The sequence below is a fragment of the Micromonospora parathelypteridis genome (assembly GCF_014201145.1).
GTDB lineage: Bacteria > Actinomycetota > Actinomycetes > Mycobacteriales > Micromonosporaceae > Micromonospora > Micromonospora parathelypteridis.
This window is the reverse complement of sequence record NZ_JACHDP010000001.1, coordinates 4978066-5089256: the sequence shown is the minus strand read 5'-3', so window position 1 is coordinate 5089256 and position 111191 is coordinate 4978066. Positions and strand designations below refer to the sequence as shown.

The window sequence follows — 111191 nt, the reverse complement described above, 5'->3', positions numbered from 1 at the left end:
CCTTCCACCCGCTCGGCCAGCCGCACGCCGAGTATGAGACCGACGGTTACGACATGTCGATCTTTGCCGTCGACCCGCCAACTTTCGCGGCGATACGTCAGTTGCGAGCCGAGCGCCAGGCGATGGTGCGGGATTTCCTCGCGACCGTCACGCCGGACCTGCTGGCCGAGTCTCGGCCAAGCGCGTGGTCACCCGAACACCACCAAACCGTCCTGCGCTGCCTTCACGTGATCTTCGACGAGGAATGGGAGCACCTTCGCTTCGCGCTGCGTGACATCGACGCGCAGCGTTGAAATTCCACCAGGCGGAGGCTCAACGCCGCTGGTCGACCCGTTCGTGGCTTCCTTGAAAAGGCGTTTCCGGGATGGTGTCGTATCAAGGCGCAGCCGTTCGTGGAGCTGGTGTGCGGCGGCCGGCCGGGCCGCCGGACACGAGGAGTCGGGAAAGATCCTCGTCCGGGCTGAGAGGAGACGATCGTGACGGAGTACCTGATCACCTTCAACGACGAGTGGGTGCCTCCCCACACGGCCGAGCAGATCCACGAGAAGGGCACGGCCGCCGCGCTCGACTGGCCGCAGGAGGTGCACCGGTTCCGCGGTCCCGGGGAGGCCCGGCGTAACGGCTCCGAGGGCAAGTGAGCGGGGTGCCCAGATACCTGCTGTCCGTCTACGGACCGGCTGAGCAGGAGGCCGAGCTGCGGGCGTTCGCCGACACAGATGCCTTCACCGAGAGGCTCCAGGGAGACGGTCGCCTTGTCTTCGCCGACGGCCTGGAGCCCGCGACGACCGCCACCACGGTCGATGGACAGGGTGGGAGGCCGGCCTACACCGACGGGCCCTACCTGGAGACGACCGAGCATCTCGACGCCTTCTGGGTCATCGAGGCGGCCGACCTCGACGTGGCCCTGGCGCTCGCCGTCGAGGGGTCGAAGGCGTGCCGCCGCGCGGTCGAGGTGCGCCCCTGCCGAACCGAAAGAGCGCCGTCGGAGCGCTGCTGAATCCGTGACTGGTCCCACTGTCGAGCAGGTGATCACCCGCGTCCACCACGAGGAGTGGGCGCGGGTGGTCGCCAGCCTCGCGCGCCGTTTCGGCGACCTCGGCGTCGCCGAGGACGCGACGGCGGAGGCATTCCTGGCCGCCGCCGAGCGGTGGCCGCGCGAGGGCGTACCCCCTAATCCCGGCGGTTGGCTCGCCACCACCGCGACCCGCAAGGCGATCGATCGGCTCCGTCGAGAGTCGCAGCACGACGCCAAGCACCAGGCGGCCCGGATCGTGTACGACGACACCCCTCACGAGCCGACCGGTCCGGTCGAGGACGACCGGCTCAGACTGGTCTTCACCTGCTGCCACCCTGCGCTCGCGTTGGAGGCCAGGGTGGCGCTCACCCTGCGACTGCTCGGTGGTCTCACCGTCCCCGAGATCGCCCGCGCATTTCTGGTGCAGGAGACCACGATGGCGCGACGGATCACCCGCGCCAAGGCAAAGATCAAGGCGGCACACATCCCCTACCGCGTGCCCTGGGCCAACGACATCCGCGAGCGTCTCACCGGCGTGCTCGCGGTCGTCTACCTCGTCTTCAACGAGGGTTATCTCGCCAGCGAGGGGGACGACCCGGTACGCGTCGACCTCACCGACGAGGCGATCCGCCTCGGCCGCCTGCTCCGAACTCTCCTCCCCGACGACGGCGAGGTAGCCGGCCTACTTGCCCTGATGCTCCTCACCGACGCCCGGCGGTCGGCGCGCGTCTCCGGCACCGGGGAGCTGGTGACCCTCGACCAGCAGGACCGCAGCGCGTGGAACCGCGCCCTCATCGCCGAGGGCAGCGCCTTGATTCGCGAGCGGATCAAGGCGTTCGCCGCCGGCGGTGACCCACCCGGGCGCTACCAGTTGCAGGCCGCGATCAACGCGGTCCACACGGATGCCCCATCCGCCCGGGACACCGACTGGTCCACGATCGTCGCCCTCTACGGCCGCATGGTGCTGCTCGACCCCTCGCCGATCGTGTGGCTCAACCGGTCGGTCGCGGTCGCCGAGGTCGACGGTCCCGGGGCCGGGCTCGCCGAGGTCGACCGGCTCGCCGAGGTTCTTGACGGCTATCACGCCTTCCACGCCGCGCGCGCGGACCTGCTGCGGCGGCTCGGGCGCGGCGGCGAGTCGCGGGCCGCGTACGACCGGGCCATCGCTCTCGCCGGTAACCCGGCGGAACGGGCCTACCTCACCCGCCGCCGCGACCAGCTCGCCGGCTGACCGACGGTTGCAGCACCGCTCGGGGAGATGAGCGCGGACATCAGAAGCGTTCGCCGTACGGCGATCGCGACGCCGACGACCGCCGGGCGGGTAGAGGTTCCCGTCGCGTCTCCCCAGTCCCGGCAGCGGAAAGATAGGCTCTTCGATCGGCTGGGCGCCGGCGTCAGCCATCGCTCGGGGACCGCCCCGGCGGGCGGAACGAGGGTCGGAGAGATGGGCTGCGTCGCCGCGAGAGATTTCTCCGGAGCCGTGTCGATCTGCGGGCCGCTCGTTCGACATGAGGGTGCGAGAGCCGAGAGGCGGCCCCGCCGAACGAGGAGGACGCGATGTCGAAGTACCTGCTGATCATGCGTGGCACCGACGAGTCGAACGCGGCCATGATGGCCAACATCGACGAGATGATGGCGACGACCCGCCAGTTCATCGAGGAGATGGTCAAGGCCGGCGTTCTCCTGGCAGCGGAGGGGCTGGACGATCCGGGCAAGGGCGTCGTGGTCGACTTCAGCGGCGAGACCCCGGTGGTCACGGACGGGCCGTACGGCGAGACCAAGGAACTGTTCGGGGGCTTCTTCCTGCTCGACGTCGCCTCGAAGCAGGAGGCGGTCGAGTGGGCCAAGCGGGTCCCGGCGGCCCCCGGGTCCAAGATCGAGGTCCGGCGGGTGCCCGGGAGCGACGAGGTCCCGCAGGTCGACGAGTGATCGACATGGACTGGACCGGGCGCGAGAGCAACGGCCAGATCTGATGGGTACGGCCGACGTCGAGGCCGTCTGGCGGATCGAGTCGGCGCGGATCGTCGCCGCGCTGAGCCGCTTCACCGGCGATTTCGGACTGGCCGAGGACGCGGCCCAGGAGGCGGTGGCCGAGGCGCTGGTGTCGTGGCCGCTCGTTCCGCCGGAGAATCCGGCCGGCTGGCTGATGGCCACGGCCCGTCGGCGGGCGATCGACGCGATCCGTCGCCGGACGGCCCTGCAGGACCGGTACGCCCTGCTGGCAGCCGACCTGGCCGTCGACTCGGCCGTCGACGACAACATCGATCCCGACAAGATCGATGACGACGTGCTGGCGCTGATGTTCGTCAGCTGCCACCCGGTGCTCTCCCCCGAGGCCCGGGTGGCGCTGACCCTGCGCGTGGTCGGTGGCCTGTCCAGTGAGGAGATCGCCCGCGCGTTCCTCGTGCCCGTGCCGACCGTGCAGGCCCGCATCACCCGCGGCAAGAAGACGATCGCGGCGGCCGGGGTGCCGTTCGAGCTGCCGCCGGCCGCCGAGCGCCGGGAGCGGTTGGGTGGCGTGCTCAGCGTCATCTACGTGATCTTCACCGAGGGGTCGACGGCCACGTCGGGCGACCGGCTGCTGCGCCCCGACGTCGCCTACGAGGCGATCCGCCTGGCCCGCACACTGGCCGCGCTGCAACCAGCCGAACCGGAGGTGCACGGCCTGCTCGCGTTGTGCGAACTGACGGCGGCGCGCTTCCCGGCCCGGACCGGCCCGGACGGCTCGCCGATCCTGCTCGAGGACCAGGACCGGCGGCGGTGGGACTTCTCGGCGATCCACCGTGGGCTGGCCGCGCTGGCCAAGGCATCGACCCGCGGCCTCGGCCCCTACGGTCTACAGGCCGCGATCGCCGCCACCCACGCGTCGGCACCCTCGGTCGAGGCCACCGACTGGGACCGGATCGTGGTGCTCTACGAGGCACTCGGCCGGGTCGCACCCTCGCCGGTGGTCGAACTCAACCGTGCCGTCGCCGTTGCCATGGCCTCGGGCCCCGCGCAGGCCCTGGCCATCGTCGACGAGCTGATCGCCTCTGACCGGCTCCCCGGTTCGCATCTGGTCCCGACCGTACGCGGGGAGCTGCTGACCCGCCTCGGACGGCGACCGGAAGCGCGCGCCGAACTCGAGCTGGCTGCCCGGCTCTGCGCCAACCAGCACGAACGCTCGGTGCTGTTACGCAAAGCGGCCGCGCTGAGCTGACTCCTCCAGCTCGGTCAGCCGGCATTCGAGCGGCCCGGATGGCGTCGATCGCATCGGCCACGCGACTACTACGGCGAGGTCGGAGGCTTGGCCTTCTGGGGGTAGATCGTCTCGTGACGGGCCAGCATGGCGACGATCTCGCCGATCTTCCGCTCGCGGGTCTGCGCCCGTTTCACGGCATTGACGCGATAGATGAGAGAGAACCGGTTGGTCTTGGTGAGCACATCGAACATGGCCTGGGCGGCGGGTTCGGCGGCGATGGCGGCGAGCAGGTCGGCCGGCACCTCGGCTTCCGACGGCGGGGCGTAGGCATCCGCCCAGCGACCGTCCGCCTTCGCGGCCTCCACCGCGACGCGGCCTGTGGGCTGCATTCGCCCCTGCGCCTCCAGCCGCGCCACGTGGGCGACGTTGCGTTGCGACCAGGAACTGCGGGGGCGGCGAGGGGTGAACCGGATCCAGGAACTCTCCTGATCCCGTTTACGGGCCTGCCCGTCGATCCACCCGAAACACAGTGCCTCGTCGACCGCCTGCTGCCAGGTCAGCGTCGTGACTGTGCCGCCCTTCTTGGTCAGGGCCAACCAGACACCGGGCGACGTCGCGTGGTTGGCCGACAACCACGCGCGCAGCGCGTCGGCGTCCGCGACGACCAACTCATCCAGTTCGGCACTCGCCACGACGGCAGGCTATCGCTCCGTTGCCACAACCACTGCCGGTGGGCCAGCCCCACTCGCCGGGCTGTCGACAGAGATATCGATGAAAGGTGTAGTCCGCCTTTCCCACGGGCAATAACCCGCGCATGGAGGAGACGGCAGAGGGCGCGGAGCAACTGCTCGGCCAGCGCTGCCAGAGCGCTGAACCGCACCGGGCACGGCTCGCGACGCGACTGTCGGCAGCCCTCGGGTGATACGGCTGAGGCATTGCCTGCCCGCGGTGACGCTCGGGGCGGTGGCGCTCGGCGCAGCCCTGGGCGCTGACCCCGCCCACGCGAACCCGCCGTCGCCGTCGCCGACCAGTCTCCAGCCAGCGGGAGCGGCAACTTCGCCGCCGATCGTTCAGGCTCTGTTGCCCGACGTGGTCGAGACGTCACTGGCCATTCCACTCACACTGCCGTCGGCCATCCCCCTGCCTCTGCCGTCGGCCAAGCCCCTCGTGGTCATACAAACTCGGTTACCCCGTCCACCGTCGTTGCCCTCGTCGTCCCCCGTACCCGTCGCGTCCGCGTCGGCCTCCCCGGCCGCCCGCCCCACCTCGCCGCCGCCGCAGTCGCCAACGCCGCCGTCGTCACCGCCGTCACCGTCATCGTCACCGCCACCGCCGTCGTCGTCACCGCCGACGTCCGGGACAGCGACGGTGTCCGAAGGCGGTGCCCCCGCCGCCGTCGAGGACCGGGTGCCGGTTCGGGTGCCGGCCGCGATGGCCGCTGTCACAGCGCCGACGCCGAGCACGCCCGCCCGTCCCGCGTCGGGGCTACCGGCACTCGTGCTGGCGCTCGCCTCCGCACCTGCCGGTGCCGGCGCCGGCGTTGTCGTTCCACCGACGCCAGCAACTGAAGGTTCGCCGCTCATCTCGCCGCCCCGCCGAGGGCTTACCGTCGCCGCCGTCGACATGCGCGCTGCCAGCCGACCTGTGGAGCGGAGTCCTCCGCCGCCCCGGTAACTCCTGATCACCCACCCGCGTCCGCGACGTTGATCAGGAGAGGTCATGGAGATAGCCGTAATCTGGATCCCCGCAGACATCGAGCCGTCGGAGCCCGCCGTAGCGGTATGTCTTACGCACCTTCGCCGACACTCGTACCGTTTGAAAGGGATCATCCGGGATCCGTGGGAGTCCGTCGAACAGACGATGGTCGACGGGGAGGTGGACGTGATCGTCATCGCCGACCTGGCCCACCTTCCACCGGATCGGTCACCCCGCATCGAGGTGGCCGCCACGCCCGTATCGCCGGCCGACCAGGACCGGTCAACTCCCGGGTAGATCGACTCGTACGACGTAGCGCCCCGTCCGCCACGGACGGGGCGCTACGTCGACCGGGGGCGACACGAGGTCCTCGGGCTCACGGCCCATCCGGAGGGTTGGCCGGCTGCTGTCCCGGCCAGAACGGCCACTCCTCGAAGGACCGACAGCGTCCGTCCTCGGCGAACCGCATGATCCACAAGTCGCGGTACTCCTGGTCGACCGGGTCGCCGTAGCGGACCTCCTGGCGTGACACCGCGGTGTCACCGTCGACCGCGACGATCTCCCCGGTCATCTGGAACACCTCGTCGGGGCCCTTGCGTTGCTTCTCCCACATCCTGGCGATGGCCGGCAGGCCGACGACGGGCGTCCAGTACGGCCCCTGCTGGTACCTCGCGTCCTCGGTGAAGAGCGTGCCCAGCGCGTCCGTTCCGGGTGTCCGCCAGAGGTGCTCGTAGGCGGCAAGCCAATCCGTGACGTGCTTCCTGTCCATGGACGTCACCTTGCCATCCGGCGGGCGGCAGGCGACGGAAACCGGCAGTCGCGGCCCGCCAACGGGTTGGCTCAGGCGGCCAGGATCGCGTCGGCCACGGCGTCCGGGTGGGTCAGCATGCCCTCGTGCGTCCCGGGGACCATGACCGGTTCGAGTCCGAGCCGGGCGGCGAACTCGGACCCGGGGCGAGGCAGCGCGAGGTCGTGCTCGCCGAGGATGTACCGGGCGGGGAGGTCGAGGGCTGCCGTGTCCGGTGCGTCGAGCGCGTCCAGGAAGTAGGCGCCGGGGTGGGGGGTCAGCAGCTCCGCGAGCAGGCGTTGCGCGTCCTCGGCGACGTCCTGCATGAAGGTCTGCCGGACGAACTCCACAGTCGGTGGGATGGACCGGTCCGGCGTGGACTCGATCAGATCGCGAAGGAACGCCGCGACCTCCGGTGGATTGTCGTCCGCCGTCGACCCGCCGGGACCCGGAACCTGCGCGTTGTAATAGACCATTGATGAAATCCGGCCGGGCAACCGGTGAGCGGCAGCGGTCATCGGGTAGCCCGCCCAGCTGTGTCCGACCAGGGTCACCTCGGTGAGGTCCCGCCGTTGCACCTCGTCGACCAGGTGGTCCACCGCATCCCGGAGCCGCAGCCCGGCCCGATCATCGCCGTCGGCCAGTCCGGGCAGAGTGACGGCCAGCGCCCGATGCCCGGCGGCACGTAGCCGCTTGGCCACCGGCCACCAGCTCCAGCCTCCATGCCAGGCGCCGGGTATCAGCAGGTAGGTCGACGGCTGCGTGGGCATCGGTCCCTCCAGGGTGTGCGGGTTGACGGGTCTGACGAGAGGTTCCGCCCCGGATCGGATCGCTACGGTCCAGCCAGTCGGTCATACTGTCAGACACAGTGTCCGACGAAATGCTACACGGGTCCCTGGCAGGCCCGGCACGACTCGAAAGCTGGACGGCTCACGTCAGGACTGCGCCACTGACCGCCTGCGGCGCCCGCTCTACGAGGCGGGGGTGGGGCGATGGCGTTGGTAGTGGCGGGCCGCTTTGGCACGACCGCCGCAGCCGTCCATGGAACACCAGCGCCGGGTGCCGTTGCGCGACGTGTCGTAGAAGTACAAGACGCAGTCGGGGTTGCCGCAACGCCGGATTCGGAAGGGTTGCTGGCGCAGTAGGTCCAGGTAGTTGGTGACCGCCTGCCAGGAGAGGAGCCACTCCGGGTCGACGTCATGGCGCTCGTGCACGGTCGACTGGCGAAGCGTGTACCGCGAAGCCCCGCGGGCGAGGATCGCGTTGACCCCCCGCTCGGCGTCCTCGCCGGGCTGTTCGAGGACGCGGCGCAACGCCGAGCGGGCTTGGCGCAACGGCACCTCCACCGAGGTGGGGTCGCCCGCCAGCCGATGCTCGGCAAGCCAGCCCCGCAGTCCGTCGGGCTCGTCGAACAAGTCGACCATGCGGCCCCGCTCGACCCACTGGGTGTTGACCAGGTCCAGTGCGAGAGGTTCGCCCGCCAGCGGTCGCCGTGTCATGTGCGCGATCTTACCACCGTTCGCAGTTTGACAGGTTAGGTTGGGCGTGTAGTCTTCTCACCGGCAAAAGAGGTTAAGGCGGTTAGAGAGGTCGAGCGTCATGCCACATCGCTACCTGCAAGAACTGACCACTCCGTCGGTGGCCGCCGCTCAACACCGCTACGGCAGCCGGCCGGCCATCCAGCGCATGGTCGCCGGCTGGGACACCGACGCGGTGCTCGGCACCGATGAGGCCGCCTTCATCGCCGAACGCGACAGCTTCTACCTCGCCACGGTCGGCGAGAACGGCTGGCCGTACCTGCAGCACCGCGGTGGACCGCCCGGCTTCCTGCACGTGCTCGACCCGGTCGACGGGCACAGCGTCCTCGCCTGGGCCGACCTGCGCGGCAACCGGCAATATCTGTCAGTCGGCAACCTCGGGGCCTCGCCGCAGGTATCACTACTACTCATGGACTACCCCCACCAACGCCGCCTCAAAATCATCGGCACGGCCCACGTCACCGACGTACGTGACCGCGAAGCCGAAGGCCTGATGGAAGGGCTTGGCGTGCCCGGGAGGCCGGGCAAGGTGGAACGGTTGATAACCGTCGATGTGCGGGGCTACGACTGGAACTGCCCCCAACACATCACGCCGCGCTTCACCGAGGCGGAACTGTCGGACGCGCTCGCCCCGATGCGCGACGAACTCGCTCGCCTGCGCGCGGACAACCGCGCCCTACGCGAGCAACTGCACGGTCGCCCCCTCCCCGCCCCGAGCCGAGACAGGGACAGCCATGAGCACTGACGCCAACGACAGCGCACCGCTGCGACACCCGGTGCCCCCATTCACAGAAGAAACCGCTCGGATCAAGGTCCAGGCCGCCGAAGACGCCTGGAACACCCGCGATCCCCAGCGCGTCGCCGCCGCCTACACACCCGACAGCACCTGGCGCAATCGATCCACCTTCCTGACCGGCCGCGACGAGATCGAAGCGTTTCTGACCGAGAAGTGGGAACGCGAACTCGACTACGTCCTGCGTAAACAGCTGTGGGCGTTCCACCAGAACCGCATCGCCGTACGGTTCCAGTACGAGTGGCACGACGCCGCCGGCCAGTGGTGGCGAAGCTACGGCAACGAGCAGTGGGAGTTCGACGATCACGGCTACATGAGCCGCCGCGAAGCCAGCATCAACGATGTCCCCATCACCCCGGACGAGCGCCGCTTCCACGGCCCGCGGCCCTCGGGGGACGACACCGACCTACCGCTCCGGTAACAGCACCGGACGACCACCGGTAGCCCGGCGACACGATCACGCCGACACCTGCGCGCGCGCAGGAACCAGGGAGAAGAACATGAACAAGCCGACCGTACGCGTCATCGGCGGGCCGACGGCGGTCCTGGACTACGCGGGCTCCCGCCTCGTGTTGGACCCGACGTTCGACGAACCACGGACGTACCAGAGCGGGCCGGTCACCGCGACCAAGCTGACCGGACCAAGCGCCGCTGAGGACCTCGACCAGGTCGATGTGGTGCTCGTTTCGCACGAGCACCACATCGACAACCTCGACATCTCCGGGCGCGAGTACGCGCGACGCGCCCCGCGCGTGCTCACCACCGCGGCGGGGTTCCCGAAACTCGGTCCCGGCGCCATCGGCCTGCGGCCGTTCGAGGACACCCAGGTCGGCGACATTCGCGTCACGGCGGTTCCGGCGTTGCACGGCACACCGGAGATCGGCGTGGTCAACGGCCCGGTCATCGGGTTCGTGTTGGAGGCGAGCGGCTGGCCGACCGTCTACGTCAGTGGTGACAACGCCTCGGTGGATGTCGTGGCGGTCGTCGCGGAACGGTTCCCGGCGATAGAGATCGCGATCCTCAACCTCGGCGCGGCCTACATCGCGGTACGCGGCGAGGGTTTCCTCACCCTGACCGCGGAACTGGCGGCACGGGCGGCGGCCCTGCTCGGCGTCCGAGCGGTGGTGCCGGTGCACCAGGACGGCTGGGGGCACTACACCGAAGGTGCCGACGACGTCGTGCGTGCCTTCGCGGAAGCGGGCCTGGCGGACGTACTCGTCGACCTGCGGCCCGGCGACTCGGCGACCGTTTGACGAGGACTCGCCGGACCCCAGGGCCGATGCGTACGCCAGAACGCCGGTGCCCAGGCTGACAGGCTAGTTTGCTCGGATGAGTCTTCTCGATGACGTCGCGAGTCGTGACAGTTGGCGATGCTGGGTGTGCGACGAGCCGGTCGACGCCGACAGGTCGGTGAACGACCCGCGTGGCCCCAGCGTCGACAGCCGGACCGCCGACAAGAAGGCCAAGGTCACCGAGCGACTCGCGCACCGTGCCTGCAACACCCGCAAGGGCGCGGTCAAGGTGGTCATCGCCTGGCCGGACCATCTGCATGTGGTGGAGCCCGCGCCGCTGATCACCGTCGCCGAGCGGCTCGAACGCAAGGGTGGCCGCGAGTTGGTCGCCCGCTGTCCGAGCAAGAAGGACGCCCAGGAGGCGGCGGACTGGTTGGTAGACCGGTTCTCCCGGCTGGTGCCCGGGCTGCCGGTCACCGCGAGCGTCGACACAGGCGGCGGACAGTATCTCGTCGCCCTGGCCACCGGCCGTCGCTGACCGGTGGCCCTGTCGGCGGGGCCGAAGGCATTGACATCGGCCGGGTGGCGATCAGAAGGGGGGCGCGTCCTCGCCCATCAACGCCAGTACGACGCCTCCCTTTCCGCTCTTGAGGCTCTGGACCACGACCTTGCCGGTGCTGCCGTCGGGCAACTCCAGGGTGAAGGTCTTCCCGACCGCGTTCTTGGGGCCGTTGCCGGCGCTGTTGGCGGGTCGGAAGTCACCTGCCCACGGAGGGATCCCACCCCTGCGGGCGGGCTCGGCGAAGAGCGCGGCAGTCCCCGGGGTCCTGGTGCCGTCTGCGGAGAGAAGCACTGATGCACTGCGATAGGTAGCCATATACGGCAAGGCTATCCCGGACGGTGCTCGTTCGCGTCACCCTGACTGCCGCCCGACACGAACGGCCACGGTGTCGAGCTAATCGCCGCTGGTGCGGGATCCGCGGGCGCGTGCCCGGTAGGCGGCGACGTTCGTTCGGTTGCCGCAGATCTCGTAGGAGTGCCAGCGCTGGGTGCGGCTGCGGGTCGTGTCGTAGAAGACGCGGGAGCACATGTCGTTACCGCAGATGCGCAGCCGCGACCAGGTGCTCGCGTTGACGAGTTCGGCGACGGTGAGCACGATCCGGCCCACGACCGGATCGCCGGACACCTGCAGTAGCTGTGGTTGCCCGTCCGGCGTGAAGGTTTGCCGGAATGTGAGCTCGTTGCCCTGCTCGGTCACCATCGTCCAGGCCTGGGCGGTTCGCGCCGGCGTGTCGGCCGCCAACACCGCGATCAGGTGATCACGGACGGCGCGGACCCGCTCGAGTCGGACGGGGGTCGGGGCGTCCTCCGCCGTGGGATCGAACGGGCTGAGGATCGCGCCGGCCTGCCGGGGATCGTCGAGGGTGTCCGGTAGTGCCGGTGTGGCGTGTGGCCGGGAGTTGAGCAGGTCCACGATCGCCGCGGCCGGCGCGGGGATCCGCGGGTCGGCCGTGTCCTGGCTCTCGTGCGTGGCCATGCCCCACACACTACCCTCGACATGGCCTAGGCGACAAAGGCCTTTACAGTGACGCCCAGGCCCGCTGGACACGGCGGCCCCAAGCGCCCTGGGTGCCCGCGTCAACCTACGGGGCCCTGCGTGGCGATGCTGATCACCGCCATGGTGTTCAAGGTGCGCTGCCGCCGGCGACTCATCAGTGCGAAGCAGGCGGTCAGCGTCACCAACTCCACCTCGGCCCAAACGCCCGTGACGTCGACGCGGATCGGCCCGCCGAGCCGTCCGGGGAGGCGCACCGCGATCCGGTGCCCGTCGCGTACCAGCTCACCGCCGCAGCGACCGGGCGCCCAGCGCGCCACCCCGCCGGGCCCCGGCACGTGCGACCGGAGCGGGTCGAGCCGCACCGCCACGCCGTGCTCGGTCTGGGCGGTGACCCCGATGCGCCGGCGATCGGTCGGCGCGACCGTCCAGAGGCCCGCGCCGGTGCGGATCTCGCCGCGCCGCCAGGTCCAGCCGGTACGCAGCGAGGCGCAACCCCCGGCACCGGAGTCGAGAACGAAGACCCCGTCCTGCTTTCGTACGGTCAGCGCGGTCATCGGTTCAGCCTCTCCGGGCGCGCCCGGGGCAGGCCGAGGATGAGGACGACGCCGACGCTCAGGTGGAGCAGCGCGAGAGTCGCCTTCGCTCCCCCGCCGACGCCGCTCGGTGGCCCGACCAGGAGCGACAGCAGCAGGACCGCGACCGCGATCGAGGTCCACCACACACGGGCCCGGTTGGTCAGCCGTTCCAGCACCGCGAGCAGCGCCCAACCGGCCAGTGCCGCGACCGCGGCGGCCACGACGACCGCGGCCGCCGCAATCTGCCGGGTCGAGTTTCCGGAGTTGGCCGCCAGGTCGACGTCGGCCGCCGAGTGCAGGATCGCGAACTCGGCCGTCGCCACCAGGATCGCGCCGGCCGCCACCGCGGCTCGACGCAGGAGAAGGTTGTTCGTCATGCCCTGAGTCTGCGGACCCGGCCGGGCCGGGCACGTCGGTCCAGACGCCACAGCGGCTACATCCGTTGGCAGCACCGGGTACTACCAAAGGAGGTGGTCCGGCCCGCCACGAGCCCAGTAGCCTGCGCTGGTGGACGCGGCGACATGCGATGCTGGCCCACCGCGGGCGTGGCGTACCGCCCCGGTGGGTGTCTCGACCGTGGCGATCGGTCTCCTCGTCGCGACCGTGCTGTGGTCTGCCACCCGCTCCAGCTCCACCCTCTTGATCCGCGCCGACGTCGCGCTGGCGGTAGCCGCCCTGACCCTCGTCCCGTTGGTTGCCCGCCGCCCGGAGGTGGGTGGTGTGCTGGCCGGTCTGCTGGTCGCGCTGTCGCCGGTGGTCACCCCGGTGGCGAGCTTCGCGGTGCTGTTCACCGCCCGCAACCGGCCGTTCCGGCAGGCTGCGGCGGTGGCGGCGATCGGCGTGGCAGGCGAGGCGGTGCAGGCGATCTGGCGGCCGATGCCCAGCCTGCCGTACGCGTGGCGGCTGGTGCTGATGACGGCCGCCTACGCGGCCCTGCTGGGCTGGGGCACCTGGGCGCAGGCCCGGCACGCCCTGCTGGCCGCACTGCGGGACCGGGCCTGGCGGGCTGAGCAGGAGCAGGAACGGCGGGTCATGGAGGCGCGGGCGGCCGAGCGCAGCCGGATCGCGCGGGAGATGCACGACGTGCTGGCGCACCGGCTCTCGCTGCTCGCGGCGGCCGCCGGCGCGATGGAGTACCGGCCGGACGCGCCACCCGAGCGGCTCAGCGCCGCCGCCGGGGTGATCCGCGCCAGCGCACACCACGCCCTCGACGAACTGCGCGAGGTCATCACGCTGCTGCGCAGCGACGACACCGAGTCGCCGGCGGACGCACCACCCGGGCAGACCCTCGCCGACCTGCCGCGCCTGGTCGAGGAGGCACGGGCCGCCGGACAGCAGATCGAGGTCGACGACCCGCTCGGCCCGCCGGTCGACCTCCCCCCGACGGTCGGCCGCACCGCCTACCGAATCGCACAGGAGGCGCTGACCAACGCCCGCAAGCACGCCGCCGGGCAGCCGGTCCGGCTCGCTCTCGGCGGCACACCCGGGTCCGGTCTGGACATCGCGGTGAGCAACCCGACCACGCCCGACAGCGGTGCCACCGGGGACGGCGGAGCCGGCCTGATCGGTCTCGCCGAACGGGCCGCCCTCACCGGTGGTCGCGTCACCCATCACATCGACGCCTCGGGTCGGTTCCACCTCACCGCATGGCTGCCGTGGCCGACGTGACGGACCCGATCCGGGTCGTCATCGTCGACGACGACCCCCTCGTTCGGGGAATGCTGACGATGATGCTCGACGGCGCCGACGGGATCGTCGTCGTGGGCGAGGCCGCCGACGGCGGTGCGGCGATCACCGCGGTGGACCGGCACCTGCCCGACGTGGTGCTGATGGACATCCGGATGCCGGGCGTCAACGGCATCACCGCCACCGAGCGCCTGCGCCGCCGCCACCGGCCGCCCGAGATCATCGTGCTCACCACGTTCGACACCGACGAGCACGTGGTGCGGGCCCTACGGGCCGGCGCCAGCGGCTTCCTGCTCAAGGACACCCCGCCGGAGCGGATCAGCCTGGCGGTACGCGCCGTCGCGGCCGGCAACCCGATGCTGTCGCCGGGCGTGACGCGCCGTCTCATGCAGCGGGTGGCGTCCGGGGCCGAGTCCTCACTGCAGGCGCGCGACCGGCTGGCCCTGCTCACGCCCCGGGAACGCGACGTCGTGCTGGCGATCGCGCAGGGACGCTCCAACGCCGAGATCGCCACCGAGCTGCTGATGAGCGTCACCACGGTCAAGGCTCACGTCTCGCACATCCTGACCAAGCTGGATCTCGACAACCGTACCCAGATCGCGCTGCTCGCCCACGACGCCCGGCTCGCCTGACCGGATCCCCGGCGCTAGCGCAGCTCCACGATCCTGGCCCGGGTGTTGGCCGGGGCCTCCGGGTGCCCGCGCTCGACGTCGGCCCGAACGTCAGCCACGGTCCTGCCGGCCAGTTCCCGCCGCCAGGCCAGGTCGGCACCCCGCATGGCCTGGGCGAACGCGCAGGACTGTCGATAGTCGACGCCCGCGTGCTCCCCCGGCCCCTTGCTGAGGATCTGGTCGCACTGGAACAGCTCCTCCGGGCCCTCGATCGCGGTCACGATGTCCAGCAGGGAGACCGCCCCTGGGGCCCGGGCCAACCGAAAGCCCCCGCGTGGCCCCGAGGTCGACGTCAGGATCCCGGCCCGGACCAGGGCCTGGAGCTGCTTGTTCAGATAAGCCGGCGGCAGTTCGTAGAACGCCGCGAGGGTGCTGGTTGGCACCGGGGCGTCCAGCCAGCTCAGGTTGAGGCACGTGTGGAGGGCCCATTCGACGCCCTGGCTCATCCGCATAATCCTGGACTCTACATGTCCAGAGTTTGTGACAGATGCCATGATCGCTAGCGTCAGGGATTCTGGACACCTAGTGTCTAGGAATCAACGAACACCGAAGGAGCCGACAATGACACTGGTACGCGCAGCCCAGGCCGAAGTTCTCGACAGCGACCCGGCCAGCGTGATCACGCTGCTCCTCGACCCCGAGCACACCGGCGGCGCCCTGACCAGCAACCGCACCCTGCTCAAGAACGGCACCGATGGCGCTCCGCCGCACCTGCACACCGGCTCGGGCGAGCTGTTCTTCGTGCTCGACGGTGCCCTCGAAATGCTCGTCGGCGACGAACTGCACACCCTGCACAAGGGAGACACGCTCTTCGTCCCGCCGAGCACCCCGCACGCCTTCGCCCCCGCCGACGGCCAGGACGCCGACTTCCTCGTTGTGATCACCCCCGGCAAGCCCCGGTTCGACTACTACCGGCTGCTCGACAAGGTGCACCAGGGCGAAGCCACCTGGCAGGAGGTTGGCGAGACCCAGGACCGCTACGACAACCACTATGTGGAGAGCCCGGTCTGGACGAGCCGACAGGGCTGACGACCTTAAAGGAGCAGGCAGTGGCTGCACGTCGGTGTGGGCTCCGAGCAGGGCTCGCCCGGCTGATCGAGGACCACGGCCACCGGGTGTGCGCTGCCGTGGGCGACGGCGGCGCGGTTACACCGAGACGCAGTTGGTGGCGGCCGCGATGCTGCACCCACCACTGATCGCCGCCGGTACACAGTGGAGCTATTCGAACACCAATTACCTCGTGGCCGGGATGCTCATCGAACGGGTCACCGGAAACCGTTGGCACATCGAGGTGCGTTCCAGGATCCTGATGCCGCTGCGACTGACCCACACGTTCTACCCCGGCGACCGGCCGACCCTGCCTCAGCCGCACGCCCAGGGGTACCGGCAGTTCGCGCCGGACGGGCCGCTGGTCGACACGACCGTCTTCAATCCGACCGTGACGGCCTCGGCCGGCGGCCTGGTCAGCACCACCACCGACCTGGCCCGCTTCTGGCAGGCGGTCGGGCGCGGCCAGCTGTTGCGGCCCGGACAGATGGCCGCGCTGCGCCAGACCGTGCTGGCCGATGGGTTCCAGGGGATCCGACCAGGCATCCGCTACGGGCTGGGCATCATGTGGATACCCAACCGGTGCGGCGGCTCCTGGGCGCACGTCGGCTCCATGCCCGGGATGAGCACCCTCACCGCGGTCACCCCGGACGGGCACCGCTCGACGGTCCTGTACCTGGCCACCGAACTGGCCGACCCGGACCGGGCAACGGCGATCACAGAGCGGGAGATGGCACTGCTCGACGACCTGATCTGCGGCTGACGGTTTACCGGAAAGCGGTGGTTCGACCTACCCCGGTCGACGGCGAGATCTTCGCGACGTCGTCGACCGGGGCAGTGGTCTGCTCGGCGGCGGGTCCGGCGGTCACGTGCGGGGTCGGCTGGTGATGCCGTCCAAGACGATGGCCAGGTTGTGGTCGAAGGTCTCCTCGGCGTTGAGGTGGGCGCCGTCGATGACGAGCCGGGCGATGGTGGGGTACCTGCCGGTTTCCAACATGCGCGTGAGATAGGGACCGAGGCTGGCCTGGAAGGCGGCTTCGTCGGTGCCGGTGGACCGGGCGGTACGTCGCTCGGTGACCTCCCTGCGGACCGCTCCGATGATGAAGGCGTTGAGGGCGCCCACGGCCCGTTGGAGATCGTCGATGCCGCGCACGCCGGGCGCCTGGCTCAGCGCGGCCGCGGTCGCCTCGCCCACGGCGAGCGAGTGAGGTCCCAGGTGTGGCCTTCCGCCGAGCAGGTCGGAGAACCACTCATGCTCAAGGGCGGCATCGCGGGTGGCGTGGGCGATGGCCAGCGCCGTGGCGCGCCAGCCGGAGTGCTGGCCAACCTCGGCGATCCGCGCGTAGACGACGTCGACCATCAGGTCGAGCAGCTCGGATCTGTTGGTCACGTAGTCGTAGAGCCGCATCGGCCCGATGCCGAGCTCTTTGGCGATCTTTCGAAGCGACAGGCCGTCGAGGCCGTGCGCGTCGGCGAGCCGGATCGCCGTGGCGGCGATCTTCTCGCGGCTCAACGGCACCGGCGCGGCCCGCGGCTGAGGCTCGGGCCGTTCCCAAACAGGCAACGGTTCGCTACCGTACGGTGTATCCACAAATACAGTGTACGGTAACGGGGTGAGCATGGGAATCACGATCGCTGGTGGCGGTCTTGGCGGGCTGACGCTGGCCCGGGTCCTGCATCGACACGGCATCGATGCGGTGGTGTACGAGCGCGAGGCGAGCCGATCCGCGCGGCGACAGGGCGGCTCGCTCGACCTGCACCCGGAGTCGGGGCAGCGGGCCCTGGCCGAGGCGGGTCTCGGCGGCCGGTTCCGATCGGAGGCGCGGCCCGAGGGCGAGGAACATCGCATCCTCGACCCGACCGGACGAACCCTGGTACACCATGAGCCGCAACCTGGCTCATTCTCCGGACGTCCCGAGATCGACCGGAGCGTACTGCGTGATCTTCTGCTCGACTCCCTCCCGGACGACATGGTCGTCTGGAAGCGCCGGCTGGTCGCGGCTACTCCACGACCTGACGAGGGCTGGGACCTGACGTTCGATGGCGGCCACCGAGCCAGCTGCGACATCCTCATCGGCGCGGACGGCGCGCGCTCAGTCGTCCGGTCGTTGCTTGCCGACGTTGAACTGTCCCATGTGGCCACTCTCGTCGAGCTGCACATCGAGGAGGTCGACCGGCGCCACCCCGATCTCGCTGAGCTGGTCGGCCCCGGGAACCTGTGGTGCGTCGGCGTGAACCAGATCCTGGCAGCGCAACGCCTCGGCGTCGGCAGCCTCCGTGTCGGGATCTCGCTGCGCGCAGACGATCGCCCCATCGACACATACCGCAACAAGCGCGCCCTGCTGGACATGTTCGGTGACTGGGACCCACGCCTCACCGCGCTCATCGAGGCCAGCGACAGCGCGCCGACGCCGCGTCTGATCGAGACGATGCCCATCGGTACGCGCTGGGCCAGCCGGCCCGGCGTCACCCTGATCGGCGACGCCGCGCACCTCATGCCGCCGGTCGGCGAGGGTGCCAACCAGGCCATGCTCGACGGCGCCGAACTCGCCAGCCGACTCGCCGCCAACCCCGACGACCCGGACTCGGCTATCCGGGCGTACGAGGAGGGGATGTTCGCCAGGATCCACCCGATCGCCGAGATGTCCGCACGAGTCCAGGCGATGATGCTGTCCCCGACCGCGGCGGAAGACATCGTCCGCTTCTTCACGGCCCAGCCCGCCGAACCGTCGTTCGGATAGGTCGCGGGGGTTTCGCCGGCTGTCGCTTCCGGGTAGCGGATGGCTCATGAACCGCAATCTCGTCAAGGGTCTGCAGGTTGCGTGGGGACTGCCGGAGTTCCGCACCGGGTTGCGACACCTCATCGATCTCGATGAGATCGCGGTGCTGCTGGCCACGCTGTCCGTCCCGGATCATGACCGCGAGGTTGAGCGCAGCCTGTTGAGCCTGCTGCGGTCCGGCCTGGACACGGTCGAGATCCGGAAAGCCGTGTTGCTGTTGCTGGAGCAGGACGAGGTGCGCAGGCCACTCGTCGCGGCGGCGGTGGAGCCGCTTGCGGACCGGCCGGGTCAGGCTGCCGCAATCGCTTCGGCGGCCGAGGATCCTGCGGTACGGCGTGAGATCCGGGCCGTGCTGGACAGCGCCAAGGTGCGCGAGCTGATCTGGCAGGCGATCGAGAACCAGGTGAGCGACAACCGGTTCGGCCTGATCCGCCGGGCGGCGGTGCTGTTCGTGCGGCACCCGAGCGTCCTGCGTCTCGCGTGGGCCGTGCGCCGGCACGGCGTGTTACGCGAGCTACGCCGCAAGCAGTGATCGAGGCCGAATGGCAGTGCGCTGCGGGGTCGGACCCTCGATTACGGTGGCCATGAATGGGGGTGGGCCATGGCGCCAGAGGTGTCGCCGCGAAGGGCCAGGGCCGTGCTCGTCGCGCTCTCCTTCGCCGCGTTCGCGTTCATCACGACCGAGTTGCTGCCCGTCGGGCTGCTGACCCACATCGCACCCGATCTCGACCGGTCCCGCTCGCAGGTGGGCCTGCTGGTCACCGGGTACGCCGTCGTGGTCGTGGTGGCGTCGGTGCCGCTGGCCCGCCTGACCCAGCGGATCCCCCGACGTCACCTGCTCAGCGGCACGATGTTCCTGTTCGCCGCCGCGAACGCCACCGCCGCGCTGGCGCCGACGTACGGCGTGCTGGCCGGCTCCCGTCTCGTGACCGCCCTCGCCCAGGCGCTGTTCTGGTCCATCGCCGCGGCGACCGTGATCGGGCCCTTCCCGGTCGCGGTACGCGGCCGGGTGGTGGCGCTGTTCGCAACCGGGGCGACGCTCTCCCCGGTGCTCGGCGTACCCTTCGGCACCTGGATCGGGCAGCAAGCCGGTTGGCGCGTGGCGTTCGCGGTGCTGGCCGGGGTCGGTCTGGCGATCGCCGCCGCGGTGCACGTGCTCCTTCCCTCCTATCCCCCGGCGGCTGGCGGCGCCGCCCGGGGCACCGCACCGGACGGGCGGCGCTTCGCCGTGTTGCTGATCGCCACCGCCCTCGGCATCGGCGGCTTCATGACCCTGCAGACCTACGTCACACCGTTTCTGCTCGACGTCAGCGGCTTCGCCGACGCGGTCCTCGCGCCGCTGCTGTTCGTCGCCGGCGCCGCCGGCGTCGTCGGGACCCTGGCCGCGGCCCGGACCCTGGACACCCGGCCGATCGCCTCCCTGCTGACGCCGCTGAGCATCGGCACCGCCGCGCTGTTCGGCATGTACGCGCTCGGCGCGCTCCGGCCCGGCGCGGTCGCGCTCATCGCCGGGATCGGCCTCGCCTACGCGGCGTTCGGCTCGGCCGTGCAGAGCCGGATGCTGCAACTGGCTCCGGGCAGCACCGACATCGCGTCGGCCGGCGTCAGCACGGCCTTCAACGCGGGCATTGCCGGCGGGTCACTGCTCGGCGGTGCCCTCCTGCCCATCTCGGGGGCACGTCCGCTGGCGCTCGTCGGCGGACTGCTGACGCTGGCTGCCCTCACGCTGCTCGCCCTGGACGCACGGCGGGGCCGCGCCGCCACACCCGCCCGCACGGCATCGCCTTTGCACGAGCGGCTCGACACAGCGACCTTCGCGAGACCAGGACGGGCAGGACATGGAGCAAGCCACCCGCAACGTGCTGCTCGGCCGCCTGGCTGAGGCAGTCCGTTCCGTCACCGTCGCACACCCGACGCGGGTTGCCATCGACGGACCACCCGCCGCAGGCAAGACCACCCTCGCCGACGAGCTGGCCGCCGTGCTGCGCACACAGGCCCGTGCCGTCATCCGCGCCACGATCGACGATTTCCTCTTCCCCCGGGCACAGCGCTACCCACGCGGCGAGTACTCGGCCGAGGGATGCTACTTCGACGCCCACGACTACGACGCGCTGAACCGGGTTCTGCTCGACCCGCTCGGCCCGGGCGGAGATCGACGCTTCCAACACGCTGTCTACGACCGCACAACGGATACCGCGTCGTCCCCGCCGATCGCGACTGCCCCCGACGACGCCGTGCTGATCTTCGACGGCGTCTTCCTCATGCGCCCGGAACTGATTGATCGGTGGGATCTGCGCATCTTCGTATCGACCGCGCTCGAGACGACCGTGGATCGTGCCGTGATCCGAGAACGCCGCGTGTCATCTCGGGCCGACGTCGAACGGCGCTGGCGCGAGCGTTACATCCCTTCCCAACAGCTCTACTTCGCCAAGGTCCGCCCGACCGATCACGTCGACATCGTCGTGCACAACGACGAGCCGCAGCAGCCGGTCTGGGAGAGCCGAGCACAGTGACGACCCTCCAGCAGGGCAGCGCCGTTGCTAGTGGGGCCTAGCATGCTCGTCAATGAGCGGTGGCAGGAGGAGCTGGAAGCTGACGCCAGAGGCTCCCGCCACGGTACCGCCGAGCCGACTCGCGACACACGCGCTTTGTGAGGGTGGCCATGCAGCGATCGGACCTGCTCAACGACGCTGAGCGCTCGCTGTGGGACGCGTTCCCCCGCGGCACCGTGGTGGATCTGGGGGATGGCGATCCCACAGCCGAGGACTTCGACCCCGACACCTGGTCTGAGGATCGCCAGGTGCGCGGCGAGGTGATCGCGCGCCTGCTGCTCGGCATCCAGGACAAGGAGGCCGGTTACGTCGCCCGGGTTGCGCTGACGGGCGCCCGGGTCATCGGTGAGCTGGACATCGATGGCGGCGACACCGAATGCGAGCTTGTCCTCAGCCGTTGTTGGGTGGATGCACCGCCGGACTTCACCGGCGCCTGCTCTGGGCCGACGACGTTTTACAGGACGCGCTTGCCGGGATTGACCGGACGCGACTGGCAGGCCCGCGGCTCCGTATCGTTCCGTCTGAGCATGTGTTGTGGCGAGACCCATCTCATCGGCGCGCACATCGGCGGTTACCTCTCCCTTGCTGGCGGCACCCTGACCAACCCCGACGGGAACGCTCTCAGCGCCGACGGGCTGATCGTCGACCGGGGCATGTTGTGCTGCGACGGGTTCACCGCCACCGGCGAGGTAGGCCTTCCCGGCGCGCACATCGGTGGCCAACTCGACTTCACCGGCGCCATCCTGACCAACCCTGACGGCGAGGCTCTCAGCGCCGGCGGGGTCATTGTCGACCAGGGCATGTTCTGCAGTGACGGGTTCACCGCCACCGGCGAGGTAAGCCTCATCGGCGCGCACATCGGCGGCCAACTCGACTTCACCAGCGCCGCCCTGACCAACCCCGACGGCAACGCTCTCAGCGCCGACCAGCTCACCGTCGACCAGGCCATGTTCTGCAGCAACGGGTTCACCGCCACTGGTCAGGTACGCCTCATCGGCGCGCACATCAGCGCCCAACTCTCCTTCACCAGCGCCGCCCTGACCAACCCCGACGGCAACGCTCTCAGCGCCGACGGGCTCCTCGTCGACCAGGCCATGTTCTGCAGCGACGGGTTCACCGCCACCGGCCAGGTACGCCTCATCGACGCGCACATCGGCGGCCACCTCTCATTCAGCGGCGCAACCCTGATCAACCCCGACGGCAACGCTCTCAGCGCCGACCGGCTCACGGTCGACCAGGGCATGTTCTGCAGCAACGGGTTCACCGCCACCGGCCAGATACGACTCCTCGGCGCGCACATCCACGGTCAGCTCTCCTTCACCGACGCCACCCTGACCAACCCCGACGGCAACGCTCTCAGCGCCGACCGGCTCACGGTCGACCAAGAACTGTTCTGCAGCGACGGGTTCACCGCCACCGGCCAGATACGACTCCTCGGCGCGCGTATTGGCAGCCAACTCGCCTTCACCGGTGCCACCCTGACCAACACCGACGGACTCGCTCTGGATCTGGAGGGCGTCGAATGTCCGTACGTACGGCTGCCGTCACTGGTCGACGGGCGGATCGACCTGGCCAACGCTCGCCTGGGCGTCCTCGACATTGCTCCCGCGCTGAACCAGGCGCCCATGCTGCTGACCGGACTCGCGTACACCGACCTGGACCCTGACCCCGATCCACCGGTACGCCACCGAATCAGCTGGCTACGCCGCGACCCTGGCGGCTTCCACCCCCAGCCCTATGAGCAGCTCGCCGCCTACTACCGCAGCATCGGCCACGACCGCGACGCCCGGCGTGTGCTGTTGGCCAAACAGCGCACCCGCCGCCGCATCACTCCCGGCACCTGGCGGACACCGCGTTACCTGCGCCCCCTGCTCGCCTTTGCCTGGCGCATCCCCGGCTGGCTCGTGGACGCCCTCTCCGGCTACGGATATGTGCCCTGGCGGGCCTTTCTCTGGCTGGTCGCCGCCGTCGTCACTGGCGCCGCACTCCTACACGACGTCGCGCCCAAAACACCCACCAGCAACGCCAACGCCAACGCATTGCTCCTCGCCCTGGACGCCACCGTGCCAACCGCGCCCTTCGGCGTACGCGAAGGCGTCACTCTCACCGGTACCAACTACGCGATTGCGCTGGGCCTGCAGATTCTCGGCTATGCCCTCGTGCTGGCCGTGGTCCCGGCCATCAGCCGCACCCTCAGCCGCGCCGACCGATAACCCTCGACACGACGCAGTGTCACGCTCGACTGAGCGTGGCGAGCCACTTCTTCGGGTATGGCTTCTGAGTCGACAGGTTCCGGATCAACGTCGCCAGGGTTTCGGGGCGTCGGCCGTGGGCCACCAATGCGACCGCCTCCGCCAAGGCATATCGCGTGCGGCTGTCGCGTCGGATTCCGACCTCCTCGCGAAGGCTCGGACCGAAGCTAGCTGTCAGCTTCACCTGCCGATCCGCGAGATAGGAATACAGCGACGGATCCATCGACACGTTGCTGACCGCGCCGGACGGCAAGTCCGTGGTCCAGCCCGCGTGCTGCTGCCAACGTCGCGTCTTCGGACTCGTCTTGCCGCGGGCGACGACGCCGATGAAACGAATCTTTCGGCGTACGACGTCCCACGGCTCCCGCTGCTCCTCGACCCAGTCGCGGAGCAGCGAGTACAGGCTCTCGAACGTTCTTCCGGTGGACACAATGTCGACGAACGAGACCGGGTCGCTGGTGCGGGCCAGGCGGAACGGCGTCACGCCACATCGAGCCAGGATGACGCGAGCCTCTTCGCGCCACTCATCGCACGGCACCCAAACCTCTGAAGACCTGCTGAACGGCAACCGCATCAACCTCGGATCCTCGGCCAGCACTCCACTAAGCAGGTCGTACATCGAATCCAACGAGCGTCCGACGAAGTGCAACCCGCCGCCACCGGAACGGGCCAACACCCGGGCCGAGCAATCCACCAACTCTGCCGCAAACCACAGGTCGGGGCGGCAGTCGGCGTCCAGGAGCGAACCCAGCCGATCCGGCGTCACCAGGTTCCAGCGGAACGGCAGAGTCATCCTCGGGTCGTCGGCCCACATGGCGCACGATAATGCCACGGCCATCCGAACTGCTGCAGGGAATTGCGCCCGCGCCGACGCCCGCCGCCGTCCAAACGATCGTGCCGGCTCCGGGAGTTCACCGCCGTCCGGCCGTCGCTGGCCCGACCGGTCACCGCCAGCCCGGCCCGGCGCGGAGAGTGGGCCTCCGCGCCGGGCCGTGGCCTCGGGTGGGGTCAGCCGGCGGCGCAGGTGGCCGTCGCGCCCGGGCCGGTGCCGGTGCCCTGGAAGCCGAAGTTGGTCGACTGCCGCGCGCCGACGCGTCCGTTGTAGCTCACGTTGGTGAACCGGACGGTTCCGCTGGTGGCGCTGGCCTGGGCGTTCCATACGCCGGTGACGGCGGCGCCGCTGGGCAGCGTGACGGTCACGGTCCAGCCGTTGATGTCCGCAGAGCCGGCGGTGACCGTCACGCTCGCGGTGAAGCCGCCGGACCACTGGTTGATCGCCACCGACGCCAAGCAACCGTTACCGGTCGGCGGCGCGGTGGTGGGGGGAGCCGTGGTCGGCGGCGCGGTGGTGGGAGGAGCCGTGGTCGGCGGCGCGGTGGTCGGCGGGGCCGTGGTCGGAGGAGCGGTCGTCGGCGGGACGGTCGTCGGAGGCGCGGTGGTGGGCGGATTGGGCACGCCGTTGGCCAGGCTGTAGGCCAGGTCGGGCTGGAACGAACCGGCCGTGTAGCGGCAGCCGTCCGCTTCCCCCGGCGGCTTTACCCAAAGGTACGCGTCGATGTTGCTGTCGCCGGTGTTGGTCGTCGGGTACTGCCCGATGCGCCGGTCGGTGTTGTCGTCGCCGCACCAGTCCCCGCTGGCACCCCCGTTGCGGCTGGTGTCGATGACCTGGCGCTTGCCCGAGATGCCCATGCCGTTGAGGTTGGAGATGACCGCCCGGCCGAAGTTCGCCTCGTTGGAGGTGGAGTTGTAGTTCGACACGTTGGTGAAGAAGCCGTCGGCGTACTGCACGCCGGCAGCGCGGAGCCGGTTGGCCGTCTCGCCCGCGCTGTTCCAGGTGGAGTGGCCGCCGTCGAGGTACACCTTGGCGTTGGGGTTGGCCGACTTGATGGTCTGGGTGGCCGTCGTGATCGCCTGGTTGCGCGCGCTGATCTCACTGCTGCTCAGACATGTCAGCAGAGCGAGCGAGTCGGTTTCCAGGACGATGATGACGGTCTGGTTGCCCAGCCCTCTGGCGAAGTTGGACACCCACGTCTGGTACTGGTTGAGGTCCGGCGCCCCACCCGCACTGGCCCCGCCGCAGTCGCGGTTGGTGATCTCGTAGACCGACAGCACCGGGATCTGCTGCGCCGCGTTGGCCTCGCCGATGAACCCGGAGACCTCGGACTGCACAGTCGACGGGTTGAAGTTGGCGAACCAGCGGGCCGCCGGCTGACTCGCGATCTTGTCACGGATGACGGCGGTACGCGAGTCGCCGGGATTGGCGGCGACCCAGCGGACGACCGCCGAACTCGGGTCGCGGTAGAGCGACCCGGACAGCGTGCCGGCGGAGGCACTGCCGACGGCGAGGCAGACGCCGACCGCGGTGGCGCCCGCGACGGCCGCCACGCTGATGGCCGCCGATCTGCGGCGGAGCGAGGAGAGGGTAGGCACGACGTGTTACCTCCGGATTGCATAGATGTATCTAAGTTCATGGGAGCGTTCCCATGGACGGTAGCGGAGGCACGCGCCGCTGCCAAGACGTGGAGACTTGTCGATGATTCAGCGGCCGCGTCTGCGCGTGAAGGCACACGCGTGAACGCGGGGCCGAGGCCGCGCCTATCGGTCTCGCAACGGCATGGATCCAAATGATCAGCCAGTACACCGCAGGCTCGCACCCTGCTCTAGTCTCAGCGCTGCGGCGAACGGGAGGGGTGGCAATGGCTGACGACACGGGGGTCAACAAGCCCCGCCGACGGCGGATCGCATGGCTGGTCGCGCTGGCCGCGGTATTGGTCGGGGTGGCCGTGACCTTTGGCGTCCGCAACTGGGACCAGCATTCCGGTTCGTTCCACGTCGGCACCTGCTTCCAGGTGGGTGACGACACGAGCATCGTCGCGACTGATGGACTCCGCGAGGTGAGCGGTCGGGCGAGGGTGGTCGGCTGCGAAACTGCCCACGATGCCGAGATCATCCGAACCGCGCGCGATGTGTCGGAGTGTTCCGCTGACGGTGCATGGCTGATCAGTCTCGGCCAGATTTACTGCGTCACTCTCAACAAGACCTGACGTTGCGCACGTCTCGGCTGGTCGGGCGGCGGCCCGCAGCGTCTACGGTCGTCCGCCGGCGTGCCGAGCGATCAGTCCACGCCGTTCGTAGAACCTGAGCGCCGATGCCGTCATCCCGGTCCGCTCGGCGACTTCGGCGATATCCAGCCTTGTCGTTCCTCTGGGCCGTCCTAGGGCAGACACCGACCTTCGCCAGAGGGCTATCCGTCTTCCACCCCCGACGGGGTCCGGTCGCACCCCACCCGGAGGTAGGGATCGGTGCAGTTGACCGACGTTCGGCGCCGTCGGGCGCAGTTCAACGCTCGTTTTGTCAGGTACTTCCGCGAGGCGGTGCTGTAGGTACTCGACGCCCGGGAGGGCCGCGGCCAGGAGCGCTGCTGCCACGACGACCTGGGCTGAGCTACCTCTGGGCGACGGCGTCCAGGTACGCGTCGATGGCCTGCAGATTCTTGGTCAGGCTGTCGAGACGCTCCGCCATCCGGTCACGTTCCCGCTGAACCCGGCTCACGAAGTCCGGGGCGGGATACTGCGAGATCGCCGCTTCGGCCAGGCAGGGCAGCACTTCCCTGATGATCTCTGTCGTCAGGCCTGCGTTGAGCAGACTGCGAATCTGCTCGACCCTTTCGACCAAGGCCTCGTCGTAGTCGCGATACCCGTTCTCCTCGCGCCTGGGACTGAGCAGGCCTTGCTCCTCGTAGTAACGCAAGAGCCGCGGCGACACGCCAGCCCGCTCGGACAACTCTTTGATCCTCAACGAGACCGCCCTCACAGCACCCTTGCCATCACATTGATGTGAAGGTTACAGCATGGTTACGCCGCCGCAGCAGTGGCGGCTTGAGACCTGCACTAGATGAGGAATGACCCGTGTCCACCACCCATCTGGACGTTCCGCAGACGTCGCCCAAGGAACGTCTGCCACTCCCGTCCCTGATCGCGCTCTTTACCGCCGGATTGATCACCACCCTGACCGAAGCGCTACCGGCCGGCGTGCTGCCGCAGATGAGTCAGGCGCTCGAAGTCTCGGAGTCCGTAGCCGGTCAGACCGTCACGATCTACGCAGCGGGAACGCTGCTGACGGCGATCCCCGTCGCGCTGGCCACCGCCACATGGCCACGACGTCACCTGCTCCTGGCAGCGCTGGTGGGCTTCGTGATCGCCAATCTCGTCACCGCCCTGTCCCTCAACATCTCGGTCACGATGGTTGCCCGATTCGTGGCGGGTGCCGCCTCCGGAGTTGTCTGGAGCCTTCTCGGTGGGTACGCGGCACGTCTGGTCGGCCCCGCCCTCAAAGGCCGGGCGATGGCGTTCGCCTTCGCCGGCACCCCGGTAGCTCTGTCTCTCGGCGTGCCCGTCGGCGCGTATCTCGGCAAGGCGGTCGGGTGGCAGCTCACCTTCGGCCTCGCCTCGGCGCTTACCGCCCTGCTGATCATCTGGACCGCGCGGAAGTTGCCCAACTTCGCCGGCCAGAAGGCCGAGGACCGGATTCCCCTGCGCAACATCCTGAAACTGCGGGGCATCCGTACGGTCCTCGTGGTGACGGGAGCATTCGTGCTCGCGCACGCCATCCTGTACACGTACATCGCGCCCATTCTCACCGACGCCGGCCTGCCGGATCATGTCCAGTGGATCCTTCTCGACTTCGGCATCGCCTCGATCGTCAGCATCTGGCTCACGGGCGTTTTCATCGACCGGCACCACCGTCGACTGGTCTTGGTCGGTACGGGGCTGTTCGCCGCAGCCGCGGCAGTGCTGACCGTGGCCAGTTCCAGCGCTGTAGTCGACTACGTCACGGTCGCGGCATGGGGACTTGCGTTCGGGGGCGCGCCCACCCTGCTGCAGTCGGCGTTGATGAGGGCGGCAGGAGAGCACGCTGACGTGGCCCAGCCGTCGATGGTGACGACCTGGAACCTGGGGATCGGCCTCGGCGGACTTGTTGGCGGTGCGGTTCTAGCCGGCTTCGGGTCGCACTCGCTCCTCATCGCTGCGGTCGTGCTCCTGGTGCCGACCGTGCTCGTGGTGATCCTCGCCCGCCGTCACGCCTTCCCAACCCGACGCCCGGGAAGTGACTAGAACTGTCCGTCGCGCATCCGGTGGCGGTGCGCGCCTCCCGACCAAGCCAGCTAGCAGCGCACGATTGTCGGTAAGAATGAGTGGGAAGGTCACACACATGAGATCTGGAAGCGCGGGCTCAGCCGGAACCGCTGACATCAACTTCTACTTCGATCCGATCTGCCCATTCGCGTGGATGACCAGCAAGTGGATCAGGATCGTGCAGGCACAACGTGACTACACCGTCGACTGGCGGTTCATCTCGCTGCGCCTGATCAACTCGCACATCGACTACGACAGCCACTTCCCGCCAGAGTATGAAGCCCAGCACACGGCGGGGCTGCGGCTGCTGCGGATGGCCTCGGCGGTGCGTGAGAAGCACGGTCGCGAGGCGATCGACCCCCTCTACGCCGCGTACGGTGCCCACATTTTTGAGGTGGGCACCGACGACGGCCGGGAGCCCGGCTGGCAAGGTGCTCCCGAACTCGCCACCGCCGCGCTCACCGAGGCCGGCCTGCCGAACTCGCTGGTCGAGTTCCTCGACGACACGTCCCGTGACGTGGAGATCCAAGCGGAGTCGAACGAGGCGCTGTCGCTGACGGGTAAGGACGTCGGCACGCCGATCGTGCACTTCGAACCGCCGGACGGTGCCGCGTTCTTCGGGCCGGTGATCAGCCGGCTGCCCGACGAGAAGCAGGCCGCAGAGCTGTGGGACCACGTCGTCGGCCTCGCCCAGTTCCCCGGATTTGCCGAGCTCAAGCGCAGCCTGCGCGAGCAGCCACAGTTGCCGTCGTTCGGCGTCACCGCGCAGGAGACGGGCAAGGTCGAGGACTGGCACGCCGGAAGCCGGCGTCTCAAGAAGTAGGCACCCGGTCGTTCCCTCTACCGGCTCCAGCCGACACGCGAGCAGCAGCTCTGCGACGTGGCGCTATGCACCATCCGTGTCGGACCGGCCGGCATGACGCGAGCCGCCCGCCCCTTCCAGCGCAGCCCGCTCGACCTTCATCCGGTACGCCTCGCGGGCGGCCGCGTCGATCTGCTCCTCGTACTCAGGCCTCAGCCCAGTCCGCCCATCGAGTTGCTCACGCAGGATGTCGGCGTGTCCGGCATGCCGGGTGGTCTCCTGAAGGACGTGGATCATGATGGCGAACAGCTTGACGTCCGGCCGCGACCACCACGGCACGTGGCCGGGCGCGTCGAGGGGAAGTGCTTGAATCGTCGCGTCCGCGTGCCCCCAGGCACGCTGATAGAAGCCGATGATCTGTTCGCGGGTCTCGCCCGGGGTCACCCACAGGTCGCTGCCGTCCGCGTCCTGCCATCGTCCCAGCGCATCCGGGGACGGTCGGCCGAAGACCTCACCGAAATACCAGGCCTCCAACGTCGCCATGTGCTTCACCAGGCCGAGGAGGTTGGTCCCCGTCGCTGTCAGGGGACGCCGGATGTCGTACTCGGACAGGCCGTCGAGCTTCCAGACCAGTGTCTCCCGGATCCCCTTGAGTCGGCCGTGCAGGCAGTCCTTCGCGAAATCATCGATCATGGAACATGAGCTTGCCATCCGACAGCGAGCAAAGCACTTCGCGGACCTCAGAGCGAGAACCCCGTACAACAGGCATTCGGACGGCCTGCCAACTGTTGTCCCCGAACGGCAGCGGTCCCGAGGACGTAGTTCAGCTCTCGCGGTTCGGGTCGGTGAGAGCGTTCCGGTCGTCAAAGCGTTCCGCGAACGTGCGATACACCGGCGTTCCCGGCAGATTGTCGTGGATGGCGAACACCACGTGGTCGAAGCGATCGACCTCCCGCAGCGCGTAGGCGAAGGCGTCGGCGACCGTAGCGGGATCGTTGCGGAACACGCCGCATCCCCACGCGCCCAACACCAACGTCCGATGTCCGTGCGCGGCCGCGACCTCCAGCACCCGGCGAGCACGCCGGGCCAGCACCGCCGGTACGTCCGCAACGTGTTCGGGCTGGTTGCGGAGGATCGCGCCCAGGTTCGGCGCCGCAGCGGTCAGGAACGACGTCGTGTACGGCTGGTCGAGCAGATTGCCCTTGTCATCTCGGAAGACCGGCACGTCCGGGGAGAAGATGACGCGGTCGCTGTACCGCAGGTCCCGCTGTTCGCGGTGGAACGCATAGAACTCCGGGGCGGCAAGGAGACACGGGTACAGCGCCGAGGAACGGGCGACGCTCTCCTCCTGCGCCTTCGCTCCACCCAGGAACCCACCACCCGGATTCTTCGCCGAGGCGAACACCAGACAGGCCGCTGCGGGCGCCAGCCGACGAGCTGCCTGCAACGTCGACTCGTACGTCACCTCCACCCGGCCTCCGCCGGGCTCCGCGTTTCCCACCGCGGGCACCTCGTCCGGCAGGTGGAGACGAGTGCCGGCGACTGCAGCACGTACCAGCTCGCCGATGCCGACCTCGTCACCGGCGCCATTGCGATAGTGACCCGAATCGGCGATTTCAACCGTCTGTCGGGCAATCTCGCGAAGACGACCGCTCACCCGGCGCGCATGTCTGCGCTACGACCCTTGTTCTCCACGATGAGCAAGCTAGGCAGTCCCGCCCCAACCGGCAACCGGGTTAGTGATGTCCGTCGGCTGAGAAGCTCGCCATCGGCTGCCACTCGCCGGCGGTGGTCAGCGCCCGGCCCGTGCCGCTCTGGTCGCGCTTGCTCGCCGACCCTTGGCACATCGGCAGCACCGTGAACAGGGCCACCGCGGAACTCGGCGGCCCTGTTCACCTGAAGGGCCGGTTAGCGTTGCGCCCCGGCGCCTTCCTCGTACTGCGCTACGTGATGACCAAGCCGGAGTTCGCCATCGCCCGGCTGCTGCAATCCGAGCTCGAACAACGCTGCCGCGCGGGCCTGGGTGCCGGGGCGGGAGACGGACGCGAAAAAGCCGTCGAGGGCGGCGACGAACTCGTCGTCCGACGGCAGGCCGGCGCGGTTGACCAGCGCCTTCGTCTCCACGATCGCCTGCTTGTCGAAGCCGGCGATCCGCCTGGCGAAGCGGTCGACGAACTCGTCCAACTCGCCGTCAGGCAGGGCCCGGTTGACGTACCCGTATCGCTCTGCCAGGTCGCCTGGGAAGTCGTCAGCGCCCAGTAGCACCTCCAGCGCGCGGCCCCGTCCCATCAGGCGAGGCAGCCAGGCCGTCGTGCCGCCGCCGGGTACGGCACCCAACCCGACCTCGAACTGTCCAAGGACGGCGCGCTCCCGACTGGCGAACCGGATGTCACAAGCCAGGATGAACTCGCTGCCCGCGCCCCGGACGCGTCCGCGCACCGAGGCGATGGTGACGACGGGCAGCCGGCTCAGCCGGGTGAAAACATCGGTGTACGGGTGCATGCCGCGCCGCTTCGAGCTTTCGGTCGCCATGCCGACGACGGTTTGCGGGTCGGCGGCCAGGTCCCAGTGGGCGATGAAGTAGTCGGGGTTGGCGCTGTCGAAGACGACGACCTGCACGTCGGGATCGGTCTCCAGGCGTGACACGAGGGCGTCGAGTTCGTAGATCGTGTCCGGGTCCATGAGGTTGACCGGACCGTTGTCGAAGGTCGCGCTCCAGTAGGCGGCGCTGTGCTGGCGTACATGGATCTGGGGCATGTGGATCTCCGTTGCTTCACGGGTATCGGCGCTCAGGTGGAGGCCAATGCCTGACTTTGAAGTTCAAAGTTAGCACGTGACTTTGAAATAACAAGTTAGATGTACTCTGGCCCCATGAAGAAGGTGACGCATGATCAGAACTACCCGGTCTGCTCCATCGCCCGCAGCCTGGAGATTGTTGGCGAACGCTGGACCTTCCTCATCCTCCGCGAGGCCTTGTCGGGAAGCACCCGGTTCGGGGAGTTCAGCGACGCGCTAGAGATCTCCACCGACCTGCTCAGCAATCGCCTGTCCACCCTGGTCAAGGCCGGCATCATGAACAAGCACCCGTATCAGGCGCCGGGTCACCGCCTTCGGTACGAGTACCACCTCACGCCCGCGGGCGAGGAACTGCGGATCGTCCTCGGCGCGCTTCAGCAGTGGGGCGATCAGCACTGTGCACCGGCCACCGGACCCAGCGCGCAGCGCCGCAGCCGCAGTACGGGCCAGCAACTCGAAGTGGCGTTCACCGATGAGAGCGGCAGGGCCGTCGCTCTCGACGACGTGACCTTCGTCGCTGTGTAATCAGTCCACGACCCTCAGCACAAGCTTGCCCTTGTTGTGCCCCTGTTCGCCTTGGACGTGCGCCGCGGGGGCATGAGCGAGCGGCAGTATCTTCTGCACCTCGACATGAAGCTCTCCAGCGTCGATGATCCGTGCGAGGTTGGCCAACGCAACACCGTCCGGTTCCACCAGGAATGGTGTCACGGTGAGCGAGCGGCGGCCCGCTTCTGCGATGAGCTCGGCAGACGCTCCCGGAATGGGGATGATCAGTCCGCCTGGGCGCAGCGTGTCAAGCGATCGGATGCTGGTTCTGTCAGTGGCGTCACCAACAAGGTCGAGAACGACGTCGATGTCGTTCACGGCTTCCTCGAAGGATCCCTCGGTGTAGTCGATGAGTTCGTCGGCACCGAGGTCGCGTAGCCAGTCGTGGTTTGCGGCACGTGCGGTAGCGATGACGTGAGCACCCATGTGTTTCGCGACCTGGACCGCAAGGTGGCCTACGCCGCCAGCAGCCGCGTGTACAAGTACCCGCTGGCCGGGTGTGATGCGGGCGGCGTCGGCGAGGGCTTGCCGGGCGGTAAGGGCGGCGAGCGGCACGGCCGCCGCGTGTTCGTGGTCGAGCGTGGTGGGTTTGGCGGCGAACTGGCGTGCCGGAGCGGTGACGTACTCGGCGTAGCCGCCGGCTTGGCGCGGGAACCACGGCATGCCGTACACCTCGTCACCGACGCGCAGGGTGTGCACACCGAAGCCCACCTCTTCAACGACGCCGGAGACGTCCCAGCCCAGGATGAACGGTGGCTCGCCGATGCCAGGAAGACCGTGTCCAGCCCGCGTCTTCCAGTCGATGGGATTCACACCTGCTGCGTGCACTCGTACGAGCACTTCGGTGGGAAGCGGCTGGGGCCGCGGAACATCGCTGATCTGCAGGACGTCCGGCGGACCGAACACGTGCTGGGTGACGGCCTTCATGTGAAGGAGTGCCATGTGTTTCCTCGCTCTGGTCTGTGGTTGTGCTGCTGCCCTCTGGAGAGGGGCGGCCGCTTGCTTGACAGTTGGGTGCCGCAGAGATGGTTACGGCGAATTCGCCGGCTCCCCGGTCGCCGCGGGACTGCGCGCTTCGGTGCCGTGCTGGCGATCGGACTCGTCGTCCGGGGACACCCGCCCGACGGCGAGGACGACGAGGACGGCTAGTGCCAGCGCGGCCGCGCCGAACCACATGGCACTGTGGAGGCCGACGAGGTCGACCGTCACCGCACCGAGGAGTGAACCGAGGGCGATCGACAGCTGAAAGACGCCGGTGTTCATCGCCTGTGCCGCTTCGACGAACCGGGTCGTGTTCGCGTACAGCCACAACTGGGTGCAGACCGGCGCCATACCGATTGCGAGAGCCCACGCCAGTACGGCGGGCGTGGTGACTGTGGCGTTGTGCGCGAAGGCCGCCACAGTGGTCATCGAGACGACGAACACGCCCGTGGTTACCAGGACGGCGCGCTGCCGGTGGCGTGCGGCCATTGCTCCACCGATGAACGTGCCGACGACGGTGACCACGCCGTAGGCAAGTAGGAGAATGCTCAGTGAGTTCGTCCGAAGTCCGGTGAGCTGTTCCAGGTACGGGGTGATGAAGGTGTAGCCCGCGTAGTGGCCGCCGACGATGAGCACCACGGTGAGCAGGATCGCCCGAACCTTGGGCATCGCCAGCAGCTGACGGAAGTGGTCCGCCGCCACCGCCCGGTCAATGGGAATCCTCGGAAGCAACACGAGCTGGATGAGGAACACGACGACCGCGAGTGCGGTGGCCGCCCCGTAGGCAATCCGCCAGTCGTAGTGGGCGCTGATGAAGGAGGCAGCTGGGACGCTGACCACGGCGCCGACGGAGATGCCGCCGAGGACCAGCGACGATGCGGTGTGCACCCGATCGTGCGGCACCAGCTTTGCCGCCGCGGTGAGGGAGACCGCCCAGAAACCTCCCACCGCCACGCCGAGCAGAACCCGGCCGACGATGAGCACTGCAAACTGTGGCGCGATCGCCGAAATCGCGCCGGCAACGGCGAGGAGGCCCGTCAAGCCGAGCAGGACCGCCCGACGGTCGAGCCGGCCGATCACGATGGTGGTGAGTGGTGCGGCGATGGCGCCCAACAGGGCTGTGGCAGTGATCGCAAGCCCAGCGGTTCCTTCGGAGACACCGAACTCCCGGGTCATGTCGGGAAGCAGCCCGACCGGTAGGAACTCGGTGACGACGAGCGCGAACGCACCGAGGGCGATGCCCACCACGGCGGCCCAGGACCCTCTGGTCGGGGTTGGTGCAACGTATGGGTCGGCCAGTGTCAAGACGGACTCCTCCTTTGATCAGCAAGTCAGGCGCCATCGGTCGTTCATGACGGACCGCACTCATAACTTGGGAACGATCGGTGCAGAATGAGGACAAAAAAAAATTAGTCGAGCATGGCCAGCATGTCCTCGACCATTTGCTGCAGTTGTGCGCGCGGCACGCCGGTGCGGACCCTGACCCGTAGACCAACCCAGGCATTGAACAGCGATAACGCCAGACCGCGCGGATCATGACTTTCGGTGATCTCGCCCGCCTCCTGGCCGCGCCGGACGAGGTCGAACACGAGTTGCTGCTCGCGCTCGAAACTCTTTCCCACCCGTGCCGCCGCGTCGGGATCGCGCAGGGCGAGCTCCGTGGCGCAGTTGACCGACAGGCAGCCGGCTGGCCGCTGCCCGACATCGGCCAAAGCCGACTCGAACAGCCCTCGCAGGGCGGCCCGGGCGTTGACCTCCCGCTCGGCGGCCTCGAGGTTGCCACGCTCCACCGTGTCCGCGTAGCGGTCCAGCGCCTTCAGGTACAAGGCCCGCTTGTCGCCGAACGTGTCGTACATGCTGCGCTTGTGAATGCCCATCTGGGCGACAAGCTCCTGCATCGAGGTCTTCTCGTAGCCCTGCTCCCAGAACAGGGTCATCGCACGATCGAGGACGACCTCCGGGTCGAACTCCTTCTGTCGAGCCACGGCCAGCCTCCCCTCGTGAAATCGCGTCGCCTATTGGGAACGAACGGTACAGTACCTCGGCCGCCCACTGGGCGCAATAGATGTGGGGCATCATCTATACTGCCAGAGGAGGTGCAGCATGGGGCGGGTATCGCAGGCACAGGCGCAGGAGAACCGCAGGCAGGTGGTCGCCGCCGCGGCACGGCTGTTCCGTGAACGAGGCGTCCAGGCAGTCAGCGTCGCCGACCTCATGGCCGAGGCCGGCCTCACGCACGGCGGCTTCTACAAGCAGTTCACCTCCAAGGAGGCGCTGCTCACCGAAGCCACCGTGCAGGCGTTCGCCGATCTCGCAGCGCTGCTGACGGAATTTGACGCCAAGCGTCCGGGCGACCACGACGCGGCCCGCAAGGATCTGATCGACTACTACCTGTCGACGGAACATCGGGACGACCTCGGGCAGGGCTGCCCCACCACCGGCCTGTCTTCGGACATCGCGAGCGAGGATATCGGGGGCTCCGCCCGAGCGGCTTATGCCGACGGCGTAGGCCTGTTCGCCCGATGGCTTTCCACTGACGACAACGAGGACCTTGCCACCCTCTCGATGCTCGTCGGCGCACTGACGCTCGCCCGCGCCACCGCCGGATCCGACCTGTCCGAGCGGATCCTGACCGCGGCCCACGAGGCGCTACCCGACACGGCCACGCCCCATGAGGCTGAGGCACCCCGCCGCCGCGGGGAGGACTGAACAAGCCCTCGCGCTGACCATCCGCCGCCCGCTGAAGTACCCGGCGGGCGGCGTTTCGTGTACGCCCGTCCCGTTTCGATCACTTCGACAACCCCGCTTGCATCGTTTAGATGATGGGGATAATCTAAATGTGTAGCGCGGTGCCATTGGGCAGCCGCCTCCCATCCCCAAAGGAAACGCATCCATGTCTCACACGAACGCGCAAGGCATCGCCGTGGTCACCGGGGCCTCCGCCGGCCTGGGGGCCGTGTACGCCGACCGGCTCGCCCGCCGCGGTTACGACCTGCTGCTGGTCGCCCGCAACAAGAGCCGGCTCGACACCGTCGCGGCGAAGATCACCGAGAACACCGGACGCACGGTCGAGGTACTGGCCGCCGACCTCGCCGACCCCACCCAACTCGCGACGGTGGAAACCCGCCTACGCACCGACGAGTCGATCTCGCTGCTGGTGAACAACGCCGGCGGCACCGTCTTCGGTCCACTCGCCCAGGCCGTTCCGTCCCAGTTGGAAGACCTGATCACGCTGAACGTGACCTCGCTGACCCGCCTGACCACTGCGGTGCTCGCGGGCTTCACCCGGCGCGGCACTGGCACGATCATCAACCTGTCGTCCGCACTGGCGCTCAACGTGCTGCCGGTGAGCGCTGTCTACAGCGGAACGAAGAGCTACGTGGTCGCGTTCACCCAGGCGCTGCAGCAGGAGCTCGCCGAGTCCGAGATCCGTGTACAGGCGGTCCTCCCCGGCGCGGTCCGTACGGAATTCTGGGACGGTTCCGGTATCGAGGTCACTGCGCTTCCGGAGGAGTGGGTCATGTCCGCCGACGACGCGGTCGACGCCGCCCTCGCTGGCTTGGACGCGGGCGAGCCCATGACCCTGCTGTCCCTGCCGGACATCACCGACTGGGACACCTTCGACGCCGCCCGCCAGGCCCTGATCCCGAACCTGTCTCGGTCGGTTCCGGCCGACCGCTACCGGAACTGACCCAACCGGGCCGAGAAGTTCGTCGAGGTCGGGCTCCTTTACCGCCCGACGAGGGCCACGTACGGAACGCCACTTCGCCCCGCTAGTGCCGGCCGGCCGGTCCCCGACCGTACGGCCGGCACTGTGGTCCCGCACGTGCGCCAGCGTCGCGCGAGCGGCGGTGTACAGCGGAAGGCGCCGGTCTGCCGCCTGCTGCCATCGACGCGGCATTCATACGCCGCTGGCAGCCCGCCGGCGTCGGTGGCCGAGCGGGTCAGGCCTGCCCACCGACCTCACCAAGCGCTTCCACGACGCCTCAGGGGCGGGCGTCGAGCAGTCGGTCGAGGCTCACAGCCGTGCCGATCAAGGAAAGGTGGCTGAAGGCCTGCGGGAAGTTGCCAGTCTGCTCACCGGTGGGGGCGATTTCCTCAGAGTAGAGGCCAAGTGGACTGCTGTAGGTCAGCATCTTCTCGAAGGTCAGCGTGGCGTCTTCGAGCCGCCCGGACTCGGCGAGAGCGCGGACGTACCAGAAGCTGCACATGGTGAAGGTGCTCTCCTGGCCTGGAAGGCCGTCAGGCGAGGCGGCCGGGTCGTACCGGTAGACCAGGCTGTCGGACACGAGTTCGGCGTCCATTGCCCGCAGCGTGGAATGCCACATCGGATCCATTGGTGAGATTAGGCCGACGGTGGGCATCGCTAGCAGCGAAGCGTCGAGGACGTCGGTTGCGTAGTGCTGCGTGAAGGCACCGCGTTCGTGATGGAAGCCGCGGGCCATGATCTGCTCGTAGATCTGGTTGCGGGTACGGACCCACCGAGCGGTGTCGGCCGGTCGTCCGCGCCGGTTCGCGAGGCGGACAGCTCGGTCGAGGGCGACCCAGGACATCATCCGCCCGTAGGTGAAGTCCTGGCGGCCGCCGCGGGTTTCCCAGATCCCGTCTTCGGGCTGGTCCCAGTGCTCGCAGACCCAGTCCACAAGTCGCACGGTGTTCAGCCACAACTCGTGAGAGCTTCGCAGACCATGGCAGTCGGCCTCGTGGAGGCCGTTGAGTATTTCCCCGTAGATGTCGAGTTGCAGCTGGTTCGCGGCACCATTGCCGATCCGCACGGGCGCTGATCCGCGGTAACCCTCGAAGTGGTCGAGTACCTCCTCGGAGACATCGGGTGACCCGTCGACGCGGTACATGATCTGCAGCGGCGTGTGCCGGTCCCTGGCATCGCGGACCCGGGCGTCGACCCAGTGGATGTACCGCCACGCTTCGTCGGTGAACCCCAGCCTGAGGAGGGTGTGCACGGAGATGGACGCGTCACGGATCCAGGTGTAGCGGTAGTCCCAATTGCGCTGGCCGCCGATCTGCTCGGGGAGCCCGGCGGTGGGGGCGGCGATGAGCGCGCCGGTCGGCGCGTACGTCATGAGCTTGAGCGTCATCGCCGACCGCTCGACCATCTCCCGCCAACGGCCGCTGTAACAGGAACGACCGAGCCATCGCCGCCAATAATCGCGGGTCTGCTCTAGCAGCCCCTGCACCTCGCCCGGCGTGTAGAAGCGTGGCGGGTCAGGCGACACTCCTGTTTCCAGCACGGTGCCTCCGGCCTCACCCTCGCGGAGCGTGGCGACGGTCCAGATGCCATCCCCCCTACGCTGGACCGCCTGCTCGGCGGGCAGAGTTTCGGGGTATCGAATGAGGCTCAGAGCGAGCGAGATACCAGGGCTGCGGAAGATGTGGCCTGCGGGGTAGGCGTCGAGTTCGTGCGGATCCCGCCCGTAGTTGAAGCGGGGTTGGCAGTCGACGCGGAACCGCATGACACCTCGGACAACTCGCAGCATCCGTATGAGGCGGTGGCGATCCGTAGGCTCTTCCCCGGCGACGGGCATGAAATCCACGAGTTCACCCACGCCGTCCGCGCTGAGGAAGCGGGTAATCAGGATCGGCGTGCCGGGCAGGTACAACTGCTTACTGACGTAGTCAACGCCCTCCGGCGCCACCTGGAAGTGCCCACCCTTGCGCCGATCGAGCAGGCCGCCGAACACGCTCGGTGAGTCGAATCGAGGGGCACAGAACCAGTCCAGCGTCCCGTCCTTCGCCACCAGCGCCGCAGTCTGCAGATCACCGATCAAGCCGTGGGCTTCCATCGCAGGGTACGAATCCACCCACGCCTCCCGAAATATTCCATTATGGCCACACTCCTTTCTACCGGACGCAGCGCCTATAACAGGGCGCGTCTGGCATGCCGCCAGACGCTGATTGGCTCTCGACCTGCAACTGCCCGCCAGGGACATTGCAGATCTGATGCCGCAAGTGAGGGAGTTGTGTGATGCAGGTAGCCGTGGTGACCTTCGACGGGTTCAACGAACTCGACAGCTTCATCGCTTCGGCGCTCATCAGCCGGTGCCGCAAGGACGGTTTGGAGGCTTTCATAACGACGCCGACACCGATGGTCACGTCGATGAACGGCGTCGAGGTAACCGGGCAGCGCCCGATGGAGTTCGTGACCGAAGCTGACGTCGTGCTGATCGGCAGCGGAGTGAAGGCGCGAGACGTGGTCTCCGACGACCGGTTGCTCTCCAAGCTGGTGCTCGACCCTGCGCGACAGCTGATCGGCGCGCAGTGCTCCGGCGCGCTGGTGCTCGCCCGGCTCGGATTGCTGGCCGGCATACCGGCCTGCACCGACATGACGAGCCGGCCCTTTGTCGAAGCCTGCGACGTCACCGTGCTGGACGCACCGTTCCACGCCGAGGGAAACATCGCCACCGCTGGCGGTTGCCTGGCCTCCCAGTACCTCGCCGCGTGGGTGATCAGTCGAGTGCTCGGGGAGGACGCCGCACGTCGCGTCATCGATTACGTGGCTCCGGTCGGCGAAAATCAGGAGACTGTCGAGCGCACGGTGCGTGCCATCCAGGCGGGTGAGGTCGCGCTGCGCTGACGCCCCACGATGTGAATTTCGGGAACGCGTGGGTAAGCCCCGCCAGACCAGCGTTCACCTGCGCGCCGGCCGACCCACGCGTCGTACCCGGTCACTTCAGCGCGGTGGCGGCCTCGTGGATGATCGCCGCGACCGCGCCCGGCTGCGACACGTAGACAGCGTGACTGCCCGGAGACTCGACCACTGTCGAGCCGGCGCGTTCGGACATCACCCGCTGGGCCGGCGGAGGGATCATGCGGTCATCGGTGGCGACCAGATACCAGCTGGGCTTGGTGCGCCAGGCCGGCTCGGTGATCTCACCGCTCAGCGCCTCCAGACCCCACGGGACCTGCGAGTCGGCCATGAAGGCCGCCTGCTCGGCGGGGAGATCACCGGCGAACGAGGCGGCGAACTTCTCCCGGTCCAGGAACAGGAATCCGTCCCGAGGCGGCAGGATCGGCGGCACTGGGGCGGCGGATCCGCGATGAGCGTGTTGACCGACTCGCCCCGATCCGGCGCGAACGCCGCGACGTACCCGTCGCGGTGATCACCGCGCCACCGTAGGAGTGTCCGACCAGGGCGACCGGCTCCGGGCGTTGGATCGTACCCGCCGTATTTATGGTCATCGGTAAGGCTATCGCCATTGAGGCCGGCATATAGGGGGCAGCCTGGCTACCCCGGCTGGTCATCCTCGCCGCACCGGGTCATTGAAGAACACGGCTGCGAGGATGACATCGTAGAGGAAAAATGCTCCGTAGCCGACGAGCGCTGCACCGATGAGCATCGCGATCACCCGCTTGACGGGGGCAAAGCGCCCATCAACCCGAGGGACGATGACGAATGCCTCATTGAGCAGGCGGGTGACGCGTCCCGGAATGACCATCAGGGACCCGCCGATCATGAACAAGCCTCCGATCAGCAACGCCATGAGCACCACAACGCCCATACCTGCCCGTGGCATTTCGCCTCCTTGAACAGTGACGGTAGAAGTCTGGTAGCGCAGTGTGAACGCCGACAAGGGGGCCGCTGCTTTTTTCACGCATTCTCTACGGGCAGTCAAAATCACAGAGGTGATAGAAGCGCCATCCCGAAGCAAGCCGCCGAGCGATGCAAGCAAGATCCAGCCGCCGGGGTTCGTCGGGGCGATCACCAAGGCGGTGATAGCGCCCACCGCCGGTCGTCGATCCGCGTTGGTAAGTGAGCCCATTGTGCCCAGTGCGAGGCCGACTCCTTGGCCCCCAGTGCTGCTCTGTGCGGCCGAGCCCGAGTCGGCCAGCAAGGCTGGTGGCCCGTCGGCTATTGACGGCCGAGTGCCGTCAGGGCGAGAAGGGCAGCCTCACGCTTGGAACGTGCGGCGGTAGGCGTCCGGAGGCACCCCGACCGTGCGGTGGAAGTGGCGGCGCAGTGTCGTCGCCGTGCCCATGCCCGCGGTCGAGGCGATGGTGTCGACGGTGTCGTCCGTGGTCTCCAGCAGTTCCTGCGCACGGCGGATCCGCTGCGTCAGCAGCCACTGCAGCGGGGTGGTGCCGGTTACCGAGTGGAAGTGCCGGGCCAGGTGGCGGGAGCTCATGTTCGCCTGACGGGCCAGGTCCTCCACGGTGAGCGGCTGGTCCAGCCGCCGCATCACCCACGGGAGCAGCTCGGACAGGGGATGGCCGTCCTGGGCGGGTACCGGTGTGGTGACGAACTGGGCCTGACCACCGGCCCGGTGGGGCGGCACGACCAGACGGCGGGCGACCACGTTGGCGATCGCCGAGCCGTGGTCGCGGCGGACCAGATGCAGGCACAGGTCCATCGCCGCGGCCTTGCCCGCAGAGGTGAGCACGCTGCCGTTGTCGACGTAGAGCACGTCCGGGTCGACCGTCACCCGGGGGTAGCGCGCGGCCAGTTGCTCGGTGTGGGCCCAGTGCGTGGTCGCCCGCAGCCCGTCCAGCAGACCCGCGGCGGCGAGCACGAACACGCCCGTGCACAGGGAGACGACCCGCGCGCCCGCCTCGTGGGCCGCGCGCACCGCCTCGACGAGTTCGGTCGGCGGGTCCTCGTCGACGTCCGCCAGGGCGGGGACGATCACAGTGCCGGCGCGGGCCAGCCGGTCGAGCCCGCAGTCCGGCTCCAGCAGGAACCTGCCGACCCGCACGGGCCGCGTGCCGCACACGCTCACGTCGTACCAGGGGCTCCGCACGGCGTCCGGGGCTGAGCCGAAGACCTCGTAGGCCAGGGCCAGCTCGAATTGCAGCATCCGGTCGGTGACGGCGAGAGCGACGGAGCGCGAGAGAGCAGCCATGTCGGGAATTGTACGGGTCATGTCGTTCCGGACACTGGCAGGGGCCCGCCGACACGGCCAAGATCTCTAGCAGCGGATCACTTCAAGCACGGAGGAGCAGGACATGGCAACGGTTGGAAACGTCGCGGTCTACGGCGCGTACGGGCACACCGGGCGGTTCGTGGTCGCCGAACTGCAGGAGCGCGGATACGTCCCGCTGCTGCTCGGTCGCGACCAGGACAAGCTGCAGGCGCTGGTGCGGGACTACCCGAACCTTGAGGCCCGGCAGGCGTCGGTCGACGATCCGGCCTCGCTCGACCGCGCACTGGACGGTGTGGACGCGGTGATTAACACCGCCGGGCCGTTCGCTTTCACCGCCGGCCCGGTGGTCGAGGCGGCACTGCGCGCCGGCATCCCGTACGTCGACGTGGCGGCCGAGATCGAGGCGAACGTCGATACGTTCGCGCACTTCGCGGAACGCGCCCGCGCCGCAGGCACCGTGGTGGTCCCGGCGATGGCCTTTTTCGGCGGCCTCGGCGACCTGCTGGTCACTACCGCGATGGGCGACTGGACGGCTGCAGACGAGGTGCACGTCGCCTACGGCCTGAGCAGCTGGCACCCGACCGACGGCACGCTCGCATCGGGCACGGTCTCGTCGCAGCGGCGCGGTGGCCGCCGGGTCCGCTACGCCGACGGACAGCTGCAGTACCACGACGACGCGCTGCCGACCCTGGAGTGGTCCTTCCCGGCCCCACTCGGCCCGCAGAGCGTCATCGGTGAGTTCACCATGGCCGACGTCGTCACCGTTCCCAGCCACCTGGACGTGCCGGAGGTCCGCACCTACATGACCGCCAAGGCGGCCTCGGACCTGTTCTCCCCCAACCCCACGGCACCGACCGCCGTCGACGAGCGCAACCGCTCCGCACAGACGTTCGTCATCGACGTCGCCGTCCGCTCCGGCGACACGGAACGCCGCCTGGCCGCCACCGGTCAGGACATCTACGCCATCAGCGCGCCGCTCGCGGTGGAGGCCGTCGACCGCCTCCTCACCGGCCGGACCCGGGCAACCGGCGTCGTCTCCGCCGGCGCGGTCTTCGACGCCCCCGACTTCCTCAACGCCCTGTCCGCGCACCTCACGCTGCATGCGCCGGCCGACGCCCGCAGCTGACCAGCGACTCGTGCCGGCCCAGTCCTGGAGCAGATCGTGCAGGCCCGGGCGCCAGGGAATCGGTGCCACGCACCCAGTCGAGGTGCTTCCGAGGCGGCCTTGTTGACCGTTAACTCTGTGCACCACGCGTCCGCGCTCGTCCGCGAGTGGTTCTGCACGCGCGGACGGTGAGGTACTAGTTGCCTCCCGCCGAACAACCGATTGTCCGCACGTTCCCGCCAGCGGGCGTCCTCGATCGAATCTGTTGCCATAACTGGCGCCTGACGTCCGTACCATGGGTCGGATGATCGACTCCTGGCTACCCACAATGCTCGTCCGGGTAGTGACGTGAGGCACCGTGTGGTGGGCGTTCTTGCCCTGTTCGCACTATCGATGTCCCAGGGCGGCTGTTCTATGCCATTCAGCTGCCCGGAGCCGGAGGTAACGGTCGACGCATCCGTGCACACCGAGACCGCGCCGATCGAGCCGGCGCTGCAGCCGCTGGGTCGGGTCCTGGAGGTCCACTGGTGGGAGTGGACAGAAAACGGCCGCTGCGACTTTAACGTTGGCGACCTCTTCCTGGTGCGTGAGGGCGCGGTCCGGGTTGCGCCGGCAGACGTTGCCAGGCTGACTGAATTGACGACAGCCTTGGACGTGGACATCCCCGATGATGTCGCGCCACACCCGCGGCTGTCGTCCTGGCTGCCCGCCGAACCGGAGTGGCGCGGCGGGACCGGCCTCGATTGGAGCGACGGCGAGGAAGGCTCGTCCGTGTCAGTCTCATACTTGCTGGACTCGGCGAGCGGCGTCGTCTTATTCCGATCCGACGCCAACTACGACCCGGCGTCGACTCCGACCGCCTCACCCTCCTGACGCGGTCCTCGACGACCGACCCCACGATTGCAGCCGACATCGCTCCGGAATGCGCCAGTCGAAACTCGGGCCTGCTGCATGCGCCGCTTGCCAATGACTCAACCGCCTGGCCTGTGGGGACAGGCCGGTTTGAGACGTTGAAGCGGAACTTAGATGGCCCCTCCCCGCGACCTGCGCCGGCCTGCTCGGCGTGCTGGTCCCGCCGCGTCTTGGGCTCACGTCACTGCTGACTGGCTGCCGACGTTTCACGCTGTCTTGTGCCCCGTGTGCGCCCCCAAGCCCGAGGAGCGGTACTTCCGCCAACGGTGGAAACCAGCCGAGGCCATGGCCCCGCCGAGCGCTCCCAGTATCGCCTCGTTGAAGGGCCCGGGCTGCTCGACGTATCCCAAGGCGACCAAGAGTCCGGTCCCTGCCGTCATCACGCCCGCAGCCAGCAACGCAACGCAGAAAAGTAGGCGGGCACGCATCCCGTCAGTAGAGCAGGCCATCACAACCTGCGCTGCGAGCTGCCGTCGGCCTTCAAGCACACGGTTTAGGAAGGGTGTAGCGCCTGCTGGGGCAATTATCGTCCTACCTGGACCTACGCCCGATGGCTGCCCGGCACGTCCCTTGATCATTCCGTGCATGTTCCGGATCTTGTCTGCTGGGCCCTGGATCTACGGATTGCCGGCAAGGCGGTTCGATCCGGCCCAATACGGAACTCAACTGGTAGTTCCTTGTTCCTCGTGGTTGCTTGCCGTGCTTCTCCGCTGTACCTGCTGATCGGCTGCTGGCTCACCCAAGGTCCCCTGCCGCTCCTCACCGGTGTCGAAGAACGCCGCCAGGTACGCGTACGGAGGAAGCTCACTGTCTCTCATTAGCGAGTAGACCTCGGCACCGTGGCCAAGCTCATCAAACATGCGGTATGCCTGCGCGAAGCCGAGGTAGCTGCGGTCAACCTCGTTCGCGTACTCGGCGGCTTCAGCCTCGGCCAGGGCGACGGCCGCGTCGAAGCTCACGGCCCGCCACACGGTAATGCGCTCCTCATACACGAACGGCGCATCGCTGCCATATTGGAAAACGCACCGCACCGAGAACCACCCTTGGTTCACAGCCTCGTCGGCGTCCTGCGCGTCGTTCACCGACCCATCCTGCCGCACCACGTGGCTCTACGTCGATCATCGCCGCCGCTGGCGACATCTCGCATACAAGTTCTGAGCGCTTCGTCTGGCGGGGTCCGGTCGCATCCGCGACCTCGGGCCACTGTCCGCGCCCGGCAGTCGGCGGCTGTCCCCGTCCCGCTTCGTTGCTGTCACCGTTGCTGTCGACAGCGATCCCACGGGGTGGGGCGGCTGCTCGCGATCCTCGGACCAGCCCTGACCGCACGAGTCGACGGCCTTACTCAGCGCCTCGGCGAGTCGCGTTCCAAGCGCTCCAAGTCGCGCTCCCAAACGGCGATCAGCCCTTCGCTGATCGCGTCGTCGGTGACGCCCCGGCGTATCCAACCGAGATCACGGTCGTTGTAGCGAAGCGCAAACACCAATCCAAGCTCGCCTGAGATCTCCTCCAGCCACGCCACCAGCCACCGGACCTCGGCAAAGAACCGCCGTTCCACCGCAGGCGTCGCCCATGGCCCCGGCGCTAGAAAAGCGTGTGTAAGCCCGATCTGGCGCGCGCCATCCCGGTCGACCTCGTCGAACGCTTCCGCCCTCTCGCCCACCCAGCTCAGCCTGCCGCAATCGCGCTCGTAGGCCCGCAGGAAACGGCTGACGTCCCTGTCGTCTAAGCGTCCCTCGCTGTAAGCGATCAGCTCATCTATCGGCACGGGCATGGTCCGATCCTAAGGACAGTCAGGGCTGCCATCCGGACGACCGCGCGTCCGAGGGCCAGCCAGCGCCACGACCCCTTGACCCCCAGGCAACGATGAGGACCTGTCAACCAGCCCCGACACACGTCGTGGGCTCGCGTCCTTCATCGTCCGCCTACGTCCAGCCGTGTGCGCCGTGATCGTCACTCAGGCCCGTAAGCCAACGTGCTCTAGCGGTCGTGGCAGGCGAGGTGCGAGAAGACCACCGTCAAGCCGATCACCGTCCACGACGCCCGCCGCACCTGCGCCACGCTCCTGGCCGACCTGGACGTCCATCCGAGAGTCGCCATGCAGGTTCTCCGGCACGCCCGGTTCTCCATCACGATGGAGATCTACACGCAGGTCTCGTCGAAGGCGACGCGGGAAGCACTCAAACGTCTTGGCGACTCCCTCGGCCGCTGACTCTCGTCCCTGAAGGGCAGCCCCGGAAGGGTAGCTCAGCCTTTGCGGTTCGGGTCGGTGAGAGCATCCCAGTCCTCAGCGCTCATCGGGAACGGCCCCCAGTGCGGCAGGTAGAACGGTCGCCGCGGCGGGTCGGCCACCGTAAACGGCTTGAACTCCGGATCCGCGATCACCCGGTAGACGAACTCGGCCGTCGACATGTCGAGTTGGTGCCACGGCTCGATGCCGTCCCACCGCGCGACCACAGGCCACCGGTCGGGCTCCATAGAGCGGTCCGCCAGCCAGTAGTACTCCCCTTCGGTCTGATCACTGCCCCATTGGATCAGCCCAGTCCCCTTGTCGGGCTCGTACATCTCGTAGGGGGCCCACAACCGCGCGAAGTCAGGCTCACTTGGCCACTGCCGAGAATAGGCCCACGCCCGAAACAGCGGTTGTGCATGATCGTCGGTCGGCCGGAGGAGGTCCAGGTAGGCGTAGAACCGCCCCGGAACGAACCGGCGGCACAGTTCCTTGAAGTCCGTCGGCAGCGGAACGCCCAGTTGGGCTTCCACGTGCTCCCAGCCGACACCGTCCTCAGGCACCTTGCGCCATCCGGTCACGTCGATGATCCGGTCGATCCACGTCAGCTGATCATTCACCGCCGGCAAGGTAACAGCACAGCCGGACATCCCATCGCCTTGTCGTCACCCTTCCGCTGAACGCTGCTGTACAAAGCTGCTGTACGACAGCAGAAAGGCCACCTCCCGAACTCGGGAAGCGGCCTCTGAACTGCGGAAACTGAGAGTGGGCGATGCTGGTATCGAACCAGCGACCTCTTCGGTGTGAACGAAGCGCTCTCCCACTGAGCTAATCGCCCTCAGCGCCACTGACTCTACCCGATCGTGGAACCGGACCGGAAATCCGGGGTCAGTGCGTCGCGAGGTAGTGCATCACCTTGGCCACCACGTCGATGCCGAGGCTGTATTTGAGGGACAGCCAGACCACGGTGGCCACGAAGACCAGGCCGACGGCGCCGAGCACGATTCGCACTGCGAGTGACTGCCGCGTCACCCATTGTGTCCAGCCGTGGACGTGTCGGCGGGTGAAGCCAAGCAGCCGGCGGGCCCAGTGGTATTCGACGGCCCAGATGCCGAGCCCGGCGATGACCAGCAGCCAGCCTGGCCCGGGCAGCGGGATGAGGGCGATGCCGACGGTCACCACGATTGCCCCGGCGATCGCAATGAAGATCTTGAGGGCGATCCGGCCGGTGGGGTTGGCGCGGATGAGGTCGAGGGTCACCGAGATCCGCTCCCGCCAGCGAGGACGACGTGGCGGCTCCCCGTCCACAAGGACGCCACCGGGGCGATCGGCGTCGGGCGCCGGCCGACCGGCGCGTCCGGGCTGCTCCATCGGCACTGCGTACCCCCGCTTTTTGGTTGCTCGGACCGCGACCTTCGGCGGGCCGGACGTCGCAAGCGGATCCACTGAGGATCCCTTCGTCACCATTTCACCCCCCAGTGTCGCTCGGGCCCGTCACTGCAACGGCCGACTGGACGTTACCGGAGTAAGTCGACGACTGAACCACCCGATGCCGGGCGGGATCACGCACTGGGCAGAACCGGAAATCCTACATGAATCCTCGCATTCACGCGGCCTTTCCGTCCCCCTTCCCACCACTGGGTGAAGTCAGCGTATGGCGGAGCGTAGCCAGGAGTAGCACCTGAGTATGGGAAAAGCGGGACACGCGCGTTCCGCAGCGGTGCCGGGGGGAGAACGTCCATGAGTGTCATCCGACCGACGACCGTAGAGGTCGAGACGTCGCTAAGGCTCGTCGCACCTGACGCCACCGCCTTGCCGGTGCGTGCCAGTCTGCGCTACGACCCTGCTGACCCGTATGCGGTCCATGTCCTGTTCCATGCCGAATCTGCCGGTGGCGAGGCGGTGAGCTGGTCCTTCGCCCGCGAACTGCTGGTCACCGGCCTGGACGAGCCAGCCGGCATCGGTGATGTGCGGGTCTGGCCCTGGGCCACCCCGCGCGGCGACTTCGTCGCGCTGGCCCTCTCGTCACCGGACGGCAACGCCCTCTTCGAGGTGCCGCGCAGCGTTCTGGTGCGTTTCCTTCGACGGACCTACGTCGTCGTCCCGCGCGGTCGTGAGGCCGAGCACCTGGACGTCGACACGGCGGTGAACCGGCTGCTCGCCGGTCGCTGACCACCGCCCGAACGGGCAACACCGGCCATTTCGGGGCCGCGCGGATCTGCCGAGTCCGCGCGGCCCCGGCACACCCGGGGGTGTACGCGGGCAGGCCCGCCCCGGGTCGGCCGGTGCTCAGCCGTGCGTGGTGATGCCGCCGTCGACGGGGATGATCGCGCCGGTGAGGTACGCGCCGGCGCGCGACGAGAGGTAGATGGCCGTGCCGGCCATGTCCTCCGGGCGTCCGATGCGGCCGAGCGGCACCTGCTGCTCGATGGCGGCCCGGCTCTCGGGGTCGTTCAGGGCGAACGCCATCATCTTGCTCTCGAACGGGCCGGGCGCGATCGCGTTGACGGTGATCTGCTCGCCGGCCAGTTGATGGGCCAGGCTGCGGGTGAGCATATGGACGGCCGCCTTGGTGGCCGAGTACGCGTACACCTCCATGAACGGCACCCGGATGCCGTCGATCGACCCAATGTTGATCACGCGGGCCGGGTCGTCGGCGCTGGCGGCGGCGCGCAGCGCCGGCAGCAGCGCGGTGGTGAGCCGGAAGACGGCCTTGACGTTGACCGCCCAGAGCTTGTCGAACGCGGCCTCCGGGTACGACTCCAGGGGTGCGCCCCAGGTCGCGCCGGCATTGTTGACCAGCACGTCGAGGTGACCAACCCGCTCGCGCACGGCCGCGGCCAGCGCCTCGGCGCCGGCGTCGTCGCCCAGGTCGACGGGGATGGCCTCGCAGCGGCCCTCGGCGGAGAGTTCCTTGGCGACCGCTTCGCAGACGTCGGCCTTGCGGGACGAGATGATCACGTGTGCGCCGGCCCGGACGAAGCCCTGGGCGATCATCAGACCGATCCCCCGCGACCCGCCGGTGACCAGGACCGTCTTACCTTCGACCGAGAACAGCTGCGTCATGCCCATCCCATCGCGAGTCGGCGGGGGCCGTCGGCCGGTTGGGCGGCCGGCGGGGCGCCGGGCGATCACGGACCGGACGGCGCTACCGCCGGGTAACGTAGCCCGGCCGCCGGGATGACGACAAGCCGCTGCGAGGCACGGATTCCGCTTCGCGCGTCGATGAGGATGCGGTGACCTGCGGTTCGGGCTAACGTCGCTAGCGATGGTCTCCACCGGTTCCTCCCCCGCGCCACCATTCGGAACGGCTTCACCCGTAACCGACGAGATTGCCACGTTCGCGCTGGCCGACCTTTCCCGTGACCCGGGCTGGCGCCAGCCGGTGATCGTCGAGCAGGAGTTGCTGATCCTCACCACGCGTGGGCACGGTGACGCGGAGCTCGACTTCCACCTGCTGCCGTGCCGGCCCGGCACGCTGCTGCGGGTCCGCCCCGGCCAGGTGCTGCGCTGCGTCGGCCCGCAGTTCGATGCCACCGTGGTCTCCTGGGAGCCCGAGGCGCTGCGCGGCTTCGACATCGACGCGGACGCGCCCGTGACCTGGCGGCAACTGGCCGGCGAGGACGAGGACGCGGTGATCACCGAGGTGAGCCAGTTGGCGGTGGACTGCCAGCGGCACCCCGACAGCCGTACCGCCCGCGCGCTGCTTCGCCATCAACTGGCCGTCCTGCTGCTGCGGCTGGCCCTGGCCAGTGCCGACCGGTCCGAGCCGCGGCCCGAGGAGGAGACGTTCCACCGGTTCTGCCGCGAGGTGGAGCACGGCTACCCGCGAACCCGGCGGGTGGAGGATTACGCGCTCGGGCTCCGCTGCTCGGTGCGGACCCTGACCAGGGCCTGCCTGGCCGTGACCGGTCGCAGCGCCAAGCAGATCATCGACGAGCGGGTCGCCCTGCAGGCCGGCCGGCTGCTCGCCGCGACCGACCAGCCGATCGCAGAGATCGGCCGGCAGCTCGGCTTCACCGAACCCACGAACTTCGGCCGCTTCTTCACCCGCGAGGTCGGGGTCAGCCCTGGCGCGTTCCGGGCCGCACGGCTTCAACCGGCGGCCGGCCGGGTGGTCCGACCCCGACCGCCGGCCGAGCCGACGGGTGCCAACGGCGGCAGGTTCCGTCCCGGCGCCCTCGGCGAACCGGCGAACGGCGGTCACTCCGGGCGGCCCGGGTCGCCCGCCGGACCGGCACGCGGCACCGGCCGGGCATGATGACGGGGTGCAGATCTCCGCGCGCGGCGACTACGCGGTACGGGCAGCGCTGAGCCTCGCCACCGCGTACCCCTCACTGTTGTCCACCCAGGCCATCGCCGCGGAGCAGGACATGCCCCGCAAGTTCCTGGAGGCGGTCCTGGCGGACCTGCGCCGGGCCGGCGTGGTGCGCGCCCAGCGCGGCGCCGAGGGTGGATACACGCTGGCACGCCCGCCGCGCGAGGTGACCGTCGGCGCGGTGCTGCGCGCCGTCGAGGGCCCGCTGGCCGGGGTACGCGGGCTGCGCCCCGAGGAGACCCGCTACGAGGGTGCGGCGGCGAACCTGCCCGACCTCTGGGTGGCGGTGCGCGCGGCAGTGCGGCGCGTCGTCGACGAGGTGAGCCTCGCCGAGATCGTCAGCGGTCGACTGCCCGCCCACGTCCGCAAGCTCACCGCGCTGCCCGACGCGTGGGAGCCGCGCTGACCGTGGGAGCCGTCCCGACCCTCCGTTGAGTGGGGCCTGCCCGACCACCGTCCACGCGGGACGGTGAGGGGGTTTCAGAATTCGTCGGTGCGGGCATGTTCGATCTCGACACTGCAGGGAACTGGTGACGAGGGGAGTCCTCCGATGGGCCTCATGTTTCGTAAGCGCAAGAAGTACGGTCCGATCATCCTGAACTTCACGGAGAACGGCTTCTCCTCGTGGAGCATCAAGATCGGGCGTTGGTCCTGGAACTCCAAGGCGCGGGCGCACCGGGTCGATCTGCCGGGTCCGCTGTCCTGGAAGCAGGACAAGTCCCGGTCGTAACATCCCGGGAGTCGAGCGGGGTGCCGGTGATTCACCGGCACCCCGCTCGGCGTTCGTGGGGGTTCGGCTCTCAGCGGGCCAGCGTGATGATCTCGTCGCCGGCCAGCCTGCCGGCCTCGCGGTCGCGCCGCACGTCACCCGCTTCGAGCAGGTCGGCGAGCGCCCGGTTGGCGTCGGCGGCACGATAGACGGTCGCGGTGAGAGTGTGCCGACGCAGCTCGGTGACCGGCCGTGGCCCGCCCTCTCGCAGCTCGGCCAGCAACTCGCGGCCCAGGGGTTCGAGGTCGGGATCGCCGGCCACGTCGACCGTCGCGCCCATCGGGTCGGCCGGGTCGCGGTAGTGCACGCCGAGGTCCGCGCCGACCGCCCAGAGCGCGTCGCGGACCGCCTCCAGACTCCGGTCGGAGCGGCTGCCGAACGCGATCACACCGGCGGCCTCGCCGCCCGGCAGCACCGGCGCCACCTCGGCGACCAGGGGGAAGCCGGCGGAGGCGAGCGCGGCGCGGGCGCTGTCGCCGGTGTGCAGCAACAGCTCTCCGGTGCGGCCGTTGGTCGCGGCGGTGAGCAGCTTCGGCGTGACCGCGCCCGGCAGGTCCACGAAGGAGAACAGCGGGGCGCCGGCCGCCCCGGCGGCCTTCACCGCGACCGGAAGCCGGTAGGGGTCACCGGGCAGCAGATGCACGGTGACCTCGGCGGGCAGCTCCGCCTCGATCGGGCCGAGTCGGGCCGGCAGGTCGGCGGCGCTGTCGGCAAGCACCAGCACCGTCACCTGCCGGCCACGCAACTGGTCGGCGTGCGCGGCGACCACCCGTAGCGCGGCCACCGCGGCGTCCGCGTCGGCACCGGCCAGGGCGACGGTGGCCCGCCGGGAGCGGTGCAGGGCCGTGGGCAGCCAGGTCGTCAACTGGCGGACCAGCAGCTCACGGAGGAAATCGGTGGTCCGGTGGGTCGGCATCGGTCCGTTCTACCGTACGACCGCTCAGGCCGGGACGGAGATCCCCACCCCGCCCCGGGTCTGCCCGCCGTAGCGCCGCCGCTCGGCGTCCAGGTCGAGCCGACCGATCTGCTTGCGGGCGGCGAGCGCGGCGTCGTCGAGCAGGTCGGCTGGGATCAGCCAGACCACCTCGAACTCCAGACCGTCCGGGTCCTGCCCGTAGAGGCTCTTCGTGGTGCCGTGGTCGGAGGTGCCGACAAGCGCTCCGGCGGCGGTGAGCCGCTCGGCGGTGGCAGCCAACTCGTCGAGGGTGTCGACCTCCCAGGCGAGGTGGTACAGGCCGACGGTGGCCCGACCGGCGGTCGACCGCCCGGCGCCGGCGCCGATCTCGAACAGGCCGAGGTCGTGGTCGTTGGTGGAGTCGGGGGCCTGGAGGAAGGTGGCGCCCCGGAAGCCGTCCGGGGTCATCGCCACCGGGCGGAAGCCCAGCACGTCACGGTAGAAGGCGACACTGCGGGCGAGGTCACTGACGTAGAGGACCGCGTGGTTGAGCCGGTGGATACCCATGACCCGAGGCTAGCGCGCTTTAGTTGAGCGTTCAACTATTGCGGGTATGATGGCGGTCATGACCCGCTGGCTCGACCCCGACGAGCAGCGCACCTGGCGCGCGTACCTCGCCGCCTCCCGGGCGCTGATGGACACGCTCGACCGCGAGCTGCAACGCGACGCGGGCATGCCGCACGCGTACTACGAGCTCCTGGTCGTGCTCTCCGAATCCCCCGGCCGCCGCCTGCGGATGAGCGACCTCGCCGAGGCCGCCGGGTCGTCCCGAAGCCGACTCTCACACGCGGTGGCCCGGCTCGAAGCGGCCGGCTGGGTGCGTCGCGAGGAGTGCCCGACCGACCGGCGCGGGCAGGTCGCGCTGCTCACCGACGAGGGATTCGCCACCCTCGCGGCCGCCGCACCCGGCCACGTCGAGGGGGTACGCCGACACCTGTTCGACGCGTTGAGCCCGGCCCAGGTCGACCAGCTGCGCCGAATCAGCGAGACGTTGGCCGAGCACCTGACCGGATACTGACCAATCGTCACCGGCGCGGGTCTTGTACTTACCGTCGTCGGATGAGCACGATGGGGCGTGTCTTCCGGCTTCGGTGAACTGACTGATCAGGCGCACCACCTCGTGTCAGCCGGCGATCTTGCTGGCGCGCAGCAGTTGCTCTCCGACGCGCTCACCGACGCCGACCCCCGCCCGGCCAACGCCACCCCCGAGCTGGCCGAGGCGGCCAGCCTCCAGGCGCGGGTGCTGGTCGCCCTCGGTGAGCCGCACTCGGCCCGAGGATGGGCCGCCTTCGCGTACGCGGCCAGCACCCGACTGCACGGCCGCTCCGACCCGCGCACGGTGGCCGCCGCGGCGACCCTGGCCGCGGTGCTGCACCGGGTCGGTAGCCACTCCCGGGCGGCCCGGCTCTACCAGGAAGTCATCATCGAGCTGACCGCACAGGACGGCCCGGAGTCGCTGCGGGTGCTCGCCGCGCATGCCGACCTGGCCACCGTCGAGTACGCCCGCGGCCAGTGCACGGTGGCCCGTGATCGGCTCCAGGATGCCTGGGAGCTGCACCGCGAGGTGTATGGCGACGGGCACCCCAGCGGCATCAAGATGCTGGCGCGGCTCGGGGCGATGCAGCGTGACTGCGGGCAGTTCACCGAGGCACACGACAACCTGGCGCTGGCCCGCGAGCTGTGTCGGCAGCACCTGCCCGCCGACGATCCGCTGGCCGCGCAGGTCGCGGCCCTGGCCCGCGCGGCCGCCAATCCCGACCACGTCTGCGCCGACAACCCGCCCACGGCCCAAGACACGCCGGTGGTGCCAGCCGCCCGCATCCCTCCGCGCAGCGACGGCCCGAGCGAGTCCGGCGGCTACCACCCGCCGGCGCCTCCGCCACCACAGGCCGGACCGGCAGCGGCCGGCGGGGCGGTTCCGAATCCCCGAACGCCAGCCGACGAACCGGTCGGGTCGACGGGCACCAGATGGCCATCCGAGCCGGCCGAGGAGCACGCGCCCCACACCAGCGACACCCCGGTGCCCCCGTCCGTGATCGGGCTGGCCGGCGGCACCGAGGAGCAGCCCGGGGTGTACCGGCTCCACCGACCCACCGCGCCGCCGGACCCGTACGCGACGCCCGACCCGTACCCGACGCCCGACCCGTACGCGACGCCCGACCCGTACCCGACGCCGGACGCACACGCGACGTCTGTTCCCTACACGCCGCCGGACCCGTACGCGACGTCCGATCCCTACACGCCGCCCGACCCGTACGCGCCGCTGGAGCCGTACACGCCGTCCCGGCTGCTGCCGGTGCCCGTGCACCGGGCGCCGCCGACGCAGCGCAACCGACTGGTGCCGGTGGTGGTGGCCGGTGTGGTCGTGGTGCTGCTCGGCGCGGCCGCGGTGATCGCCGGGGTGGCCCGGGTCGACGGCGACGACGAGCCGACCCCGCCGCCAACGAGCGCCTCCCCCACCGCCGGTCCGCCGGCCACCACGGCGCCCGCCCCGGGCGGAGCCGCACCCACGTCGGCTGCCGCCGCGGCGCCGCCCGGCAGTCCGCCCAGCGCGGTAACCCTGCGCGACAACCGGGACAGCATCACGCTGAACTGGACCTACCCCGCCGGCAGCGAGGGCCCGGTGGTCATCGCGGGTGGCCGCACCGGCCAGGAGCGCAACGTCTTCGCGACCCTGCCCGCCGGCACCAGCAACTACATCATCTACGCGCTCAACCGCACCAACGACTACTGCTTCACCGTCGCCGTCGTCTGGTCCACCGACACCGTGGCCAGCTCGGAGCAGGTCTGCACCCGCCGCCGCTGACCAGAGGCGGGGCGGTGGACCACCCGCCGTCACGGCGCGGTCTGTGGCCCCTCCTCGGCGGCAGTCGCCGGCAGCAGCAGGCACACCCGTAGCCCGTGCTGCTCCTGCGCGTCGGTCAGGGTGATGGTGCCGCCGGCACGTCGCACCAGTTCCCGGGCGATGGCCAGCCCCAGGCCGGCGCCGCCCTCGTCACGGGCCCGGCCGTCATCCAGCCGGGTGAACCGGTCGAACACCCGCTCCCGGTCCGCCACCGGGATCCCCGGGCCGTCGTCGGTCACCGTCACCAGGTGGTACGACCCAGCGCCGGGCCCGACCGTCCGCCGCGCCGCCGACGCCGCCTCGGCGGCGAGCACGACGCTGCCGTACGCGTGCCGGACCGCGTTGTCGACCAGGTTGGCCAGCACACGACGCAGCTCGTCGACATTGCCGCTCGTCCAGAGCGGACCCGGCGGCAACGCCACCCGCACCGGCGAGGCGGGGTAGCGGGCGGCGACCTCGGCCAGCAGCGCGCCCAGCTCCACCGGGCCGGTCCCCCGGGCCGGTGGAGCCTCGTCCAGGCGGGCCAGCAGCAGGAGATCGTCGACCAACCGGGTCATCCGGTGGGTGTCGGCGAGCAGGTTCGCGGTCACCGCGGTCCAGTCCGTCCGGTCGGCGAGGCGCTGAGCCACCTCCAACTCGGTACGGATGTTGGTCAACGGGCTGCGCAGCTCGTGTGCGGCGTCGGAGACGAACGCCCGCTGGCGGACCCGGCCGGACTCCAGCCGGTCCAACATGCCGTTGAGGGTGACCGCCAACCGGTGGATCTCGTCGCCCGATGCGGGCACCGGCAGCCGACCGGCGCCGGCCCGCCCGGTGATCTCCTCGGCGCCCCGCCGCAACGCCTCGACCGGCCGCAGAGTCGCGCCCACCACCCGCCACGCCACCCCGGCCAGCGCGCCCACCAGCAGTGGGAACGCCACCAGCAGGATGGTCCGGACCACGTGGGTGCTGTGCCGCACGTCGGCCATCGACCGGGCGACCAGCACGGTGAGCGGGTCCGCCGCGGTGCCGGCGGGCACGGTGACCACCCGGACCGGGCCGGCGAGCCCGACCCGCTCCGCCGGCACCTCCAGCCGCTGCCGACGGTCGCGGTCCAGCCGCTCCGGACGCACCATCGGCACCAGCCGGTCGGCGTCGATCGAGGCGGCCCGGATCCGCCCCTGCGCGTCGACGACCTGGACGCGGACCTGCCCGCCGGCCACCGGCAGCGGGTCGGGCAACGCGTCCTCGGCGGCGAGCAGGGCGACCGCGTCGGCGGTCCGGAACGCCTCGGTGTCGACCGTCCGCTGGAGCACGAAGCCGAGCGCGGCGAGCAGCACCACCCCACCCAGGGCCAGCCCGACGGCCATGCCGAAGACCCCGATCGCCATGAGCCGCCCTCGCAGCCCCAGCACCGGCATCCAGCGTTGCCACGCCGGGCGGGCGGGCACCGGGTCGTCGGCGATCACGTCGCGAGCCGGTAACCGGCACCCCGGACCGTCTCGAGCCGGTCCCGGCCGAGCTTGCGACGCAGATAGCCGACGTACACCTCGACAGCGTTCGGCGCGGTCTCCACGCTCGCGTCCCAGACGTGGTCCAGCAACTCGGTCTTGGAGATCACCTGTCCGGGCCGGCGCATCAGGTAGTCGAGCAGCGCGAACTCCCGCGCGGTCAGCGCCACCTCGGCGTCGGCCCGGGTCACGCGTCGCAGGGCCGGGTCCAGCCGCAGGTCACCGACTGCCAGCACCGCCGGGCGCACCGGCGCGCCCCGACGCAGCAGCGCCCGCAGCCGGGCCAGCAGCACCACGTACGAGAAGGGCTTGGTCAGGTAGTCGTCCGCGCCGCAGTCGAGGCCGTCGGCCTGGTCGTACTCGCCGTCCTTGGCGGAGAGCATCAACACCGGCAACCAGTGCTGCTCCGCTCGAAGCCGCCGGACCAGCTCATAGCCGGACAGGCCGGGCAGCATCACGTCGAGGATCATGGCGTCGTACTCGCCGTGCCGGGCCGCGTCCAGGCCGGCCGGGCCGGTCCCCGCCACATCCACCGCGAACCCCTCGGCCTGCAGGCCACGTTGCAGGGCAGCCGCCAACCGGGCCTCGTCCTCCACCACCAGCAACCGCACCGCTCAAGGGTGCCACCCCCGTTCAATCGGGCGGTTCGGCTTCCTCAGCACGTTCACAGGACCAAGAGGGCAGGATGAGCCCTGGAGGTGTCACCATGTCCGTTCTGAGAAGCCGTCCCGTCCTTCGTTGGCTGGTCCCGGCCACCGCCGCCGTCGCCGTCATCGGTGGTGGCGCGGCTATCGGCACGTTCGCCGCGGAGGCCGAGCCGAGCCTGCCGCCGCGTACCGCTGCCCAGCTCCTGGTCGATCTGCAGACCTCCCGGCTGGAAGGGCTGTCCGGAACCGTCGTGCAGCGTGCCGACCTCGGCCTGCCGCCGCTGGTCGGGTTGCTCCCCGGCAACGAGCTGACCACCGTGCTGACCGGCACGCACACCCTGCGGGTCTGGTATTCCGGCCCGGACCGGCAGCGGGTCGCGCTGCTGGACACCCTTGGCGAGCAGGACGTGATCCGCAACGGCCGCGACCTGTGGACCTGGCAGAGCCGCACCAACACCGCCACCCACCGCACCCTGGGTGACGCCGGCGCCACGAAGCCGGCCCCCGAGGCGGCGCCGAGCCTGCCGGCCACCCCGCAGGAGGCCGCCGACCTGGCGTTGGGCGCGATCGACCCGAGCACCGAAGTGAGCGTCGGCCGCTCGGCCACCGTCGCCGGCCAGGACGCGTACGAGCTGGTGCTCCAGCCGCGCGACCGTGACTCGCTGGTGCACCAACTGCGGATCGCCATCGACGCCAAGCAGCATGTGCCGCTGCGCTTCGAGGTGCTCGCCAAGGGCAGCGACCAGCCGGCGTTCGAGATGGCCTTCACCCAGGTCGACTACCGCCGCCCCGACGCCGACCAGTTCACCTTCAACCCGCCGCCCGGCGTGACCGTCAACGAGGAGAAGGCCGAGCGGCCGGCCGCGGGCAAGCCCGGCCACGCCGAGCCGGCGGGTGATCCGCAGGTACGCGCGGTGGGCTCCGGCTGGGCAACCGTGCTGGTGGCCCGCCTCGACGGGGCTGTCGGCGGTAAGCCGGCCGACGCGAAGCCGGCCGTGCCGTCGGCCGGCGCCGCACCCGACGTTGACCTGTCGAAGCTGCTCGGCGGGCTCGCCGCGGTCAAGGGCGACTGGGGTAGCGGTCGGCTGCTCACCGGCAAGCTGTTCAGTGTGCTGCTCACCGACGACGGCCGGGTGCTCGCCGGCGCGGTCACTCCCGAGCGGCTCTACCAGGTCGCTCGCGGCTGATCCACCGATGTGGGCGCCGGGTCGACCTCGCGGTTGGCCCGGCGCTTCGTCGTGTCCGACCCTGTCGCGCGCGTCCCGGCAGGCGCCGGCGTCGACAGTCCTGAGTCAGCGGGCGCCGAGGGCGCTGAGGTAGGCGTCGGCGATGACCGCGTGGCCGGGCAGGTACGGATGCACCCGGTCGTCGGCCCAACGCTTCGACGGACTGACCGCCAGCACCCGGTCGAACGCCGCCTGGTTGGGCACGTGCACCGCGTCGAACTCGGCGGCCAACCCTGCCACCACCGCCGCGTACCGGTCGGTGTCGGCGCGTTGCGGGACGCTGCGGTCGGCCTCGATGAGGAACGGATCACCGAGGATCAGTCGGCAGCCGGTGGAGGCAACCGCCCGACGAAGCAGGTCGCGCAGGGTGCGCTCGTACTCGTCGATGTCGACGGCCTCATCCGGCCGGTCGCCGTAGCGCCGCCAGATGTCGTTGATGCCGATCAGCACGGACAGCCAGTCGGGGCGCTCGGCGACGGCGTCGTCGTCCCAGCGGGCGGCCAGGTCCCGCACGGTGTCGCCACTCACACCGCGGTTGACCCACTCCAGCTCCAGCTCCGGGTGCCGCGCGCCGACCAGGGCGCGGACGAGGCTGACATAACCGCTGCCGTAGGGCGCGGCGGCGTCGCGCCGACCACAATCGGTGATGCTGTCGCCGATGAAGACCACCCGTTGCCCGGTCCGCAGGATCATCCGACGCCACCTCGCGATCACCGGCGCGCCGGCCCGCCCGGCTTGTTGAGAACCGGGGGAACGCGCTATCTTCAACAGTTCGTGGGCATAAAAAAGAACGGCTAAAAGCCGTTCCTGCATAGGATTCTAATCTTTAGGGAGACGGCTTGTCAAGGCACTCCGGCGGTTCCGGCGAATTGCCGCTCGACGACGAGATTGGTCGCGAGCAGGAGTACGTCTCGATGCTCTACGACCGCCTGGACGGGCTGCGTGAGCAGGCCGCCCAACGACTCACCGCCGAGTTGCGCAACACCGGCGGAACCCTGCAGGACCGCTCGCAGCGCGACAGCTCGGTAGCGATGTACGCCGATCAGGTCGAGCAGTTCTCCGCCGTGGAGAACGGGCTCTGCTTTGGCCGCCTCGACGGCGACGACGACTCCCGCCACTACATCGGCCGGCTCGGCATCTTCGACACCAGCGGTGACTACGACCCGCTGCTGATGGACTGGCGGGCCCCCGCCGCCCGCCCGTTCTATCTCGCCACCGCCGCCAACCCGCAGGGCGTACGCCGTCGACGGCACCTGCGCACCCGGCAGCGCAAGGTGACCGGGCTCAACGACGAGGTGCTCGACATCGGCGCCGCCTCCCCCGGCGCCCACGAGGAGCTGACCGGCGAGGCGTCGCTGCTCGCCGCGCTTAACGCCGGCCGTACCGGGCGGATGCGCGACATCGTCGAGACCATCCAGGCCGAACAGGACGAGATCATTCGCGCCGAACTGCCCGGCGTCATGGTGGTCCAGGGCGGCCCCGGCACGGGCAAGACCGCGGTCGCGCTGCACCGTGCGGCGTATCTGCTCTACACGCACCGCCGCGAACTCTCCAGCCGGGGCGTGCTGCTGGTCGGCCCGAACGCGACCTTCCTGCGTTACATCTCCCAGGTGCTGCCGACGCTGGCCGAGACGGGCGTGCTGCTGCGTACCCAGGGTGATCTTTTTCCCGGGGTGAGCGCCCAGCGGGTCGAACCGGCCGAGACCGCCGCGCTCAAGGGCCGGGCCGTGCTGGCCGAGGTCCTGGCGCGGGCGGTACGGGACCGGCAGTGGGTGCCGGACGAGCCGCTGGAGATCGAGGTCGAGCGGGAAGCGCTCAGCCTCGACCCGGAGACCGTGCGAACCGCCCGGGACCGCGTACGTCGGGTGGACCGGCCGCACAACCTGTCTCGCGCGCTGTTCGACACCGAGGTCGTGCACGCGCTCGCCGACCAGGTGGCCGAACGGATCGGCGCCGACCCGCTGGGCGGCGACAACCTGCTCGACGAGGCCGACCGGGCCGAGATCCGCCGCGAGTTGCGCGAAGAGCCGGAGATCCGGGCCGCCCTGGACCGGTTGTGGCCGGTGCTCACTCCGCAGCGCCTGCTCGCCGACCTGTACGCCGACCCGGACCGCATCGCCGTCGCCGCGCCGATGCTCACCGACGACGAGCGGGCGCTGCTGCACCGGGAGCCGGGTGGCTGGACGCCGGCCGACGTGCCGTTGCTGGACGAGGCCGCCGAGCTGCTCGGCGAGGACGAACGGGCCGCCGCCGCCCGCCGGGACCGGATCCGCCGGATGGAACGGGAGTACGCCGAGGGTGTTCTCGAGATCGCCCGGGGCTCCCGCTCGATCGACGTCGAGGACGAGGCCGACGGCGGTGAGATCCTCGGCGTGACCGACCTGATCGACGCCGACCGACTGTTGGAACGGCAGGAGGAGGCCGACCGGCTGACCACCGCGCAGCGCGCCGCCGCCGACCGCACCTGGGCGTTCGGCCACGTCATCGTGGACGAGGCGCAGGAGCTGTCGCCGATGGCGTGGCGGTTGCTGATGCGCCGTTGCCCGAGTCGGTCGATGACCATCGTCGGGGACGTCGCGCAGACCGGCGCGCTGAGTGGCACGCCCTCCTGGGCGGACGCCCTCGCCCCGTACGTGGCGCAGCGGTGGCGGCTGACCGAGCTGACGGTCAGCTACCGCACACCTGCCGAGATCATGGCGGTCGCCGCCGACGTGCTGGCCGAGATCGACCCCGCGCTGCGGCCGCCGCGCTCGGTGCGGGAGAGCGGCGTACCCCCGTGGGACCGGGCGGTGCCCGACGAGCGGTTGGCGGCGGAGCTGGTCGCTGCGGCCACCCGGGAGGCGGCCGGGCTGACCGAGGGTCGGCTCGGTGTGCTCGTGCCGGCCGGCCGGGTAGGCGAGTTGGGGTCGGCGGTGACCGCGGCGTTGCCGGAGGCCGCCGTGGGCGAGCATCCGGAGCTGGAGAGCCGGGTGGTGGTGCTGACCGTCGCGCAGGCCAAGGGGCTGGAGTTCGACTCGGTGCTGGTCGTCGACCCGGACCGGATGGTGGCCGAGTCGCCGCGCGGGCGCAGCGACCTCTACGTGGCGCTCACCCGCGCCACCCAACGCCTGGGCATCCTGCGCCCCGGCAACTGACCAGGCACCCCGAAACCCGCGCCGCCTCCGTCGAGCAGTAGCTCGGCGGAGGCGGCGGGGCGAAACTCGCTCGGCGGGGTTAGTCGCTGATGGACCTGTCCCGGACGGTCTTGCCCGGACCGGTCGCGGACGTGGACTGGTCGCTGGTGCCACCACTCATCGGGGTGCTCAGGCCACCGGTGGTGGCGTCACCGGTCGTCGTCGGCGCCACCTTTCCTCGGTGCCGCTCCGGCTGCCGGGCGACCCGGCGTACGCTCGCCGGCCCGGCGGTGCCACCGGTGGTGGTCACCGCGCCCTGCCCGCCGACGGGGCCGCCGTCGCGCAGCACCTGCGGATCGATCCGTTCATTCGCCGGATCGAGCGGGTCATCGCGCTGGATCTGGCTCTCCACATCGGTGCGGGGCACCGTCACCGCCTCGACGGCACCCTTGCCGTACACGCCGCCAGCGATCCGGTCCTCGGCCTGGCGGGCGGCGTCCTGCCGCATGTCGTCCTCACGCACGTCCATCACCTCGCAGAAGCTGTGGAACTGACTGCGTGCCCGGCCACCGGCCGACCAAACCCGGCGTGCCCGGGAGGTCGTCCACGGCGGTTCACCGTCACGCCGCCCGCTGGCCTCCTGCCCGCCGCCGAAGATGTCCATGCTGTCCGGCGACCGGCGGGAGACGCCCGCTGACAGGAGGGGATGACAGCGTGCGCACAGTACGCCGTACCGCCGTCGCGGCCCTGGTGGCCGCGACGGTGACGACCGGGCTCGCGGTGCCCGCCCAGGCGAAGCCGCGACCGGACCGGACATTCGACGTGCAGGCCCACCGGGGCGGCCTTGGGCTGCGGGTGGAGAACACCCTCGCCTCCTTCGGCAACGCCCTCCAGCTCGGGGTGACAACCCTCGAACTGGACGTGCAGATCACCGAGGACGGCCAGGCCGTCGTCACCCACGACCGCAAGATCACTGGCACCAAGTGCGTCGACACCGCCCCGGTGACCGCCGGTGACCCGGAGTTCCCGTACGTCGGGAAGTACATCAACACGCTCACCCTGGCCCAGGTGCGCACACTCGACTGCGGCTCGAAGACGCTGTCGGACAAGCCCGGCCAGCTCGCCGTCCCCGGTGCCCAGATGCCGATGCTGCGCGAGGTCTTCGCGCTGGTCAACCGCTACCAGGCCAAGGACGTGAAGCTCAACGTCGAGACCAAGGTGGAGGCCGGCGCGCCGACCGAGACCGCGCCCCGCGAGCAGTTCGTCCGGGTCACCGCGGCCGAGATCCGTGCCGCCGGGCTGCTCAAGCAGGTCACCATCCAGAGCTTCGACTGGGGCGCGCTGATGCGCATGCGCCAGGTCGAGCCGAAGCTGCCGCTGGTCGCTCTGACCAACTACGACTTCCTGCAGACCGGTCAGCCCGGCGCATCGCCGTGGCTCGGCGGGCTGGACATCGACGACTTCGGCGGCGACCCGATCAAGGCGATCCGCAGCTTCGGCGCCAGCGCGTTCTCGCCGGTACACGGCTTCCCGCAGAACGGCACCGTCACCGACCCCGGCTACAAGCCGTACGTCACGAAGGAGATGGTCGCCCAGGCGCACCGCTACGGGATCAAGGTGATCCCGTGGACGGTCGACGACGCGCCGACCATGGCCAAGCTGATCGACGACGGCGTCGACGGCATGATCACCGACTACCCGGACCGGCTGCGCGCCCTGTTGGCGCAGCGCGGCTACCAGCTGCCAAAGGCGTACGCGGCGCCGTTCGACATCCAGGCGCACCGCGGCGGCCGGGCGACCCGCCCCGAGAACACCCTGCCGGCGTTCGCGAACGCGCTGTCCAACCGGGCCATCTCCACGCTCGAGCTGGACACCGGCGTGACCGCCGACGGCAAGCTCGTCGTGCTGCACGACCGCACGGTCAACGGATCGCACTGCGTCGACACAGCCCCGGTGCGTCGCGGTGACCCCAAGTTCCCGTACGTGGGCAAGCCGGTGCACGAGCTGACCCTGGCGCAGCTCAAGACCGTCGACTGCGGCACGAAGACGCTGCCCGAGCTGCCCGCGCAGGTGCCCGCGCCGGGTGCCCGGATCCCGACCCTGGACGAGGTCTTCGCCCTGGTGAAGGCAAGTGGCCGCGGCGACATCGGGATGAACATCGAGACGAAGATCAGCCCGGTGGTCAACGACACCGAGCCGTACCGCAGCTTCACCCGCAAGCTCGTAGACGCGATCCAGCGTGCCGGCTTCACCAACCGGGCCACCATCCAGTCGTTCGACTGGCGCACCATCACGTACGCCAAGCAGCTCGACCGGCGGATCGGCACGGTCGGCCTGGTGTGGCAGTACGGCCCGGCCGAGTGCGCGACCCTCGCCGACGAGTGCTCGCTGGAGGCGGTGTACGGCAACCCGTCGGTGAAGAGCCCGTGGACCGGTGGACTGGACTGGTGGAAGTACCAGGACCTGGGCAAGCTGACCCGGGCCGCCGGCGCTGACACGGTGTCGGCCAACTGGCAGGTGCACGACGCGAAGCAGGGCACCGTCGCCTCGGCCGACTGGTACCTGCGGGAGAACCCGGCGTACTTCCACGGACCGGACGTCCGGACCCTGCAGACGCGCTACGACCTGAAGGTGATCCCGTACACCGTCGACGACGCGAAGGTGATGCAACGGGTCATCGACCTCGGCGTCGACGGCATGATCACCGACGACCCGGACCTGTTGGTGAGCGTCGCGATCCGCAACGGCCTGCGCTGACACGCTGAACACCCGATCGCCGGCCGGATTTTTCCGGCCGGCGATCGGTGTTACCTGCTCCGGGGCCTCGGGTAGTCGGGGGTTGTCCCCGCCGTGAAAGCGAAACCGTGCCGTGGCCGAAACGCGGTAGCGGGGCGAGGGAATGCAGGTACGACTCATCGCATCCTGAGGAGGACCAGATGAGCACGCAGGCTGCTTCCACCCGGCCGATGAACCGGCCGATGAACGACCCGCAGAATCCCGCTCAGATGCGGGACACGCAGCAGATGCCGGTCATGCAGGACGGGCGTCGCAACGACATGCAGGCACCCGGTACGGAGACCAAGCAGGCGTTCAAGACCACCGAGTTCTGGATCTACCTGATCGCGGTGGCCGCCGTACTGGGCGCGTCGCAGGTCGTCGGAAAGAACTCCGCCGGGGTGGACATCTTCCGGGCCGACAACGCCTGGTTCCTGATCACCCTGCTGACGCTCGGCTACCTCGGTAGCCGTGGCCTCTCCAAGGCCGGCAGCAACTGGCGCAGCGGCCAGGAGCGCAAGGCCCGACACTGACCAGTTAGGCCGCTTCACAGCGAACGGTGGCCTCCGGGAGGATCTCCCGGAGGCCACCGTCGTCTGTGCGCAGTGTCGTCCGTGCGCTGTTACTCGCCGCCGAAGTCGCCGAAATCGCCGCCGAAGTCACCCTCGAACGCGTCCTCGATCATCTCGCCGGCGATCATGCCGCCGGCGACGCCGAGCGCCGCGCCGGCCACCATGCCGCCCATCCCGTGACCGCGGCCGTGGCCGTGCCCGTGGCCCGAGCCGTACTGCGAGCGCAGGCTGCCGTAGCGGGAGGTGGTCTCGCGCAGCCAACCGTCGACGACCTGCGCCCAGTCCACCCGGTCAGCGTCGGTGTGTGCCACCTGGTAACGACCGAACGCGTCGTGCCCGGCGCTGAGGAACCCGCCACGCTTGTCGCACTCCAGGATGACCTCGACGCCCCGCTGGCTGGTCACGAAGGTCAGCTCGACCTCCCTGATCGTGCTCGCGTACTGCGGCGAGGCGAAGAACTCGATCTCCTGGTAGAACGGCAGCGTCTGCTGGACGCCCCGGATGTGCCCGCGCTCCAGGTCGGCGTGCTTGAACCGGAAGCCGAGCCGCTGGAACGCCTCCAGGATCCGCTCGTGCACCGGCAGCGGGTGCACCGCCACCTGGTCCAGGTCGCTCTTGTCGATGGCGCGAGCGACCGCCAGCTCGGTACGCAGACCCATCGTCATGCCGTGCAGGCGCTGGCCGTACACGTCGGTGATCGGGGTTTCCCACGGCACCGGGAGCTGGAACGGGATCGAGAGCTGCTGCTTCGGGGCGAGCTGGAGCGGGCCGCTGACCACCATCCGGTGGAACTCCATCGTGCCCGCGTACTCGGTGTCGTGTCCCTCGACCTCGACCCGGGTCACCAGGCCGATCACCACCTGCTCGATGGCTGCCTCGGCGTCGCCACCGACGAGGTTGACCTGCCCGTCGAGGGTCAGGCCGGGCCGGGTGTTGGGGTTGGTCAGCACAGTGTCCACACTGGGACCGCCCACACCGAACGCGCTCAACATCTTCTTGAAGACCATCGGAACTCCTGTGCGACCGGCGACCGCTCCAGCTGGAGTCGGACGTTCACTCGACGGGCACCCTATCCAGCACCCCTGTGAGGTGGCTGTGAAGTGCCGTGACACGAGGACGCCACCGGGTCTGGGTCACTGCCGCGATCGCCAGCTCGGCCGCGCGATCCGGGTCGCCCCCGGCCCGCTGGAGTAGTCCGTCCACGAACCAGTGGCCGGCGATGTCCGAACCGTCGGTAACGTCCGGGTACAGGCCAAGGTCCGTGCTCCCCCTCTTGATCGACTCCACATCGGCGATGTGGGCGTATCCCGAACGCAGGATGCCGCCATGTCGCCGATACGGAGTCGATCAGGCGCTGCGCGGCCCGTGCTGCCCGGAAAACTGCCGCAGGTGAGCCGGACCCAACGACCTGACAGGCTCTCCAATCCGTCGATCATGGAGTTGCGATGGTCGAAAGATGGGGTTTCGCGACTTCTGTGCGCCACCACAACTCCATGATCGACGAGGGTCGGGCGCCCTACTCGGGGTCGACGACCAGCAGCTCGCCTACCTGTTCGCCGATCGTGGTGCGGGCCTCGGTCGGCAGCCCACGGTCGGTGATCAGTACGTCGGCCGCCTCCAACGGGGCGATGGTGGCGATGCCGATGGTCTCCCACTTGGTGTGGTCGGCGAGCACCACGAGCCGGCGGGCCGCGCCGATCAGGCACCGGTTGACCCCCGCCTCCAGCAGGTTCGGCGTGGTGAAGCCGGTTCGGGGGCTGAGCCCGTGTACGCCGAGGAAGAGCAGGTCGACGTTGAGCGCGCTGATCGCCGCCTCGGCCACCGGCCCGGTCAACGCGTCCGACGGGGTGCGGATGCCACCGGTCAACACGACCGTCTGGTCGGCGCGCGGGTTCTGGTAGAGCGCGTCGGCCACCGGAATCGAATTGGTCACCACGGTCAGCCCGTGGACGTCGGAGAGCAGGGTCGCCAACGCCGCGGTGGTGGTGCCGGCGGAGAGCGCGATCGCCATCCCCGGCTCCACCATCTTCGCCGCCCGCTCGGCGATGGCCCGCTTCTCCGCCTGCTGGCGGATCGACTTCGCCGCGAAGCCCGGTTCCTCGGCCGACCCCGGCCCGGCGAGCGTCGCGCCACCGTGCACCTTGTCGACCAGGCCGCGCTCGGCCAGCACCTCCAGGTCACGGCGGATCGTCATGTCGGAGACGCCGAACCGGCTGACCAGGTGGCTCACCCGTACGCCGCCACGTTGGCGGATCAGATCGAGGATGGCGGTCTGCCGCTGCTGGGCGAGCATGTGGGGAACCTCCTTCGCGCGATGACTGTCGACGGGATCAGGCCGGGTCGTCGGTCCGATCCTCACGGACGACCGCCACGTCACCGGCCGGCAGTGTCAGCTCACCGGCACACCGCACGCCAGTCAACAGCTCGACGCCGGCCACCGGTAGCCGCACCTCGGCGGCGGTGTGGTTGATCGCGAACAGCCAGCTCCGGTCGCCGTCGCGTCGGCGTACCACCTCCACTCCGGACGGTGCCGGCGCCGCCGGGCGGACGCTGGCCTCCGCGACGAGCCCGGCGACCAGTCGATCGGTGGCCGGCTCGTCCAGCCGGGTGGCGACGTACCAGGCGGTGCCGTCGCCAACCCGGTGCCGGGTCAGCGCCGGCACGCCCGGCAAGGGCCCATCGGTGTACGACGCGAGCACCTCGGCGCCGTCGGGGTGCAGCCACTCGGTCCACACGTCGGCGGTGCTGCCGTCGTCCAACCGGACCTGCTCGCCCTCGCGCAGTGGGAAGAACTCCTCGGTACGCACACCGAGCAGCTCCCGGAACGCGCCCGGATAGCCGCCGAGCCGAATGTGGTCGTTGGAGTCGACGATGCCGCTGAAGTAGGTGACCGCGGCGGTGCCACCACCCTCGACGTAGGAGTGCAGTGCCGCCACGTCGGCGTCCCGGACCAGGTAGAGAGTCGGTGCCAGGACCAGCCGGTAGCCGCTCAGGTCCGCCGACGGGTGGATGATGTCGGCGGTCACGCCGGCTCGCCAGAGCGCGCCGTAGAGGGCGGTGAGTCGATCGGCGTACCGGACGTCGACGCTGGGGTGTGAATCCAACTCGACGCCCCACCACGCCTCCCAGTCGAACAGGATCGCCACGTCGGCGTCCACCCGACTGCCACGCACCTCGGCCAGCGCCTTGAGGTCGGCGCCGAGCTGGCAGACCTCGCGGAACACCTTGGTGTCCGGCCCGGCGTGCGGCACGAGCGCGGAGTGGAACTTCTCGGCGCCGGCCCGGGAGGCGCGCCACTGGAAGAACAGCACCCCGTCGGCGCCGCGGGCGACATGCGCCAGGCTGTTGCGGCGCAGCTGCCCGGGCAGCTTGGCCACGTTGCGCGGCTGCCAGTTGACCGCGCTGGTGGAGTGCTCCATCAGCAACCACGGGTCACCGCCGGCGACGCCCCGGGTGTGGTCGGCGGCGAGCGCCAACCCGAGATGGGCCTGCGGGTCGGCGGCGGTCAGGTAGTGGTCGTTGGAGACCAGGTCCACATCGTCGGCCCAGGAGTGGTAATCCATGTGCTTGACGCCCATGCCGATCATGAAGTTGGTGGTGACCGGCTGGCGGACCAGCGTGGTGAGCACGCCTCGTTCGGCGCGCAGTTGGGCGCGCTGTTCGTCGGAGGAGAAGCGCAGGAAGTCGAGCTGCTGTGTGGGGTTGGCGAAGGTCAGCGCCGTGCGCGGCGGGTTGATCTCGGCCCAGTCGCCGTAACGCTGACTCCAGAAGGCCGTGCCCCAGGCGTCGTTGAGCCGGTCCAGGTCGCCGTAGCGCTCCCGCAGCCAGCCCCGGAACGCCTCGGCGCTGACATCGCAGTAGCAGTGCACGTTGTGGCAGCCCAACTCGTTCGAGACGTGCCACATCACCACCGCGGGGTGCTCGGCGTAGCGGCCGGCGACCGCGCGTACCAGCTCCAGCGACCGCTCGCGGAACACGGGTGAGCTGGGGCAGTACGCCTGTCGGCCGCCCGGCCAGAGGATCGCGCCGTCGGCACGGCGGGGCAGCGTCTCCGGGTACGCCCGGGCCAGCCACGGTGGCGGGCTGGCGGTGGCGGTCGCGAGGTCGACCTGGATACCGCCGGCGTGCAGGAGGTCCAGCACCCGGTCCAGCCAGCCGAACTCGAACCGGCCCGGGGTGGGCTCCAGCAGGGCCCAGGAGAAGATGCCGACGGAGACCAGGTTGACCCCGGCCCGACGCATCAACTCGACGTCCTCGGACCAGGTTTCCTCGGGCCACTGCTCGGGGTTGTAGTCGCCGCCGAAATAGATGCCGTTGCCCTGCCATCGCCGCATGAGAGCTGAGGGTGCACCTCGCCGGAGACGAAAGTCAACAGTTTCCAACATCGATTTGCTTTCCAACGTTTACCAAGTAACGGGCGTGTCACAACTGGGTTATCGGAGGCGAACTGCCCTCTTGACAGCGCTCGACTGAGGGGTAACTTGAGGCCCCAATGGCCGATCGTGTTGACCAATGTGGATTCTCGGTGGATCCCGATGTGTGCTCACGACGCCGGACCTGCCTTCACCACCCCTGACGGCCCTTGGCGTAGCACCTCTTCATCCGCAGGAGGCTCAGATGTCCCGTCCCCGAACCCAAGCCGAGTACCTGGCTCGGCTCGTACCGCCCTCTGTCGCCGGCATCAACCGACGTTCACTGCTGGCCGGCGCGGCCGGCACCGGCGCGCTGCTCGGCACGGGTCTGCTCGCCGGCTGCGGCGACGACTCCGGCTCCGGGTCCGACTCCAAGAACGTGTCCGTCGGCTCGAACCAGTCCGACCCGAAGCCGAAGGACGTCATCGCCAAGGTCATGGACGGGTTCAAGACCTCGTCCGGCATCGAGCCCGCGATCAACACGGTCGACCACAACACGTACCAGGAGAACATCAACAACTACCTGCAGGGCAAGCCCGACGACGTGTACATGTGGTTCGCCGGCTACCGGATGCGCTTCTTCGCCGCCAAGGGCCTGGCCGGCGACCTCAGCGACGTGTGGGGCAAGCTCTCCGGCTTCTCCGACGCCTTCAAGAAGGCGTCCACCGGGGACGACGGCAAGCAGTACTTCGTCCCCTCGTCCTACTACCCCTGGGCGATGTTCTACCGCAAGTCGGTGTGGCAGCAGTACGGCTACCAGGTGCCCACGACCCTGGACCAGCTCACCGCACTCAGCGCGCAGATGAGGAAGGACGGTCTCACCCCCATCGCCTTCGCCGACAAGGACGGCTGGCCGGCGATGGGCACCTTCGACATCCTCAACCTGCGGATCAACGGCTACCAGTTCCACATCGACCTGATGGCCGGCAAGGAGGCCTGGACCTCCGACAAGGTCAAGAAGGTCTTCGACACCTGGGCCGGCCTGCTCCCCCTGCACCAGCCGGACAGCCTCGGCCGCACCTGGCAGGAGGCCGCGCAGTCGTTGCAGCAGAAGAAGAGCGGCATGTACATGCTCGGTCTCTTCGTCGGCCAGCAGTTCAGCAACGAGGAGCAGAGCGACCTCGACTTCTTCACCTTCCCGGAGATCGACCCGGCGATCGGGGCGAAGGCGCTGGACGCGCCGATCGACGGGTACATGATGGCCCGCAAGCCCAAGAACAAGGCCAACGCCGAGAAGCTGCTGGAGTACGTGGGCGGCAAGGCCGCCGCGGACATCACGGTCAAGAACGACCCGGCCACCCTCGTGGCCAACACCGGCGCGGACGTCAGCGGCTACACCGCACTGCAGAAGAAGGCCGCCGAGTTGGTCGGCTCGGCCACCGAGATCGCCCAGTTCCTCGACCGGGACACCCGGCCGGACTTCGCCTCGACGGTGATCATCCCGGCGCTCCAGCAATTCATCAAGGACCCCAAGGACATCGGCGGGCTCACCTCGTCCATCGAGAACCAGAAAAAGTCGATCTTCACTGACTGACGGCGGAAGGGGAAGGACATCATGTCCGACCTGCCCCTGATCCAAGCGGATCGCGCCGTGCCGCCGCCGGCCGCGACCACCTCCACGGGTGGTCGTCGCCGGCGGCTACGGCTCCTGTCCCGCACCGACCGCGTGGTCATCACGCTGATGGTGCTCGTCCCGCTGCTGCTCGTCACCGGGTTCGTCTGGCTGCCTGCGGTGGCCACCGTGCTGCTGTCCGGCACGGACTGGGACGGCATCGGCCCTCTGAACGAGATCGACTTCGTCGGTGTCCGCAACTACAGCGACGTGGTGAACATCTACCCGCCGTTCGTGCCGGCGGTCCAGCACAACCTGCTCTGGCTGGCGGCGCTGTTCGTGGTCGCCACCCCGTTCGGCATGTTCCTGGCCGTCCTGCTGGACAAGGAGATTCGCGGCAGCCGGTTCTACCAGACCGCGCTCTACCTGCCGGTGGTGCTCTCGCTGGCGTTGATCGGCTTCGTCTGGCAGCTGCTCTACTCCCGCGACCAGGGGCTGATCAACGCGGTGTTCGGCAGCAACGTCGACTGGTACGGCGACTCGAGCGTCAACATCTGGGCGGTCATGGTCGCCTCCGGATGGCGGCACGTCGGGTACATCATGCTGCTCTACCTGGCCGGGCTGAAGGGCGTCGACCCGTCCCTGCGGGAGGCCGCGGCGGTCGACGGAGCCTCGGAGAGCAGGGCCTTCTTCCGGGTGGTGTTCCCGGTACTCCGACCGATCAACATCATCGTGCTGGTGGTGACGGTGATCGAGTCACTGCGGGCGTTCGACCTGGTCTGGGTCGTCAACAAGGGCCGCAACGGGTTGGAGCTGATCTCCGCGCTGGTCACCCAGAACGTGGTGGGTGAGGCGAGCCGGATCGGGTTCGGCTCGGCACTGGCGACGATCATGCTGGTCGTCTCGCTGGTCTTCATCACCATCTACCTGGCGACCGTGATGAGGGAGAACCGGGAATGAGCACCGCGACCGTCACCCGGCGTACCGAGGGCGAGCCCGACGCGCAGCAGCGCCGACGCATGCTGACCCCGCTGCGGATGCTGCTGCACGGCTTCCTCATCGTCGTCGCGCTGGTCTGGCTCTTCCCGATCGCCTGGGCGGTGCTGACCTCGCTGCGCTCGTACGACTACACCGCCGCCAACGGGTACGTCTCGTTCGGCGGCTGGACCCTCGACAACTACGTCACCGCCTGGCGGACGGCGGAGTTCGGCCAACACTTCCTCAACTCGGTGTACATCACCGTGCCGGCGGTGCTGCTGACCCTCTTCCTCGCCTCCTGCGTGGCGTTCGTCATCGCACGGTTCAGCTGGAAACTCAACATCGTGCTGCTCGGGGTGTTCACCGCGGCCAACCTCCTGCCCCAGCAGGCGCTGCTCATCCCGCTGTTCCGGCTGTTCACCGAGGTGCCGCTGCCGGAGTTCATGAGCGACTCGGAGCTGCTCTACGACAGTTACTGGGGCCTGATCCTGATCAACGTCGCCTTCCAGTGTGGATTCTGCGTCTTCGTGCTCAGCAACTACATGAAGGCGCTGCCCCGCGACCTGTACGAGGCGGCGATGGTCGACGGGGCCAGCATCTGGCGGCAGTACTGGCAGGTCACCATGCCGCTGTGCCGGCCGGCCCTGGCGGCGTTGGCGACCCTGGAGGTGACCTGGATCTACAACGAGTTCTTCTGGGCCACCGTCCTGATGCGTACCGGCGACAAGTTCCCGGTGACCAGCTCGCTCAACAACCTGCGCGGTGAGTTCTTCACCGACAACAACCTGGTCTCGGCGGGCAGCGTGCTCGTCGCGATCCCCACCCTGGTGATCTTCTTTATGCTCCAGCGGCACTTCGTTCGGGGCCTGACCTTGGGAGCCTCCAAAGGATGACGATCCTGCACCTGCGCCGCGCGCGGACCAGCCTGGTGCTCGACGCGCGCGGCCCGGGGCTGCCCCGGGTCGTGCACTGGGGCGGCGACGTCGGCGACCTCGACGACGACGGCCGGCGCCAACTCGCCGACGCGACCGTACCGCCGGTGGTGCCGAGCAGCTTCGACCAGCCGACCGTCCTGTCGCTGCTGCCGGAGATCAGTGCCGGCTGGAGCGGCCGGCCAGGGCTGGCCGGGCACCGCGACGGTCGGGACTGGTCCACCGCGTTCCGCCTCGACGGGTTGGACGTGGACGACAGCGACGCCGACGCGGCACGGCTGACCGTGCGGGCGTCGGACCCGGCCGCCGGTCTGACCCTGACCATCGAGATCGCGCTGGACCCGCACGGCCTGCTGACCCTGCGCCACCGGCTCCGCAACGACGGCGACAGCGCGTACGAGCTGCGGGAGCTGACGCCGGTGCTGCCGGTGCCGGCGGTCGCCACCGAGTTGCTCGACCTGACCGGCCGGTGGTGCCGGGAACGGTCCCCGCAGCGGCACCCGTGGCAGCAGGGCAGTTGGGTCCGCGAGGGGCGGCACGGGCGGACCGGACACGACGCCACCCTGCTGCTGGTGGCGGGCACCGCTGGGTTCGGCTTCGGCCACGGCGAGGTCTGGGCGGTGCACACCGCGTGGAGCGGCGACCACGTCACCTTCGCTGAGCGGCGGCCCACCGGCGAGTCGACCCTCGGCGGCGGCGAGTTGCTGGCCCCCGGCGAGATCCGGCTCGGCGCCGGCGAGTCGTACGACACTCCCCTGCTCTACGCGGTCTGGTCCGACACCGGGCTCGACGGGCTCAGCGACGTGCTGCACACGCATCTACGGGCTCGACCCGGGCACCCGCGCTCCCCCCGACCGGTCACCCTCAACGTCTGGGAGGCGGTCTACTTCGACCACGACCTGGACCGGCTGCGGGCGCTCGCCGACCGGGCCGCGCAGATCGGTGTGGAGCGGTTCGTGCTCGACGACGGTTGGTTCCGCGGTCGGCGCGACGACACCGCCGGTCTCGGCGACTGGTACGTCGACGAGGGCGTCTGGCCGGACGGCCTGCAACCGCTGATCGAGCACGTGACCGGCCGGGGTCTGGAGTTCGGCCTGTGGGTCGAGCCGGAGATGGTCAACCCCGACTCGGACGTGTTCCGCGCGCACCCGGACTGGCTGCTCGCCGTGCCGGGGCGGCTGCCGCCGGCCTGGCGCAACCAGCAGGTGCTCGACCTGGGCCGCCCGGAGACGTACGACTACCTGCTGGAACGCCTCGACACCCTGCTCACCGACCATCCCGGGATCAGCTACCTCAAGTGGGATCAGAACCGGGACCTCACCGAGGCCGGGCACCACGGCCGACCGGGGGTGCACGGGCAGACCGTCGCGGTCTACCGGCTCCTCGACGAGCTGCGCCGCCGGCATCCCGGCGTGGAGATCGAGAGCTGCTCCTCCGGCGGCGCACGGGTGGACCTGGCCATCCTGGCCCGGACCGACCGGGTCTGGGCCAGCGACTGCAACGACGCCCTGGAACGGCTCAGCATCCAGCGCTGGACCGGGTTGTTGCTGCCACCGGAGCTGGTCGGCACGCACGTCGGCCCGGAACGCTCGCACACCACCAACCGCGTACACGACCTGGGCTTCCGGGCGGCGACCGCGCTCTTCGGCCACCACGGCATCGAGTGGGACATCGCGTCGATCAGCGGTGCCGAGCAGACCGAGCTGGCCGCCTGGGTGGCACTGCACAAGCGGCTGCGTCCGCTGCTGCACGCTGGCCGGGTGGTCCGGGTCGACCACCCGGACCCGGCCGTCTGGGCACACGGCGTGGTCGAGGGCGACAAGACCCGGGCGGTGTACGCGGTGGCACGGCTGGCCACCTCGGTGACGCAGGTCCCGGGCGCGGTCCGGCTGCCCGGCCTGGACCCGGGCCGTCGTTACCGGGTGCGGCCGGTGACGGAAGTACCGCCCCCGGCGACCATCGACCGGGCAGCGCCGGTCTGGCTGGCCGGCGGTGTCACTCTGAGCGGGGCCGCGCTGGCCCGGGTGGGTGTGCAGTTGCCCGCCCTGCACCCGGAGCAGAGCCTGGTGCTGGAGGTCGACGCCGTCGTCTGAAAAAATCTGGAGAATCTTTGGCCGGGGTGTCGAGAAGGGTGGCGCCTGCTTCTACCTCAGGGTGAGAGCACCGACGAGGGTGCGCAGGCGTGAGGAGCGAACCATGAAGTACATGCTGCTGATGCAGTTCAGCGCCGCCGGGACTGACTTCCCGAGCATCGACACCTGGACCCCGCAGGAGGTCCAGGCGCACATCGCGTTCATGGGCGAGGTCAACAGCAAGCTCACCGCAGCCGGCGAGTGGGTCGACGGGCAGGGCCTCGGCGGCCCGGCGCAGGCCCGAATCGTCCGCGCCGGTGAGGGCGGGGCCCCGGTCGTCACCGAAGGGCCGTTCGCCGAGACGAAGGAGTTCCTCGCCGGCTTCTGGATCGTCGACCTGGACAGCCCGCAGCGGGCGGTGGAGTTGGCCGCGTACATCTCCACCGCTCCTGGCCCCGGTGGCCGGCCGCTGAACATGCCGATCGAGGTGCATCCGGTGATGTCCGCCCCTGCGCAGGAGCTGTGAGGGCTGACTTCCGCCGATCCCCGCATCGAGGACCTGCTGCGCGAGTTGGCGCCGCAGGTCCTCGGCGTGCTCGCCCGGCGTTTCGGTGACTTCGCCACCGCCGAGGACGCGGTGCAGGAGGCGCTGCTGGCCGCCGCCACCCAGTGGCCGACCGAAGGGGTGCCGGCCAACCCGCGCGGCTGGCTGATCCAGGTCGGTTACCGCCGAATGATCGAGCTGGTCCGCGGTGAGCAGGCCCGACGCCGCCGGGAGGACCTGGTCGCCCGCCGGGACCCGGACGACCGGCAGTACGCGCCGGCCGCGGACGAGGAGTTGACCGGCGAGCGGGACGACACCCTGGTCCTGCTGATGCTCTGCTGCCACCCGGCGCTCGCCCCGACGTCGGCCGTGGCTCTGACCCTGCGCGCCGTCGGTGGGCTGAGCACCGCCGAGATCGCCCGCGCGTTCCTGGTGCCCGAGGCGACCATGGCACAGCGGATCAGCCGGGCCAAGCAGCGCATCCGCGCATCCGGGTTGTCGTTCCGGATGCCCGAGCCGGCGGAGCGGGCCGACCGGTTGACGGCCGTACGGCAGGTGCTCTACCTGGTCTTCACCGAGGGACACACCAGCACCACCGGCCCGGACCTACGCCGGATCGACCTCGCGGCAGAGGCGATCCGGCTGACCCGTGCGCTGCACGCGCTGCTGCCCGACGACAGCGAATCGGCCGGGCTGTTGGCGTTGATGCTGCTCACCGAGGCGCGCGGGCCGGCGCGGAGCGGGCCCTCCGGCGAGCTGATCTCACTGGCCGATCAGGACCGCAGCCGCTGGGACGCGGCGGCCATCGCTGAGGGCGTCGCGCTGGTCACCCGTGCGCTGCCGCGTGGGCCTACCGGCCCGTACCAGGTGCAGGCCGCCATCGCCGCTCTGCACGACGAGGCGCCGAGCACTCAGCAGACCGACTGGCCGCAGATCCTGGCGCTCTATCAGGTGCTGGAACGGCTCGTCGGCAGTCCGGTGGTGGCGCTCAACCGGGCCGTGGCAACCGCCATGGTGTACGGGCCCGCAGCCGGCCTCACCGCCCTCGACGCGCTGGCCGACGACGCCCGCCTGGCCGGGCACCACCGGCTGCCCGCCGCCCGCGCCCACCTGCACGAGATGGCCGGTGACCGGGAGCAGGCAATCAGGGACTACCGGGCCGCCGCCGCGCGCACGAGTAGCCTGCCCGAACAGCGCTACCTCACCATGCGAGCGGCTCGGCTCGCCGCCGAACCCGCGCCAATCGCTGCCGAGCCCAATCCCGAAGCCTGACTCAGCGCGGCCAGCGCGGTCACTTGCCCTGCCCGGGGTGGGCGACGGTACCCGCACTGCCTTTGGAGCTGATGTCGTAAACGATTCAACCAGCCGAGCGCTCGGTTGGGAGCCGTCGGGAGGCCACAGAGGATTCGGCCCGGACAGGCGGCAGGACCGGCACGCGGACAGGCGGTATGCGCAGCGAGAGGCGGCCGTATCTGAATCGTTTACGACATCAGCTCCACAGGGGCCGGATGACATGTGCCCGGGGAGCCGAGGCGGGTCCTGGCGCGCTGGGGCCCGTTAGCCTGAGCACCGACGACTTCCGCCGAGCAGGCAGAACTGAGGACGCATGGCTTACGTGCTGCTGGGGATCGCCATCCTCGCCGAGGTGCTGGCGACCAGCCTGCTCAAGAGCACCGCAGGGTTCAGCCGCCTCTGGCCAACTGTTGGTTGCCTCGGCGGTTACCTGCTGGCGTTTCTCCTGTTGGCCCAGGCGGTCAAGGAGATCCCGGTCGGCGTCGCGTACGCCCTCTGGTCGGGCCTGGGCACCGCGACCATCGTGGCGATCGGGGCGGTGTTCCTGGGCGAGCCGGTCGGGCCGGCCAAACTCGCCGGCATTGCGCTGATCATCGCCGGGGTGGTCATCGTGAACCTGACCGGCGGGCATTGACCGAACCGGTCGCGGTGGCCAGGCCCGCGCTGGGCCCGGCCACCGTTGCTGGTTCGGTGTTCAGCTCACGGTGCAGCTCACCTGCGGTACGGCGTTACTGCCGGTCCATCCGCCGATGAAGCCGAAACTGGTGCTGGCACCGGCCGCGAGTCGACCGTTGTAGTCCACGTTGCGTGCCGTCACCGTGGCACCGCTGCTGGTCAGCGTCGTGTTCCAGGACTGGCTCACGCTCTGGCCGTTGGCGAAGGTCCAGCGGGCGGTCCACCCGGTGATCGCCGTGGCGCCGGCGGTCACCCGCACCTCACCCTGGAAGCCGCCCTGCCACTGGTTGGCGACCGTGTACGTGGCGGCGCAGCCACCGGACGGGGGTGGGGTCGTCGGCGGCGGGGTGGTGGGCGGAGGCGTCGTCGGTGGTGGGGTGGTCGGTGATGGGGTCGTCGGCGGTGGGGTGGTCGGCGGCGGGGTGCCACCGAAGACGCTGGCCTCCCGGGAGGTCTGCCGGATGCCGTTGGCGCCGTTGAAGAGCCGCTGACCCCAGCTGGTCAGGTTGGCCGGGTTGAAGGAGGTGGCCAGGTCGAGATACTCCACGCCACCGCCGTTGCCGCTCCACGACCAGCCCAGCCAACCGATCCCGTTCGCCTGGCTGTAGGAGAGGATGGTGTCCTCGTCCGGGTTGCCGTCGGAGTGGTTGAAGCCGAACTCACCCACGACGATGGGCAGGCCGGCAGTGCGGAAACGACCCAGATAATCGCTGATCTCCGCAGCGGTGTCGAAGACCCCGTACATGTGGATCGAGAAGACGATGTTGCGCGCCGGGTCGGCGGCGAAGACCGACGCGGCGTTGTCCCGCATGGTGAACGACCAGTCCTGCCCCCAGTTGGGCGCGTCCACCATGATCGTGTGGGTCAGCCCGCCAGCGCGTAGACGCTTGATCGCGTTGGCGTTGTCGGTGGCCCAGGAGGCGTAGTTCTGGTTGCCGTACGGCTCATTGCCGATGTTGACGATGACATATCTTTCCTGGCCGGCGAGGACGTCGGCGAGGCTGAGCCAGTAGTCGACGGCCCGGTCGAGGGTGATTGCCCCGCTCTGCTCGCCGTACCCGGTGGTGTCGTGCACCTCGAGCACGCAGATCAGCCGGTTGGCCTTGCACAGCGAGATGACGTTCGCGACGTCGGCGTTGGTGTTGCGGGTCCACCGGTCGCCGCTGGAGAGCACCACCCGCACGGTGTTCGCGCCGAGAGCCTTGACGTCGGCGAACGAGCTGGTCTGCTGCGGGTACCAGGTGTGCGCGTGGTTGACGCCGCGCATGATGAATTCGGCGCCGTTGGCGTCGTACAACTTGCCGCCCGCGACGGTGAAACCGGCCGCCGCGTGCGCCGGCTGACCGAATGCCAGCACGGCGACGAGCAACGCGAGCAGGGCCGCACCGGCGGCGGTGAGTCGAGTCTTCATGGCCTTCCTCAGGGAGGACCCCCGGTGCCCGACAGGGGTGGGACGTGACAGGGGAAGGCGGCTGCAGCCCGGCAGCCGCGCCCGACTCGTGGCGCGCGCAGACATCAGCGTATGACGATGGCTTGATCGGCGCAACCGGTTCAGTGACCAGACCCAAGCTCTGGACAGCCGCAACGGCCCACGCGGACGCGGGCCGTCACGGGGCGATCATCCCCACCACAGGATGTGCGCCACACCCCGGTCTTAACCGGTTAAGAGCGACCGTAGGCAGGTCACCGCCATCCGTCAAGCACTACGGCCGCGAACCGGACGGGAGGGTTGACCACTGCCGACCTGGGTATCCCGGGAACGATCCGTCAGTGGAAGGGGGTATCAGGATGGTCAGCGTCGGCTACACCCTGATGAGCGAGCAGGCCGGGCCCAAGCACCTGGTCGACCATGCGGTACGGGCCGAGGCGGCTGGCTTCGACCAACTGGTGATGTCCGATCACTACTACCCCTGGCTGGACTCGCAGGGCCACTCCCCGTACGCCTGGTCGGTGCTCGGCGCGGTCGCCCACGCCACCTCCCGCGCGCAGCTGATGTCCTTCGTGACCTGCCCGATCCGCCGCTACCACCCGGCCGTGGTCGCGCAGAAGGCCAGCACGATCGGGGCACTCTCGGACGGCCGGTTCACCCTCGGCCTGGGTGCCGGGGAGAACCTGAACGAGCACGTGGTCGGCGGCTGGCCGCACGTGCAGCAACGGCACGAGATGTTCGAGGAGGCGTTGCAGATCATCCGGCCGCTGCTCAACGGGGAGACGCTGACCTTCTCCGGCAACCACTTCGACGTCCCCGACGCCTACGTCTGGGATCGCCCCGAGCGGCCGGTGCCGATGGCCATCGCCGCATCCGGTCGACAGTCCGCGACGCTGGCCGCCGAGTACGGCAACGGCATCATCTCCACCGAGCCTGACCGGCACATCATCGAGATGTACGACGATGCCGGAGGCGCCGGCCAGCCCCGCTACGGGCAGGTCGCCATCTGCTACGGCCCCGACGAGGCGGAGTGCCGCAAGATCGTGCACGACCAGTTCCGCTGGTTCGGAATGGGTTGGAAGGTCAACGCGGAACTGCCCGGCCCGGAGTCCTTCACCGCCGCCACCCAGTTCGTCCGGGAGGAGGACGTCGCCGAGGGCATCCCCTGCGGCCCGGACGTCAACGCGCACGTCGAGGCGTTCCGCAAGTTCGTCGACGCCGGCTTCACCCATGTGGCGATCGTCCAGGTCGGTGGGGAGACCCAGCCGATGTTCCTGGACTGGGCGCAGGAGCAGTTGCTGCCCCGGTTGCGGGCGTTGTGAGGTCGAGGCGCGCCGGCCGCTTCGGCCCGGCCGAGGTGCGCCGTGCCATGGCCGCGCCCCGGCCGGCTGCCGGGCTGACCAGCGAATGGCGGCTCGTCGACGAACTGCGCACCCACACCCGGCGCAGCGCGGACCCGGGGACCGGGGCGACGCCCGTGGTGTTGGTGCACGGCCTGGCCGTCTCGCACCGTTACCTCACGCCGCTGGCCGTCGCGCTCGCCGTCACCCACCCGGTGTACGTGCCGGACCTGCCCGGCTTCGGGCTGACCGAGCACCCCGAGGGCGCGTACGACGTCCAGAGGCACGCCGAGCACCTGGCCGCCTGGCTGGCCACGTACCGGCTGCCGCCGGTCTGTCTGCTCGGGCACTCGTTCGGCGCCGAGGTGGCAGCCGCGCTTGCCGCGAACCACCCGGAGGCGGTACGCGCGCTGGTGCTGGCCGGGCCGACCAGCGACCCGGCGGCCCGATCCCGCCGGGCCCTGGTGGGCCGGTGGTTGAAGGACAACGTCCACGAGGCGCCGCTACAGGCGCCGGTCCTGGCGCGGGACATCTGGAACGCCCGGCCCTGGCGGGTCCTCGCGACCCTGTCGCACTCGGTGCACAACACGATCGAGGCGGATCTGGTCCGGATCACCGCGCCGACCCTGGTCCTGACCGGGGGGCGCGACCCGATCGCGCCGGCACGGTGGCGGGACCAGGTGACCCGGCTGGTGCCGGAGGCGAACCTCGTGGTCGTGCCCGGCGCCCCGCACAACGTGGCGACGACCCACCCGGTGGCGGTCGCGGCCGCGATCCGTCACCTGCTCGCTCCCCAATCCGCACTCACGGACAGGTGACCCTCATGCGCTTCGGCAACACGGAGATCCGCCCGCTCGGCGGTGGCCTCGGCTGCCTCCTGATGATCCTCTTCTCGATCGTGGCCTCGGTCGTGCTCACCGTCCTGCTCAACCTGGTGCTCTGAGGCGTCCGCGCCGCCGCGGTCAGCGGCGCAGGCCCAGGACGCTGAGCACCTCCCGGGAGGCCAACCGGGCCGGGTCGAGCACCGAGCGGCGGGTCCAGCGGACCGCGGGCGCGACGGTGGCCCGCCAGGCCGCCCTCAGGCCGCGTGCCAGCGGCACGACGGTCACCGACCAGACCCACCGGACACCCCACAGCAGCGGGCGCACGGTGTGCCGCCACAACCAGCGCAGCCCGTGCCCGAGCGGACGCAGCAGCAGACGGTAGAGCATCCGCAGCACCCACCCGGCTGTCCACCAGGCACCGAGCACCGCGGCGACGACCAGCCGGCCGACCCCCACGACGACCCACCAGATCCCCCGGAGCAGCCCGACGAGCGCGGCGCCCAGCGCCCCGACGAGCAGACCGACGCCCCGCGCCAGCAGCCGTGCGGCGGGCGTGAGCACCGTGCCCAACCAGCGCAGCGGCCGCAGGACCAGATGTTCGGCGAGCCAGACCAACGCGCGCGCCAGACCGACGAGCGGCGGACGCAGCCCTCTGCGGGCCAACCAGACCAGTGGCCCCCAGAGCAGCCGCCGGGCCAACCGCCCCACCGCCGACCCCAGAGCGGCCAACGCGGCGCACAGCCAGACCAGCGGGGCCCAGAGCAACGTGCGGCCCGCCCAGGCGAGGGCGTACGCCAGCCACACCAGCGGACGCCAGATCAGGGTGCGGGCCACCCACGCGAGGCCACGCCCCAGCCAGACCAGTGGGAGCCAGACGAGGGTCCGCCACACCCAGACCAGTGGGAGCCAGAGCAGGTTACGGGCGCACCAGATCAGCGGAAGCCAGACCAGCCGGTGCAGGGCCCAGGCCAGCGGCGCCAGCAGCCATCGGCGCAGGAACCGGCCAGCCGGCCTGAGCAGGTGCCGGTGCGACAGCCGGCCGGCAGCCGCGATCAGCTCCCAGAGCAGGCGTACCGGCAGCACCACGACCAGCGCCACCGCGCGCGCGACGGCCGCGACGAGCGGGAGCGCGACGGCGGCCGGCTCCGCCGTGTCCCGGGCCAGCGGTGCACGGGTCGGACGCGCCACCGTCGGCGCGGCCGGGTGCTCGCTCGGCGGCCCGGGCAGCGGCGAGCGGACAGTCAGCCGGTCGGTCACGGTGGGCACGGTAACCGGCCCGCGCCACGCCGTGGGGTGTCGGCAAAGCCACGCCGACGGGCGGGCTTCAGCCGGCGTCCACCTCAAGCGTGGCGAGCAGCGGATAGTGGTCCGAGGCCGTGTCCGCCGCGCCGCCACGGATCACCCGGCACTCCCGCAACCGGTCGGCCACCGCCTGGCTGCCGAGCAGGTAGTCCAGCCGCATACCGGCGAACTCCGCCCCGCCGAACCGGGTGGGAACGGTGAGGCCGGCGGCCTCCGGCGCTCCGACGTTGCCCGACGGCCACAGGTCGATCAGGTCGGCGGCGAGCAGCCGGCCGATCGCGCGAGTGTCCACAGCGCCACCGGAACGGCGCAGGTGCCGCCGCCGGTAGAGGGCCGGCAGACCGGCCAGCCGATCGGTGTGGTCGACGGTCGGGTCGAGCGAGTTGAGGTCACCGGTGACCAGGGTCAGCGGCCCCGGTGCACGTCGCACGGCGCTGACCAGCCAGTCGACCTCCATCCGCCGCCGTCCCCCGGAGTACGGGTAGAGGTGGGTGCCGAGCACGGTGAACGGGCCGGCGGAGGTCGCCACCACGACGCGCGCGGCGGCGTGGTGGAACGGCCGGCGCAGCGTCCCCGCGTCGACGACCTGGTACGGCGGCCGGACCAGCACCGCCACCGGCTGCCCGAGGCAGGACCGGGCCAGGTGGGGCGTCATCCCCACCCGGCCCGCCACCTCGGCCATGAGCCCGCCACCGTCGAACCCACGCAGCTCCTGCAGGGCCAACACGTCCGGGGCCTGCTCGTCGACGACCTGGACCACCTGATCCAGCCGATCGGAGCCGCCGCGGTCCCGACCGCCGGTGCGGATGTTCCAGGTCATCACCCGCAGCACGACGGCGCTCAGTCGGCTCGGCCGGCCCGCGCCAGCTCGTCGTCGAGGGTGTCCACGTCCTCCGACTCGATGGCCGGCTGGTTGCCTTCCTTCAGGTCGCCGTTCGGGCGGATGACGAGGTAGAGCAGCCCGATCCAGAGCGCGGAGAGCAGGATCGCGCCCATGAAGTCCGTCGGGTGGTGCATCCCCCGGTACATCCGGGAGGTGGCCACCCCGATCGGCATGATCACGGCCAGCGCCACGAAGATCCAACGCCACCACCGATCGGTACGCGGGAAGACGATGACGGTGATCGCCAGCCAGACGCAGATCGTGGCCGCGATGTGCCCCGACGGGAACGACGAGGTGGGCATCTGCCCGTCGAGATTCTCCACCGCCGGGCGGGGCCGGTCGACGGCCCGCGCCGAGGCGAGGAAGAGGGTCAGCTCACCCGCCATCGCCAGCGCCACGAAGAGCACCGGCCGCCAGCGCCGCCAGATCGCCAGCACCAGCGGGCAGAACACCAGCGAGATGATCAGGATCGCGTGGGTGTCACCGAACTTGCTCCACCACCAGCTCACCTCGGTCAGCACCTCGGTGTGCCGCTCGGCGAACCAGCGGGGCACCTCCGTGTCGAGGGTGTCGAAGAAGGTGCCCTTGGCGTGGTAGCTGACGTACGTGCCGAAGCCGTACAGCGCCCCGAACACGAGCACCCAGCCGACCAGCAGCTCGGCCACCGCCGAGCGCGGGTGGGCCAGCACGTGCTCCTCCGCCGGGGCGGGCGCGATGTCGTGCCCGGCCTCCGGTTCGAGCCCCTCGGTCAGCGGCGGCACCGGGCGCCCCCGCTCGCGGCGCCACAGCCGGAAGGCGTACGCGGTGACGCCCAGCCAGGCCGCCCCGAGCAGCCAGCCGGCCAGCACGTCCGAGAGGTAGTGCACGCCCAGCGCGATCCGGGTCAGACCGACCACCGCCACCAGCACGCCGACGCCGACGATCGCCGGCTTTCGCCAGCGGGGCGCCATGGCCGGCAGGAACACCAGCAGCAGAGCCCCGTACGCGACGAACGAGCCCAACGCGTGCCCGCTCGGGAAGCTGTTACCCGGGGCGCTGGCGATCGGCACGTCCACGACCGGGCGGAGCCGGCCGACAAGCGTCTTCAGCGACGGGTCGAGGATCAGGCCACCGATCCCGGTGATGATCAGGTAGACGGCCAGCCGTGGCTGTTTCCGGATCAGCAGCCCGACCACGGCGATGCTGACCAACCAGATGAGGATCGGGCGGCCACCCAGGTCGGTCACCGCCTGCAGGACGGTGACCAGTGCGTGGTGCGGGGCGACGAGCCCGTTGAACCACTCAGCGCCCGCGTGGTCGGCGTCCTGTAACGGGCTCCACCGCACCCGGACGAGCAGCAACAGCAGCCCGAAGCCCACCCCGGCGCCGGTGACGGCCACCAGACCAGCGATGCTTCGCTCGGCGAAATGACCGATCGGACGTCGCGCCACATCTTTGACCGCGGTCACCCCGCACCTCCCCTTGTCACCTGGCGAGGCGCTTTACCCGATCTGCGTCGCGCGTACACCCACGGTGCCGTTACAGCGCCGTCATGTCCCCGGTGTCGAGGAGTTCGGCGCGGTCGGTGTCGGGCTCCCACAGGTCGGGTTGGGCCGGCTCCTGCACACCGATCCGCAGGGCCTCCAACTGGGCGGCGAAGGCCAGCCCACCGAAGAGCGCCATCCCGGTCAGGTTGGCCCAGAGCAGCAGCGCCATCATGCCGGTCAGCGCGCCGTAGGTCTGCCCGAAGCCGTCACTGAACCGCACGTACGCGGCGAGCAGCAGACTGGCCAGCCACCACAGGGCCGTGGCTATGCCCGCGCCGAACAGAAGCCAGGACAGGCCGGGCTGGTTGCGGCGCGGCGCGTGCCGGAACAGCACGGCGACGGCGAGGACGGTCAGCGCGAGGCTCAGGGGGAAGCGGACCACGTCCCAGATGACGTTGGCGACCGCGCCCCACTCGTAGTGCTTCCGCACCGAGTCACCCATCGCTCCGCCGCCGACCAGGATCAGGAAGCCGGCGAGCGCGGGCAGGCCGGCGGTGACGGCCAGCACGGCGGCGCGGAGGTACTTCCGCAGCGCGGGGCGGTCCCGCTCGACACCGTAGATACGGTTGGCGCCCCGCTCGATCTGGGCCATGGTGGTGGTCAGCGCGAACAGGCCGGTGAGCAGACCGAGGGTGAGCGCCAGCTCCCCGGCGTCCTCGACGCGTTCGCCCTCGCCCAGCAGCTCGGCGACCATCTGCGCGCTCTGGCCCGGGGTGAGCGCCAGGACGGTGTCGGCGACCACCTGGCCGCCCTCCTCGACGCCCAGCTCACTGATCAGGCCGGTGAGGGCGATCATGAACGGCACCACGGCGAGGCAGAGCTGCAGCGCGAAGGCCCGGGAGTGGCTGAACCCGTCGCCGTAGCGGAACCGGATGAAGGCGTCCCGCAGCAGGTGCCAGCCGCCCTGGCGGCGCAGTGTGTGCCAGGCGTCGTCGGCGGACAGCTCCTCGTCGGCCATCAGCCGGGTCTCCGGCACGATCCGGGTGCTACTCACGGCGCGCCTCCTCGATCAGCTGCTCGCCCCGCTCTCCGGCGCCTTGCGCATCGACGGCCAGGTCGGGTGCGTCCTCGGGTTGGGGGACGCAGAGCCAGAGCGACCGGGGCCGGATGTCGGCCCGTAGTTGCCGGCCCGGGGCGATGAGGTCGCCGTCCAGCTCCCTGGGTTGGGCCCGGTTGCTGGTGACCACGACGCGTCGTCCCCGGAATACCTCCATCTGTGGCACCCGACCGCTGCGGCGGATGACCGCCCAACCGAGCGCGAGCCAGTGCCGCAGGTTGCGCGGGGTGAGCACGGCGACGTCGAGCCAGCCGTCGTCCGGCTCGGCCTCGTTGAGCAGGGTCACCCCGCCCTGGAGCCGGCCGACGTTGGCGATCAGGACCGAACGGGCCCGGCGGCGCACCGGCGGGCGGTCGTCGATGCGGATCTGCACCCGCATCGGCCGGTCCCGGAGGTGGCGCGCGGCGCCCATGACGTACGCCGGCCAGCCGATGCGGGCCTTGGTGGTCTCGGAGGTGGCGGCGAGCATCTGGGCGTCGAAGCCCATGCCGGCCATCACGGTGAAGTACTGGTCCTCGACGGCGCCGACGTCGAGCAGCCGTCGGCCCCGCTCGACGGCGACCTGCAGCCCGGCGGCCAGGTCGGTGGAGAGACCGAGGTTGGCGGCGAGCAGGTTGCCGGTGCCCTGCGGCAGCACCGCGAGGGCCACCTCGGTGCCGACCAGCGCGCTGACGCAGGACATCACGGTGCCGTCGCCGCCGCAGGCGAAGACCAGGTCGACGCCGGCCTTGATCGCCTGCTCGGTCTGGCCGCGGCCCGGGTCGTCGACGGTGGTCTCGTGCCACTGCGGCTCGGGCCAGCCGGCCGCGGCGAGAGCGTCGTTCACGGTGCGACGCAGCTCGTCGAGATCGTCGACCTTCGTCGGGTTGACCACCACGGCGGAGCGCAGCCCACCGTCGCCGCCCGAGGGCCGCCTGTCCTGTCCAGCATCCACGGGCGCCAGTGTGCAGCACCGGGGCGGCTTCAGCGACCCAGCAGGGGGCCCGCGTCGAAAGTCCCACAGACAGGTTTCAACGCGGGCGCACCCGTCAGGCCGCCGCCCGCAGTGCGACCTCCACCCGTCGGCGCAGATCGTCGAGGTCGACCCCGGATTCGGTGAGCACCAACGCGCCCAGCCCGTTCCCCTCCCGAAGCACCCCGAGCAGGATGTGCTCGGTGCCGATGTGGCGGTGGTGCAGGCGCAGCGCCTCCCGCAGGGACAACTCCAGCGCCTTCTTGGACCGGGGCGAGAACGGGCCGCCGAGGTACCGCTTACGCCCCCAGCGGCGACGCGGCGCCGGCACGGCCTCGCGCAGTGCGTCAGGACCGAAGGACTGCTCGATGCGGGCCACGATCGCGGCCAGGTCGATGCCGATCTCCCGCAGGGCTGCCGCGTCCGCGTCGCCGAGGCCGGCGCCACCGCTGGCGGTGTGTCGGCGGACGCGCTCGCGCAGGTCGTCGGCGCGTACGCCGGCGTCGGCGAGCACCCGGCTGGCCAGGCCTGCGTCGTCGGCGAGCAGGGCGAGCAGCAGGTGCTCGGTGCCGACCGGCCGTTGGCCCTCGGCCCGAGCCTCCTCCAGCGCCCGTCGCACCACGCCGCGCGCCCGGTCGGTGAACCGTTCGAACATCACGCCTCCCAGGATGAATTGACCGCCGGTCGCCCAGAGTGCTTCTTGTGCACCGCCTGCCGGCTGACCTCGAGCGCGTCGGCGATCTCCTGCCAGGACCAGCCCTGTCGACGGGCGTTGTCCACCTGGACCACCTCGAGCCGCTCGAGCAGCCGGCGCAGCGCGCGGACGGCGCGCAGCCCGACCCGGGGGTCGGTGCTGCCGGCTGCCGCCGCGAGTTCCGTCGCTTGACTCATACCGTCAACATACGTTGACAGCGCCACTCGTGTCAACCCTGGTTGACGCGCCCTGATCAGTAATAGTCGTCGATCGGCTGGCGCGCCTCATCGAACAGCGCCGGCCCCTCGTACCGCACCGGGGGCAACGGCGGGGTGGCCGGCTTGACCTCCTCGAACTGCTCGCTGGACAGGGCGTACACCACCCGGCCGAGGCCGGACCGGTCGATCGCGGTCGCGCACATCGGGCAGGGCTGGCAACTGGTGAACATGGTGGTGCCGGCGGCCACGTCGGGGGCGAGTTCCCGAGCGGCCCAGCGGGCCAGCTTCAACTCCGGGTGGGCGCTGATGTCCGAGTCGGAGACCACGGTGTTGTGGTCCTCGATCAGAACGGTGCCGTCCGCACCGACAAGCAACGAGCCGAACGGGCGTTCGCCGGACGCCCCGGCCTGGCTGGCGAGCGCCACGGCGCGGCGGAGAAACTTCTCGTCGTCGGGGGTCATCGTTCCTCCTGGGATCTGTGGTACGCGGCCACGGCCGCGAGTGTCCGCCAGGCCCGTTCGGGTTGGCGGATCTCGGTCAGGTCGCCGTTGAACGGATCGAGCACCACCGTCTCCGCCCCGAGCAGACGGATCCGGTCGAGATCGGCGATGATCTGGTCGATGGTGCCGACCCCGGCCAGCCGGTCCGGGGCGGTGACCGGTTCGGCCACCTCCCGCAGTGCGATGCGGGGCATCAACGCGGGCACCGGGCGACCCAGTTCGTCGGCGATGACCTTGAGCTGCCCGGCGGCCTCGCCCAGCCGTCCGGGCGTGAACCGCAGCGGGTGCCAGGCGTCACCGAGCAGTACCGCCCGGCGCATGCCGGCGTCACTGTTGCCGCCGACCCAGATCGGAATCGCAGCCGTGTCGTAGTCGTCGGTGTTGCGCCAGGCCTCGCGCATGGCCTGCAGGTACTCGTCGGTCAGCGCGCCGCGCCGCCGGAACGGCACGCCGAGCGCCTCGAACTCCTGCCGGGCCCAGCCGACACCGACGCCGAGGACGAGCCGGCCGCCGCTGAGCCGGTTGAGGTTCGCCGCCATCCGGGCGGTGAGCAGCGGATGCCGGTAGGGGACGATGAGCACGGTGGTGCCCAGCCGGACCCGGCGGGTCACCCCGGCCAGCCAGGACAGCGTGGTGAACGGCTCGTAGAAGGGCGCCGGATACTGCTCGGCCACGTCCTCGGTCACCGCGATGTGATCGGAGACCATCAGCAGGTCGAAGCCGAGGCCCTCGACCGTCTGCGCCCACTGTCGCAGCACGTCGGGGTCGGTACCCGGACCGAAGTTCGGTACGTTCACACCAATTTGCACGAGCCCTACGCTAGCCAGCGCGGACCGGGCGTGTGAACACCGTGATCCCTGCCTTCGATGACCTTTGCCGTGGATCCGCCGGTAGATTGGCCCGATGGCCGAGAATCTTGACGCCGTCGATTGGTCCATCCTCAACGAGTTGCAGGACGACGGCCGCCTGCCGATCACCGAGCTCAGCCGCCGGGTCAAGCTGAGCGCGTCGGCCACCAGCGAGCGGGTGCGGCGGCTGGAGGCGACCGGTGTGATCAGCGGCTACCGCGCCGACGTCGACCTGGCCAAGGCGGGCTTCGCCGTGCTCGCGGTGGTCCGGCTGAAGTATCCCGGCAGCCGGCACGAACCGCTGCACCGGCTACTGGATCGACGGTCGGAGATTCTGGAGTGCCTGCGCACCACCGGAGACGACTGTTACGTGCTGAAGGTGGCCGCGACGTCGATGGCCCACCTCGAACAGGTCGTCAACGATCTCGCCGGGTTCGGCAGCACCACCACCAACGTGGTCTACAGCGCCACCCTCCCCTATCGCGGCCCGCGCCGGACGCCGCCCAGCTGACGAGAACCCACAACCGGCCCGCGGACGTGACCATCCGACTACCCTCAGTCAGGGACAGCGTGGTCGTGCCGGGCGCGACGCCCGGGAGGTGATGTCGGATGGCCGTACCTGCCGATGCGGCGGTCCTGGTCGGCCTCGGCTCGGATCTCGACCTCCCGGTCGTCGAACAGGCCGCGCAGGAAGCCGCCGCCCACGGCCGCCCTCTGCACCTGCTGCGCACCTTCGACTGGCACGCGGCCTTCGCCGCGGACACCGTCGCCGCTCCCCGGGACGAGGCCGAGAATCTGATCACCCGGGCCGCCCAACTCGCCCACCAGGTCGAGCCGGAGCTGACCGTGGGTGGCGAGATCGTCGAGGGCGCCACGTTGGCCACTCTCATCCGCCGGTCGGAGGGGGCCTTCCTGCTGGCGGTCGGCGACAGCGGGATGGCCGGCAGCGGCCAGTGCGTCCCGGCCGACACGCTCGCCGTGCAGCTGGCCGCGCGGGCCGGCTGCCCGCTGCTGGTGGTCCGCCGTGAGCCGCCGCCGCCGGGCCCGGTCCTGGTCGGGGTGGACGGCTCGCCCAGCTCGCATCTCGCTCTGCAGTGGGCAGCGGAGTGCGCGGCCCGAAGGGGCGCCCGCCTGCTCGCGCTGCGCGTCGTGGAGTACGACGAGGACGTCGACGCGGTCGCCGAGCAGCTCAGCGAGGCCCTGGCCCGCCACACCAGCCGCAACAGTTCGGTACCCACCGAGTGTCGAGTGGTTCGCGGGGATCCCGGTCAGGTGCTGATCGACACGTCGCGCACGACGCAGTTGACGCTGGTCGCCGCCCGTGGCGACGAACCGGCACGCGCCATGCTGGGCGCGGTCGCCCAATCCCTGCTCTACCACTCCCCAGCCCCGGTGGTCGTCGTCCGTGGCCTGGCCGAGATGCCGCTGACCGGGCCCGACGCCCGGCCCACGCGGGACCAACGGCCCTGACCCGGGGCGTTCGCAGCGGCGAAGCTGGACGCCGGACGCCCCACCCCAACCCGCGAGAGGCAGCATGATGGACACCACTCTCGACGTGCACCGCGCCCTCACCGACGACGAGCTGCGCCGGTTGGACGCCTACTGGCGCGCGGCGAACTACCTCACCGTGGGGCAGATCTACCTGCTGGACAACCCGCTGCTCCGGGAGCCGCTGACCCCCGACGACATCAAGCCGCGGCTGCTCGGGCACTGGGGCACCAGCCCCGGGCTCAATCTGGTCTACGCCCACCTCAACCGGGTGATCGTGGCGCGTGACCTCAACGCCATGCTGGTCACCGGCCCCGGCCACGGCGGCCCGGCCATCGTGGCCAACACCTGGCTGGAGGGCACCTGGTCGGAGCGCTACCACGACGTGGCGCGCGACGAGGTCGGGATGTCCAAGCTGTTCCGCCAGTTCTCCTTCCCGGGCGGCATCCCCAGCCACGTGGCAGCGGACGTGCCGGGTTCGATCCACGAGGGCGGTGAGCTGGGGTACGCGTTGAGCCACGCCTACGGCGCCGCGTTCGACCACCCGGATCTCGTGGTGGCCTGTGTGGTCGGCGACGGCGAGGCGGAGACCGGGCCGCTGGCCGGGAGCTGGCTCTCCAACGTGTTCCTCAACCCGGCGCGCGACGGCGCGGTGTTGCCCATCCTGCACCTCAACGGCTACAAGATCGCTGGCCCGACGGTGCTGGCCCGGATCCCCGAGACCGACCTGATCGACCTCATGCGCGGTTCGGGCTACCAGCCGTACGTGGTGGCCGGCGACGACCCCGCCCAGGTGCACCGCGCCCTCGCCGCGACGATGGACCGCGTGCTGGACGAGATCGCCGAGATCCAGCGGCGGGCCCGCTCCGGTGGCGGCATCGAACGTCCCCGCTGGCCGATGATCGTTCTGCGTACGCCGAAGGGCTGGACCGGCCCGCGAGAGGTCGACGGCACCCAGGTGGAGGGCACGTACCGCGCCCACCAGGTGCCCCTGTCGGGGGTCCGCGACAATCCGGCGCACCTGGCCGAGCTGGAACGGTGGCTGCGCAGCTACCGGCCGGAGGAGCTGTTCGACGCGACCGGTGCGCCGGTGGACGAGTTGCGGACGCTGCCGCCGCGCGGTGACCGGCGGATGAGCGCCAACCCGGTCACCAACGGCGGTGTGGTGCTGCGCGACCTGTCCCTGCCGGACTTCCGCGACTACGGGGTGGAGGTCCCCGAACCGGGCGAGCCGATGGCCGGCGCGACCGGGGTGCTCGGGCCGTGGATCCGCGACGTCATCAGCGCCAACCCGGAGACCTTCCGGCTGTTCGGCCCGGACGAGGTCGCGTCCAACCGGTTGGGCGCAGCGTTCGAGGTGACCGGTCGGGCCTGGGTGGCCGCCACCGTGCCCGGCGACGACCACCTCTCGCCCGATGGTCGGGTCATGGAGGTGCTCTCCGAGCACCTGTGCCAGGGCTGGCTGGAGGGCTACCTGCTGACCGGCCGGCACGGTGTGTTCACCAGCTACGAGGCGTTCATCCACATCGTCGACTCGATGCTCAACCAGCACGCCAAGTGGCTGAAGGTGACCCGCGCCATCCCGTGGCGGCAGCCGATCGCCTCGCTGAACTACCTGCTGTCCAGCCACGTCTGGCGCCAGGACCACAACGGTTTCTCCCACCAGGACCCGGGCTTCATCGACCACGTGGTCAACAAGAAGGCCGAGGTGGTGCGGGTCTACCTGCCGGCGGACGCCAACACCCTGCTCGCCACGATGGATCACTGCCTGCGCAGCCGGCACTACATCAACGTGGTGGTGGCCGGTAAGCAGCCCGCGCCGAACTGGCTGACGATGACCGAGGCGATCCAGCACACCCGCCGTGGCCTGGGGATCTGGGAGTGGGCCAGCAACGACGGCGGCAGCGTTCCGGACGTGGTGCTCGCCTGCTGCGGGGACGTGCCCACCCTGGAGGCGCTGGCCGCCGCCGAACTGCTGCACCAGCACCTCCCGGAGCTGAAGGTGCGGCTGGTCAACGTGGTCGACCTGATGCGGCTCCAGCCGGACACCGAGCATCCGCACGGCCTGACCGACAACGAGTTCGACACCATCTTCACCGAGGACCGGCCGATCATCTTCGCCTATCACGGCTACCCGTGGCTGATCCACCGCCTCACCTACCGCCGCAGCAACCACGAGAACCTGCACGTGCGCGGCTACAAGGAGGAGGGCACCACCACCACCCCGTTCGACATGGTGATGCTCAACGACCTGGACCGATTCCACCTGGTCATCGACGTCATCGACCGGGTGCCCGGGCTGGCCGCTCGCGCCGCGCACCTGCGCCAGCGGATGGTCGACGCCCGGCAGACGGCCCGCGACTACACCCGCCAGTACGGCGAGGACGACCCCCAGGTCGCCGAGTGGCGCTGGGTCCGCGAAACCGACCCGACCAACCCCTGAGGAGTACGACGTGCGTGACGCGGAGATCCTGGTCGGCTACGACGGCTCCACCGACGCCTCGGTGGCCGTGGACTGGGCGCTGGAGGAGGCTCGGCACAGCGGCCAACCGGTGCGGCTGGCGTACGTCTTCGAATGGCTGACCGTGGCCGGCTGGGTCGGCCCGGGCGTGGCGCCCGGGGTCTGGCCGGACGAAACCGCCCGCCGGCAGGTCGAAGGCCTGGTCCGCAAGGCCGCGGCGGACGCCACCGCCACCCACCCCCGGCTGAGGGTCACCGGCGAGGTGTACGACGGGCCGCCTGCCCTGGTGTTGCAGGAACGCTCGGCCGAGGCCGGGATGCTGGTGCTCGGCAGCCGGGGCCACGGCGGATTCGGAGGCCTGCTGGCCGGGTCGACGGCCGTGTCGGTCGCCGCGCACGCACACTGCCCGGTCGTGGTGGTCCGGGACGGGGCCGGCAGCGCTCCGGTCGACGCGTCGACCGGCCCGGTGGCGGTCGGCGTGGACGGCTCGGACCCGTCGCTGGTGGCACTCGGCTTCGCGGCGGAACGGGCCGCGCAGCGGCAGGTGCCGCTGCGCGTCCTGCACGCCTGGACACCAGGCCCCGGCGGGGCGGCCGGGGTGCCCGACGAGCGGGCTGCGGTGGAGCAGGCACTGGAACCGTGGCGGCGAACATTCCCCGAGCTGGACATGACCGTCGACCTCGTCCCAACCAGCCCGGCGGCGATGCTGATCGAGGTGAGTCGCGACGCGCGGCTGGTGGTGGTCGGCAGCCGCGGCCGGGGCGGGCTGGCCGGAATGCTGCTCGGCTCGGTCAGCCAACAGCTCATCCAGCACGCCAACTGCCCGGTCGCGGTGGTCCGGGAACGCTGACCACAGCGCAAGCACCGCGTCATGAGGCACGACGAGCAGAGATGGAAGGTCGTGACCATGAGTCCGGAGAGCCAGCTGACCACCGCACTGGCGGAGGCCGCCGCCACCGCCGGCCACGCCCCCTCGGTGCACAACACCCAGCCGTGGCGTTGGCGGGTGCTGCCCGACGCGCTGGAGCTGCGCTCGGTCGCCGACCGGCAGCTCGCCGCCACCGACCCGGAGGGCAGGCTGCTCGCGATCAGCTGCGGCACCGCCCTGCACCATGCCCGGCTCGCGCTGGCGGCCGAGGGGTGGAGCGCCGTGGTGCAACGGCTGCCCAACCCCGGCGACGGCGAGCTGCTGGCCCGGCTGACCGACCTGGGCCAGACCCCGGCAGACCCGGACGCCATGCACATGGTGCAGTGCATGCAGGTCCGGCGCACCGACCGGCGGCCGGTCAGCGACGAGCCGGTGCCGTCCACGGCGATCGAGCAGATCACCCGGGCGATCGGCGCGGAGGGCTGCCGGTTGCAGATCCTCGACCGCGACCAGGTGCTGGAGTTGGCCGCTACCGCAGGGCACGCCGACACAATCGAGACCGAGGATCCGGAGCTGCGCGCCGAGCTGGACTACTGGACCAGCCGTGCCGGTGAGGGCACCGGCCTGCCGGCGGAGGTGCTGCCCGAGCAGCCACCGCAGACCACCGTGCCGGGCCGCGACTTCGGCCGCCGCGGCAGCCTGCCCGTGGGTCCCGGTCACGACCGCATGGCGGTGTACGCGATGCTGCACGGCGACGAGGACGAGCGGGACAGCTGGTTGCGTGCCGGGGAGGCGCTGTCCGCCGGCTGGCTGACCGCCACTCGGCTCGGTGTGTCGGTGGTGCCGCTCAGCGCCGTGGTAGAGGTGCCCGGCACCCGGCAGACCCTGCGTCAGCTGCTCTCCGGGATCGGTTTCCCCTACATCGTGCTGCGGTTGGGCATCGCGGACCCGGCACACGCGGGCCCGCCGCACACGCCGCGACTGACCGCCGCGCAGGTGGTCGACACCTCCGCGCTGCGTGGCGAGCAGGGCTGACAGATCTGGCCAGGAGGGTCACCGGCGCTACCATCGCCCGGTGACCAGCAGCGCTCCGCAACCCCGTCAGGAGTCGCCGACAGCCCCGTCGCTCGGGCTGAGCCCTCTGTCGCGGGTCCGTCTCGACGAGCTGCTGCAGGAGATGCTGGTCCGAGTCGGTGAGGTCGTCACCAGCCGGGAGAGGTTGCGCGCCCTGCTCGACGCGGTGGTCGGCATCGGCACCAACCTGGATCTGCGCACCACCCTGCAACGCATCGTGCAGGCGGCCTGCGAGCTGGTCGGCGCCCGCTACGGCGCACTGGGCGTCGTCGGCGCGGACCGGTTGCTGTACGACTTCATCGTGCACGGCATCACTCCCGAGCAGCACGAGCAGATCGGCGACCTGCCGCACGGGCGGGGCGTGCTCGGCCTGCTCATCGACGACCCACAGCCGCTGCGGATGCCGGACATCACCCAGCATCCCCGCTCGTTCGGGTTCCCGGCGAACCACCCGCCGATGCACAGCTTCCTGGGCGTGCCGGTGCGGATCCGCGACCAGGTGTTCGGCAACCTCTATCTGGCCGAGAAGGAGGGCGGCGCACAGTTCACCGAGGACGACGAGGAGATCGTCGTCGCGCTCGCCGCCGCCGCTGGCGTGGCCATCGAAAACGCCCGTCTGTACGCCCTGGCGCACCGGCGGGAACGCTGGCTGGCCGCCACCGCCGAGATCACCACCGTGCTGCTCGGCGAGGTGCGCCGCGCCGACGCGTTGGCGTTGGTCGCCCGCCGCGCCCGGGAGGTCTCGGAGGCCGAGTTGGCGCTGATGCTGCTCTACGACGCCGACGCCGACCAGTTCACCGTCGAGGTGGTCGACGGCGCGGACGAGCAGGCCCGGACGTTGGTCGGCGCGATCCTGCCCGCCGCCGACACGAGCTTCGGCGCGGCGGTCGCCGAGGGCCGGCACGACCAGGTGGACGACCTGGCGCACGCCGCACCGTGGCCGGCGCTCCTGCACACCGGCCCGGCGATGATCTCACCACTGGCGACCGCCGACACGCTGCACGGCGTGCTGATCGTGGCACACCGGCTCGAGCGCGGCGGCGCTGCCAGTGACGAGGACGTGGCACTGCTCGGCAGCTTCGCCGGGCAGGCGGCGTTGGCCATGGAACGAGCCCGCGGCCAGGAGGAACGCGAATTGCTCGTGGTTCTGGAGGACCGCGAGCGGATCGCCCGTGACCTGCACGACGTGGTGATCCAACGGCTCTTCGCCACCGGTCTGCAACTGCAGAGCGCCGCACCGATGATGGCCCGTTCGGAGGTGGCCAAGCGGATCAACGCTGCCGTCGACGACCTGGACGCCACCATCCGCGACATCCGCCGGACCATATTCGAGCTACGCACGCCGATGACGGCGGCGCTGCGCACCGAGATCCGCGAGGCGATCGAGTTGGCCGCCGAGTCGCTGGGCTTCAAGCCGCACCTGGAGCTGACCGGGCCAGTGGACAGCGCCGTCCCGGACGCCATCCGCCCGGACCTCACCGCCGTGCTGCGCGAGGCACTGTCCAACGTGGTCCGCCACGCGCAAAGCACTCACGTCGACGTGGCCGTACGCGTCGACACCGGCAACGTCACCGTGACCGTCACCGACGACGGGGTTGGTTGCGACCCTGCCGCCGCCCGGGGTGGTCTGGTCAACCTGCGCGAGCGCGCCGACCGGCTCGGCGGCATTTTCACCGTCAGCCGGGTCGAGCCGCACGGCACCGAGCTGCACTGGGCCGCGCCGCTGCGCGACTGACCCGGGCAGATCAGGGGGTCTTGCCGAGCAGCCGGGTGGCCAGGACAGCGGCCTGGGTACGGCGTTCCAGGCCCAGCTTGGCCAGCACGCTGGAGACGTAGTTCTTCACGGTCTTCTCGGCCAGGAACATCCGCCCGGCGATTTCCCGGTTGGTGAGCCCCTCCGCCACGTACTCCAGGATCCGCCGCTCCTGCTCGGTGAGCGACTTCAGCTCGCGCGGCTGCTCGACGCCATTGCGGATGCGCTCCAGCACCCGGGCGGTGACGATCGGGTCGAGCAGTGACTGCCCGGCCGCGACCCGGCGCACCGCGTCGACCAGGTCGGTGCCGCGGATCTGCTTGAGCACGTACCCGGCGGCACCAGCCATGATCGCCGCGAACAGCGCCTCGTCGTCCTCGTACGAGGTGAGGATCAGGCCCCTGATGGACGAGTCGACCGCGCGGACATCGCGGCACACGTCGATGCCGTTGCCATCGGGCAGCCGTGCGTCGAGGATCGCCACGTCGGGCCGCAACGCCGGGATGCGACGGACCGCCTCCTGCGCGGAGCCGGACTCGCCGACCACCTCGATGTCGCCGCTGCTCTGCAGCAGGTCGGCCAGGCCACGGCGGACGACTTCATGGTCGTCGAGGAGGAACACGCGGATCATCCTTCGTTTCTACCCGGTGCCCACGCCTCGCCACACGGGCCGAAGGTCCCGACCAGGCCGGGCCGAGGTCCGGCGTCCGGCCGAGGGCGACGCCCGGGGCGATCGGGCCGGACGGATCGGGACGTCCGGCCCTGCTCAGCACCCCGCTGACGGACGGACCGTAGAGGTGCGCCGGCGTCGCGGTACCAACCGCCGCAATCGCCGGCGAACCGGGAGAGGAGTACCGCCATGGACATCGGCTACACCGAGGCCCACCTACGGGCCGCCGCCGTGGACGCGGTCCGGGCGCCGTCGTTACACAACACCCAACCGTGGCGGTTTCGGCTGCGCGAGGGCGGCATCGAGGTGTTGGCCGACCCGACCCGACGGTTGCCGGCGTCCGACCCGAGCGGGTGGGCTGTCCGGATCGCCTGCGGCGCGGCGTTGTTCAACCTCCGAATGGCACTGGCCGTGGCCGGCAGGCCAGCTCGGGTGCGGCTGCGCCCCGACCCGGCCGAGCCGGACCTGTTGGCCCGACTGGTGCCGGACGTCGCACGCCGACCCACCCCCGCCGAGCAGAGCCTGTACGCGGCCATCCCCCGCCGGTTCAGCAACCGGTTGCCGTTCTGGCCGGACCCGGTGCCGGCCGACGCGCGGTGGCGCCTCGGCGAGGCGGCCCGTGGTGAGCAGTGCTGGTTGGAGCTGCTGATCGGGGTCAGCGCGGTCACTGCCTTCGGTGAGATCGCCCGCGGCGCACACAGGGTGCTGGAACGCGATCCCGCGTACCGGGCCGAGCGCGTGCGGTGGCTGCGCGAGGAGCCCGCGCCGGACGGCGTACCCGTCTCGGCCGGCGGCCCACAGAGCGAGCCGCAGGACGTGCTGCCGGCGCGTGGCTTCGGCGGGCGCGACCGGGCCCCGGGCCGAGACTTCGAGCCGGAGCCCCTGGTGGGGGTGCTCGGCTCGGCGGGCAACACCGCTGTGGACCAGGTGATCGCCGGGCAGGCCCTGCAACGGCTGCTGCTCGCCGCCACCGACGTCGGGCTCAGCGTGTCGCTGCTCTCCCAGCCCATCGAGGTGCCCACCGCTCGGGAGCAGCTACGGCTGTCGCTGGGACGGCTCGGCACGCCGCAGATGGTGCTGCGGATCGGGTACGGCCAGCCGGGCCGACCGACCCCCCGCCGCAGCATCGACGACGTGCTCGACCTGCCGGTGGTGCCGGCCTGAGCTCATCGACGCTGGCGCGGTCAGGTCGCGAGCACAGCGGCCTCCCGGGTCGGGTCCAGCCCGATCGAGCTGTGCAGCGGTCGCCCGGCGCGCGGCGGAACCACGTCCACCTCGCGGAGCCACCGCCACGTGTCGTCGACGGTCTCGGCCAACGACCGGCAGGTCAGACCGGCGGCGAAGGCGCGGGTCACGTCCCGCTCCAGCAACCCCCGGTAGGGGTGGCCGGCCGGCAACCAGATCGGCAGGTCGCTCCAGGGCTCCACACCGGCGGCGAGGATCGACGCCGGATCGGTCCAGCGCAGCCGGACGTCGGCACCGGTGGCAGCGACGCAGGCGCCGAGCAGCTCACCCATCGTGGTCTGACCGGGACGACCGATCGCGTTGAACGTGCCGCCCAGCCGCCGGGCGCCCGCGTCCAGCATCCACCCCGCCAGGTCGCGTACGTCGATGTACTGCACCGGCAGCTCGGCCGGCCCGGGGGCGAGCACGTCGCCGCCCCGCTCGATGCGTCGCAGCCACCAGGGCAGCCGGCCGATGTCCTCGCCCGGGCCAAGGATCAGCCCGGCCCGGGCGACGAGCGCACGGTCGCCGAAGGCCTCCCGCACCGCGCGCTCGGCACCGGACTTGAGCTGCGGGTAGTCGCCGTCGACGGAGTCCGGGTCGGCGTCCACCACCGGGGAGTCCTCGTTCAGCCCGAGTGCGGCCGGGTCGGCGTAGACCGACCCACTGGACACGTACACGTAGTGGTCGACCGCGTCGACCAGCGCGCGGGCGGCGTCCCGGGCAGCGCGGGGCGCGCCGTCCCAGGTGTCCACCACCACGTCCCACTCGCCGCCGGCGAGGGCCGCCAGGCCGTCCGGTTCGGTGCGGTCACCCCGCAACCGGTGTACGCCGGCAGGCACCGTGCCGTGCAGCCCTCGGTTGAACACCGTCACCGTCCAGCCGCGGCGCACCGCCTCGGTGACCGTCGCCCCGCCCACGAAACCCGTACCGCCAAGCACCAGCAATCTCATGCGCTCCACCCTGCCCGCGCGAGTCGGCGGAAGACGTCCCCGTTCGCCGGTAGCGGATCTGCCCCTGGCAGAACCGTCAGGTGAGCAGCCGATCCAGTGGCCGTGGGATGGCACCCGGGTCGAGGGCGCCGACGAGCGCGCGAGCGTACCGCGCCTTGCGCCCGCTCATCGTGCCCATGAAGCGGCGCAGTTGCCGCTCGATCGTCCGGTCGCGCTGCGCGGGCTGGTTCTGGAAGACCCGGAACTTCGCCAGATCGCGCTCGGCATCGATGACCTGTTCGACACCGGCGCTGCCGAGCGCACGGATCAGCTCGTCCTCCAGGTCGGTCACGCACACGTGGAAGCCGAGCGCCTCCATCGCCGAGCGGCTCAGCTCGGCGCCGAAGCCGGCCTGCTCCAGCCCTCGCCGGAAGAAGCCCTCCTCGGCCTCGTCGCAGAGCCCTCGTACGGTCAGCGCCAGCCCCTGGACGCCGAAGAGCCGCAGGTACCGGGCGACACTCATCGCTCCGCCGATCGGCAGGACGCACACGCCCTCACCAGCCAGGTCGCGGTCACGCCGGTCGGCGAGCGTCTCCACCGCGTACTGGTCGCTGAGCCCTTCGACGAGCACGACGGTGCTCAGCTCGCCCGCCAGCGCACGGGCCAGTGTGGCGGCTGCCGCGGCGTCCGCACCGCCGGCCGCCCAGACGTGCACGGCGGCTCGGAAGCGGTCCGGCTCTCGCACAGCTCAGAGTCTCGCAAGCTCCTACCGGGACCGCCATCGGATTGTGAACGGGGTGGCTTCCTGAGCTTGCTCGCAACAAGGGGCCACAACCAGAACGGCTCGTTACCAGACTTCCGGTAACGAGCCGTTGACCTGTCGGTCCAGTTGGTGGGCGATACTGGGTTTGAACCAGTGACCTCTTCCGTGTCAAGGAAGCGCGCTCCCACTGCGCCAATCGCCCGTGGTGACCGCCCGAGGCGGGTCGAGAGCGGACGACGGGATTCGAACCCGCGACCCTCACCTTGGCAAGGTGATGCGCTACCAGCTGCGCTACGTCCGCACGTCCCCGACAAGCGCCGGCGACAGGTGAACTCTACCCGATGCCAAGATCGCTTGGCGCGGCACCCTGGGGGCGACGGTTGCACTGGTCGGCACCGGGGTACTGAGGGGCTCGACAGCGCACCACATCCCCCTAAGGAGGCTGTCGTGGGTATCGGCACCAGCATCTTCCTGATCGCGCTCGGCGCGATCCTCACCTTCGCGCTGGACGCGAGCGTCGGCGGCATCAACCTCGATGTGGTCGGCTGGATCCTGATGGGGGCCGGCGTACTCGGCCTGATCATGACCACGCTGATCTGGGGTCGCCGCCGCGAGGTGGTCACCACCACTGAGCAGCCGGTGGAGTACCGCCAGGTCGAGGAGCGGCGGGACATCGCCCCGCCGCTGTGACGCCACCACTGTTCATCGCTGACGCAGCTCGATTCCGGGCCGGCCGCCGCACTGAAGCGGCCGGCTCGGCACCGCTCAACGCATCAGCGCGTTGAGCGTGCCGTAGTCGAGGGCGTCCGCCAGCGCGCCGTACGTGCCCACGCGGAGCGCCTCTTCCGCCGCCCGGCGAGCGACCGCGTACGCGGCCTCCGCGACCGACGAGCCGAGGCTCACCCGGGCCACCCCCAGCCGGGCCAACTCCTCCACCGCTGGCGCGCCCGGACCGGCAAGCACGTTCAGCGGCGCCGGTACCGCCCGCACCAGCGCGCGGATGGTGGCCGGGTCGACCACCCCGGGCACGAAGATGCCATCCGCGCCGGCCGCGAGATAGGCGACGGCTCGGGCCACGGTCTCGTCGACGCCCCCGGAACCGCTGAGGAACGTGTCGATCCGAGCGTTGACGTAGAGCGGCAGCCCGGCCTCGTCGGCCGCAGTCCGCACGGCGCCAATCCGGCCACACTGGTCGGCCACGTCGCGCAACGACGGGCCGGCATCACGTCGGGCGTCCTCGATGTTCACGCCGACGGCGCCGGCGTCGATCACCGCGCGGATGGTCGCGCCCACCTCGGCCGTGGTCGCACCGTACCCGGACTCGATGTCCGCGGTGACCGGCAGCGACACCGAGGCGGCGACCCGGCCGACCAGGTCGACGGCCGCGTCGCGGCCGAGGACGTCGCCGTCGGATACCCCCAGGCTCCAGGCGACGCCGGCGCTGGTGGTGGCCACCGCGCGGCTGCCGGCGTCCGCCACGATGCGGGCGCTCGCGGCGTCCCAGGCGTTGACCAGGACCAGCGGCGACCCAGGGGTGTGCAGGGATCGGAACAGTTCGGCTCGGGTGTGTTGTTCGCTCACCCGGCAAGTCTCGGACGCCCCCGACCTCGGCGGTAATGTTTCAGTCCCAGCTGAATCCACCGGGGGTGCCGTGGTCGCCATCAGCCTGTCGGCGGGTGCCGTCGCCCGCATCCGGTTCGCCGTCTCCTGCCTGTGGGAGGCCGTCGCGAGCATCCGGGTGCTGCGCGACCCCGGGGACCACGCGGTGCACCTGCCCTGGGTACGCCGGGTCCGTCCACCGCTGGTCGAGGCAGGGTTGGCCGGCCCGAACGGAGGGCTGCTCTGGCAACTGGTGCCGGCCCCGCCCGGCTACCTGGCCGACTTCCTCACCCCGCCTCCCACCGGCCTCATCCCAGACCTCGCCGCCGAACTGGCCGCCCTGCGGGCCACCCCGGGCGACACGGTCCGCGCGCACCTGGATCTCTACCCGGGGGAACGCACTCCGGCGCTCGCCGCCCTGTACGCCGACCCGCCGGCCGGCCTACAGCGGCTGACCGAGGAGATCGAGGCGTACTGGCGGATCGCCCTGGCCCCGGACTGGCCACGGCTGCGGCTGCTGCTCGACGCGGACGTCACCGCTCGCACCCGACTGTTGGCCGAGGAAGGCGCGGCGGCGCTCCTCAACGACCTGCACCGGCAGGTCCGGTGGGAGGCCGACACCCTGCTCGTCGCGCAGCGGCACTGCCTGGCTCCGGACGTCACGGACGGCCCGGGCCTGGTGCTGATCCCGTCGGTCTTCGTCTGGCCGTCGGTGCTGAGCGTGTCCGCCGGGGACGCGCCGCAGCTCGCCTATCCCGCCCGTGGGCTCGGCACACTCTGGGAGCGCTCGACCGGCGTCCCGGAAGCGCTGGCCGCCGTGCTCGGTCGCGGGAGGGCACGGCTGCTCACCGAGCTGACCTCACCGGTCAGCACCACCGAGTTGGCCCGTCGTAGCGAGATGTCGCCCGCCGGGGTCTCCCAACACCTCACCGCGTTGCGCGCGGCCGGTCTGGTGGTGACGCACCGGCGCGGCCGGGCGCTGCTCAGCGCCCGCACCGACCTCGCCGAGGCGCTGCTCTCCGCGACCGGGTAGGCCGTCGATCACCGATCGCATTTCCGCAGGTCAATCGGGTCCAATGCCCCGAGTTACGATCAGGAACCATGGAGTCTCTCGACACGGTGCTGGCCGCGCACCGGGCGTATCTGCTCGGTTGGAACATCGGCGTGGCCGGGGACCCGGACCTCCCGACCTACCGCAGCGACGTGCCGCACGCGACCCTCAACGGCGTGCTGCGCGTGGCGGGACGCGCACCGCAGGACGCGCTCGCCGAGGCCCGGCAGCGACTCCACGGCGTACCCCGGGTCTGGTGGGTTGGCCCGGACAGCGACCCGGGCACGGCGGACGGCCTGGCCGAGCTCGGCGCCGCCGAGGTCGCCCGCCTGCCGATCATGACCGTGGCGATCGGGGAGGCAGCCGCCGTCCCGGCACCAGCCGGCCTGGACATCACCGAAACCACCGACCTCGACACGTTCGTCCCGGCCTACGCCCGGGTATCCGGAATACCGGCGGAGGGCGTGGCGGCGACGATCGAACGGGAGAAGGCGTTCGCCGGCGACGGCACCGTGATCCGGCTGGCCGGTCGCCTCGACGACGGCGGGATCGTCGGAACGACCGTCGCCTGGCTCCGCCAGGGCCTGGTCACGCTCTACTTCGTGGGCACGCAGCCCGAGCAGCGGCGAAGGGGCATCGGCGCGGCCATGACCAGCGCCGCGCTGAGACTCGCCGCCGAGCGGGGCGCCCGTACGGCCGCCCTCACCTCGTCGCCCATCGGTGAGTCGGTCTACCGCAACCTCGGCTTCCGGCCGGTGGGCGAGTTCCGACTGCTCACCTTCTGAGCCGCCACCCGGCAAGGCAAAGGCCGCTTGAGGAAGCCTTGACTACGGGGGTCAGACAGCGTTGTCTTTCCCGTGGTGATGTGCCTGGGGAGGTAAAACAGTGGTCGAAGACAGGTCCCTCGTGTTCTGCGTAACCGCTGACGTGTCGGTTCGCGAGCGGATGGTCCGGCGCCTTGACGGGCTCGGCACCCTGGTGATCTGCACCGACCTGGCGGAACTTCAGGCGATGATCGGTCCACCCCTGACCGGCGGGCCGGCCCCGGTGCTCAGCCCCGAGACCAGCCCCGCCTCCGCTCCGGCCGCCGCCTCCGGTCGGATCAGTCTGCGTGACCTTGTGATCGATCCGCTTCATCACCTGGCGACGTGGCGCGGACAACCGCTGACCCTGACCCGACTCGAGCGCGACCTGCTCACCCAACTCGCCACCGCACCGGTCGGAGTCTGGACGTACGAGAGGCTCTTCGAGTCGGTCTGGGGCAGTGCGTACCTCGGCGACACATCGGTCCTGCACTCGGCGATGAAGCGGTTACGCCGCAAACTGCGCGCTGCCGACGACACCCTGCGCGTGCAGACCGTACGCGGGGTTGGTTACCGGCTCGCCCTGGCGTGAAGCCTCGCCCCGGCTCTCGCGGAGGGTTCAGGCCGCCAGCGGGCGCTGCTCGGTGAAACCCATGATGAGCTGCCGTTCGGCGAACAGCCACGTTCCGTCGACACGTGTGAACGTGTCGCGGTAGCGAATGGTCATTGCCGTCAGGGTTCGTGCACCGGCGGCGTTGGTCACCATGTGGGCAATGCAGTAGGTCTCGCCCGTCGCCTGGTCACCGCTCAACGTCAACACCGTGCTCTGGCCGTTGAAGTGGAAGGTCTGCTCGAAGTCCTTCAACGTCGCCGTGACGCCGGACCCGATTTCGTCCCGGCCGGTCAGCACCTGGACGGGTTCATTTGTGCTGGGGTCGCCGGTGTAGACGGCGACCCGACCATTCTCTGCGTACAGCGCCGCCTGCCCCCCGAAATCCCTTACGTCTGCGCGACGGGCATAGGCATCGACCAGATCGCGCAGGGCGGAGCGGTCGGCGAACTGCTGAAGAGAAACGTCTGAAGACATGATTATTCCTTTGGGGCATCCGAGGGTCCTCGATCGGCCCGGCGAGCCGAACCGTCAAGTGGTTGACGAGACCAATCCTCCGCAGCGGGGTTCGCCGCGTCCAACACCTTTTTCCTGTGCCGACCACAGTCTGATCCTGTACCCGCTGCCGACTGCCATGAAGCTGGCATCTCGCACAACGCGGCGTCAGGGTGAGGTTAGCGTGTAAAACCCCGTGGGGCGGCGGGTTGACCGACCTCGCCGAGTGCGCCACAGGGGCAGACTGTCACTGCCTCAGGAAACATGTGTTGGACCGTGCCGTGCGCCTGCAATAAGAATGGTTCTCGCAAACAGTTACCGAGAACCGACACCTATCAGGAGCAAGACATGACAGGTCAGACCCAGGACCGCGTGTGGCTAATCACGGGGTGCTCAAGCGGTTTCGGCCGTGAGATTGTGCTCGCCGCAGTGGCCGCGGGTGACCGGGTGATGGCGACAGCGCGCCGTCCCGAAGTTCTGCAGGACCTCGCCGATCTCGGCAAGGGGCAGGTCAGCACCTACGCTCTGGACGTCACCGATCCCAATTCCGTCCAGGCTGCGGTAGAGGCGACGATGGCACTATTCGGCCGGATCGACGTCCTCGTCAACAACGCCGGATTCCTCATGATGGGCGCCGTCGAGGAACTCACCACGGAGCAACTGCGTGAGCAGATGGAGGTCCTGTTCTTCGGCGCCGCCCAGACAACGAAGGCCGTACTGCCAAGTATGCGCGAGCGGGGTAGCGGAACCATCGTGCAGATGAGCTCGATGGGTGGACAAACGAGCTTCCATGCCTTCGGGGCCTACCATGCCGGAAAGTTCGCTCTCGAAGGCCTGTCCCAGACCCTGGCGGGAGAAGTTGCCCCATTCGGTGTGCGCGTCGTGATGGTGGAACCGGGAGCATTCCGCACGCGGATCAACAGCAGCAAGAGCGAGGCGACGGTCATCGACGCCTACAGTGGCACCGCCGGGGCTTTCCGCGCCTACGTCAATGCGATGCAGGGCTCCGAGGAAGGCGACCCCGCCAAGGCCGCCGCTGCCATTGTCACCGCGGTCGACAGCGACAATCCGCCCCTTCGGCTCGCGCTGGGTGGCGACGCGGTCGACGGGCTCCGCGCCGAGCTCGAGTCACGTCTGGCCGACCTTGATGCCTGGGAAGGGCTGAGCCGCTCGACCGCGGTGTCCTGACACGCCGCCCAGGTGAGCCTGCCGGCTTGATCCGCACGACCAACCAGAACGGCTCGTTACCGGAAACTTCCGGTAACGAGCCGTTTGACGTGCTCATCCAACTGGTGGGCGATACTGGGTTTGAACCAGTGACCTCTTCCGTGTCAAGGAAGCGCGCTCCCACTGCGCCAATCGCCCGTGCCTTTGTTGCCGAGGTGGGGACGGGATTTGAACCCGCGTACACGGCTTTGCAGGCCGTTGCCTCGCCTCTCGGCCACCCCACCGAGGTTGCCCCCGTCATGCGTGGCGGCAGCTCCGAGCGGACGACGGGATTCGAACCCGCGACCCTCACCTTGGCAAGGTGATGCGCTACCAGCTGCGCTACGTCCGCACGCCCCCGGACGTTCCCGGGTGACGGATGAGAACTTTAGCCGAGCCGGTGAACTACTGCCAACTCGGGGTCGTTCCGGCGCGTCCCACCCGCCATGGGCGGGACCGGGACCACCGCCGGCAGGCTTCCTAGGCGGCTGGTCTGATGACTCGACGGGTCACCGACCGTCACATTCCGGCGCCGCCAGGCCAGGAACACCACCGCCGCCCCGGATGCCGGCCGACGGACCTGTACGCGCGCCGACCACTCGCGGCGGACCTCGACGAACATCTCTTGAAGGAACGACCGACGATAGCCCCAGGAATTGTCCGGCTTCCGACTGTCGCATCGCGGATCGGACGGCGGCGGTAACTGTTCGTGTTCACTCGAATGGGCTACGGTAACCGTCGTGACGAGACGTGCGGCCGAGATCCGCCTGGATGCCCTGCTGCGCACCGCCTGCGACGTGATCGTGGAGCGGGGTCTGGCCAACACCCGGACGGCGGACGTGGCGCAGGCCGCCGGGGTGAGTCAAGCATTGGTTTTCTACCACTTCGCCACCAAGGAACGGTTGCTCGCGCAGGCTTTCGCGTACGCGGTCGAGCAGGATCTGGCTCGACTGGACGCGGTGACCCGCTCCTCGGCCCCGCCGCTGACCAAGCTCCGCCGGATCCTCAAGCTCTACACCCCGGCCGGACGGGCGACCTCGTGGTCTATGTGGATCGACGGCTGGTCCGAGTCGCTGCGTACCCCGGAATTGGAGAAGGTCTCCCGCCGACTCGACCTGCGCTGGCGGCAGGACCTGGCGGCGGTGATCTCCGCCGGGGTGGCCGACGGCACCTTCCAGTGCGCCGACCCGGACGGCGCCGCCTGGCGGATCAGCGCGGTGATGGACGGCCTTGCCGTGCAGCTCGCCGTGCACGACCGGGTGATCTCCCGCCGACAGTTCGGCGAGTGGGTCCGCCTGGTCACGGCTCGGGAGCTCGGCCTGGACCTGGCCGATCTGGACTGAGCCGGGCGGCCAGGCGCTGATCTCAGCGCACCAGGCCGGGCAAAACGGCTCGGCCCGCCGCGCGGACCGGAACAATCGGCAGCATGGATCTGCTGGAGGCGTACCGCCGGAGCCTGGCCGAATTCATCGACCGGGTGCACCAGGTCGAGCCCGGCCAGTGGTCCGACCCGACACCCTGCGCGGAGTGGGACGTACGCGCGCTGGTCAACCACGTGGTGCGTGAGGACCGGTGGAGCGTTCCGCTGCTCGCCGGCCGGACCATCGACGAGGTCGGCGACCGGCTCGACGGCGACCAACTCGGCACCGACCCGATCTCGATGGCGCGGGAGGCGGCCGCGCAGGCGGAGATCGCCGCCACCCATCCCGGCACCATCGACCGCACCGTGCACCTCTCCAGCGGCGAGACCCCGGCGGCGGAATACCTCAAGCAACTCCTCGCCGAACATCTCATCCACGGCTGGGACGTGGCGGTGGCGATCGGGGCGCAGCCGCGTTTCGATCCGGCCGTGGTGCGCGCCGCCTCCGGATGGTTCGCCGGCCAGATCGACAACTACCGGCGCAACAACCTGGTCCGGAGCGGGGTGCGGGTGCCCGACGACGCAGACGAGCAGGATCACCTGTTGGCAGCCTTCGGCCGCGACCCGGACTGGGCGCCGGGCGACTGACCTCGGCGGTGGACGTTGGCCCGCGCCCGGTCGCCGCCGTAGTGGGCCAGCACCCGACGGTCCATCACCCGGCGCCACAGCGGCGGCACCAGCGCGACCACCACCATCGTGGCGTAGCCGGCCGGCAACCGCGGTGAGATGTCGAAGCTGCGCAGGGTCTGGTAGCGGCGCAGCGGGTTGGCGTGATGGTCGCTGTGCCGTTGGAGCTGGAAGAGGAAGACGTTGGTGACCGTGCGGTCGCTGTTCCAGCTGTGCCGCGGGTCGACCTTCTCGTAGCGGCCGGCGGCGTTGCGCTGCCGGGCCAGCCCGTAGTGCTCCAGGTAGTTGACCACCTCCAGCAGGGAGAAACCGACCACCGCCTGGAGGAGCAGGAACGGCAGCACCCCGGGGCCGAGGGCCAGGGACAGCGCCGCGTACAGCAGCAGGGTCATGGCCCAGGCGTTGAGCACGTCGTTTCGGTGGGTCCAGGGTGACCGGCCGCGGATGCGGAACCGGCTGCTCTCCAGCCGCCAGGCCGAGCGCAGGCTACCGAAGACGGTACGCGGCCAGAACGCCCAGAAGCTCTCCCCCAGCCGGGAGCTGGCCGGATCCTCCCGGGTGGCGACCCGCACGTGGTGGCCACGGTTGTGCTCGACGTAGAAGTGCCCGTAGCCGGTCGGCGCCAGGGCCACCTTGGACAACCAGCGCTCCACCCGCTCCCGCTTGTGGCCCAGCTCGTGGGCGGTGTTGATGGCGATGCCGTTGACCACACCGACGGTGGCGACCAGGCCGGCAGCGCCCGCCAGCGAGAGTGCGCCGCGAGTCCACACCGCGCCGCAGAGCACCAGGGCCGCGTACTGGGCCGGTAGGTAGAGGTAGGTCAGCCAGCGGTAGTAGCCGTCGGCGGACAGTCGGGGCACGGCCTCCTCGGGTGGGTTCTGCCGGTCGTCGCCGAGCAGCAGGTCGATCACCGGGATCAGACCGAAGACGACGGCCGGGGTGAGCCACCAGGCCCAGGCGCCGCCACCGGCCCGCCAGACGGCGAAACCGACGAAGGGCAGCGCCGGCACCAGCAGCGCCAGCGGCCAGAGCGGCCTGCGCGGGTCCCGCCAGGCGGCGGGCTCGACGGTCAGATCGGCATCGACGGTCATGGTCAGCCTCCGCCCTCGCGTCCTGACATCGACTGTGGCAGCGGTCGCACCGTTTTACAAGAGGGCATTTTTTGTAAAGTCCACTTATCTCGATCCGATGGCGCATCGGGGCTTCTGGACCTTGCCGCCACCACGATCGACTGATATCCACAGATGCACATGCGTCACCGCGCTATGACGGCCGGCTACCGCCGGCCATCCCGCTCCCACGAGGAGGTCCCGTGCCACAACCGGAATGGTCACCCCCGATGAGCCGGCGTCGACGCCGGCTCATCGCCGTCCTGGCGACGACGGCGACGGTCGCCGCGCTGCTCCCCACCAGCGCGAGCACCGCAGCCCCCGCGGGCGGCGCACCGTCCGCCGAGCGCCGGTCCGGACCGTTCGCCGAGGGGCACGAACCCGCCGACGTCGACAACCGCATCGGTACGGCGGCACCCGACGCCCGTCAGCGCGGCCTGGCCCGCGCCGCCGATCCCGACGTCCGCTGGAACCGGCTCGGCACCCCGCAGGCGCTCGGCCCCGGCCGCACCCCGCTGGCCAGCGGGCTGTCCGCCGACCCGGAGGCCGCGGCCCGCGCCTACCTGACCGCCAACCGCGACCTGTTCGGGATGGACGCCGCCGCGGTGGCCAGCATGGAACGGGTGCTGGTCCGGCCGATCGGCAGCGGGACGGTGGTCACCCTCCGGCAGCGCTTCGGCGATCTGCCCGCCGGGCCGGACGGCCTCGTCACCATCGCGGTCGCCGGCGGCACGGTGCTCTCGGTCAGCTCCTCGTTGGCCCGGAACACCGGTGCCCCGGCACCGGCCACCCGCACCGCCGAGCAGGCCTATGCCGCCGCGCTCGCCGAGGCGAAGCTGACCGCCAGCGCGGTGGCCAGCCACACCGTGCGAGCCGTGGCGGTGCCCACCCCGCTGGACGGGCCTCGGGCCGCCTACGAGGTGACCATGATCGGTGCGGACACCGACCAGCCGGCCGCGTTCACCAGCTACGTGGACGGCATCACCGGGCACGTGCTGGTCCGGGAGGACCTCGTCGACTTCGACTCCGACAACCCGAGCTGGGCGGTCTTCCCGGCTACCCCGCCCCGCGACCTCGGCCCCGGGCAGGACCCCCGGGTGCGCTGGTGCGGCGACCCGTCGCCCGGCTGCCAGGCTGCCTTCCGCGACCCGGCCACCGCCCAACCGTGGGATGTCGACGCGGCCACCGGCACGTCAACCTTCACCTCGCGCGGCAACTCGGCCAACACGGTGCTCTCCTGGGGTGCGGGCACCCCGATCGTTCCGGCCACCACCAGCCCGGAACGCCGCTACGAATACCCCTTCACCGACCAGTGGCACCAGGCCCGCTGCAACCCGAACGTGTTCACCTCCGCCCAACGCAACGACGCGGACGCCTCGATCGCCAACCTCTTCGCCATGCACAACCGGCTGCACGACTGGTCGTACCAGTTGGGCTTCACCGAGTCGGCGTGGAACCTCCAGGCGGTCAACCTCACCCCCAACGGGCTGGGCGGTGACGCCGAGCAGGGCCGCGCCCAGCAGGGCGCGCTGACCGGCAACCGGAACAACGCCAA

118 protein-coding genes, 6 tRNA genes and 1 pseudogene (2 of these 125 only partly in view) are annotated in these 111191 nt (G+C 70.1%); 63 read left to right on the top strand and 62 right to left on the bottom strand.

Going from position 1 to position 111191, the window contains the following annotated elements:
* The 6 genes from HNR20_RS23065 to HNR20_RS23040 form a co-directional block, all read left to right on the top strand.
* Nucleotides 1-293: the final stretch of a DinB family protein gene (locus tag HNR20_RS23065; protein ID WP_184183402.1), read on the top strand. Its footprint begins 427 nt before the window's first position; only the last 293 of its 720 coding nucleotides appear in the window; its start codon lies off the left edge, out of view; its stop codon occupies nucleotides 291-293.
* Nucleotides 294-476: 183 nt separating this feature from the next.
* Nucleotides 477-638, top strand: coding sequence for a hypothetical protein (locus tag HNR20_RS23060; protein WP_184183399.1), 162 nt, complete (start codon nucleotides 477-479; stop codon nucleotides 636-638).
* Nucleotides 639-643: 5 nt separating this feature from the next.
* Complete coding sequence (locus tag HNR20_RS23055) at nucleotides 644-997, top strand: YciI family protein (protein WP_229687369.1); 354 nt, start codon at nucleotides 644-646, stop codon at nucleotides 995-997.
* A gap of 4 nt (nucleotides 998-1001) precedes the next feature.
* Complete coding sequence (locus HNR20_RS23050) at nucleotides 1002-2246, top strand: RNA polymerase sigma factor (RefSeq protein ID WP_184183393.1); 1245 nt, start codon at nucleotides 1002-1004, stop codon at nucleotides 2244-2246.
* 326 nt (nucleotides 2247-2572) lie between these two features.
* The gene (locus HNR20_RS23045) at nucleotides 2573-2944 is read left to right on the top strand and encodes a YciI family protein (RefSeq protein ID WP_184183390.1); all 372 of its coding nucleotides are present in this window, start codon (nucleotides 2573-2575) and stop codon (nucleotides 2942-2944) included.
* Between the two features lie 43 nt (nucleotides 2945-2987).
* Nucleotides 2988-4214, top strand: a complete 1227-nt coding sequence (locus HNR20_RS23040; protein WP_184183388.1) for an RNA polymerase sigma factor — start codon at nucleotides 2988-2990, stop codon at nucleotides 4212-4214.
* A gap of 68 nt (nucleotides 4215-4282) precedes the next feature.
* On the opposite strand, the gene HNR20_RS23035 is transcribed toward HNR20_RS23040, so the two are convergent.
* The 5 genes from HNR20_RS23035 to HNR20_RS23015 form a co-directional block, all read right to left on the bottom strand.
* Nucleotides 4283-4888: a YdeI/OmpD-associated family protein gene (locus HNR20_RS23035; RefSeq protein ID WP_184183385.1), complete on the bottom strand. Its 606-nt coding sequence runs from the start codon at nucleotides 4886-4888 to the stop codon at nucleotides 4283-4285.
* A 378-nt stretch (nucleotides 4889-5266) separates the two neighbouring features.
* Nucleotides 5267-5659, bottom strand: a complete 393-nt coding sequence (locus HNR20_RS23030; protein WP_184183382.1) for a hypothetical protein — start codon at nucleotides 5657-5659, stop codon at nucleotides 5267-5269.
* 608 nt (nucleotides 5660-6267) lie between these two features.
* On the bottom strand, nucleotides 6268-6660 hold the full coding sequence (locus HNR20_RS23025; protein WP_184183379.1) for a YybH family protein: 393 nt from the start codon (nucleotides 6658-6660) through the stop codon (nucleotides 6268-6270).
* Between the two features lie 71 nt (nucleotides 6661-6731).
* The gene (locus tag HNR20_RS23020) at nucleotides 6732-7448 is read right to left on the bottom strand and encodes an alpha/beta fold hydrolase (protein WP_221309890.1); all 717 of its coding nucleotides are present in this window, start codon (nucleotides 7446-7448) and stop codon (nucleotides 6732-6734) included.
* 201 nt (nucleotides 7449-7649) lie between these two features.
* Entirely contained in the window at nucleotides 7650-8177 is a 528-nt protein-coding gene (locus HNR20_RS23015) for a CGNR zinc finger domain-containing protein (RefSeq protein WP_184183376.1), read from the bottom strand.
* Nucleotides 8178-8277: 100 nt separating this feature from the next.
* Here HNR20_RS23015 and HNR20_RS23010 point away from each other — a divergent pair, with 100 nt between their 5' ends.
* The 4 genes from HNR20_RS23010 to HNR20_RS22995 all read left to right on the top strand — a co-directional run bounded on the left by HNR20_RS23010 (nucleotide 8278) and on the right by HNR20_RS22995 (nucleotide 10779).
* Nucleotides 8278-8961: a pyridoxamine 5'-phosphate oxidase family protein gene (locus tag HNR20_RS23010; protein WP_184183373.1), complete on the top strand. Its 684-nt coding sequence runs from the start codon at nucleotides 8278-8280 to the stop codon at nucleotides 8959-8961.
* Nucleotides 8951-9430, top strand: a complete 480-nt coding sequence (locus tag HNR20_RS23005; protein ID WP_184183370.1) for a nuclear transport factor 2 family protein — start codon at nucleotides 8951-8953, stop codon at nucleotides 9428-9430. Before HNR20_RS23010 ends, HNR20_RS23005 begins: the two co-directional genes overlap by 11 nt.
* A 79-nt stretch (nucleotides 9431-9509) precedes the next feature.
* Entirely contained in the window at nucleotides 9510-10262 is a 753-nt protein-coding gene (locus HNR20_RS23000; protein ID WP_184183367.1) for an MBL fold metallo-hydrolase, read from the top strand.
* 76 nt (nucleotides 10263-10338) lie between these two features.
* Nucleotides 10339-10779, top strand: coding sequence for a hypothetical protein (locus HNR20_RS22995; protein ID WP_184183364.1), 441 nt, complete (start codon nucleotides 10339-10341; stop codon nucleotides 10777-10779).
* A 51-nt stretch (nucleotides 10780-10830) separates the two neighbouring features.
* Here the strand turns inward: HNR20_RS22995 and HNR20_RS22990 are convergent, their stop codons facing one another.
* From HNR20_RS22990 to HNR20_RS22975, 4 genes are all read right to left on the bottom strand, one after another.
* On the bottom strand, nucleotides 10831-11094 hold the full coding sequence (locus tag HNR20_RS22990; RefSeq protein ID WP_184183361.1) for a hypothetical protein: 264 nt from the start codon (nucleotides 11092-11094) through the stop codon (nucleotides 10831-10833).
* Nucleotides 11095-11196: 102 nt separating this feature from the next.
* On the bottom strand, nucleotides 11197-11778 hold the full coding sequence (locus tag HNR20_RS22985; protein ID WP_184183358.1) for a CGNR zinc finger domain-containing protein: 582 nt from the start codon (nucleotides 11776-11778) through the stop codon (nucleotides 11197-11199).
* 101 nt (nucleotides 11779-11879) lie between these two features.
* A complete protein-coding gene (locus HNR20_RS22980) occupies nucleotides 11880-12353 on the bottom strand; it encodes a hypothetical protein (RefSeq protein WP_184183355.1) in 474 nt (157 codons plus the stop codon).
* The gene (locus HNR20_RS22975; RefSeq protein ID WP_184183352.1) at nucleotides 12350-12751 is read right to left on the bottom strand and encodes a DUF6069 family protein; all 402 of its coding nucleotides are present in this window, start codon (nucleotides 12749-12751) and stop codon (nucleotides 12350-12352) included. The genes HNR20_RS22980 and HNR20_RS22975 overlap by 4 nt, the downstream gene beginning before the upstream one ends.
* 130 nt (nucleotides 12752-12881) lie before the next feature.
* Here HNR20_RS22975 and HNR20_RS22970 point away from each other — a divergent pair, with 130 nt between their 5' ends.
* Both HNR20_RS22970 and HNR20_RS22965 read left to right on the top strand, forming a co-directional pair.
* Nucleotides 12882-14042, top strand: coding sequence for a sensor histidine kinase (locus tag HNR20_RS22970; RefSeq protein ID WP_229687370.1), 1161 nt, complete (start codon nucleotides 12882-12884; stop codon nucleotides 14040-14042).
* On the top strand, nucleotides 14030-14692 hold the full coding sequence (locus HNR20_RS22965; RefSeq protein ID WP_311736879.1) for a response regulator: 663 nt from the start codon (nucleotides 14030-14032) through the stop codon (nucleotides 14690-14692). The genes HNR20_RS22970 and HNR20_RS22965 overlap by 13 nt, the downstream gene beginning before the upstream one ends.
* A gap of 14 nt (nucleotides 14693-14706) precedes the next feature.
* Here HNR20_RS22965 and HNR20_RS22960 read toward each other — a convergent pair whose 3' ends face one another.
* Complete coding sequence (locus tag HNR20_RS22960) at nucleotides 14707-15177, bottom strand: RrF2 family transcriptional regulator (RefSeq protein ID WP_184183346.1); 471 nt, start codon at nucleotides 15175-15177, stop codon at nucleotides 14707-14709.
* Nucleotides 15178-15292: 115 nt separating this feature from the next.
* Here HNR20_RS22960 and HNR20_RS22955 point away from each other — a divergent pair, with 115 nt between their 5' ends.
* Nucleotides 15293-15760, top strand: coding sequence for a cupin domain-containing protein (locus HNR20_RS22955; RefSeq protein WP_184183344.1), 468 nt, complete (start codon nucleotides 15293-15295; stop codon nucleotides 15758-15760).
* Nucleotides 15723-16541: a serine hydrolase domain-containing protein gene (locus HNR20_RS22950; protein ID WP_260321874.1), complete on the top strand. Its 819-nt coding sequence runs from the start codon at nucleotides 15723-15725 to the stop codon at nucleotides 16539-16541. Before HNR20_RS22955 ends, HNR20_RS22950 begins: the two co-directional genes overlap by 38 nt.
* Before the next feature lie 102 nt (nucleotides 16542-16643).
* On the opposite strand, the gene HNR20_RS22945 is transcribed toward HNR20_RS22950, so the two are convergent.
* Complete coding sequence (locus tag HNR20_RS22945; RefSeq protein WP_229687371.1) at nucleotides 16644-17369, bottom strand: TetR/AcrR family transcriptional regulator; 726 nt, start codon at nucleotides 17367-17369, stop codon at nucleotides 16644-16646.
* Between the two features lie 28 nt (nucleotides 17370-17397).
* Between HNR20_RS22945 and HNR20_RS22940 the strand changes: the two genes are divergently transcribed.
* The 5 genes from HNR20_RS22940 (at nucleotide 17398) to HNR20_RS22920 (ending at nucleotide 23323) form a co-directional block, all read left to right on the top strand.
* Entirely contained in the window at nucleotides 17398-18519 is a 1122-nt protein-coding gene (locus tag HNR20_RS22940; protein ID WP_184188835.1) for an FAD-dependent oxidoreductase, read from the top strand.
* A 46-nt stretch (nucleotides 18520-18565) separates the two neighbouring features.
* The gene (locus HNR20_RS22935; RefSeq protein WP_184183335.1) at nucleotides 18566-19090 is read left to right on the top strand and encodes a hypothetical protein; all 525 of its coding nucleotides are present in this window, start codon (nucleotides 18566-18568) and stop codon (nucleotides 19088-19090) included.
* Between the two features lie 69 nt (nucleotides 19091-19159).
* The gene (locus HNR20_RS22930) at nucleotides 19160-20440 is read left to right on the top strand and encodes an MFS transporter (protein ID WP_184183332.1); all 1281 of its coding nucleotides are present in this window, start codon (nucleotides 19160-19162) and stop codon (nucleotides 20438-20440) included.
* A complete protein-coding gene (locus HNR20_RS22925; protein ID WP_184183329.1) occupies nucleotides 20397-21071 on the top strand; it encodes a cytidylate kinase family protein in 675 nt (224 codons plus the stop codon). Before HNR20_RS22930 ends, HNR20_RS22925 begins: the two co-directional genes overlap by 44 nt.
* A gap of 149 nt (nucleotides 21072-21220) precedes the next feature.
* Nucleotides 21221-23323 carry a hypothetical protein gene (locus tag HNR20_RS22920; protein WP_184183326.1) on the top strand — a complete coding sequence of 701 codons (2103 nt, stop codon included), beginning with the start codon at nucleotides 21221-21223 and terminating at the stop codon, nucleotides 23321-23323.
* A 19-nt stretch (nucleotides 23324-23342) separates the two neighbouring features.
* Here the strand turns inward: HNR20_RS22920 and HNR20_RS22915 are convergent, their stop codons facing one another.
* Nucleotides 23343-24155 (bottom strand): hypothetical protein, encoded by an 813-nt coding sequence (locus HNR20_RS22915; RefSeq protein WP_184183323.1) that lies wholly within the window; start codon nucleotides 24153-24155, stop codon nucleotides 23343-23345.
* 215 nt (nucleotides 24156-24370) lie between these two features.
* Nucleotides 24371-25792 carry a glycoside hydrolase family 6 protein gene (locus HNR20_RS22910; protein ID WP_184183320.1) on the bottom strand — a complete coding sequence of 474 codons (1422 nt, stop codon included), beginning with the start codon at nucleotides 25790-25792 and terminating at the stop codon, nucleotides 24371-24373.
* Between the two features lie 266 nt (nucleotides 25793-26058).
* Here HNR20_RS22910 and HNR20_RS22905 point away from each other — a divergent pair, with 266 nt between their 5' ends.
* Nucleotides 26059-26406 (top strand): hypothetical protein, encoded by a 348-nt coding sequence (locus tag HNR20_RS22905; RefSeq protein ID WP_184183317.1) that lies wholly within the window; start codon nucleotides 26059-26061, stop codon nucleotides 26404-26406.
* A gap of 42 nt (nucleotides 26407-26448) precedes the next feature.
* On the opposite strand, the gene HNR20_RS32940 is transcribed toward HNR20_RS22905, so the two are convergent.
* The gene (locus tag HNR20_RS32940; protein WP_221309888.1) at nucleotides 26449-26589 is read right to left on the bottom strand and encodes a MerR family DNA-binding transcriptional regulator; all 141 of its coding nucleotides are present in this window, start codon (nucleotides 26587-26589) and stop codon (nucleotides 26449-26451) included.
* Between the two features lie 217 nt (nucleotides 26590-26806).
* Nucleotides 26807-27160 (bottom strand): MerR family transcriptional regulator, encoded by a 354-nt coding sequence (locus tag HNR20_RS22895; RefSeq protein ID WP_184183314.1) that lies wholly within the window; start codon nucleotides 27158-27160, stop codon nucleotides 26807-26809.
* Between the two features lie 110 nt (nucleotides 27161-27270).
* On the opposite strand from HNR20_RS22895, the gene HNR20_RS22890 reads away from it, so the two are divergent.
* Nucleotides 27271-28476, top strand: a complete 1206-nt coding sequence (locus HNR20_RS22890) for an MFS transporter (protein WP_221309887.1) — start codon at nucleotides 27271-27273, stop codon at nucleotides 28474-28476.
* Between the two features lie 97 nt (nucleotides 28477-28573).
* Entirely contained in the window at nucleotides 28574-29320 is a 747-nt protein-coding gene (locus HNR20_RS22885) for a mycothiol-dependent nitroreductase Rv2466c family protein (RefSeq protein WP_184183311.1), read from the top strand.
* A 63-nt stretch (nucleotides 29321-29383) separates the two neighbouring features.
* Here the strand turns inward: HNR20_RS22885 and HNR20_RS22880 are convergent, their stop codons facing one another.
* The 4 genes from HNR20_RS22880 to HNR20_RS22870 form a co-directional block, all read right to left on the bottom strand.
* Complete coding sequence (locus HNR20_RS22880) at nucleotides 29384-29992, bottom strand: DinB family protein (protein ID WP_184183308.1); 609 nt, start codon at nucleotides 29990-29992, stop codon at nucleotides 29384-29386.
* Between the two features lie 130 nt (nucleotides 29993-30122).
* Nucleotides 30123-30956, bottom strand: a complete 834-nt coding sequence (locus HNR20_RS22875; protein ID WP_184183306.1) for a TIGR02452 family protein — start codon at nucleotides 30954-30956, stop codon at nucleotides 30123-30125.
* A gap of 79 nt (nucleotides 30957-31035) precedes the next feature.
* On the bottom strand, nucleotides 31036-31170 hold the full coding sequence (locus HNR20_RS32430) for a hypothetical protein (RefSeq protein WP_260321873.1): 135 nt from the start codon (nucleotides 31168-31170) through the stop codon (nucleotides 31036-31038).
* Nucleotides 31171-31207: 37 nt separating this feature from the next.
* A complete protein-coding gene (locus HNR20_RS22870; protein WP_184183303.1) occupies nucleotides 31208-32056 on the bottom strand; it encodes an enoyl-CoA hydratase/isomerase family protein in 849 nt (282 codons plus the stop codon).
* Between the two features lie 114 nt (nucleotides 32057-32170).
* Between HNR20_RS22870 and HNR20_RS22865 the strand changes: the two genes are divergently transcribed.
* Nucleotides 32171-32620, top strand: a complete 450-nt coding sequence (locus HNR20_RS22865; RefSeq protein WP_184183300.1) for a winged helix-turn-helix transcriptional regulator — start codon at nucleotides 32171-32173, stop codon at nucleotides 32618-32620.
* Here the strand turns inward: HNR20_RS22865 and HNR20_RS22860 are convergent, their stop codons facing one another.
* The 3 genes from HNR20_RS22860 to HNR20_RS22850 form a co-directional block, all read right to left on the bottom strand.
* Entirely contained in the window at nucleotides 32621-33583 is a 963-nt protein-coding gene (locus HNR20_RS22860; protein ID WP_229687372.1) for an NADP-dependent oxidoreductase, read from the bottom strand.
* A gap of 87 nt (nucleotides 33584-33670) precedes the next feature.
* Nucleotides 33671-34927: an MFS transporter gene (locus HNR20_RS22855; protein ID WP_221309886.1), complete on the bottom strand. Its 1257-nt coding sequence runs from the start codon at nucleotides 34925-34927 to the stop codon at nucleotides 33671-33673.
* A 104-nt stretch (nucleotides 34928-35031) separates the two neighbouring features.
* Nucleotides 35032-35607, bottom strand: coding sequence for a TetR/AcrR family transcriptional regulator (locus tag HNR20_RS22850; protein ID WP_184183298.1), 576 nt, complete (start codon nucleotides 35605-35607; stop codon nucleotides 35032-35034).
* A gap of 118 nt (nucleotides 35608-35725) precedes the next feature.
* Between HNR20_RS22850 and HNR20_RS22845 the strand changes: the two genes are divergently transcribed.
* On the top strand, nucleotides 35726-36331 hold the full coding sequence (locus HNR20_RS22845; protein WP_184183295.1) for a TetR family transcriptional regulator: 606 nt from the start codon (nucleotides 35726-35728) through the stop codon (nucleotides 36329-36331).
* A gap of 184 nt (nucleotides 36332-36515) precedes the next feature.
* The gene (locus tag HNR20_RS22840) at nucleotides 36516-37313 is read left to right on the top strand and encodes an SDR family NAD(P)-dependent oxidoreductase (protein WP_184183292.1); all 798 of its coding nucleotides are present in this window, start codon (nucleotides 36516-36518) and stop codon (nucleotides 37311-37313) included.
* 295 nt (nucleotides 37314-37608) lie between these two features.
* On the opposite strand, the gene HNR20_RS22835 is transcribed toward HNR20_RS22840, so the two are convergent.
* On the bottom strand, nucleotides 37609-39441 hold the full coding sequence (locus HNR20_RS22835) for a glycoside hydrolase family 15 protein (protein ID WP_184188824.1): 1833 nt from the start codon (nucleotides 39439-39441) through the stop codon (nucleotides 37609-37611).
* 164 nt (nucleotides 39442-39605) lie between these two features.
* Here HNR20_RS22835 and HNR20_RS22830 point away from each other — a divergent pair, with 164 nt between their 5' ends.
* Nucleotides 39606-40214 (top strand): DJ-1/PfpI family protein, encoded by a 609-nt coding sequence (locus tag HNR20_RS22830; RefSeq protein WP_184183289.1) that lies wholly within the window; start codon nucleotides 39606-39608, stop codon nucleotides 40212-40214.
* A gap of 91 nt (nucleotides 40215-40305) precedes the next feature.
* Here HNR20_RS22830 and HNR20_RS31925 read toward each other — a convergent pair whose 3' ends face one another.
* From HNR20_RS31925 to HNR20_RS22815, 3 genes are all read right to left on the bottom strand, one after another.
* On the bottom strand, nucleotides 40306-40659 hold the full coding sequence (locus HNR20_RS31925) for an alpha/beta hydrolase (RefSeq protein ID WP_221309884.1): 354 nt from the start codon (nucleotides 40657-40659) through the stop codon (nucleotides 40306-40308).
* A 219-nt stretch (nucleotides 40660-40878) separates the two neighbouring features.
* Nucleotides 40879-41364, bottom strand: coding sequence for a hypothetical protein (locus tag HNR20_RS22820; protein WP_184189395.1), 486 nt, complete (start codon nucleotides 41362-41364; stop codon nucleotides 40879-40881).
* A 165-nt stretch (nucleotides 41365-41529) separates the two neighbouring features.
* Nucleotides 41530-42477, bottom strand: coding sequence for a helix-turn-helix domain-containing protein (locus HNR20_RS22815; RefSeq protein WP_184183286.1), 948 nt, complete (start codon nucleotides 42475-42477; stop codon nucleotides 41530-41532).
* Nucleotides 42478-42580: 103 nt separating this feature from the next.
* Here HNR20_RS22815 and HNR20_RS22810 point away from each other — a divergent pair, with 103 nt between their 5' ends.
* Together HNR20_RS22810 and HNR20_RS22805 are read left to right on the top strand one after the other, a co-directional pair.
* Nucleotides 42581-43624: a saccharopine dehydrogenase family protein gene (locus tag HNR20_RS22810; protein ID WP_184183283.1), complete on the top strand. Its 1044-nt coding sequence runs from the start codon at nucleotides 42581-42583 to the stop codon at nucleotides 43622-43624.
* Between the two features lie 438 nt (nucleotides 43625-44062).
* Nucleotides 44063-44476: a hypothetical protein gene (locus HNR20_RS22805; protein WP_184183280.1), complete on the top strand. Its 414-nt coding sequence runs from the start codon at nucleotides 44063-44065 to the stop codon at nucleotides 44474-44476.
* Nucleotides 44477-45177: 701 nt separating this feature from the next.
* Here the strand turns inward: HNR20_RS22805 and HNR20_RS22800 are convergent.
* Both HNR20_RS22800 and HNR20_RS22795 read right to left on the bottom strand, forming a co-directional pair.
* A complete protein-coding gene (locus tag HNR20_RS22800; RefSeq protein WP_184183278.1) occupies nucleotides 45178-45597 on the bottom strand; it encodes a hypothetical protein in 420 nt (139 codons plus the stop codon).
* A 260-nt stretch (nucleotides 45598-45857) separates the two neighbouring features.
* Nucleotides 45858-46286, bottom strand: a complete 429-nt coding sequence (locus HNR20_RS22795; RefSeq protein WP_184183276.1) for a hypothetical protein — start codon at nucleotides 46284-46286, stop codon at nucleotides 45858-45860.
* A gap of 210 nt (nucleotides 46287-46496) precedes the next feature.
* Here HNR20_RS22795 and HNR20_RS22790 point away from each other — a divergent pair.
* Nucleotides 46497-46724 (top strand): annotated as a pseudogene (locus tag HNR20_RS22790) (tyrosine-type recombinase/integrase); the annotation flags it as partial.
* A 35-nt stretch (nucleotides 46725-46759) separates the two neighbouring features.
* Here the strand turns inward: HNR20_RS22790 and HNR20_RS22785 are convergent.
* The 3 genes from HNR20_RS22785 to HNR20_RS22775 form a co-directional block, all read right to left on the bottom strand.
* The gene (locus tag HNR20_RS22785; protein WP_184183274.1) at nucleotides 46760-47371 is read right to left on the bottom strand and encodes a hypothetical protein; all 612 of its coding nucleotides are present in this window, start codon (nucleotides 47369-47371) and stop codon (nucleotides 46760-46762) included.
* Between the two features lie 137 nt (nucleotides 47372-47508).
* Nucleotides 47509-47580: transfer RNA gene (locus HNR20_RS22780), tRNA-Val, on the bottom strand.
* 50 nt (nucleotides 47581-47630) lie between these two features.
* Nucleotides 47631-48209: a TIGR02611 family protein gene (locus HNR20_RS22775; RefSeq protein WP_184183272.1), complete on the bottom strand. Its 579-nt coding sequence runs from the start codon at nucleotides 48207-48209 to the stop codon at nucleotides 47631-47633.
* A 273-nt stretch (nucleotides 48210-48482) separates the two neighbouring features.
* Here HNR20_RS22775 and HNR20_RS22770 point away from each other — a divergent pair, with 273 nt between their 5' ends.
* Nucleotides 48483-48914: an SsgA family sporulation/cell division regulator gene (locus tag HNR20_RS22770; RefSeq protein ID WP_007457244.1), complete on the top strand. Its 432-nt coding sequence runs from the start codon at nucleotides 48483-48485 to the stop codon at nucleotides 48912-48914.
* A 117-nt stretch (nucleotides 48915-49031) separates the two neighbouring features.
* Here HNR20_RS22770 and HNR20_RS22765 read toward each other — a convergent pair whose 3' ends face one another.
* Nucleotides 49032-49808, bottom strand: coding sequence for a glucose 1-dehydrogenase (locus HNR20_RS22765; RefSeq protein ID WP_184183270.1), 777 nt, complete (start codon nucleotides 49806-49808; stop codon nucleotides 49032-49034).
* 202 nt (nucleotides 49809-50010) lie between these two features.
* On the opposite strand from HNR20_RS22765, the gene HNR20_RS22760 reads away from it, so the two are divergent.
* The 3 genes from HNR20_RS22760 to HNR20_RS22750 all read left to right on the top strand — a co-directional run bounded on the left by HNR20_RS22760 (nucleotide 50011) and on the right by HNR20_RS22750 (nucleotide 51790).
* Nucleotides 50011-51003: a helix-turn-helix domain-containing protein gene (locus HNR20_RS22760; protein WP_184183268.1), complete on the top strand. Its 993-nt coding sequence runs from the start codon at nucleotides 50011-50013 to the stop codon at nucleotides 51001-51003.
* Nucleotides 51004-51010: 7 nt separating this feature from the next.
* A complete protein-coding gene (locus HNR20_RS22755) occupies nucleotides 51011-51466 on the top strand; it encodes an RrF2 family transcriptional regulator (protein ID WP_184183265.1) in 456 nt (151 codons plus the stop codon).
* 144 nt (nucleotides 51467-51610) lie between these two features.
* Entirely contained in the window at nucleotides 51611-51790 is a 180-nt protein-coding gene (locus HNR20_RS22750; protein ID WP_030333600.1) for a DUF4236 domain-containing protein, read from the top strand.
* A gap of 70 nt (nucleotides 51791-51860) precedes the next feature.
* Here HNR20_RS22750 and HNR20_RS22745 read toward each other — a convergent pair whose 3' ends face one another.
* Together HNR20_RS22745 and HNR20_RS22740 are read right to left on the bottom strand one after the other, a co-directional pair.
* On the bottom strand, nucleotides 51861-52745 hold the full coding sequence (locus HNR20_RS22745; RefSeq protein WP_184183263.1) for a hypothetical protein: 885 nt from the start codon (nucleotides 52743-52745) through the stop codon (nucleotides 51861-51863).
* 24 nt (nucleotides 52746-52769) lie between these two features.
* Nucleotides 52770-53291, bottom strand: a complete 522-nt coding sequence (locus HNR20_RS22740) for a VOC family protein (protein WP_184183260.1) — start codon at nucleotides 53289-53291, stop codon at nucleotides 52770-52772.
* A 49-nt stretch (nucleotides 53292-53340) separates the two neighbouring features.
* On the opposite strand from HNR20_RS22740, the gene HNR20_RS22735 reads away from it, so the two are divergent.
* Both HNR20_RS22735 and HNR20_RS22730 read left to right on the top strand, forming a co-directional pair.
* Nucleotides 53341-53802: a MarR family winged helix-turn-helix transcriptional regulator gene (locus HNR20_RS22735; protein WP_184188819.1), complete on the top strand. Its 462-nt coding sequence runs from the start codon at nucleotides 53341-53343 to the stop codon at nucleotides 53800-53802.
* 57 nt (nucleotides 53803-53859) lie between these two features.
* Complete coding sequence (locus HNR20_RS22730) at nucleotides 53860-55590, top strand: tetratricopeptide repeat protein (protein ID WP_184183257.1); 1731 nt, start codon at nucleotides 53860-53862, stop codon at nucleotides 55588-55590.
* Nucleotides 55591-55619: 29 nt separating this feature from the next.
* On the opposite strand, the gene HNR20_RS22725 is transcribed toward HNR20_RS22730, so the two are convergent.
* Together HNR20_RS22725 and HNR20_RS22720 are read right to left on the bottom strand one after the other, a co-directional pair.
* On the bottom strand, nucleotides 55620-56999 hold the full coding sequence (locus tag HNR20_RS22725) for an ATP-binding protein (RefSeq protein ID WP_184188816.1): 1380 nt from the start codon (nucleotides 56997-56999) through the stop codon (nucleotides 55620-55622).
* 74 nt (nucleotides 57000-57073) lie between these two features.
* Nucleotides 57074-57730 (bottom strand): response regulator transcription factor, encoded by a 657-nt coding sequence (locus HNR20_RS22720; protein ID WP_184183254.1) that lies wholly within the window; start codon nucleotides 57728-57730, stop codon nucleotides 57074-57076.
* A gap of 95 nt (nucleotides 57731-57825) precedes the next feature.
* Between HNR20_RS22720 and HNR20_RS22715 the strand changes: the two genes are divergently transcribed.
* The gene (locus HNR20_RS22715; protein ID WP_184183251.1) at nucleotides 57826-58953 is read left to right on the top strand and encodes a LolA family protein; all 1128 of its coding nucleotides are present in this window, start codon (nucleotides 57826-57828) and stop codon (nucleotides 58951-58953) included.
* Between the two features lie 105 nt (nucleotides 58954-59058).
* Here the strand turns inward: HNR20_RS22715 and HNR20_RS22710 are convergent, their stop codons facing one another.
* Entirely contained in the window at nucleotides 59059-59685 is a 627-nt protein-coding gene (locus HNR20_RS22710; protein ID WP_184183248.1) for an SGNH/GDSL hydrolase family protein, read from the bottom strand.
* A gap of 146 nt (nucleotides 59686-59831) precedes the next feature.
* On the opposite strand from HNR20_RS22710, the gene HNR20_RS22705 reads away from it, so the two are divergent.
* The gene (locus tag HNR20_RS22705) at nucleotides 59832-62126 is read left to right on the top strand and encodes a HelD family protein (protein ID WP_184183245.1); all 2295 of its coding nucleotides are present in this window, start codon (nucleotides 59832-59834) and stop codon (nucleotides 62124-62126) included.
* A gap of 79 nt (nucleotides 62127-62205) precedes the next feature.
* Here the strand turns inward: HNR20_RS22705 and HNR20_RS22700 are convergent, their stop codons facing one another.
* On the bottom strand, nucleotides 62206-62628 hold the full coding sequence (locus HNR20_RS22700; RefSeq protein WP_184183242.1) for a hypothetical protein: 423 nt from the start codon (nucleotides 62626-62628) through the stop codon (nucleotides 62206-62208).
* A 191-nt stretch (nucleotides 62629-62819) separates the two neighbouring features.
* Between HNR20_RS22700 and HNR20_RS22695 the strand changes: the two genes are divergently transcribed.
* Together HNR20_RS22695 and HNR20_RS22690 are read left to right on the top strand one after the other, a co-directional pair.
* Nucleotides 62820-64862, top strand: a complete 2043-nt coding sequence (locus HNR20_RS22695) for a glycerophosphodiester phosphodiesterase family protein (RefSeq protein ID WP_184183239.1) — start codon at nucleotides 62820-62822, stop codon at nucleotides 64860-64862.
* 179 nt (nucleotides 64863-65041) lie between these two features.
* A complete protein-coding gene (locus HNR20_RS22690; protein WP_184183237.1) occupies nucleotides 65042-65413 on the top strand; it encodes a hypothetical protein in 372 nt (123 codons plus the stop codon).
* 89 nt (nucleotides 65414-65502) lie between these two features.
* Here the strand turns inward: HNR20_RS22690 and HNR20_RS22685 are convergent, their stop codons facing one another.
* The 3 genes from HNR20_RS22685 to HNR20_RS22675 all read right to left on the bottom strand — a co-directional run bounded on the left by HNR20_RS22685 (nucleotide 65503) and on the right by HNR20_RS22675 (nucleotide 69786).
* Nucleotides 65503-66459: a sporulation protein gene (locus tag HNR20_RS22685; protein ID WP_184183234.1), complete on the bottom strand. Its 957-nt coding sequence runs from the start codon at nucleotides 66457-66459 to the stop codon at nucleotides 65503-65505.
* Nucleotides 66460-66968: 509 nt separating this feature from the next.
* Nucleotides 66969-67745 (bottom strand): DeoR/GlpR family DNA-binding transcription regulator, encoded by a 777-nt coding sequence (locus tag HNR20_RS22680; RefSeq protein ID WP_184183231.1) that lies wholly within the window; start codon nucleotides 67743-67745, stop codon nucleotides 66969-66971.
* A 37-nt stretch (nucleotides 67746-67782) separates the two neighbouring features.
* Nucleotides 67783-69786, bottom strand: a complete 2004-nt coding sequence (locus tag HNR20_RS22675; protein ID WP_184183228.1) for a beta-galactosidase — start codon at nucleotides 69784-69786, stop codon at nucleotides 67783-67785.
* A 283-nt stretch (nucleotides 69787-70069) separates the two neighbouring features.
* On the opposite strand from HNR20_RS22675, the gene HNR20_RS22670 reads away from it, so the two are divergent.
* The 7 genes from HNR20_RS22670 to HNR20_RS22640 all read left to right on the top strand — a co-directional run bounded on the left by HNR20_RS22670 (nucleotide 70070) and on the right by HNR20_RS22640 (nucleotide 77869).
* Entirely contained in the window at nucleotides 70070-71398 is a 1329-nt protein-coding gene (locus tag HNR20_RS22670) for an ABC transporter substrate-binding protein (protein WP_184183225.1), read from the top strand.
* 21 nt (nucleotides 71399-71419) lie between these two features.
* Nucleotides 71420-72376: a carbohydrate ABC transporter permease gene (locus HNR20_RS22665; RefSeq protein WP_184183222.1), complete on the top strand. Its 957-nt coding sequence runs from the start codon at nucleotides 71420-71422 to the stop codon at nucleotides 72374-72376.
* On the top strand, nucleotides 72373-73287 hold the full coding sequence (locus HNR20_RS22660; protein ID WP_184183219.1) for a carbohydrate ABC transporter permease: 915 nt from the start codon (nucleotides 72373-72375) through the stop codon (nucleotides 73285-73287). The genes HNR20_RS22665 and HNR20_RS22660 overlap by 4 nt, the downstream gene beginning before the upstream one ends.
* Nucleotides 73284-75419, top strand: a complete 2136-nt coding sequence (locus HNR20_RS22655) for an alpha-galactosidase (RefSeq protein WP_184183216.1) — start codon at nucleotides 73284-73286, stop codon at nucleotides 75417-75419. Before HNR20_RS22660 ends, HNR20_RS22655 begins: the two co-directional genes overlap by 4 nt.
* A 103-nt stretch (nucleotides 75420-75522) precedes the next feature.
* A complete protein-coding gene (locus tag HNR20_RS22650) occupies nucleotides 75523-75924 on the top strand; it encodes a YciI family protein (protein WP_184183213.1) in 402 nt (133 codons plus the stop codon).
* Between the two features lie 24 nt (nucleotides 75925-75948).
* Nucleotides 75949-77214: an RNA polymerase sigma factor gene (locus HNR20_RS22645; RefSeq protein WP_268240361.1), complete on the top strand. Its 1266-nt coding sequence runs from the start codon at nucleotides 75949-75951 to the stop codon at nucleotides 77212-77214.
* 334 nt (nucleotides 77215-77548) lie between these two features.
* Nucleotides 77549-77869, top strand: coding sequence for a DMT family transporter (locus HNR20_RS22640; protein ID WP_184183210.1), 321 nt, complete (start codon nucleotides 77549-77551; stop codon nucleotides 77867-77869).
* A gap of 60 nt (nucleotides 77870-77929) precedes the next feature.
* Here the strand turns inward: HNR20_RS22640 and HNR20_RS22635 are convergent, their stop codons facing one another.
* The gene (locus HNR20_RS22635; protein ID WP_184183207.1) at nucleotides 77930-79321 is read right to left on the bottom strand and encodes a cellulase family glycosylhydrolase; all 1392 of its coding nucleotides are present in this window, start codon (nucleotides 79319-79321) and stop codon (nucleotides 77930-77932) included.
* 377 nt (nucleotides 79322-79698) lie between these two features.
* Here HNR20_RS22635 and HNR20_RS22630 point away from each other — a divergent pair, with 377 nt between their 5' ends.
* Together HNR20_RS22630 and HNR20_RS22625 are read left to right on the top strand one after the other, a co-directional pair.
* On the top strand, nucleotides 79699-80661 hold the full coding sequence (locus HNR20_RS22630; protein WP_184188812.1) for a TIGR03557 family F420-dependent LLM class oxidoreductase: 963 nt from the start codon (nucleotides 79699-79701) through the stop codon (nucleotides 80659-80661).
* A gap of 47 nt (nucleotides 80662-80708) precedes the next feature.
* Entirely contained in the window at nucleotides 80709-81497 is a 789-nt protein-coding gene (locus HNR20_RS22625; protein ID WP_221309882.1) for an alpha/beta fold hydrolase, read from the top strand.
* A 144-nt stretch (nucleotides 81498-81641) separates the two neighbouring features.
* Here the strand turns inward: HNR20_RS22625 and HNR20_RS22620 are convergent, their stop codons facing one another.
* The 9 genes from HNR20_RS22620 to HNR20_RS22580 form a co-directional block, all read right to left on the bottom strand.
* Nucleotides 81642-82760 carry a hypothetical protein gene (locus HNR20_RS22620; protein ID WP_184183202.1) on the bottom strand — a complete coding sequence of 373 codons (1119 nt, stop codon included), beginning with the start codon at nucleotides 82758-82760 and terminating at the stop codon, nucleotides 81642-81644.
* A 67-nt stretch (nucleotides 82761-82827) separates the two neighbouring features.
* Entirely contained in the window at nucleotides 82828-83637 is an 810-nt protein-coding gene (locus HNR20_RS22615; RefSeq protein ID WP_184183198.1) for an endonuclease/exonuclease/phosphatase family protein, read from the bottom strand.
* An 8-nt stretch (nucleotides 83638-83645) separates the two neighbouring features.
* Entirely contained in the window at nucleotides 83646-85136 is a 1491-nt protein-coding gene (locus tag HNR20_RS22610) for a phosphatase PAP2 family protein (RefSeq protein ID WP_184183195.1), read from the bottom strand.
* Between the two features lie 70 nt (nucleotides 85137-85206).
* The gene (locus HNR20_RS22605; RefSeq protein ID WP_184183192.1) at nucleotides 85207-86208 is read right to left on the bottom strand and encodes a YihY/virulence factor BrkB family protein; all 1002 of its coding nucleotides are present in this window, start codon (nucleotides 86206-86208) and stop codon (nucleotides 85207-85209) included.
* Complete coding sequence (locus tag HNR20_RS22600) at nucleotides 86201-87205, bottom strand: diacylglycerol/lipid kinase family protein (protein ID WP_229687375.1); 1005 nt, start codon at nucleotides 87203-87205, stop codon at nucleotides 86201-86203. Before HNR20_RS22600 ends, HNR20_RS22605 begins: the two co-directional genes overlap by 8 nt.
* Nucleotides 87206-87299: 94 nt before the next feature.
* On the bottom strand, nucleotides 87300-87878 hold the full coding sequence (locus HNR20_RS22595; RefSeq protein ID WP_184183189.1) for a Clp protease N-terminal domain-containing protein: 579 nt from the start codon (nucleotides 87876-87878) through the stop codon (nucleotides 87300-87302).
* Nucleotides 87878-88114, bottom strand: a complete 237-nt coding sequence (locus tag HNR20_RS22590; RefSeq protein ID WP_184183187.1) for an HTH domain-containing protein — start codon at nucleotides 88112-88114, stop codon at nucleotides 87878-87880. The genes HNR20_RS22595 and HNR20_RS22590 overlap by 1 nt, the downstream gene beginning before the upstream one ends.
* Before the next feature lie 56 nt (nucleotides 88115-88170).
* Complete coding sequence (locus HNR20_RS22585) at nucleotides 88171-88596, bottom strand: nucleoside deaminase (RefSeq protein ID WP_184183185.1); 426 nt, start codon at nucleotides 88594-88596, stop codon at nucleotides 88171-88173.
* Nucleotides 88593-89444 (bottom strand): LLM class flavin-dependent oxidoreductase, encoded by an 852-nt coding sequence (locus tag HNR20_RS22580; RefSeq protein WP_184183182.1) that lies wholly within the window; start codon nucleotides 89442-89444, stop codon nucleotides 88593-88595. The genes HNR20_RS22585 and HNR20_RS22580 overlap by 4 nt, the downstream gene beginning before the upstream one ends.
* Nucleotides 89445-89538: 94 nt before the next feature.
* Here HNR20_RS22580 and HNR20_RS22575 point away from each other — a divergent pair, with 94 nt between their 5' ends.
* The 6 genes from HNR20_RS22575 to HNR20_RS22550 all read left to right on the top strand — a co-directional run bounded on the left by HNR20_RS22575 (nucleotide 89539) and on the right by HNR20_RS22550 (nucleotide 97109).
* A complete protein-coding gene (locus tag HNR20_RS22575) occupies nucleotides 89539-89994 on the top strand; it encodes an Lrp/AsnC family transcriptional regulator (RefSeq protein ID WP_184183179.1) in 456 nt (151 codons plus the stop codon).
* 98 nt (nucleotides 89995-90092) lie between these two features.
* Nucleotides 90093-90953 (top strand): universal stress protein, encoded by an 861-nt coding sequence (locus HNR20_RS22570; RefSeq protein WP_184183176.1) that lies wholly within the window; start codon nucleotides 90093-90095, stop codon nucleotides 90951-90953.
* Nucleotides 90954-91020: 67 nt separating this feature from the next.
* Entirely contained in the window at nucleotides 91021-93414 is a 2394-nt protein-coding gene (locus HNR20_RS22565) for a phosphoketolase family protein (RefSeq protein WP_184188808.1), read from the top strand.
* A gap of 10 nt (nucleotides 93415-93424) precedes the next feature.
* On the top strand, nucleotides 93425-94282 hold the full coding sequence (locus HNR20_RS22560; RefSeq protein ID WP_184183174.1) for a universal stress protein: 858 nt from the start codon (nucleotides 93425-93427) through the stop codon (nucleotides 94280-94282).
* A gap of 57 nt (nucleotides 94283-94339) precedes the next feature.
* Entirely contained in the window at nucleotides 94340-95335 is a 996-nt protein-coding gene (locus HNR20_RS22555) for an Acg family FMN-binding oxidoreductase (protein ID WP_229687376.1), read from the top strand.
* Nucleotides 95336-95432: 97 nt separating this feature from the next.
* Nucleotides 95433-97109 (top strand): sensor histidine kinase, encoded by a 1677-nt coding sequence (locus HNR20_RS22550; RefSeq protein ID WP_184188806.1) that lies wholly within the window; start codon nucleotides 95433-95435, stop codon nucleotides 97107-97109.
* A gap of 10 nt (nucleotides 97110-97119) precedes the next feature.
* Here the strand turns inward: HNR20_RS22550 and HNR20_RS22545 are convergent, their stop codons facing one another.
* Nucleotides 97120-97758: a response regulator gene (locus tag HNR20_RS22545; RefSeq protein WP_184183167.1), complete on the bottom strand. Its 639-nt coding sequence runs from the start codon at nucleotides 97756-97758 to the stop codon at nucleotides 97120-97122.
* Nucleotides 97759-97986: 228 nt separating this feature from the next.
* On the opposite strand from HNR20_RS22545, the gene HNR20_RS22540 reads away from it, so the two are divergent.
* Nucleotides 97987-98961, top strand: a complete 975-nt coding sequence (locus HNR20_RS22540) for an Acg family FMN-binding oxidoreductase (RefSeq protein ID WP_184183165.1) — start codon at nucleotides 97987-97989, stop codon at nucleotides 98959-98961.
* A gap of 20 nt (nucleotides 98962-98981) precedes the next feature.
* On the opposite strand, the gene HNR20_RS22535 is transcribed toward HNR20_RS22540, so the two are convergent.
* The 4 genes from HNR20_RS22535 to HNR20_RS22520 all read right to left on the bottom strand — a co-directional run bounded on the left by HNR20_RS22535 (nucleotide 98982) and on the right by HNR20_RS22520 (nucleotide 101017).
* The gene (locus tag HNR20_RS22535; RefSeq protein WP_184183162.1) at nucleotides 98982-99974 is read right to left on the bottom strand and encodes an NAD-dependent epimerase/dehydratase family protein; all 993 of its coding nucleotides are present in this window, start codon (nucleotides 99972-99974) and stop codon (nucleotides 98982-98984) included.
* Between the two features lie 76 nt (nucleotides 99975-100050).
* A complete protein-coding gene (locus HNR20_RS22530; RefSeq protein ID WP_184183159.1) occupies nucleotides 100051-100698 on the bottom strand; it encodes a TOPRIM nucleotidyl transferase/hydrolase domain-containing protein in 648 nt (215 codons plus the stop codon).
* 145 nt (nucleotides 100699-100843) lie between these two features.
* Nucleotides 100844-100918 (bottom strand) — tRNA-Val (locus HNR20_RS22525).
* A gap of 26 nt (nucleotides 100919-100944) precedes the next feature.
* Nucleotides 100945-101017, bottom strand: a tRNA-Gly gene (locus HNR20_RS22520).
* 146 nt (nucleotides 101018-101163) lie between these two features.
* Here HNR20_RS22520 and HNR20_RS22515 point away from each other — a divergent pair.
* Nucleotides 101164-101406, top strand: coding sequence for a DUF6458 family protein (locus tag HNR20_RS22515; RefSeq protein WP_030488593.1), 243 nt, complete (start codon nucleotides 101164-101166; stop codon nucleotides 101404-101406).
* 75 nt (nucleotides 101407-101481) lie between these two features.
* Here the strand turns inward: HNR20_RS22515 and HNR20_RS22510 are convergent, their stop codons facing one another.
* Nucleotides 101482-102297 carry an isocitrate lyase/PEP mutase family protein gene (locus HNR20_RS22510; protein ID WP_221311247.1) on the bottom strand — a complete coding sequence of 272 codons (816 nt, stop codon included), beginning with the start codon at nucleotides 102295-102297 and terminating at the stop codon, nucleotides 101482-101484.
* Nucleotides 102298-102367: 70 nt separating this feature from the next.
* Between HNR20_RS22510 and HNR20_RS22505 the strand changes: the two genes are divergently transcribed.
* The 3 genes from HNR20_RS22505 to HNR20_RS22495 all read left to right on the top strand — a co-directional run bounded on the left by HNR20_RS22505 (nucleotide 102368) and on the right by HNR20_RS22495 (nucleotide 104761).
* Nucleotides 102368-103348 carry an ArsR/SmtB family transcription factor gene (locus tag HNR20_RS22505; protein ID WP_184183153.1) on the top strand — a complete coding sequence of 327 codons (981 nt, stop codon included), beginning with the start codon at nucleotides 102368-102370 and terminating at the stop codon, nucleotides 103346-103348.
* A 68-nt stretch (nucleotides 103349-103416) separates the two neighbouring features.
* Nucleotides 103417-104151, top strand: a complete 735-nt coding sequence (locus HNR20_RS22500) for a GNAT family N-acetyltransferase (protein ID WP_184183150.1) — start codon at nucleotides 103417-103419, stop codon at nucleotides 104149-104151.
* Nucleotides 104152-104293: 142 nt separating this feature from the next.
* Nucleotides 104294-104761: a winged helix-turn-helix domain-containing protein gene (locus HNR20_RS22495; protein ID WP_229687389.1), complete on the top strand. Its 468-nt coding sequence runs from the start codon at nucleotides 104294-104296 to the stop codon at nucleotides 104759-104761.
* A gap of 27 nt (nucleotides 104762-104788) precedes the next feature.
* On the opposite strand, the gene HNR20_RS22490 is transcribed toward HNR20_RS22495, so the two are convergent.
* Nucleotides 104789-105256, bottom strand: a complete 468-nt coding sequence (locus tag HNR20_RS22490) for a nuclear transport factor 2 family protein (protein WP_184183147.1) — start codon at nucleotides 105254-105256, stop codon at nucleotides 104789-104791.
* A gap of 366 nt (nucleotides 105257-105622) precedes the next feature.
* Between HNR20_RS22490 and HNR20_RS22485 the strand changes: the two genes are divergently transcribed.
* The gene (locus tag HNR20_RS22485) at nucleotides 105623-106462 is read left to right on the top strand and encodes an oxidoreductase (RefSeq protein ID WP_184183144.1); all 840 of its coding nucleotides are present in this window, start codon (nucleotides 105623-105625) and stop codon (nucleotides 106460-106462) included.
* Nucleotides 106463-106564: 102 nt separating this feature from the next.
* Here HNR20_RS22485 and HNR20_RS22480 read toward each other — a convergent pair.
* The 3 genes from HNR20_RS22480 to HNR20_RS22470 form a co-directional block, all read right to left on the bottom strand.
* Nucleotides 106565-106639: transfer RNA gene (locus HNR20_RS22480), tRNA-Val, on the bottom strand.
* Nucleotides 106640-106654: 15 nt separating this feature from the next.
* Nucleotides 106655-106725 (bottom strand) — tRNA-Cys (locus tag HNR20_RS22475).
* Nucleotides 106726-106759: 34 nt separating this feature from the next.
* Nucleotides 106760-106832 (bottom strand) — tRNA-Gly (locus HNR20_RS22470).
* 388 nt (nucleotides 106833-107220) lie between these two features.
* Between HNR20_RS22470 and HNR20_RS22465 the strand changes: the two genes are divergently transcribed.
* The gene (locus tag HNR20_RS22465; protein ID WP_184183141.1) at nucleotides 107221-107823 is read left to right on the top strand and encodes a TetR/AcrR family transcriptional regulator; all 603 of its coding nucleotides are present in this window, start codon (nucleotides 107221-107223) and stop codon (nucleotides 107821-107823) included.
* An 83-nt stretch (nucleotides 107824-107906) separates the two neighbouring features.
* Entirely contained in the window at nucleotides 107907-108488 is a 582-nt protein-coding gene (locus tag HNR20_RS22460; RefSeq protein WP_184183139.1) for a TIGR03086 family metal-binding protein, read from the top strand.
* Here the strand turns inward: HNR20_RS22460 and HNR20_RS22455 are convergent.
* Entirely contained in the window at nucleotides 108437-109618 is a 1182-nt protein-coding gene (locus tag HNR20_RS22455; protein ID WP_184183135.1) for an alkane 1-monooxygenase, read from the bottom strand. The two genes, HNR20_RS22460 and HNR20_RS22455, sit on opposite strands and share 52 nt — an antisense overlap.
* A gap of 221 nt (nucleotides 109619-109839) precedes the next feature.
* Here HNR20_RS22455 and HNR20_RS22450 point away from each other — a divergent pair, with 221 nt between their 5' ends.
* Nucleotides 109840-111191: the start of a M36 family metallopeptidase gene (locus HNR20_RS22450; protein WP_184183133.1), read on the top strand. The gene runs 1579 nt beyond the window's last position; only the first 1352 of its 2931 coding nucleotides appear in the window; its start codon is at nucleotides 109840-109842; the stop codon falls past the right edge of the window.

Coding starts and splice junctions, on each gene's coding strand:
- HNR20_RS22740 (WP_184183260.1), bottom strand. CDS start 53,291: ATGGGTATCCACCGGCTCAACCACGCGGTCCTCTACGTCAGTGACCTC.
- HNR20_RS22860 (WP_229687372.1), bottom strand. CDS start 33,583: ATGGCACTCCTTCACATGAAGGCCGTCACCCAGCACGTGTTCGGTCCG.
- HNR20_RS22885 (WP_184183311.1), top strand. CDS start 28,574: ATGAGATCTGGAAGCGCGGGCTCAGCCGGAACCGCTGACATCAACTTC.
- HNR20_RS22980 (WP_184183355.1), bottom strand. CDS start 12,353: ATGACCGCGCTGACCGTACGAAAGCAGGACGGGGTCTTCGTTCTCGAC.
- HNR20_RS22840 (WP_184183292.1), top strand. CDS start 36,516: ATGTCTCACACGAACGCGCAAGGCATCGCCGTGGTCACCGGGGCCTCC.
- HNR20_RS22960 (WP_184183346.1), bottom strand. CDS start 15,177: ATGAGCCAGGGCGTCGAATGGGCCCTCCACACGTGCCTCAACCTGAGC.
- HNR20_RS22915 (WP_184183323.1), bottom strand. CDS start 24,155: ATGACTCTGCCGTTCCGCTGGAACCTGGTGACGCCGGATCGGCTGGGT.
- HNR20_RS22690 (WP_184183237.1), top strand. CDS start 65,042: ATGAGCACGCAGGCTGCTTCCACCCGGCCGATGAACCGGCCGATGAAC.
- HNR20_RS22935 (WP_184183335.1), top strand. CDS start 18,566: ATGAACCGCAATCTCGTCAAGGGTCTGCAGGTTGCGTGGGGACTGCCG.
- HNR20_RS22975 (WP_184183352.1), bottom strand. CDS start 12,751: ATGACGAACAACCTTCTCCTGCGTCGAGCCGCGGTGGCGGCCGGCGCG.
- HNR20_RS22665 (WP_184183222.1), top strand. CDS start 71,420: ATGTCCGACCTGCCCCTGATCCAAGCGGATCGCGCCGTGCCGCCGCCG.
- HNR20_RS22500 (WP_184183150.1), top strand. CDS start 103,417: ATGGAGTCTCTCGACACGGTGCTGGCCGCGCACCGGGCGTATCTGCTC.
- HNR20_RS22725 (WP_184188816.1), bottom strand. CDS start 56,999: ATGGCGATCGGGGTCTTCGGCATGGCCGTCGGGCTGGCCCTGGGTGGG.
- HNR20_RS22460 (WP_184183139.1), top strand. CDS start 107,907: ATGGATCTGCTGGAGGCGTACCGCCGGAGCCTGGCCGAATTCATCGAC.
- HNR20_RS22660 (WP_184183219.1), top strand. CDS start 72,373: ATGAGCACCGCGACCGTCACCCGGCGTACCGAGGGCGAGCCCGACGCG.
- HNR20_RS22545 (WP_184183167.1), bottom strand. CDS start 97,758: ATGATCCGCGTGTTCCTCCTCGACGACCATGAAGTCGTCCGCCGTGGC.
- HNR20_RS22845 (WP_184183295.1), top strand. CDS start 35,726: ATGGGGCGGGTATCGCAGGCACAGGCGCAGGAGAACCGCAGGCAGGTG.
- HNR20_RS22765 (WP_184183270.1), bottom strand. CDS start 49,808: ATGACGCAGCTGTTCTCGGTCGAAGGTAAGACGGTCCTGGTCACCGGC.
- HNR20_RS22455 (WP_184183135.1), bottom strand. CDS start 109,618: ATGACCGTCGATGCCGATCTGACCGTCGAGCCCGCCGCCTGGCGGGAC.
- HNR20_RS22735 (WP_184188819.1), top strand. CDS start 53,341: ATGGCGGTCATGACCCGCTGGCTCGACCCCGACGAGCAGCGCACCTGG.
- HNR20_RS22940 (WP_184188835.1), top strand. CDS start 17,398: ATGGGAATCACGATCGCTGGTGGCGGTCTTGGCGGGCTGACGCTGGCC.
- HNR20_RS22535 (WP_184183162.1), bottom strand. CDS start 99,974: ATGAGATTGCTGGTGCTTGGCGGTACGGGTTTCGTGGGCGGGGCGACG.
- HNR20_RS22985 (WP_184183358.1), bottom strand. CDS start 11,778: ATGGCCACGCACGAGAGCCAGGACACGGCCGACCCGCGGATCCCCGCG.
- HNR20_RS22640 (WP_184183210.1), top strand. CDS start 77,549: ATGGCTTACGTGCTGCTGGGGATCGCCATCCTCGCCGAGGTGCTGGCG.
- HNR20_RS23020 (WP_221309890.1), bottom strand. CDS start 7,448: ATGCCCACGCAGCCGTCGACCTACCTGCTGATACCCGGCGCCTGGCAT.
- HNR20_RS22485 (WP_184183144.1), top strand. CDS start 105,623: ATGACAGGTCAGACCCAGGACCGCGTGTGGCTAATCACGGGGTGCTCA.
- HNR20_RS22555 (WP_229687376.1), top strand. CDS start 94,340: ATGAGTCCGGAGAGCCAGCTGACCACCGCACTGGCGGAGGCCGCCGCC.
- HNR20_RS22585 (WP_184183185.1), bottom strand. CDS start 88,596: ATGACCCCCGACGACGAGAAGTTTCTCCGCCGCGCCGTGGCGCTCGCC.
- HNR20_RS22565 (WP_184188808.1), top strand. CDS start 91,021: ATGGACACCACTCTCGACGTGCACCGCGCCCTCACCGACGACGAGCTG.
- HNR20_RS23040 (WP_184183388.1), top strand. CDS start 2,988: ATGGGTACGGCCGACGTCGAGGCCGTCTGGCGGATCGAGTCGGCGCGG.
- HNR20_RS23010 (WP_184183373.1), top strand. CDS start 8,278: ATGCCACATCGCTACCTGCAAGAACTGACCACTCCGTCGGTGGCCGCC.
- HNR20_RS22865 (WP_184183300.1), top strand. CDS start 32,171: ATGAAGAAGGTGACGCATGATCAGAACTACCCGGTCTGCTCCATCGCC.
- HNR20_RS22775 (WP_184183272.1), bottom strand. CDS start 48,209: ATGGTGACGAAGGGATCCTCAGTGGATCCGCTTGCGACGTCCGGCCCG.
- HNR20_RS22625 (WP_221309882.1), top strand. CDS start 80,709: ATGGCCGCGCCCCGGCCGGCTGCCGGGCTGACCAGCGAATGGCGGCTC.
- HNR20_RS22905 (WP_184183317.1), top strand. CDS start 26,059: ATGGCTGACGACACGGGGGTCAACAAGCCCCGCCGACGGCGGATCGCA.
- HNR20_RS22950 (WP_260321874.1), top strand. CDS start 15,723: ATGTGGAGAGCCCGGTCTGGACGAGCCGACAGGGCTGACGACCTTAAA.
- HNR20_RS22490 (WP_184183147.1), bottom strand. CDS start 105,256: ATGTCTTCAGACGTTTCTCTTCAGCAGTTCGCCGACCGCTCCGCCCTG.
- HNR20_RS22650 (WP_184183213.1), top strand. CDS start 75,523: ATGAAGTACATGCTGCTGATGCAGTTCAGCGCCGCCGGGACTGACTTC.
- HNR20_RS22670 (WP_184183225.1), top strand. CDS start 70,070: ATGTCCCGTCCCCGAACCCAAGCCGAGTACCTGGCTCGGCTCGTACCG.
- HNR20_RS22570 (WP_184183176.1), top strand. CDS start 90,093: ATGGCCGTACCTGCCGATGCGGCGGTCCTGGTCGGCCTCGGCTCGGAT.
- HNR20_RS22655 (WP_184183216.1), top strand. CDS start 73,284: ATGACGATCCTGCACCTGCGCCGCGCGCGGACCAGCCTGGTGCTCGAC.
- HNR20_RS22710 (WP_184183248.1), bottom strand. CDS start 59,685: ATGATCCTGCGGACCGGGCAACGGGTGGTCTTCATCGGCGACAGCATC.
- HNR20_RS22955 (WP_184183344.1), top strand. CDS start 15,293: ATGACACTGGTACGCGCAGCCCAGGCCGAAGTTCTCGACAGCGACCCG.
- HNR20_RS23005 (WP_184183370.1), top strand. CDS start 8,951: ATGAGCACTGACGCCAACGACAGCGCACCGCTGCGACACCCGGTGCCC.
- HNR20_RS22830 (WP_184183289.1), top strand. CDS start 39,606: ATGCAGGTAGCCGTGGTGACCTTCGACGGGTTCAACGAACTCGACAGC.
- HNR20_RS22680 (WP_184183231.1), bottom strand. CDS start 67,745: ATGCTCGCCCAGCAGCGGCAGACCGCCATCCTCGATCTGATCCGCCAA.
- HNR20_RS23000 (WP_184183367.1), top strand. CDS start 9,510: ATGAACAAGCCGACCGTACGCGTCATCGGCGGGCCGACGGCGGTCCTG.
- HNR20_RS22635 (WP_184183207.1), bottom strand. CDS start 79,321: ATGAAGACTCGACTCACCGCCGCCGGTGCGGCCCTGCTCGCGTTGCTC.
- HNR20_RS22815 (WP_184183286.1), bottom strand. CDS start 42,477: ATGGCTGCTCTCTCGCGCTCCGTCGCTCTCGCCGTCACCGACCGGATG.
- HNR20_RS22770 (WP_007457244.1), top strand. CDS start 48,483: ATGAGTGTCATCCGACCGACGACCGTAGAGGTCGAGACGTCGCTAAGG.
- HNR20_RS22920 (WP_184183326.1), top strand. CDS start 21,221: ATGCAGCGATCGGACCTGCTCAACGACGCTGAGCGCTCGCTGTGGGAC.
- HNR20_RS22880 (WP_184183308.1), bottom strand. CDS start 29,992: ATGATCGATGATTTCGCGAAGGACTGCCTGCACGGCCGACTCAAGGGG.
- HNR20_RS22760 (WP_184183268.1), top strand. CDS start 50,011: ATGGTCTCCACCGGTTCCTCCCCCGCGCCACCATTCGGAACGGCTTCA.
- HNR20_RS22750 (WP_030333600.1), top strand. CDS start 51,611: ATGGGCCTCATGTTTCGTAAGCGCAAGAAGTACGGTCCGATCATCCTG.
- HNR20_RS22540 (WP_184183165.1), top strand. CDS start 97,987: ATGGACATCGGCTACACCGAGGCCCACCTACGGGCCGCCGCCGTGGAC.
- HNR20_RS22675 (WP_184183228.1), bottom strand. CDS start 69,786: ATGCGGCGATGGCAGGGCAACGGCATCTATTTCGGCGGCGACTACAAC.
- HNR20_RS22930 (WP_184183332.1), top strand. CDS start 19,160: ATGGCGCCAGAGGTGTCGCCGCGAAGGGCCAGGGCCGTGCTCGTCGCG.
- HNR20_RS22810 (WP_184183283.1), top strand. CDS start 42,581: ATGGCAACGGTTGGAAACGTCGCGGTCTACGGCGCGTACGGGCACACC.
- HNR20_RS22685 (WP_184183234.1), bottom strand. CDS start 66,459: ATGGTCTTCAAGAAGATGTTGAGCGCGTTCGGTGTGGGCGGTCCCAGT.
- HNR20_RS22590 (WP_184183187.1), bottom strand. CDS start 88,114: ATGAGTCAAGCGACGGAACTCGCGGCGGCAGCCGGCAGCACCGACCCC.
- HNR20_RS22715 (WP_184183251.1), top strand. CDS start 57,826: ATGTCCGTTCTGAGAAGCCGTCCCGTCCTTCGTTGGCTGGTCCCGGCC.
- HNR20_RS22925 (WP_184183329.1), top strand. CDS start 20,397: ATGGAGCAAGCCACCCGCAACGTGCTGCTCGGCCGCCTGGCTGAGGCA.
- HNR20_RS22795 (WP_184183276.1), bottom strand. CDS start 46,286: ATGCCCGTGCCGATAGATGAGCTGATCGCTTACAGCGAGGGACGCTTA.
- HNR20_RS23045 (WP_184183390.1), top strand. CDS start 2,573: ATGTCGAAGTACCTGCTGATCATGCGTGGCACCGACGAGTCGAACGCG.
- HNR20_RS22870 (WP_184183303.1), bottom strand. CDS start 32,056: ATGCCCCAGATCCATGTACGCCAGCACAGCGCCGCCTACTGGAGCGCG.
- HNR20_RS22575 (WP_184183179.1), top strand. CDS start 89,539: ATGGCCGAGAATCTTGACGCCGTCGATTGGTCCATCCTCAACGAGTTG.
- HNR20_RS22595 (WP_184183189.1), bottom strand. CDS start 87,878: ATGTTCGAACGGTTCACCGACCGGGCGCGCGGCGTGGTGCGACGGGCG.
- HNR20_RS23025 (WP_184183379.1), bottom strand. CDS start 6,660: ATGGACAGGAAGCACGTCACGGATTGGCTTGCCGCCTACGAGCACCTC.
- HNR20_RS23015 (WP_184183376.1), bottom strand. CDS start 8,177: ATGACACGGCGACCGCTGGCGGGCGAACCTCTCGCACTGGACCTGGTC.
- HNR20_RS22630 (WP_184188812.1), top strand. CDS start 79,699: ATGGTCAGCGTCGGCTACACCCTGATGAGCGAGCAGGCCGGGCCCAAG.
- HNR20_RS22745 (WP_184183263.1), bottom strand. CDS start 52,745: ATGCCGACCCACCGGACCACCGATTTCCTCCGTGAGCTGCTGGTCCGC.
- HNR20_RS22995 (WP_184183364.1), top strand. CDS start 10,339: ATGAGTCTTCTCGATGACGTCGCGAGTCGTGACAGTTGGCGATGCTGG.